At 65.4% G+C, this 113693-nt stretch carries 106 protein-coding genes (2 of these 106 only partly in view); 55 read left to right on the top strand and 51 right to left on the bottom strand.

Annotated features, from left to right (window positions below; translation table 11 throughout):
* The 6 genes from ABIC94_RS06840 to ABIC94_RS06815 form a co-directional block, all read right to left on the bottom strand.
* Positions 1-37, bottom strand: partial view of a tryptophan--tRNA ligase gene (locus tag ABIC94_RS06840; RefSeq protein ID WP_354372282.1) — the start only. It extends 1295 nt beyond the left edge of the window; only the first 37 of its 1332 coding nucleotides appear in the window; the start codon lies at positions 35-37; its stop codon lies beyond the left edge, outside the window.
* A gap of 11 nt (positions 38-48) precedes the next feature.
* Positions 49-720 (bottom strand): site-2 protease family protein, encoded by a 672-nt coding sequence (locus ABIC94_RS06835; RefSeq protein ID WP_354372281.1) that lies wholly within the window; start codon positions 718-720, stop codon positions 49-51.
* Positions 721-763: 43 nt separating this feature from the next.
* Complete coding sequence (locus ABIC94_RS06830; RefSeq protein ID WP_354372280.1) at positions 764-1399, bottom strand: L-threonylcarbamoyladenylate synthase; 636 nt, start codon at positions 1397-1399, stop codon at positions 764-766.
* Between the two features lie 13 nt (positions 1400-1412).
* Complete coding sequence (locus ABIC94_RS06825; protein ID WP_354372279.1) at positions 1413-2390, bottom strand: DMT family transporter; 978 nt, start codon at positions 2388-2390, stop codon at positions 1413-1415.
* A complete protein-coding gene (locus ABIC94_RS06820; RefSeq protein ID WP_354372278.1) occupies positions 2387-3244 on the bottom strand; it encodes a 3',5'-nucleoside bisphosphate phosphatase in 858 nt (285 codons plus the stop codon). The genes ABIC94_RS06825 and ABIC94_RS06820 overlap by 4 nt, the downstream gene beginning before the upstream one ends.
* 97 nt (positions 3245-3341) lie before the next feature.
* Entirely contained in the window at positions 3342-4376 is a 1035-nt protein-coding gene (locus tag ABIC94_RS06815) for a transporter (protein ID WP_354372277.1), read from the bottom strand.
* A 156-nt stretch (positions 4377-4532) separates the two neighbouring features.
* On the opposite strand from ABIC94_RS06815, the gene ppk2 reads away from it, so the two are divergent.
* Together ppk2 and ABIC94_RS06805 are read left to right on the top strand one after the other, a co-directional pair.
* Complete coding sequence (gene ppk2 / locus ABIC94_RS06810) at positions 4533-5450, top strand: polyphosphate kinase 2 (protein WP_436317953.1); 918 nt, start codon at positions 4533-4535, stop codon at positions 5448-5450.
* 72 nt (positions 5451-5522) lie between these two features.
* Positions 5523-6587, top strand: coding sequence for an extracellular catalytic domain type 1 short-chain-length polyhydroxyalkanoate depolymerase (locus ABIC94_RS06805; RefSeq protein WP_354372275.1), 1065 nt, complete (start codon positions 5523-5525; stop codon positions 6585-6587).
* On the opposite strand, the gene ABIC94_RS06800 is transcribed toward ABIC94_RS06805, so the two are convergent.
* Both ABIC94_RS06800 and ABIC94_RS06795 read right to left on the bottom strand, forming a co-directional pair.
* Complete coding sequence (locus tag ABIC94_RS06800; RefSeq protein WP_354372274.1) at positions 6584-7012, bottom strand: hypothetical protein; 429 nt, start codon at positions 7010-7012, stop codon at positions 6584-6586. The genes ABIC94_RS06805 and ABIC94_RS06800 overlap by 4 nt on opposite strands.
* Positions 6996-7622 carry a nucleotidyltransferase domain-containing protein gene (locus ABIC94_RS06795; protein WP_354372273.1) on the bottom strand — a complete coding sequence of 209 codons (627 nt, stop codon included), beginning with the start codon at positions 7620-7622 and terminating at the stop codon, positions 6996-6998. Before ABIC94_RS06795 ends, ABIC94_RS06800 begins: the two co-directional genes overlap by 17 nt.
* Before the next feature lie 232 nt (positions 7623-7854).
* Between ABIC94_RS06795 and urtA the strand changes: the two genes are divergently transcribed.
* From urtA to ABIC94_RS06765, 6 genes are all read left to right on the top strand, one after another.
* The gene (urtA, locus tag ABIC94_RS06790; protein ID WP_055803051.1) at positions 7855-9123 is read left to right on the top strand and encodes an urea ABC transporter substrate-binding protein; all 1269 of its coding nucleotides are present in this window, start codon (positions 7855-7857) and stop codon (positions 9121-9123) included.
* Between the two features lie 185 nt (positions 9124-9308).
* Positions 9309-10856 carry an urea ABC transporter permease subunit UrtB gene (gene urtB, locus ABIC94_RS06785; protein ID WP_354372272.1) on the top strand — a complete coding sequence of 516 codons (1548 nt, stop codon included), beginning with the start codon at positions 9309-9311 and terminating at the stop codon, positions 10854-10856.
* 55 nt (positions 10857-10911) lie between these two features.
* On the top strand, positions 10912-12138 hold the full coding sequence (urtC, locus tag ABIC94_RS06780) for an urea ABC transporter permease subunit UrtC (RefSeq protein ID WP_354372271.1): 1227 nt from the start codon (positions 10912-10914) through the stop codon (positions 12136-12138).
* Positions 12135-13013: an urea ABC transporter ATP-binding protein UrtD gene (gene urtD / locus ABIC94_RS06775; protein WP_354372270.1), complete on the top strand. Its 879-nt coding sequence runs from the start codon at positions 12135-12137 to the stop codon at positions 13011-13013. The genes urtC and urtD overlap by 4 nt, the downstream gene beginning before the upstream one ends.
* Positions 13014-13025: 12 nt before the next feature.
* Positions 13026-13718, top strand: coding sequence for an urea ABC transporter ATP-binding subunit UrtE (gene urtE, locus ABIC94_RS06770; RefSeq protein WP_337297101.1), 693 nt, complete (start codon positions 13026-13028; stop codon positions 13716-13718).
* A gap of 130 nt (positions 13719-13848) precedes the next feature.
* Complete coding sequence (locus tag ABIC94_RS06765; RefSeq protein ID WP_354372269.1) at positions 13849-15111, top strand: MFS transporter; 1263 nt, start codon at positions 13849-13851, stop codon at positions 15109-15111.
* Here the strand turns inward: ABIC94_RS06765 and ABIC94_RS06760 are convergent.
* Entirely contained in the window at positions 15087-16046 is a 960-nt protein-coding gene (locus ABIC94_RS06760) for a sugar-binding transcriptional regulator (protein WP_354372268.1), read from the bottom strand. The two genes, ABIC94_RS06765 and ABIC94_RS06760, sit on opposite strands and share 25 nt — an antisense overlap.
* Positions 16047-16184: 138 nt before the next feature.
* On the opposite strand from ABIC94_RS06760, the gene ABIC94_RS06755 reads away from it, so the two are divergent.
* The 8 genes from ABIC94_RS06755 (at position 16185) to ABIC94_RS06720 (ending at position 25209) form a co-directional block, all read left to right on the top strand.
* On the top strand, positions 16185-17555 hold the full coding sequence (locus ABIC94_RS06755; protein WP_354372267.1) for an iron-containing alcohol dehydrogenase: 1371 nt from the start codon (positions 16185-16187) through the stop codon (positions 17553-17555).
* 26 nt (positions 17556-17581) lie between these two features.
* Entirely contained in the window at positions 17582-18910 is a 1329-nt protein-coding gene (locus ABIC94_RS06750; RefSeq protein WP_354372266.1) for an extracellular solute-binding protein, read from the top strand.
* Between the two features lie 34 nt (positions 18911-18944).
* Complete coding sequence (locus tag ABIC94_RS06745; protein WP_354372265.1) at positions 18945-19856, top strand: ABC transporter permease subunit; 912 nt, start codon at positions 18945-18947, stop codon at positions 19854-19856.
* Positions 19857-19880: 24 nt separating this feature from the next.
* A complete protein-coding gene (locus ABIC94_RS06740; protein ID WP_354372264.1) occupies positions 19881-20801 on the top strand; it encodes an ABC transporter permease subunit in 921 nt (306 codons plus the stop codon).
* Positions 20802-20820: 19 nt separating this feature from the next.
* On the top strand, positions 20821-21585 hold the full coding sequence (locus ABIC94_RS06735) for a glycerophosphodiester phosphodiesterase family protein (protein ID WP_354372263.1): 765 nt from the start codon (positions 20821-20823) through the stop codon (positions 21583-21585).
* Positions 21586-21587: 2 nt separating this feature from the next.
* Positions 21588-23132: an alkaline phosphatase D family protein gene (locus ABIC94_RS06730; RefSeq protein ID WP_354372262.1), complete on the top strand. Its 1545-nt coding sequence runs from the start codon at positions 21588-21590 to the stop codon at positions 23130-23132.
* A 90-nt stretch (positions 23133-23222) separates the two neighbouring features.
* Positions 23223-24233: an aldo/keto reductase gene (locus ABIC94_RS06725; RefSeq protein WP_354372261.1), complete on the top strand. Its 1011-nt coding sequence runs from the start codon at positions 23223-23225 to the stop codon at positions 24231-24233.
* Positions 24234-24270: 37 nt separating this feature from the next.
* On the top strand, positions 24271-25209 hold the full coding sequence (locus ABIC94_RS06720) for a VTT domain-containing protein (protein WP_354372260.1): 939 nt from the start codon (positions 24271-24273) through the stop codon (positions 25207-25209).
* 4 nt (positions 25210-25213) lie between these two features.
* On the opposite strand, the gene ABIC94_RS06715 is transcribed toward ABIC94_RS06720, so the two are convergent.
* Positions 25214-25636, bottom strand: coding sequence for a hypothetical protein (locus tag ABIC94_RS06715; protein WP_354372259.1), 423 nt, complete (start codon positions 25634-25636; stop codon positions 25214-25216).
* An 80-nt stretch (positions 25637-25716) separates the two neighbouring features.
* On the opposite strand from ABIC94_RS06715, the gene ABIC94_RS06710 reads away from it, so the two are divergent.
* The 9 genes from ABIC94_RS06710 to ABIC94_RS06670 all read left to right on the top strand — a co-directional run bounded on the left by ABIC94_RS06710 (position 25717) and on the right by ABIC94_RS06670 (position 34367).
* The gene (locus ABIC94_RS06710; RefSeq protein ID WP_354372258.1) at positions 25717-27081 is read left to right on the top strand and encodes a cache domain-containing protein; all 1365 of its coding nucleotides are present in this window, start codon (positions 25717-25719) and stop codon (positions 27079-27081) included.
* A gap of 4 nt (positions 27082-27085) precedes the next feature.
* Complete coding sequence (locus ABIC94_RS06705) at positions 27086-27736, top strand: response regulator transcription factor (protein ID WP_354372257.1); 651 nt, start codon at positions 27086-27088, stop codon at positions 27734-27736.
* A 268-nt stretch (positions 27737-28004) separates the two neighbouring features.
* Entirely contained in the window at positions 28005-28289 is a 285-nt protein-coding gene (gene hxsA2 / locus ABIC94_RS06700) for a His-Xaa-Ser repeat protein HxsA2 (protein ID WP_354372256.1), read from the top strand.
* Positions 28290-28487: 198 nt separating this feature from the next.
* Positions 28488-28796: a His-Xaa-Ser system protein HxsD gene (gene hxsD / locus ABIC94_RS06695; protein WP_354372255.1), complete on the top strand. Its 309-nt coding sequence runs from the start codon at positions 28488-28490 to the stop codon at positions 28794-28796.
* Positions 28793-30271, top strand: a complete 1479-nt coding sequence (gene hxsB, locus ABIC94_RS06690; RefSeq protein ID WP_354372254.1) for a His-Xaa-Ser system radical SAM maturase HxsB — start codon at positions 28793-28795, stop codon at positions 30269-30271. The genes hxsD and hxsB overlap by 4 nt, the downstream gene beginning before the upstream one ends.
* Positions 30272-30343: 72 nt before the next feature.
* Positions 30344-31471, top strand: a complete 1128-nt coding sequence (gene hxsC / locus ABIC94_RS06685) for a His-Xaa-Ser system radical SAM maturase HxsC (protein WP_354372253.1) — start codon at positions 30344-30346, stop codon at positions 31469-31471.
* Positions 31472-31566: 95 nt separating this feature from the next.
* Complete coding sequence (locus tag ABIC94_RS06680; RefSeq protein ID WP_354372252.1) at positions 31567-32799, top strand: phospholipase D family protein; 1233 nt, start codon at positions 31567-31569, stop codon at positions 32797-32799.
* Positions 32800-32807: 8 nt separating this feature from the next.
* Positions 32808-33443, top strand: a complete 636-nt coding sequence (locus ABIC94_RS06675) for a DUF938 domain-containing protein (RefSeq protein WP_354372251.1) — start codon at positions 32808-32810, stop codon at positions 33441-33443.
* Positions 33444-33572: 129 nt separating this feature from the next.
* Complete coding sequence (locus ABIC94_RS06670; RefSeq protein ID WP_354372250.1) at positions 33573-34367, top strand: SDR family NAD(P)-dependent oxidoreductase; 795 nt, start codon at positions 33573-33575, stop codon at positions 34365-34367.
* A gap of 27 nt (positions 34368-34394) precedes the next feature.
* Here ABIC94_RS06670 and ABIC94_RS06665 read toward each other — a convergent pair whose 3' ends face one another.
* From ABIC94_RS06665 to ABIC94_RS06655, 3 genes are all read right to left on the bottom strand, one after another.
* On the bottom strand, positions 34395-35957 hold the full coding sequence (locus tag ABIC94_RS06665; RefSeq protein WP_354372249.1) for a serine hydrolase domain-containing protein: 1563 nt from the start codon (positions 35955-35957) through the stop codon (positions 34395-34397).
* A gap of 179 nt (positions 35958-36136) precedes the next feature.
* Positions 36137-36865, bottom strand: coding sequence for an extensin-like domain-containing protein (locus ABIC94_RS06660; protein ID WP_436317952.1), 729 nt, complete (start codon positions 36863-36865; stop codon positions 36137-36139).
* A gap of 183 nt (positions 36866-37048) precedes the next feature.
* Positions 37049-37819 carry an SDR family oxidoreductase gene (locus tag ABIC94_RS06655; RefSeq protein ID WP_354372247.1) on the bottom strand — a complete coding sequence of 257 codons (771 nt, stop codon included), beginning with the start codon at positions 37817-37819 and terminating at the stop codon, positions 37049-37051.
* Positions 37820-37918: 99 nt separating this feature from the next.
* Between ABIC94_RS06655 and ABIC94_RS06650 the strand changes: the two genes are divergently transcribed.
* Positions 37919-38815 (top strand): AraC family transcriptional regulator, encoded by an 897-nt coding sequence (locus ABIC94_RS06650; RefSeq protein WP_354372246.1) that lies wholly within the window; start codon positions 37919-37921, stop codon positions 38813-38815.
* An 8-nt stretch (positions 38816-38823) separates the two neighbouring features.
* Here ABIC94_RS06650 and ABIC94_RS06645 read toward each other — a convergent pair whose 3' ends face one another.
* The 3 genes from ABIC94_RS06645 to ABIC94_RS06635 all read right to left on the bottom strand — a co-directional run bounded on the left by ABIC94_RS06645 (position 38824) and on the right by ABIC94_RS06635 (position 42465).
* On the bottom strand, positions 38824-40014 hold the full coding sequence (locus ABIC94_RS06645) for a PrsW family intramembrane metalloprotease (RefSeq protein ID WP_354372245.1): 1191 nt from the start codon (positions 40012-40014) through the stop codon (positions 38824-38826).
* Positions 40011-40571 (bottom strand): hypothetical protein, encoded by a 561-nt coding sequence (locus ABIC94_RS06640; RefSeq protein WP_354372244.1) that lies wholly within the window; start codon positions 40569-40571, stop codon positions 40011-40013. Before ABIC94_RS06640 ends, ABIC94_RS06645 begins: the two co-directional genes overlap by 4 nt.
* A 61-nt stretch (positions 40572-40632) precedes the next feature.
* Entirely contained in the window at positions 40633-42465 is a 1833-nt protein-coding gene (locus ABIC94_RS06635; protein ID WP_354372243.1) for a sigma 54-interacting transcriptional regulator, read from the bottom strand.
* A gap of 245 nt (positions 42466-42710) precedes the next feature.
* Between ABIC94_RS06635 and ABIC94_RS06630 the strand changes: the two genes are divergently transcribed.
* The 8 genes from ABIC94_RS06630 (at position 42711) to ABIC94_RS06595 (ending at position 50525) form a co-directional block, all read left to right on the top strand.
* Positions 42711-44186: a benzaldehyde dehydrogenase gene (locus ABIC94_RS06630; RefSeq protein ID WP_354372242.1), complete on the top strand. Its 1476-nt coding sequence runs from the start codon at positions 42711-42713 to the stop codon at positions 44184-44186.
* A 37-nt stretch (positions 44187-44223) separates the two neighbouring features.
* Complete coding sequence (locus tag ABIC94_RS06625) at positions 44224-44991, top strand: coniferyl-alcohol dehydrogenase (RefSeq protein ID WP_354372241.1); 768 nt, start codon at positions 44224-44226, stop codon at positions 44989-44991.
* A gap of 6 nt (positions 44992-44997) precedes the next feature.
* Positions 44998-45990 carry an alpha/beta hydrolase gene (locus ABIC94_RS06620; RefSeq protein WP_354372240.1) on the top strand — a complete coding sequence of 331 codons (993 nt, stop codon included), beginning with the start codon at positions 44998-45000 and terminating at the stop codon, positions 45988-45990.
* 173 nt (positions 45991-46163) lie between these two features.
* Positions 46164-46757, top strand: coding sequence for a hypothetical protein (locus ABIC94_RS06615; RefSeq protein ID WP_354372239.1), 594 nt, complete (start codon positions 46164-46166; stop codon positions 46755-46757).
* A 62-nt stretch (positions 46758-46819) separates the two neighbouring features.
* Positions 46820-47266: a lysozyme inhibitor LprI family protein gene (locus ABIC94_RS06610; RefSeq protein ID WP_354372238.1), complete on the top strand. Its 447-nt coding sequence runs from the start codon at positions 46820-46822 to the stop codon at positions 47264-47266.
* A gap of 232 nt (positions 47267-47498) precedes the next feature.
* Complete coding sequence (locus ABIC94_RS06605) at positions 47499-49244, top strand: hypothetical protein (protein ID WP_354372237.1); 1746 nt, start codon at positions 47499-47501, stop codon at positions 49242-49244.
* 134 nt (positions 49245-49378) lie between these two features.
* Entirely contained in the window at positions 49379-49708 is a 330-nt protein-coding gene (locus ABIC94_RS06600; RefSeq protein ID WP_354372236.1) for a hypothetical protein, read from the top strand.
* A gap of 220 nt (positions 49709-49928) precedes the next feature.
* A complete protein-coding gene (locus tag ABIC94_RS06595) occupies positions 49929-50525 on the top strand; it encodes a GNAT family N-acetyltransferase (protein ID WP_354372235.1) in 597 nt (198 codons plus the stop codon).
* A gap of 76 nt (positions 50526-50601) precedes the next feature.
* Here ABIC94_RS06595 and ABIC94_RS06590 read toward each other — a convergent pair whose 3' ends face one another.
* From ABIC94_RS06590 to ABIC94_RS06575, 4 genes are all read right to left on the bottom strand, one after another.
* Positions 50602-51867, bottom strand: a complete 1266-nt coding sequence (locus ABIC94_RS06590) for an MFS transporter (protein WP_354372234.1) — start codon at positions 51865-51867, stop codon at positions 50602-50604.
* Entirely contained in the window at positions 51864-52784 is a 921-nt protein-coding gene (locus tag ABIC94_RS06585) for a Fe-Mn family superoxide dismutase (RefSeq protein WP_354372233.1), read from the bottom strand. Before ABIC94_RS06585 ends, ABIC94_RS06590 begins: the two co-directional genes overlap by 4 nt.
* Before the next feature lie 10 nt (positions 52785-52794).
* A complete protein-coding gene (chrA, locus tag ABIC94_RS06580) occupies positions 52795-54168 on the bottom strand; it encodes a chromate efflux transporter (RefSeq protein ID WP_354372232.1) in 1374 nt (457 codons plus the stop codon).
* A gap of 199 nt (positions 54169-54367) precedes the next feature.
* On the bottom strand, positions 54368-55378 hold the full coding sequence (locus ABIC94_RS06575) for an AraC family transcriptional regulator (RefSeq protein WP_354372231.1): 1011 nt from the start codon (positions 55376-55378) through the stop codon (positions 54368-54370).
* Positions 55379-55432: 54 nt separating this feature from the next.
* Between ABIC94_RS06575 and ABIC94_RS06570 the strand changes: the two genes are divergently transcribed.
* The 9 genes from ABIC94_RS06570 to ABIC94_RS06530 all read left to right on the top strand — a co-directional run bounded on the left by ABIC94_RS06570 (position 55433) and on the right by ABIC94_RS06530 (position 63007).
* The gene (locus ABIC94_RS06570; protein ID WP_354372230.1) at positions 55433-55801 is read left to right on the top strand and encodes a DsrE family protein; all 369 of its coding nucleotides are present in this window, start codon (positions 55433-55435) and stop codon (positions 55799-55801) included.
* A 96-nt stretch (positions 55802-55897) separates the two neighbouring features.
* A complete protein-coding gene (locus tag ABIC94_RS06565; RefSeq protein WP_436317945.1) occupies positions 55898-56431 on the top strand; it encodes a C40 family peptidase in 534 nt (177 codons plus the stop codon).
* Between the two features lie 111 nt (positions 56432-56542).
* The gene (locus tag ABIC94_RS06560; protein ID WP_354372229.1) at positions 56543-58609 is read left to right on the top strand and encodes a carbon starvation CstA family protein; all 2067 of its coding nucleotides are present in this window, start codon (positions 56543-56545) and stop codon (positions 58607-58609) included.
* 7 nt (positions 58610-58616) lie between these two features.
* A complete protein-coding gene (locus tag ABIC94_RS06555; RefSeq protein WP_124462312.1) occupies positions 58617-58823 on the top strand; it encodes a YbdD/YjiX family protein in 207 nt (68 codons plus the stop codon).
* A 97-nt stretch (positions 58824-58920) separates the two neighbouring features.
* Positions 58921-59724, top strand: coding sequence for a class I SAM-dependent methyltransferase (locus ABIC94_RS06550; RefSeq protein ID WP_354372228.1), 804 nt, complete (start codon positions 58921-58923; stop codon positions 59722-59724).
* A gap of 116 nt (positions 59725-59840) precedes the next feature.
* Entirely contained in the window at positions 59841-61103 is a 1263-nt protein-coding gene (locus tag ABIC94_RS06545) for a glutamate carboxypeptidase (RefSeq protein ID WP_354372227.1), read from the top strand.
* Between the two features lie 120 nt (positions 61104-61223).
* Positions 61224-61643 carry a sel1 repeat family protein gene (locus ABIC94_RS06540; protein ID WP_354372226.1) on the top strand — a complete coding sequence of 140 codons (420 nt, stop codon included), beginning with the start codon at positions 61224-61226 and terminating at the stop codon, positions 61641-61643.
* Between the two features lie 157 nt (positions 61644-61800).
* Positions 61801-62139: a DUF1161 domain-containing protein gene (locus ABIC94_RS06535; RefSeq protein ID WP_354372225.1), complete on the top strand. Its 339-nt coding sequence runs from the start codon at positions 61801-61803 to the stop codon at positions 62137-62139.
* A 34-nt stretch (positions 62140-62173) separates the two neighbouring features.
* Entirely contained in the window at positions 62174-63007 is an 834-nt protein-coding gene (locus tag ABIC94_RS06530; protein ID WP_354372224.1) for an alpha/beta hydrolase, read from the top strand.
* Between the two features lie 21 nt (positions 63008-63028).
* On the opposite strand, the gene metC is transcribed toward ABIC94_RS06530, so the two are convergent.
* The 4 genes from metC to ABIC94_RS06510 all read right to left on the bottom strand — a co-directional run bounded on the left by metC (position 63029) and on the right by ABIC94_RS06510 (position 67605).
* Positions 63029-64231: a cystathionine beta-lyase gene (gene metC / locus ABIC94_RS06525; RefSeq protein WP_354372223.1), complete on the bottom strand. Its 1203-nt coding sequence runs from the start codon at positions 64229-64231 to the stop codon at positions 63029-63031.
* A gap of 35 nt (positions 64232-64266) precedes the next feature.
* Complete coding sequence (locus tag ABIC94_RS06520) at positions 64267-65277, bottom strand: Bug family tripartite tricarboxylate transporter substrate binding protein (protein ID WP_354372222.1); 1011 nt, start codon at positions 65275-65277, stop codon at positions 64267-64269.
* A gap of 57 nt (positions 65278-65334) precedes the next feature.
* Positions 65335-66927, bottom strand: a complete 1593-nt coding sequence (locus ABIC94_RS06515) for a rhodanese-like domain-containing protein (protein WP_354372221.1) — start codon at positions 66925-66927, stop codon at positions 65335-65337.
* Between the two features lie 87 nt (positions 66928-67014).
* Positions 67015-67605, bottom strand: a complete 591-nt coding sequence (locus ABIC94_RS06510; protein WP_354372220.1) for a mercaptosuccinate dioxygenase — start codon at positions 67603-67605, stop codon at positions 67015-67017.
* A gap of 108 nt (positions 67606-67713) precedes the next feature.
* On the opposite strand from ABIC94_RS06510, the gene ABIC94_RS06505 reads away from it, so the two are divergent.
* The gene (locus ABIC94_RS06505) at positions 67714-68586 is read left to right on the top strand and encodes a LysR substrate-binding domain-containing protein (RefSeq protein ID WP_354372219.1); all 873 of its coding nucleotides are present in this window, start codon (positions 67714-67716) and stop codon (positions 68584-68586) included.
* Between the two features lie 4 nt (positions 68587-68590).
* On the opposite strand, the gene ABIC94_RS06500 is transcribed toward ABIC94_RS06505, so the two are convergent.
* The 3 genes from ABIC94_RS06500 to ABIC94_RS06490 are packed head-to-tail and all read right to left on the bottom strand — an operon-like array spanning position 68591 to position 71013.
* On the bottom strand, positions 68591-69421 hold the full coding sequence (locus ABIC94_RS06500; RefSeq protein ID WP_354372218.1) for an urease accessory protein UreD: 831 nt from the start codon (positions 69419-69421) through the stop codon (positions 68591-68593).
* Between the two features lie 33 nt (positions 69422-69454).
* On the bottom strand, positions 69455-69976 hold the full coding sequence (locus tag ABIC94_RS06495) for a nucleoside deaminase (RefSeq protein ID WP_354372217.1): 522 nt from the start codon (positions 69974-69976) through the stop codon (positions 69455-69457).
* Positions 69977-69984: 8 nt separating this feature from the next.
* Complete coding sequence (locus tag ABIC94_RS06490; RefSeq protein WP_354372216.1) at positions 69985-71013, bottom strand: ABC transporter substrate-binding protein; 1029 nt, start codon at positions 71011-71013, stop codon at positions 69985-69987.
* Between the two features lie 347 nt (positions 71014-71360).
* On the opposite strand from ABIC94_RS06490, the gene ABIC94_RS06485 reads away from it, so the two are divergent.
* Positions 71361-72443, top strand: coding sequence for an aromatic ring-hydroxylating dioxygenase subunit alpha (locus ABIC94_RS06485; RefSeq protein ID WP_354372215.1), 1083 nt, complete (start codon positions 71361-71363; stop codon positions 72441-72443).
* Between the two features lie 12 nt (positions 72444-72455).
* On the opposite strand, the gene ABIC94_RS06480 is transcribed toward ABIC94_RS06485, so the two are convergent.
* A complete protein-coding gene (locus tag ABIC94_RS06480; protein ID WP_354372214.1) occupies positions 72456-73763 on the bottom strand; it encodes a D-amino acid dehydrogenase in 1308 nt (435 codons plus the stop codon).
* On the opposite strand from ABIC94_RS06480, the gene ABIC94_RS06475 reads away from it, so the two are divergent.
* Together ABIC94_RS06475 and ABIC94_RS06470 are read left to right on the top strand one after the other, a co-directional pair.
* On the top strand, positions 73762-73890 hold the full coding sequence (locus ABIC94_RS06475; protein ID WP_354372213.1) for a hypothetical protein: 129 nt from the start codon (positions 73762-73764) through the stop codon (positions 73888-73890). The genes ABIC94_RS06480 and ABIC94_RS06475 overlap by 2 nt on opposite strands.
* A gap of 1 nt (position 73891) precedes the next feature.
* Positions 73892-74359: a winged helix-turn-helix transcriptional regulator gene (locus ABIC94_RS06470; RefSeq protein ID WP_055803119.1), complete on the top strand. Its 468-nt coding sequence runs from the start codon at positions 73892-73894 to the stop codon at positions 74357-74359.
* Positions 74360-74372: 13 nt separating this feature from the next.
* Here ABIC94_RS06470 and ABIC94_RS06465 read toward each other — a convergent pair whose 3' ends face one another.
* Positions 74373-74705 (bottom strand): winged helix-turn-helix transcriptional regulator, encoded by a 333-nt coding sequence (locus ABIC94_RS06465; RefSeq protein ID WP_354372212.1) that lies wholly within the window; start codon positions 74703-74705, stop codon positions 74373-74375.
* A 127-nt stretch (positions 74706-74832) separates the two neighbouring features.
* Between ABIC94_RS06465 and ABIC94_RS06460 the strand changes: the two genes are divergently transcribed.
* The 3 genes from ABIC94_RS06460 to ABIC94_RS06450 all read left to right on the top strand — a co-directional run bounded on the left by ABIC94_RS06460 (position 74833) and on the right by ABIC94_RS06450 (position 76972).
* A complete protein-coding gene (locus ABIC94_RS06460) occupies positions 74833-75705 on the top strand; it encodes an NAD(P)-dependent oxidoreductase (protein ID WP_354372211.1) in 873 nt (290 codons plus the stop codon).
* A gap of 95 nt (positions 75706-75800) precedes the next feature.
* Complete coding sequence (gene lpxO, locus ABIC94_RS06455) at positions 75801-76697, top strand: lipid A hydroxylase LpxO (RefSeq protein WP_354372210.1); 897 nt, start codon at positions 75801-75803, stop codon at positions 76695-76697.
* A 50-nt stretch (positions 76698-76747) separates the two neighbouring features.
* Positions 76748-76972, top strand: coding sequence for an oxidoreductase-like domain-containing protein (locus ABIC94_RS06450; protein ID WP_354372209.1), 225 nt, complete (start codon positions 76748-76750; stop codon positions 76970-76972).
* A gap of 14 nt (positions 76973-76986) precedes the next feature.
* On the opposite strand, the gene ABIC94_RS06445 is transcribed toward ABIC94_RS06450, so the two are convergent.
* The 8 genes from ABIC94_RS06445 to ABIC94_RS06410 all read right to left on the bottom strand — a co-directional run bounded on the left by ABIC94_RS06445 (position 76987) and on the right by ABIC94_RS06410 (position 85855).
* A complete protein-coding gene (locus tag ABIC94_RS06445; RefSeq protein ID WP_354372208.1) occupies positions 76987-77463 on the bottom strand; it encodes a nucleoside deaminase in 477 nt (158 codons plus the stop codon).
* A gap of 13 nt (positions 77464-77476) precedes the next feature.
* Positions 77477-78247 (bottom strand): ABC transporter permease, encoded by a 771-nt coding sequence (locus tag ABIC94_RS06440; RefSeq protein WP_354372207.1) that lies wholly within the window; start codon positions 78245-78247, stop codon positions 77477-77479.
* 9 nt (positions 78248-78256) lie between these two features.
* Positions 78257-79117, bottom strand: coding sequence for an ABC transporter ATP-binding protein (locus tag ABIC94_RS06435; RefSeq protein ID WP_354372206.1), 861 nt, complete (start codon positions 79115-79117; stop codon positions 78257-78259).
* The gene (locus ABIC94_RS06430) at positions 79117-80151 is read right to left on the bottom strand and encodes an ABC transporter substrate-binding protein (RefSeq protein WP_354372205.1); all 1035 of its coding nucleotides are present in this window, start codon (positions 80149-80151) and stop codon (positions 79117-79119) included. The genes ABIC94_RS06435 and ABIC94_RS06430 overlap by 1 nt, the downstream gene beginning before the upstream one ends.
* Before the next feature lie 235 nt (positions 80152-80386).
* Positions 80387-81385, bottom strand: coding sequence for a TRAP transporter substrate-binding protein (locus ABIC94_RS06425; protein ID WP_354372204.1), 999 nt, complete (start codon positions 81383-81385; stop codon positions 80387-80389).
* A 54-nt stretch (positions 81386-81439) separates the two neighbouring features.
* On the bottom strand, positions 81440-82705 hold the full coding sequence (locus tag ABIC94_RS06420; protein ID WP_354372203.1) for a TRAP transporter large permease: 1266 nt from the start codon (positions 82703-82705) through the stop codon (positions 81440-81442).
* Position 82706: 1 nt separating this feature from the next.
* Positions 82707-83327 carry a TRAP transporter small permease gene (locus ABIC94_RS06415; RefSeq protein WP_354372202.1) on the bottom strand — a complete coding sequence of 207 codons (621 nt, stop codon included), beginning with the start codon at positions 83325-83327 and terminating at the stop codon, positions 82707-82709.
* 224 nt (positions 83328-83551) lie between these two features.
* Positions 83552-85855 (bottom strand): NADP-dependent malic enzyme, encoded by a 2304-nt coding sequence (locus ABIC94_RS06410; protein WP_354372201.1) that lies wholly within the window; start codon positions 85853-85855, stop codon positions 83552-83554.
* 242 nt (positions 85856-86097) lie between these two features.
* Here ABIC94_RS06410 and ABIC94_RS06405 point away from each other — a divergent pair, with 242 nt between their 5' ends.
* Positions 86098-87438 (top strand): NAD(P)/FAD-dependent oxidoreductase, encoded by a 1341-nt coding sequence (locus ABIC94_RS06405; protein WP_354372199.1) that lies wholly within the window; start codon positions 86098-86100, stop codon positions 87436-87438.
* 9 nt (positions 87439-87447) lie between these two features.
* Here the strand turns inward: ABIC94_RS06405 and ABIC94_RS06400 are convergent, their stop codons facing one another.
* From ABIC94_RS06400 to gcl, 3 genes are read right to left on the bottom strand one after another with little or no spacing between them, the layout of a single operon-like run.
* Positions 87448-88356 (bottom strand): 2-hydroxy-3-oxopropionate reductase, encoded by a 909-nt coding sequence (locus ABIC94_RS06400; protein WP_354372197.1) that lies wholly within the window; start codon positions 88354-88356, stop codon positions 87448-87450.
* 32 nt (positions 88357-88388) lie between these two features.
* On the bottom strand, positions 88389-89174 hold the full coding sequence (gene hyi, locus ABIC94_RS06395) for a hydroxypyruvate isomerase (RefSeq protein ID WP_281146355.1): 786 nt from the start codon (positions 89172-89174) through the stop codon (positions 88389-88391).
* Between the two features lie 17 nt (positions 89175-89191).
* Complete coding sequence (gene gcl, locus ABIC94_RS06390; protein WP_354372196.1) at positions 89192-90985, bottom strand: glyoxylate carboligase; 1794 nt, start codon at positions 90983-90985, stop codon at positions 89192-89194.
* A 111-nt stretch (positions 90986-91096) separates the two neighbouring features.
* Between gcl and ABIC94_RS06385 the strand changes: the two genes are divergently transcribed.
* Positions 91097-91999, top strand: coding sequence for a LysR family transcriptional regulator (locus tag ABIC94_RS06385; RefSeq protein ID WP_337314766.1), 903 nt, complete (start codon positions 91097-91099; stop codon positions 91997-91999).
* A gap of 21 nt (positions 92000-92020) precedes the next feature.
* Here ABIC94_RS06385 and ABIC94_RS06380 read toward each other — a convergent pair whose 3' ends face one another.
* The 9 genes from ABIC94_RS06380 to ABIC94_RS06340 all read right to left on the bottom strand — a co-directional run bounded on the left by ABIC94_RS06380 (position 92021) and on the right by ABIC94_RS06340 (position 101771).
* Positions 92021-93517, bottom strand: a complete 1497-nt coding sequence (locus tag ABIC94_RS06380) for a carotenoid oxygenase family protein (RefSeq protein WP_354372194.1) — start codon at positions 93515-93517, stop codon at positions 92021-92023.
* Positions 93518-93527: 10 nt separating this feature from the next.
* Complete coding sequence (locus tag ABIC94_RS06375) at positions 93528-93965, bottom strand: DUF2141 domain-containing protein (protein ID WP_354372193.1); 438 nt, start codon at positions 93963-93965, stop codon at positions 93528-93530.
* 163 nt (positions 93966-94128) lie between these two features.
* Positions 94129-95232: an AI-2E family transporter gene (locus ABIC94_RS06370; protein ID WP_354372192.1), complete on the bottom strand. Its 1104-nt coding sequence runs from the start codon at positions 95230-95232 to the stop codon at positions 94129-94131.
* Between the two features lie 97 nt (positions 95233-95329).
* Positions 95330-96037: a GntR family transcriptional regulator gene (locus tag ABIC94_RS06365; protein WP_354372191.1), complete on the bottom strand. Its 708-nt coding sequence runs from the start codon at positions 96035-96037 to the stop codon at positions 95330-95332.
* A gap of 8 nt (positions 96038-96045) precedes the next feature.
* Entirely contained in the window at positions 96046-97380 is a 1335-nt protein-coding gene (locus ABIC94_RS06360; protein ID WP_354372189.1) for a C4-dicarboxylate transporter DctA, read from the bottom strand.
* A 133-nt stretch (positions 97381-97513) separates the two neighbouring features.
* Complete coding sequence (locus ABIC94_RS06355) at positions 97514-97906, bottom strand: DUF6985 domain-containing protein (protein WP_354372188.1); 393 nt, start codon at positions 97904-97906, stop codon at positions 97514-97516.
* Positions 97907-98130: 224 nt separating this feature from the next.
* The gene (locus ABIC94_RS06350; protein ID WP_354372186.1) at positions 98131-98571 is read right to left on the bottom strand and encodes a hypothetical protein; all 441 of its coding nucleotides are present in this window, start codon (positions 98569-98571) and stop codon (positions 98131-98133) included.
* A gap of 157 nt (positions 98572-98728) precedes the next feature.
* Entirely contained in the window at positions 98729-99502 is a 774-nt protein-coding gene (locus tag ABIC94_RS06345; protein WP_354372184.1) for an ankyrin repeat domain-containing protein, read from the bottom strand.
* Between the two features lie 31 nt (positions 99503-99533).
* Positions 99534-101771: an NADP-dependent isocitrate dehydrogenase gene (locus ABIC94_RS06340; protein ID WP_354372183.1), complete on the bottom strand. Its 2238-nt coding sequence runs from the start codon at positions 101769-101771 to the stop codon at positions 99534-99536.
* Between the two features lie 321 nt (positions 101772-102092).
* Between ABIC94_RS06340 and ABIC94_RS06335 the strand changes: the two genes are divergently transcribed.
* A complete protein-coding gene (locus tag ABIC94_RS06335) occupies positions 102093-104831 on the top strand; it encodes a hypothetical protein (protein ID WP_354372182.1) in 2739 nt (912 codons plus the stop codon).
* A 29-nt stretch (positions 104832-104860) separates the two neighbouring features.
* Here the strand turns inward: ABIC94_RS06335 and ABIC94_RS06330 are convergent, their stop codons facing one another.
* Both ABIC94_RS06330 and ABIC94_RS06325 read right to left on the bottom strand, forming a co-directional pair.
* Positions 104861-106624 (bottom strand): ATP-binding response regulator, encoded by a 1764-nt coding sequence (locus tag ABIC94_RS06330; protein ID WP_354372181.1) that lies wholly within the window; start codon positions 106622-106624, stop codon positions 104861-104863.
* An 84-nt stretch (positions 106625-106708) separates the two neighbouring features.
* Positions 106709-107302, bottom strand: coding sequence for a response regulator transcription factor (locus tag ABIC94_RS06325; RefSeq protein WP_354372180.1), 594 nt, complete (start codon positions 107300-107302; stop codon positions 106709-106711).
* A 133-nt stretch (positions 107303-107435) separates the two neighbouring features.
* Here ABIC94_RS06325 and ABIC94_RS06320 point away from each other — a divergent pair, with 133 nt between their 5' ends.
* Both ABIC94_RS06320 and ABIC94_RS06315 read left to right on the top strand, forming a co-directional pair.
* Positions 107436-112217 (top strand): GLUG motif-containing protein, encoded by a 4782-nt coding sequence (locus tag ABIC94_RS06320; RefSeq protein WP_354372179.1) that lies wholly within the window; start codon positions 107436-107438, stop codon positions 112215-112217.
* A protein-coding gene (locus ABIC94_RS06315; protein ID WP_354372178.1) for a ShlB/FhaC/HecB family hemolysin secretion/activation protein crosses the window boundary here: on the top strand, positions 112190-113693 show its 5' portion. The gene runs 176 nt beyond the window's last position; the window shows 1504 of its 1680 coding nt (coding positions 1-1504); it begins with the start codon at positions 112190-112192; its stop codon lies off the right edge, out of view. The genes ABIC94_RS06320 and ABIC94_RS06315 overlap by 28 nt, the downstream gene beginning before the upstream one ends.

Below are 113693 nucleotides of genomic sequence, written 5' to 3'. Positions count from 1 at the left end.
TCAGAACGCGCAGGGGAGCTGAAGAAGACGGAGCCATGGGAAAGGAACTTAACGCAGCAAAGCCGTGAGCGGGGAAATAAGCAGGTTGATGACCGTGTAGCCGACGTCCATCAGCGGGCGCAGCCAGAAGGTGCTGACGATGCCCGCGATCACCAGGCCCATCACGATGAAGAAGCCGAAGGGCTCGATGCGCGCCAGAAAATTCTGCGCCGGGCCATTGGGGAGCAGGCCTGCGAGCACGCGGCCGCCGTCGAGCGGAGGCAGCGGAAACAGGTTGAAGGCCCACATCACGAGGTTGACCAGCACGCCGCCTTGCGCCATTTTGATGAAAAAGGTTTCATTGATGCCTGCCGCGATCAGCCCGACCAGCACCAAAGCCCAAAGAATGGCTTGTACAAAATTCGATGCCGGGCCGGCCAGCGCCACCCAGATCATGTCGCGCTTCGGATGGCGCAGGCGCCCGAAATTCACCGGCACCGGCTTGGCGTAACCGAACAGGAACGCACCAGAGGTTGCGAAGTACAGCATCAGCGGCATCAGGATGGTGCCGATGGGGTCGATGTGCTTCATCGGATTGAGCGTGACGCGGCCCATGACGGTTGCCGTGTCGTCACCGAAATGGCGCGCCACATAGCCGTGCGCCGCCTCGTGCACCGTGATCGCGAAGACCACGGGCAGTGCGTAAATAAGTACGGTCTGTATCAGGTTGGAAATATCCACTGGGCGATTGTGTCAGACGGAGTAAAAGCTTCGGTGCCGCTCGTCAGAGGCCAAGCACCGCCAGCGCGCCGCGGCCTTGCCGCACCACGACCGGTTCGTCGCCCGTGCCCATGGGCGTGAGGTCGACCACGGTGGTGGGCTGCGAAGGGCAGGCGCCCGCGTCGATGACGGCGCCGATCTGCTTCTCGAAGCGCTCGCGGATGGTCTGCGCATCGTTCAGCGCTTCGGTTTCACCGGGTGCGATCAGCGTGGTGGCCAGCAGCGGCGCGCCATGCAGCGCCAGCAGCTCCAGCAGCACCTTGTGGTCGGGCACGCGCAGGCCGATGGTCTTGCGCTGCGGGTGGCTCACGCGCCGCGGCACTTCCTTGGTGGCTTCGAGCAGGAAGGTGTAGGGCCCCGGCGTGGCCGCCTTCAGCAGGCGGTATTGCTTGTTGTCGACGCGCGCGTAGTTGGCCAGCTCGCTCAGGTCGCGGCAGATCAGCGTGAGATGGTGCTTGTCGTCGACCTGGCGGATGCGGCGCAGCTGGTCGACCGCGTCCTTGTCGTCGAGGTGGCAGGCCAGCGCGTAGCTCGAGTCGGTGGGCACAGCCACGATCTCGCCGCGCTGCAGCAGCGTTGCGGCCTGTTTCAGCAGGCGTTGCTGGGGGTTGTCGGGGTGAACTTCGAAGTACTGGGCCATGAAAGACTCCTGATTACGATTCCGCCGGCTCTATCGGCACGCGGCGCTCGCGCACCGTAAGCCAGGCGCCGGCCGCGCCGCATACGGCGATCATCGAAATGCCGATGAGAGACACACGGTCGGGCACGTGGGAAAAAACAAGCCAGCCGCCCAGCATGGCAAAGGCGATCTGGGCATAAAGATACGGCGTCAGCGTGGAGGCCGGCGCGCGCTGGTAGGCGAGGATAAGAATGAAGTGTCCCACCGTGCCCATGAAACCCATGAGGCACAGCAACGCCCACCAGTGCCACGAGGGCAGGGCGGTCCACACGAACGGCAGCGCCAGCGAGGCGATCAACGCACCCACCCAGCCGGTATAGAAATGCATGGTGAGCGGGTTTTCCGTTTGCGCCAGCTTGCTCGTGAGCACCTGGAACCATGCGTTGGTCAGCACCAGCCCGATGGGCAGCAACACGGCCCAGCTGAGTGCATCGCCGCCCGGCCGCAGGATGACCAGCGTACCGGCGAAGCCGCCCGCCACCAGCGCCCAGCGCAGCATCGAGACATGTTCCTTGAGCGTGGTGGCCGCCAGCAGCGTGATGACCAGCGGCGCAATCAGCACGATGGAAGTGAACTCGGCCAGCGGCATGTAGCGCAGGCTCAGAAAGGCGAGTGTGCTCGACACCAGCAGCAATGCGCCGCGCAGCAGCTGGTAGCGCGGGTGCTGCGTGCGCAGCAGCGCCGTGCCGTGCCGCGGCAGCAGCACCGCCGTGGTGGCCACGGCCTGGAAGGCATAGCGGAACCACACGCCCATGAGAATCGGCACGGCGGCGGTCGATGTCTTGGTGGCCGTGTCGAGCGTGGCAAAGCAGGCCACCGCCATCAGCACCATGCCGATGCCCGCCAGGATGCGTTCGGACTCGACGTCGCGCGTCTGCCGCGCCGCGGCGCGGGCGTTCGCCAGTGCGGCCGATGCCGCGCTGTCGGTGCCGGGCCCGGGGCTCTGGCTCACTGCTGGATGCGGTGGCTGAGCAGTTCCCACACCGGCGTGAGCGCGCCGGGCAACGGTGGCAGCTTGCCGAGATCGCAATGGCTTTCGTCGGGGCTGTGGAAATCGCTGCCGCGCGAGGCGGCGAAATCGAACTCGAGTGCCTTGTCGGCGTATTCGACGTATTCGGCTGTCGTATGGCTGCCGGTGACGACCTCGATCGCCTGCCCGCCATGCGCCTTGAACTCAAGGAACAGCGCGTATTCCTCGTTCGCGGTGAACTTGTAGCGCCCCGGGTGCGCAATAACGGCCATGCCCTTGGCGGCCGTGATCCAGTGCACCGCGTCTTTCAGCGAGGCCCAGCGGTGCGGCACGTAGCCGGGCTTGCCTTCGGTCAGGTACTTGCGGAACACCTCGGACGTGTCGCGGCAGTGGCCCTGCTCGACCAGAAAGCGCGCAAAGTGGGTGCGCGAGATGAGCTCGGGGTTGCCGACGAACTTGAGCGCGCCTTCGTAGGCGCCGTGGATGCCGACCTTGGCCAGCCCCTCGGCCATTTCCTGCGCGCGCTTGCCGCGGCCGCCGCGCGTGTCGTAGAGGCCCTGCGTCATGGCGGCGTCGTCCGGGTCGAAGCCCAGGCCGACGATGTGCACGGTTTCGTTGGCGAAGGTCACCGAAATTTCGGTGCCGGTGAGATAGCGCATGCCGTTCGCGCGCGCCGCGGCGGCCGCGCGGTGCTGGCCGCCGACTTCGTCGTGATCGGTCAGGGCCCAGAGCTCGACCCCGTTGGCGGCGGCGCGCGCGGCCAGTTCTTCGGGCGTCAGCGTGCCGTCGGAAACCACGGAATGACAGTGCAGATCGGCGTTGAGAATAGAGGACACACAGTCATTCTATTGGGTCTGGAACACCGATGCGGGCGCATGGATGCTATTGTGATTGCTATTAAATAAATAGCATTACTGCGGCTGCCGACGCGCCTTAGCGCTTCTTGCGGAAAGCCGTCCATGCGGCCACCGCGGTAAAGCTCGCGACGATGGCCACGACGATCCAGAACCCGTGCTTGTGCTCGGCCAGCGGAATGCCGCCCACGTTCATTCCGAACAGGCCCGCGAGGATGTTGATCGGCAACGCGAGCACCGTGACCACCGTCAGCACGAACAGGCTGCGGTTGTTGTCCTCGTTCACGTTGGCGGCAATTTCTTCCTGCAGCAGCTTGATGCGCTCCTGCAGCGCCTGCATGTCGCGCAGCACAACGGAAAACTCTTCGGTCGAGCCGCGCAGTTCTTGCGCGTCGGGCTCTGCCATCCAGGTCGGCGGCCCTTGCAGCAGGCGGAAGAGGGCGGCGGGTTCGGGCGCCAGCAGCCGCTGCAGCCGCACCAGCAGCCGGCGCAGCACGCCAAGCCGCGCGCGCTTGTGGTCGAGCCTGCCGGCGAGCAGTTCGTCTTCGATGCGGTCGATGCGCGAGGTGACGCCGCGCACGATTTTTACCAGCACGTCGGCCTGCGCCCGCAGCAGGTGTTCGAGCAGTTCGGTGCTCGAGCGCGGCGCGTCTCCGGCCTTGACCGCCGTTCGCAGCGCGTCGACAGAGCGTAGCGGCTTGGTGCGCGCCGTGACCACCAGGCGCGGCCCCACGCTGATCCAGAGCGTGGAGATGTCCGAGGGCTCGAAGCTGAACTCGAAGTGCACGTCGTTGATGACCGCGATCAGCGAGTCGTCGGCCCGTTCGATGCGCGTGGAGGGCAAGCCTTCGTGCAGCGTTTCGTAGAAGGTGTCGGAGAGCTTCGCGTGGCGCAGCAGCCAGCGCTCGGCCTGGGCGTGGCTCAGGTTGAAGTGCAACCACAGGAATGCGGAGCCTGGCGAGGGAGGCGATCCGGTGTTCAGCCAGGCCGCAGCCTGCGCCGAATCGATGGCCCGCACGGGCTCTTGCGCATCGGTGTCGAACAGGTAGCCGCAGATCAGCCCGGCTTCGTCGCCGCCGTACGAACTGGCGGCCAGGTCATGGAGTGCCGGCAAGGTGCGTGTGGATCAGGAAAGCCAAAGGGTGTGCCCCGGATGGTGTTCGACCTATATGACAACCTCGTGTCCGCCGACGCCGAACGGTCACGCAACGGTCATACGCTGCGTGCAGCATGCCTTGTTCCACCTCACAGATATCTCTTTCTTGCCATGATGCTGACGAGCGCACTTCCAGACCACGAAGACCTGATGCAACGCATCGCCCGCGATTTGATCGACAGCTATGACGAGGAGCTCGAGCTGGAGATCGAAGACCGCAACATCGACGACCTTGACCCTGCCACGCGCGCCACCGACAAGGCCGCGCGCCAGGCCTACTTCAAGGAGCTGTTCCGCCTGCAGGGCGAGCTCGTGAAGCTGCAGGACTGGGTGCAGCACAGCAAGCAGAAGGTGGTCATTCTTTTCGAAGGCCGCGATGCGGCGGGCAAGGGCGGTGTCATCAAGCGCATTACCCAGCGCCTCAACCCGCGCGTGGCCCGCGTGGCCGCGCTGCCGGCGCCCAACGACCGCGAACGCACCCAGTGGTACTTCCAGCGCTACGCCGCGCACCTGCCGGCCGCCGGCGAAATGGTGCTGTTCGACCGCAGCTGGTACAACCGCGCCGGCGTCGAGCGCGTGATGGGCTTTTGCAGCGACGACGAATACGAAGAATTCTTTCGCACCGTGCCGGAGTTCGAGAAGATGCTGGTGCGTTCGGGCATCAAGCTCATCAAGTACTGGTTCTCCATTACCGACGACGAGCAGCACATGCGCTTTCTCGGCCGCATTCACGATCCGCTCAAGCAATGGAAGCTGAGCCCCATGGACCTCGAAAGCCGCCGCCGCTGGGAGGAATACACCAAGGCGAAAGAAATCATGCTGGAGCGCACGCACATCCCCGAGGCGCCCTGGTGGGTGGTGCAGGCGGTCGACAAGAAGAAGGCGCGGCTCAATTGCATCAGCCATCTGCTGGGCCAGTTGCCGTACCAGGAAGTGGCGCATCCGTCGGTCCAGTTGCCCGCGCGGGAGCGCCATGCGGACTATCTGCGCCAACCGGTGCCGGCCAACATGATCGTGCCGGAAATTTACTGAGGCACCGAGCGGGGCTTCACGGCCTTCACCGCCCCGTTTGGACGGCCGGCGCTTTGCCCTCACACTGCGCCCATGGCCCGTCGTTCCACTGCTTCTCTCTTCGCCCGCGCCTATGAGCGCAACCTGAAGGCGCTCACCAAGCTCACCCTCGGCAACAGCAAGCGCGTCACGGGGCAGGTGCAGCGCGCGACCGCCGAACGGCTCAAGCCGCCGCCGGGCAGGGGCGACTGGCTCAGCGGCATGGCGCTGGGCCCCGGCGGTGCCCGGGGCTATCACCTGTTTCGACCGGCCGACCTGAAGCTGAAGCCCGGTGAAAAGCTGCCGCTCATGGTCATGCTGCACGGCTGCGGCCAGACGGGGCGCGACTTCGCGGCCAGCACGCGCATGAACGTGCTGGCGGTGAGGCAGCGCTTCCTGGTGCTTTACCTGGAGCAGGACAGGCTGGCCCATCCGCAAGGCTGCTGGAACTGGTACGAGCGGCGTTCAGGCAAGGCCGACGCCGAGGCCGCCACGCTGATGGCGGCCATCGACCAGGCTTGCGTGCTGTACCCGGTGGACCGCGAGCGCATTGCGCTGGCCGGACTCTCGGCCGGGGCCAGCATGGCGGCCCTGCTGGCAACGCGCTACCCATTGCGCTTTCGCGCCGTGGTCATGCATTCGGGCGTGGCGCCGGGCGCCGCGAAATCCTCGGCCACCGCCCTGGGCGCGATGCGCGGACAGCACACGCCGCCCATGCCCTCCACCGCGGTGGGCAAGGCGATGGGCGCGGCCGCCGTTTTCGCGACGTTGCCGCCGATGCTGGTGCTCCATGGCGATGCCGACGCCGTGGTGGCACCGAGCAACGCCGTCAACAGTGCGGCTGTATGGGCCACGGCGGTGGGCGCAAAACCGGGGCTCTCGCGCACGCTCCAGCGCGGCAAGCGCCACCCGATGCGCGTGACCGAGTTCCGGCGCAAAGGCCGCTCGCTGGTCACGCTGTGCGAAATCGCGGGCCTGGGGCACGCGTGGAGCGGCGGCAAGGCCAGCCTGCTTTTCAGCGACCCGGCTGGGCCGGACGCCACGCGCATGGTCTGGGCCTTTGCGGTGGCGCAGTTCAAGCGCGAGGCCCCGAGTTTGATTTCAGCCGCGAGCACCTAGTCCGGCTTGGGCGGCGGCAGTTCAGCAAGCTTCGAGGCCACGTGCTGGCATGCAGCAATCAGATCGCGAACGATGCGCTCGTCCACATTCATGTCGCCTTCGTACTCTCCGAGGCTTCGTATCTCATGGGCTTTGGCCAATACCCGCCACACCTGCGGTCCCAATTCCAATGTATGGGGCAACACCTGAAAGACGATGAAGCGGTTGCTCGGCCGGTAGCCATGCCAACGCAGCGCTGCGAGGCGCATGGCATGCGCTGCGTTGTAGGCGAGGTCGAATCGGCCCTCGACGGAGAGCTGCATCACCTGGGCATCCGCCAGGCGTGCAAGGCCGGAACGCAGCAGGCCCGCGAATTCGCGGGCATCCGGGGGTTCTGCGGCGAGCGGCTTGGCCGGGCCGCACAGGTTTTCAAGCGGGGAGGGCATGCGCGTCGCCGATGACCCAGAGCTTGGGTTGTTCCATGACGCGCTTTACGAACGATTCCCCGTCTTTGTGCTTTCGCATCAGTTCTTTTCTTGTGTAGATGGTTGGGTTCACTGTACGGCCAAGACGTGCCGACACGGCGTCCAGCGCGAGAAACAGGTCCGAATACGCAAGTTCTTCACTGATCAGCAGCAGGTCGATGTCGCTCGCGGCCGTGTCGCTCTTCTTGGCCACCGAGCCGAACACGAACGCGGCTTCAATTTTTTCGGCCAGCGGTTCCAGTGCTTCGCGCAGCGGACCTGCGAGCCCGAAGGTCTTGCGAACGATGCTGCTCAATTCGTCGAAGATCGGCGCCGCGGCATTGGCCTGATAGTGCTTCTGGTTGCCGACACGCGATGTGACGAGCAGGCCACTGTCGGCCAACTGCTTGAGTTCGCGTTGCACGGCGCCGGAGCCCGCGCCGGTCAGCTTGATCAACTCGGTGGAAAAGAAGCTCCGGTCCGGCTGGCCGAAGAGATAGCCGAGCACGCGCTGCTGTGTGGTCGTGAACAGGGCGTCCGCCAGGCTGGCGGGCCTTGCGGTCTGTTTTACTTGTGACGATGGCATGCCCATTTTGGGCATTTTAAAGCCCAAAATGGGTTTTTTCGAAATTCGCCCGGCTGTGTAGAGCGATGCTCTCGCGAGAAAGAGCACACCGGCTGGCGACACGCTCGACTGGCCGCCCTGAGTACCTCCGTGTACGCCACCCGGCGTATTTCTCGCGGGTGGTCGAATCCGCAGACTCCCCTCCATCGTCCGGCGAGCCCGGCGACAAGGTTTCAACCACCCCGGAGCAGGAGTCCACATGCAACGTCGTTTCACCCTCAAGGCGCTCACCGCCGCCGTCGCCCTGGCCAGCATCTCCGCTGCGCCCGCATTCGCCGCCGACACCATCAAGGTCGGCGTGCTGCACTCGCTGTCGGGCACGATGGCCATTTCGGAAACCGTGTTGAAAGACACGGTGCTGATGGCCATTGAAGACATCAACAAGAAGGGCGGCGTGCTGGGCAAGCAGCTCGAGCCCGTGGTGGTCGACCCGGCCTCCAACTGGCCGCTGTTCGCCGAAAAGACCAAGCAGCTGCTCGGCCAGGACAAGGTTTCGGTGATCTTCGGCTGCTGGACCTCGGTGTCGCGCAAGTCGGTGCTGCCGGTGGTCGAGGAAATGAACGGCCTGCTGTTCTACCCCGTGCAGTACGAGGGTGAAGAGCTCTCCAAGAATGTGTTCTACACGGGCGCAGCGCCCAACCAGCAAGCCATTCCGGCCGTCGACTACCTGATGAGCAAGGAAGGCGGCGGCGCCAAGCGCTGGGTGCTGCTGGGCACCGACTACGTGTACCCCCGCACCACCAACAAGATCCTGCGCGCCTACCTGAAGAGCAAGGGCGTGAAGGACACCGACATCGACGAGAAGTACACGCCGTTCGGCCACAGCGACTACCAGACCATCGTCGCCGACATCAAGAAGTTCTCGGCCGGCGGCAAGACGGCCGTGGTGTCGACCATCAACGGCGACTCGAACGTGCCGTTCTACAAGGAACTCGGCAACGCCGGCCTGAAGGCCAAGGACGTGCCCGTGGTTGCCTTCTCGGTGGGCGAGGAAGAACTGCGCGGCGTGGACACCAAGCCGCTGGTCGGCCACCTCGCTGCATGGAACTACTTCATGAGCATCAAGAACCCGACCAACACGGCGTTCATCAAGCAGTGGGGCGACTACGCCAAGGCCAAGAACATCGCCGGCCACAAGGACAAGCCGCTCACCAACGACCCGATGGAAGCCACCTGGATCGGTATCCACATGTGGAAGCAGGCCGTCGAGAAGGCCAAGAGCACGGACACCGACAAGGTGATCGCTGCGATGGCCGGCCAGACTTTCACTGCTCCTTCGGGCATCGTCTCGAAGATGGACGAGAAGAACCATCACCTGCACAAGAGCGTGTTCATCGGCGAGATCAAGGCCGACGGCCAGTTCAGCGTGGTGTGGAAGACGCCGGGCCCGGTGAAGGCCAAGCCTTGGAGCCCGTACATCGAAGGCAACGACAAGAAGCCGGATCAGCCGGCTGGCAAGTCGCTGTAAAGCGCGTTTCTCCCTCCCCCGCTGGGGGAGGGCAGGGGTGGGGGCAAGCGGCGGTCGATTCGGTCACTGCGCCTGCGTTGGCGCTGCGTGCCCCCACCCCAACCCTCCCCCGGAAGGGGAGGGAGCCCATCCCAACTTCCACATTCACGATGCTTCGACGAACCCTTCACTGCGCACTCGCCGCCATGCTCCTCATGGCATCGGCCGTCCACGCGCTGACTGCCGACGAAGCCAAGGCCATTGCCTCGGGCGAATCCGAATCGCGCATCACCGCCCTCAACAAGGCCGTACTCACGGCCGACGAAAAAACCACCGCCTTCATCCAGGCCATGTCGGAAGACGCGGTCAAGTACACCGAAGACAAGGTCTTCGTGATGAAGGACGACAAAGGCTACGACCCCGTGACCGGCGCCGAACTGAAGGTGCCCGACACGGCAGAGGACGTGGTCAACAACAACCTGATGCGCGGCGCGCTCGATGCCGCGCAGGCCGCGCTCAAGCTCACCAGCAAGGACGACGCGGTGCGCGCCGAAGCCGCGCAGGCGCTCTTCAAGGAGCCCGACGAATCCCGCGTGCCCATGGTCGAGAAGGCGCTGGCCGCCGAGACCAACCCCGGCATCAAGGCACAGCTCCAGCTGGTGCGCGCCGCCAGCATGCTCACCAGCGCCGACAAGGCCAAGCGCCTGGCCGCGGCCAAGGAGCTTGGCGCCAACAGCAGCCCCGACACCAAGCTGCTGCTCAACCAGCGGCTCGCCGACGAGACCGAAGCGGACGTCAAGGCCGCCATCGTCGCTTCCATTGCCAGCATCGACGGCTCGCTGGTGTGGGGCGACCGCATCAACGCGGTGTTCAGCGGCATCAGCCTGGGCTCGGTGCTGCTGCTCGCCGCGCTGGGCCTGGCCATTACCTACGGCCTGATGGGCGTCATCAACATGGCGCACGGCGAGCTGATGATGATCGGCGCCTACGCCACCTACGTGATGCAGGGTATCTTCCAGCGCTACATGCCCGAGGCGGCTTTCGGCTGGTACCTGGTGGCGGCCATTCCGGTGGCGTTCCTTGCATCGGCGCTCGTGGGCGCGGTGCTCGAACGCGGCGTGATCCGCTTTCTTTACGGCCGCCCACTTGAAACGCTGCTCGCCACCTGGGGCATCAGCCTGATGCTGCAGCAGCTCGTGCGTTCGCTGTTCGGCGCGCAGAACGTCGGTGTGGAAAACCCGGGCTGGATGAGCGGCGGCTTCACCATGCTCAGCAACGTGACGCTGCCGTGGAACCGCATCTGCATCATCATTTTCGCGGTGTTGGTACTGCTCGCGATGGGCTGGCTCATCGGCCGCACGCGCCTGGGCCTCTTCGTGCGCGGCGTCACTCAGAACCGCCCGATCGCCTCGTGCATGGGCGTGAACACGGCACGCATCGACACGTACGCTTTCGCGCTCGGCTCCGGCATTGCCGGCCTCGCGGGCTGTGCACTGAGCCAGATCGGCAACGTCGGCCCCGACCTCGGTCAGAGCTACATCGTCGACAGCTTCATGGTGGTCGTGATGGGCGGCGTGGGCCAGCTCGCGGGCACGGTGTATGCCGCCATGGGGCTCGGCATTCTCAACAAGTTCATCGAAGGCTGGGCGGGCGCGGTGCTCGCGAAGATCGCGGTGCTTGTCTTCATCATCATCTTCATTCAAAAGAGACCTCAGGGCATCTTCGCCATGAAGGGCCGGAGCGCAGAAGCATGAGCCGCCGGGCCGCTCCCAAGGCGAATAACGTAGCGCGCAGCGCGGAGAATTTCGAATGAGCAAGGTCGTACTTCCAACCAAAGGGCCGCTGTTGAGCGGCAAGGGCTGGACAGCCTTCTTCGTCACGCTGATCGTGGTGTGCGCTGTGGCACCGGTGCTCAACATGGTGGTGCCGGCCGGCAGCCCGCTGCACATGAGCGACTACGCCGTGGCACTGGTCGGCAAGATCATGTGCTACGCCATCTGTGCGCTGGCCATGGACCTGATCTGGGGCTACACCGGCATTCTCTCGCTGGGCCACGGCCTCTTCTTTGCGCTGGGCGGCTACATGATGGGCATGTACCTCATGCGCCAGATCGGCCGCGACGGCAACTACAAGAGCGACCTGCCGGACTTCATGGTGTTTCTCGACTGGAAGACGCTGCCCTGGCACTGGACCTTCAGCGACAGCTTCATTGCCACGCTGATCCTCATCGTCGCGGTGCCGGGCCTTATCGCCTTCGTGTTCGGCTTCTTCGCCTTCCGCTCGCGCATCAAGGGCGTGTACTTCTCGATCATCACGCAGGCGATGACCTTCGCGGCGATGCTGCTGTTCTTTCGCAACGAGACGGGCTTCGGTGGCAACAACGGCTTTACCGACTTCAAGCGCATCCTCGGCATTCCGGTTGCCACGCAGGAAATGCGCATGACGCTCTTCGCGCTCACGGGCTTGACGCTGCTCGGCTTCTTCCTGTTTGCGAGATGGCTCATCGGCAGCAAGTTCGGCCGCGTGCTGCAGGCCATTCGCGACGCGGAAACGCGCGTGATGTTCTCGGGCTACAACCCGCTGCCTTACAAGCTCACCATCTGGGTCATTTCCGCCATCATGTGCGGCGTGGCCGGCGCGCTGTATGTGCCGCAGGTCGGCATCATCAACCCCGGCGAAATGAGCGCGGCCAACTCCATCGAGATCGCGATCTGGGCCGCGGTGGGTGGACGCGCGACGCTCATCGGGCCGATCATCGGTGCCTTCATTGTCAACGGTGCGAAGAGCTGGCTCACCGTGGCGTATCCGGAATATTGGCTTTACTTCCTGGGTGCGTTGTTCATTGCTGTCACGCTGTTCCTGCCGAACGGCATCGTGGGCCTGGTGAAGAAATGGCTGTCGCGCGAGAAGGCGGCACCCGCTGCACCGAGTGCCGGCCGCGAGGAAGCGCAGCGCGCCATGGCCGCCGCGCAGGGCATGGAGCCGGAAGCGCTGCACGCACCGCTGGCCGCCGAAGTGAAGGGAGCGCGCGCATGACGCCCGACCTGATGGAAGCCGGCGCCGAGCGCGCCGCCCGCGCCAAGGGCATGCACCACGTGAGCGGCAGCACCGAGTCGGGCGGCCGTTCCGCCGGTTTCGGCCGCATTGCCACGCCGGGCGAGGTCGACGTGACGCACGGCCGCATCCTGTACCTCGAAGACGTGAGCGTGAGCTTCGACGGATTCAAGGCCATCAACAAGCTCTCGCTCGACATTGCGCCGGGCGAGCTGCGCTGCATCATCGGCCCCAACGGCGCGGGCAAGACGACGATGATGGACATCATCACCGGCAAGACGCGGCCCGACTCGGGCACCGTGTTCTTCGGCAGCACCATCGACCTGCTGCGCCACCGCGAGGCCGACATTGCCCAGCTGGGCATCGGCCGCAAGTTCCAGAAGCCGACGGTGTTCGAGCATCTCACCGTGTTCGAGAACCTCGAGCTCGCGCTCAAGACCAACAAGGGCGTTCGCGCGTCGATGCTGTTCAGGCTCGACTCGGCGCAGAGCGACCGGCTGGCCGAAGTGCTGGAGACCATCCACCTGGCCGACAGTGTTTCGCGCCTGGCCGGCAACCTGAGCCACGGCCAGAAGCAGTGGCTCGAAATCGGCATGCTGCTGATGCAGGACCCGAAGCTGCTTTTGCTCGACGAGCCCGTGGCCGGCATGACGGACGAAGAAACGGCCCGCACCGCCGAGCTGTTCCTCACGCTCAAGGGCAAGCACTCGCTGATGGTGGTGGAACACGACATGAGCTTCATCCGCACGATTTCCGAGATCGTGACGGTGCTGTGCGATGGATCGGTGCTCGCTCAAGGCACGTTGGACGAAGTGCAGTCCGACGAACGCGTGATCGAGGTTTATCTCGGCCGCTGAGGAATCGATTTCATGCTGACAGTCAAGAACATCCACCAGTACTACGGCGGCTCCCACATCCTGCGCGACGTGAGCTTCGAGGCCACGCTCGGCAAGGTCACCGTGCTGCTGGGCCGCAACGGCGTGGGCAAGACAACGCTGCTGAAGTCGTTGATGGGCCTGGTCCCCATCAAGAGCGGCAGCATCGAACTCGAAGGCAAGCCCATCCACAAGGCCACGCCCTACGAAAGAGCAAGGGCCGGCATCGGCTTCGTCCCGCAAGGCCGGGAGATCTTCGCCAGGCTCACGGTGGAAGAGAACCTGCGCATGGGCCTCGCCTACAAGAGCGGCAGCACGCCCATTCCGTCGGAACTGTTCGAGCTGTTCCCCGTGCTCAAGCAGATGATCAACCGCCGCGGCGGTGACCTCTCCGGCGGCCAGCAACAGCAGCTCGCCATTGCGCGTGCGCTCGCACCCAAGCCCAAGCTGCTGATCCTCGACGAGCCCACCGAAGGCATCCAGCCCAGCATCATCAAGGACATTGGCCGCGTCATCCGCATGCTGGCCGACCGCGGCGACATGGCCATCGTGCTGTGCGAGCAGTACTACGACTTTGCCCAGGAGCTGGCGGACGACTACCTCGTGATGGAACGCGGCGAGGTCATTGCCCGCGGCCTCGGCAAGGACATGGAAGCGCAGGGCGTGCGCCAGCTCGTGGCGATCTGACAGCCGGCCGGCGACCCGCCGGCATGGCGGTATCGGCCCCACGGCATCGCCGTATCGGCAGAAATTCAGGGTTTACCCTAAAATCGGGTCTCAGCCCGTCGCCGCCGGGCGCCCTCCCAGGAGCCTGGCTTTGAACGCCTCCCCACCCGCGCTGGACAGCGCGGACACCGACATCTCCGTTGTTTCTTCCCCTTCCGCACAGCCCGTGAATTTTCTGCGGGCCGTGCTCGCGCTGGGCGTGGGCGGCTTCGCCATCGGCACGGGCGAGTTCGTGATCATGGGCCTGCTGCCCGAGGTGGCGCGCGACATCGACGTCACCATTCCCCAGGCCGGCCACGTCATCAGTGCCTATGCGCTCGGCGTGGTCATCGGCGCACCCGTGCTCGCGGTGCTCGCCGCCGGTTGGGGCCGCCGCGCTTTGCTGATCGCGCTCATGGCCGTGTTCGCCGCAGGCAACTTCGCCAGCGCCATGGCGCCGGGCTACACGTCGCTCAACCTGCTGCGCTTTGCCACCGGCCTCCCGCACGGCACCTACTTCGGCGTTGCCGCACTCGTGGCGGCCACGCTCGCGCCACCCGGCCGCCGCGCGCGGGCCGTGGGCCTGGTCATGCTGGGGCTCACCGGCGCCACGCTCGTCGGCGTGCCCATCGCCGCCTGGCTCGGCCAACTCTTCGGCTGGCGCGCGGCCTTCGTGTTCGTCGGCGTCATCGCGCTCATTGCCGTGGCGCTGCTGCGCCGCGACATCCCTGACCTTGCGGCGCCTGCCGGCGCCAGCCCCTGGCGCGAGCTCGGCGCGCTCAAGCGCAAGCAGGTGTGGTTCACGCTCGGCATCGGCGCCATCGGCTTCGGCGGCATGTTCTCGGTGTTCAGCTACATCAAGCCCACGCTCATCGAAGTGGCCGGCCTGCCGCTGGGCGGCGTGCCTTTCGTGCTCGCGCTGTTCGGCCTGGGCATGGTCACGGGCAACCTCGTCGGCTCGCGCCTGGCCGACAAGTCGCTCATGCGCACCATCGGCGGCCTGCTGGTCTATGCGGCGCTGGTGCTCGCGATGTTCACTTTCGCGGCGCACAACGTGTTCACCGCAGCGTTCAACGTGTTCCTCATCGGCACCACCGTCGCCATCGGCCCGGCCCTGCAGATCCGCCTGATGGACGTGGCCGGCGATGCGCAAACGCTCGCTGCCGCGCTCAACCACTCGGCCTTCAACATGGCCAACGCGCTCGGCGCGTGGCTCGGCGGCGTGGCCATTGCCGCGGGCCTGGGCTGGACGTCCACAGGCTGGGTCGGCGCCTTGCTCGCGCTGGCGGGCATGGGCATCTTCGGCTGGGCGGTGATGAGCGCGCGCGCCAGCGCCCGCCCCGGCGCCGTTCAGCGCGCGCCCAGCGCCTCGTAGAGCTTCAGCGCCGCGCGCGCCGTCTGCTCGTCGCAAATCAGCACCGACAGCAGCCTGGCCTGCAACACCGCCGCAATGATCGGCGCCTTGTTCTCGCCACCCGACGCGACGATCACCGTCGGAATGCGCGCGAGTTCTTCCAGCGAAGGCGCCACCACGCGCTGGTTCAGCGCATGCTTCACCGGCTTGCCGTGGCGGTCGAGGAACTGGCCGATGATGTCGCCCACCGCCTTGGCCTGCCGCAGCCCGGTCACCGGCACATCCTTGGGCAGCCCGTAGCGCACCAGCAGTGACCGCGTGCTCAGGTCGCCCACGCTCAGCAGCGCCACGTCGTTGGCTGCAATCTGGCCGAAGGCTTCCTTGAAAACGTCCTGCGAGACGATGGTGTCGCGCGACTTGGCGCTGCCCGCATACAGGGGTGCCGCCAGGTAGCTGCACTGCGCGCCCAGGCGGGCGGCCAATGCGCTGGCCGTTTCGAAGGTGTTGATCTCCAGGCCACGCGTCAGGCCCCCCATCATCGAGTTCACGTGCACCTCGGGCCACTGCCCGGGCGCCACGTGGCGTATGGCCTCGCGCAAGGTGGCGCCCCAGCCCACGCCCACGCCGCGCACGCGGTTCGTCTCGATGTGCTTCGAAAGATATTCACCGGCCGTGCGTCCCAGCAGCACGGGAATGAGCTCGGGGCTTTCCGGCGTGGGAATGATCACCGCCTCGCGCAGGCCGCAAACGCTGCGCAGTTCTTCTTCCAGCCGCAGGCAGCTCTCGTAGCGCGAGTTGATCTTGATGCTGACCAGGCCGCTCTCGCGCGCCTCGCCCAGCAGGCGGTTCACGCGCAGCCGTGTGAGGCCGAGCTTCGTCGCGATGCCGTCTTGCGTCAGGCCCTCCATGTAGTAGAGCCAGGCCACGCGTACCGCCACCTGATCTTCCTCAGCCATCCGAATGCTCCGTTGTTGTGCCTGGATTCTGCCCCGGGTGGCCGCCGGACTCCGGGTAGTCACGGGCTTGAAACAAATGAATTTCAAAATATACACTTGTTCATCGCCAGAAAAACGGCGCTCGAATACCCAGGAGACATGAGCGAACACACATCCCCGTTGCAGTCTGCATTGCGCGATGCCGCGGTCACGAAAGAGGTCGTCGTCTCGCGCGCCGCGGCGCGCGCGCTGCCCGACCTCCTGCCGCGTGTCGTGCCCGGCGCGCGCTGGATGCTTGTGGCCGACGAAACCACCTGGGACATCGCGGGCGCCGCTGCGCAGGCGCTGCTCGAAGCGCGCGGCATCGACGTTGCGCCTGCGCTGATACTGCCGGCGCGGCCCCGGCTCAAGCCGCGCGTGGCGGCTGCGGCCACCATTGCGCGCAAGCTCGACGCGCACGGCCTCACGCCGGTGGCCGTGGGCTCCGGCGTTGTCAACGACCTGGTGAAGTACGCGGCCTTGCTCGCGGACAAGCCGTACGTCTGCCTTGCCACCGCCGCGTCGATGGACGGCTACGCCGCCTCGGGGGCGGCCCTGCTGGACGCGCGCGGCTTCAAGCGCACGCTGGCCTGCCCGCCGCCCGTGGCCGTGCTGGCCGATCTCGAGGTGCTCGGCGCGGCGCCCCCGCGCATGACGGCCTGGGGCTACGGCGACCTGGCCGGCAAGACCGTGGCCGGTGCCGACTGGCTGCTGGCCGATGCGCTGGGCGTCGAGGCGCTCGCGCAGCGGCCCTACGACATGGTGCAGAACCATTTGCGCGACTGGCTCGGCGCCCCCGACCGCCTGGCCACGCACGAGCCCAAGGCGCTGGGCGATCTCCTGTCCGGCCTGCTGGTCAGCGGCTTCGCCATGCAAGCCCACAGCAACTCGCGCCCCGCCAGCGGCAGCGACCACCAGTTCTCCCACCTGTGGGAAATGGAGAACCTGCAGGTCGATGGCGAACCCGCGGCGCACGGCGCCTGCGTGGGCATCGGTTGCGTGGCGATGCTGGCCATGTACGAATGGCTCATGGCGCAGCCCGATGCGGCGATGGCAGCGGCCGCATCGCAGGCGCAGGACGGCCACGACGATGCCGCGCTGTCGCGCGAGATCGAGGCCGCCTTCGGCAACGAAGAATTCCGCGCAGCCGCCCGCGACGAGATGAACGCCAAGCGCGCACTCGGCAGCCGGCGCGCGCGCCTCGAGCAACTGCTGCGCGCATGGCCGGCCCTGCGCGTGCAACTGAAGCGCCAGCTCATCGGCGCGCGCGACATGCAACAGCGCCTGGGCATCGTCGGCGGTGCCAGCCACCCGGGCGAGCTTGGCATCGACGCCGCGAAATTCGCCGCCGACCACCGCCGGGCGCGCCTCATCCGGCGCCGCTACACGCTGCTCGACCTGCTCGACGACCTGGGCTGGCTCGACCGGGCAGTTGCGGACCTCTTCGCCCCCGGCGGCTTCTGGGCCGCCAGACACACACCGAAGCACTGACATCGACAACCCCACAGGAGAACGCGATGAACACCCAACGACGCAGCACCCTGGCCATGCTGGCCCTTTCTTCCGCGCTCTGGCTCGCCAGCGGCACCCCCGCCGCCGCGCAGCCGGTACAAATCCAGTGGTGGCACGCCATGGGCGGCGCACTTGGCGAACGCGTCGACGAGCTGGTGAAGAACTTCAACAGCTCGCAGAACAAGTACGTCGTCAACGCGGTCTACAAGGGCAACTACGACGAGGTCATCAACGGCACCATTGCCGCCTACCGCGCCAAGCGCGCACCGCAGCTCGTGCAGATCTACGAGCGCGGCTTCATGACCATGCTGCTGTCGGATGCCACCATGCCCGTGCAGGACCTGCTCGACCAACGCGGCTACAAAGTCGACTGGGCCGATTTCGTGAAGCCCGTGGCCGGCTTCTACAGCTACAAGGGCAAGCTGATGACCATGCCCTTCAATTCGTCTTCGCCCATCCTCTGGTACAACAAGGCGCACTTCGAAAAGGCCGGTTTCGCCAAGCCCGCCGAAACCTGGCAGGAGCTGGAGAAGCAGCTCTACGCCATCAAGCAGAAGGGCATCTCGGCCTGCGGCTCGGTGCTCGCGGGCGACTACCACTGGAGCCTGCTCGAGAACTACAGCGCCATCAACGACCTGCCCTATGCCACCAAGGCCAACGGCTACCAGGGGCTGGACACCGAGTTCGTCTACAACAAGACCTCGGTCGTCTCGCAGGTCGGGCGCATCAAGAAATGGATCGACGACGGCGTGATGCAGATTGCCGGCCAGGGCCTGAGCCCCGAGCAGCTCTTTACCTCGGGCAAGTGCTCCACCTACTTTGCCTCGACCGCCGCGCACAGCGGCATCGCGCGCGAATCCAAGATCGACTGGAGCGCCACCTACCTGCCGTGGGAAGAGGGCAAGCAGCCGAAGAACAGCACCATCGGCGGTGCCTCGCTGTGGGTGATGAAGGGCCAGAAGCCGGCCGAATACGACGCCGTGGCCGCCTTCCTCGACTACATTGCCAAGCCCGAGACGCAGTTCTGGTGGGTCAAGGCCACGGGCTACGTGCCGCTGACCAACAAGGCCTACGAGCTGGCCAAGTCCGAGGGCTACTACAAGGAGCACCCGACGCGCGAGATTGCGATCCTGCAGCTCACGCGCGGCACGCCCACGGTCAACTCCACCGGCTTTCATTTCGGCAACTTCACGCAAAGCATGATGGCGCAACGCGACGAGTTCGAGAACGTGGTCGCCGGCAAGAAGACGCCGCAAGTGGCCATGGACGATGCCGTCAAGCGCGGCAACGAGATCCTTCGGCAGTACGAGAAGCTCAACAAGGGCCGCTACTGAGCCGGCCCGAAACCGGAAGCGGGCAGCAGCATCCATGGCGGCAGCAGCAATCGAAGCGGGCCTGAAGCGCGCGCACTTCAAGGACGTGCGGCTGCCCGTGCTGCTGCTGTTGCCGCAGCTTGCGATCTTGCTGTTCTTCTTTTTCATTCCGTCGTTCCGTGCGCTCGGGCAGGCTTTTTTCCTGTCCGATCCGTTCGGCAACACGGTGCACTTTGTAGGCTTCGACAACTTTGCGCAGCTGCTGCAAAGCGCCACGTACCACGAGTCGGTCCAGGTCACGGTGGTGTTCACCATCCTGCAGAACCTGCTGACCATTGCGGTGGCGCTGGTGTTGGCCTTTGCGAGCGACCGGGTGATTCGCGGGCGCGGCATCTACAAGGCGATCATCCTGCTGCCCTATGCGATAGCGCCGGTCATCGCCGGCATTCTGTGGGCCTTCCTTTTCAACCCGGCGGTGGGGCCGCTCGCCCAGGTGCTGCATGCGCTCGGCTTCGCATGGGACCCGAACCGCGTGGGCTCGGACGCGATGATCCTGGTCATCCTGGCCGCCTCGTGGAAGCACGTGTGCTACGACTACATCTTTCTGCTCGCCGGCCTGCTGGCTGTGCCTTCATCGTTGCTCGAGGCGGCGGCGGTCGATGGCGCAGGGCCGCTGCGGCGCTTCTTCACCATCGGGCTGCCGCTGCTCATGCCCACGATGTTCTTCCTGGCCGTGATGAACTTCGTCTACGGTTTTTTCGAGATCTTTGCCATCGTCGATGCGGTCACGCAGGGCGGGCCTGCGGGCGCGACCAACGTGCTGGTCTTCAAGGTGTATGTCGATGGGTTCATCAACCTCGACCTCGGCTCGTCGGCAGCGCAGTCGGTCATCCTGATGATCTTCGCGCTGCTGATGACGTTGCTGCAGTTCCGCTACGTGGAGCGGCGCGTGAGCTACGACGTATGACGCACAAGCCAAAGGATTCACCGCATGGTTGAGCGCGCCCCCGTTCTCGATGGCGTCTGCCACGCCATTCTTCTGGTGGGTGTGGCCTTTGTCTGCGTGCCGCTCTACCTGGCCTTTGTGGCGGGCTCGCTCACCATTGCCGAGGTGCAGCAGGTGCCGCTGCCCTGGCTGCCCGGCGACCAGTTCGTGCAGAACCTGCGCACCGCGTGGACGCAGGCCAACTTCGGCCGGTTGTTCTTCAATTCCTTCATCGTGGCGCTGGGCATTACCGCGGGAAAGATCGCGGTGTCGCTGCTGTCGGCGTTTGCCATCACGTACTTCCGCTTCCGCTTTCGCATGACGGCGTTCTGGCTCATCTTCGTGTCGCTGATGCTGCCGATCGAGGTGCGCATTTCGCCCACCTACGAATCGGTGGCCAATGCGGCGCTGCCGCTGCAATGGGTGGTGGAGGCACTGAACCTTTCCTCGGTGTGGAACGCCGTTACCGGGCACACCGTCGACATCCAGCTTCAGTGGAACATGGTCGATACCTATCCGGGGCTGATCTTGCCGCTGATTGCCTCGGCCTCCGCCACCTTTCTGTTCCGCCAGTTCTTTCTCACGGTGCCGGACGAATTGTGCGAAGCGGCGCGAATCGACGGCGCCTCGCCGATGCACTTTTTCTGGACCGTGTTGCTGCCGCTGTCGCGTTCCAACATTGCGGCGCTGGCCATCATTCTTTTCCTGTACGGATGGAACCAGTATCTCTGGCCGCTGCTTTTCACCACCGACAAGGACATGGCCACCGCGGTGATCGGCCTCAAGCACTTGATACCGCGCGCCGATACGCAGCCGGCCTGGAACGTGGCCATGAGCGCCGCGCTCCTCACCATGCTGCCGCCCATCGTCGTGGTGGTGCTGCTGCAGCGCTCGTTCGTCAAGGGGCTGGTGGACAGCAGCAAATGAAGCAAAGGACATTGCAGCAATGATCATCGTGGGACACCGCGGCGCGCGGAATCTCTGGCCCGAGAACAGCATGAGCGGTTTTCGCCGCCTCATCGCGCTGGGTGCCGATGCGGTCGAATTCGATGTGCAGGAAACGCGCGACGGCAAGGCCGTGGTCATTCACGATCCGCTGCTCGACCGCACCACCGAAGGCACGGGCCCGGTGCGAGACCACGACGCCGCCGAGGTGCTGGCCACGCGCCTGCGCAAGGGCCAAGGTGCGCAGGGAGAACAGCCCGAGGAAGAAGTCGGCGAATGCGTGCCCTCGCTCGCCGAAGTACTGAAGCTCTTCGCCCCCACCCGCATGGAGCTGCACGTCGAAATCAAGACCGATGCCGCGGGCGAGCTGCCGCCCGGTGCCATCGCGCGCACGGTGCAGGCGCTGCACGATGCGGGCGTGGCCGAGCGCAGCATCCTGACCTGCTTCGTGCCCGAGGTACTGGCGCAGGTGCTCGCCCACTGGCCGCGCGGGCGGGTGCTGGCTTCGCTCGACCACCGCTCGGCCGAGATGCTCGGTGGCATCGGCCGCGCGCTCGCCCGCTATACCGCGTTGCCGGGCTGCATCGTCGCGGTCGAGAAGAAGTTGCTGGCCGCCACATGGCCGCAGTGCCTGGCTGCACTGGGCGGCGAGCGCCTGGGCGCCTGGGTCGTCAACGAGCCCGACGAAATTGCACAATGGCTCACCATGCCCGTGCGCCAGATCACCACCGACCGACCCGACCTGGCCCTGGCCGCGCGCGGATGAGCATGGCCCAACCTGTCTCGCGCCGGCGCCTGCTGCTCAGCGGCGTGGCGGCGGCATCGCTGGGCCACCCCTTCCTGGGGCTGAACGCGCAGCAGGCCTCGCGTGAACTCTTCACGCTGGGCGTGGCATCGGGAAGCCCCAGGCCCGACGGCGTGGTGCTGTGGACCCGGCTGGCACCCGAGCCGCTGCAGGGCGGCGGCATGGGCGAGGCACCGGTCGATGTGCGCTGGGAAGTAGCGCACGACGAGGGCTTTGCACGCATTGCCGCGGATGGCAAGGCCACCGCCGTGGCGGCGCTCGCGCATTCGGTGCACGCCGAGGTGCGGGGCCTCGCGCCCGGCCGGCCGTATTGGTACCGCTTTACGGCCGAGGGTGAACGAAGCCCCGCAGGCCGCACCCGCACCGCGCCGGCCGAAGCCGATGCCGCGCCGCAGCCGCTGCGCTTTGCCTTCGCTTCCTGCCAGCAATACGAGCAGGGCTACTACGCGGCGTTTCGCGACATGGCCGCGCAGCCTTTCGACTTCGTCGTGCACCTGGGCGACTACATCTACGAAAGCTCCTGGGGCTCGCGCCATGTGCGCCATCACCAGGGCGGCATTCCCACGCAGCTCGGCGAGTTTCGCGACCGCTACGCGCTCTACAAGACCGACCCGCACCTGCAGGCCGCGCATGCCGCGTGCCCCTGGCTAGTGACCTGGGACGACCACGAGGTGGCCAACGACTACACCGACGACGTCTCGCCGCGCACCATCGACCCCGCGCAGTTCCTGGCCATCCGCGCCGCGGCCTACCAGGCCTGGTACGAGCACATGCCCGTGCCCGCCAGCATGCGGCCGACCGGGGCCGCGGCCACCATCTACGGCCGCCATCGCTTCGGCCGCATGCTCGACGTGTTCCTGCTCGATGGGCGGCAGTACCGCTCGCACCACGCCTGCCTTGCGGGCCGCAGTGCCTCGCCACTGGCCGACTGTGCCGACCGCCTCGCACCCGAGCGCAGCTTTCTCGGCGCGGCGCAGGAAGCATGGCTGGCACGCGAGCTCGCCGCGCCGCCCGCGCGATGGACAGTCATTGCACAACCCACGCTGCTGGCCGAAGCCGACCGCAAGCGCGGCCCCGAGCACGGTTACTGGATGGACGGCTGGGACGGCTACGCCGCTTCCCGCGCCCGCCTGCTCGACGGCCTGGCCGCCCACAAGGCGCGCGGCGGCGATGCACTGGTCATCAGCGGCGACGTGCACGCCTTCTGGGCCGCCGACCTGCGCCGCGAGCCGCAAGGCCCCGCGGTGGCAACCGAATTCGTCGGCGGCGCCATCACATCCGAAGGGCCCAGCCCCGCCAACGTGGCCAACCTGCTCGCGAAGAACGACCACCTGCGCTACGGCAGGGGCGACAAGCGCGGCTATGCGCACATGGCGCTCGATGCGCACGGCTGCACGGTCGAGTTCCGCGCCGTGGACGACGAGAAGAATGCCGGCTCCGCCGTGGCGCCCATGGCCCGATTCTCGGTGGCCCGCGGCGCGCCCGGCGTGCATCTCGAAACCACCTGAAAATAGCCGGTGCCTGCAGGATTGCGCGGCCGTGTCTATGATGACCGCCGCCCTTCCTCACCTCTCTCATCTCTTCGGATCGAGATCACCATGAGCATTCCCACCACCCGTCTCGGCCGCACGGGCCTGACCGTGTCGCGCCTGGCGCTCGGCACCATGACCTTCGGCCTGCAGACCGACGAGGCCGTGTCGCACCGCATTCTCGACAAGGCCGCCGAGGGCGGCATCAACTTTCTGGACACGGCCGACGTGTACCCGCTCGGCGGCACTGTCGAGACCACCGGCCGCACCGAAGAAATCATCGGCCGCTGGCTGCAGAAGCAGGGCCCCACGGGCCGCCGCCGCTTCGTTGTGGCGACCAAGGCGGTCGGCAAGGTCGGCCCCAACAGCTGGGACCAGGGCGCCTCGCGCAAGCACCTGCTCGACGCCATCGACGCCTCGCTCAAGCGGCTGCAGACCGACCACGTCGACCTGTACCAGCTGCACAGCGACGACCGCGCAACGCCCCTCGAAGAAAGCCTGGAGGCGCTCGACGTCATCGTCAAATCGGGCCGCGCGCGCTACATCGGCGTGTCCAACTTCCTGGCCTACCGGCTGGCCCGCGCTCTCGGCAAGGCCGAACTGCACAAGCTCACGCGCTATGTTTCGGTGCAGCCGCGCTACAGCCTGCTGTTCCGCGAAATCGAACGCGAGCTGCTGCCGCTCGCGGACGAAGAGGGCCTGGGCGTGATTCCCTACAACCCGCTGGCCGGCGGCCTGCTCACCGGCAAATACAAGCCCGGCGCCACGCCCGAGGAAAACACGCGCTTCACGCTGGGCACCGCCGGCGGCATGTACCAAGACCGCTACTGGAACGAGCGCAGCTTCAACACCGTGACGCAGCTGCACAAGCTTGCCGACGAAGCCGGCGTGCCGCTGGCCACGCTGGCGGTGGCGTGGGTGATGGCCAATCCGCTCATCACCGCGCCGCTGCTCGGCGCCAGCCGGCCCGAACAGCTCGACGCCACGTTGGCCGCTGCCGAATACAAGCTGGACCCGGCCCTGAAGCAGAAGCTCGACGAGCTCACGGCCGAATACCGCAAGGGCGACGCGCCCCGCTAGGCCCCGAAGTAGTGAACCCCAAGCTCGCGCTGCCGCCATGGCACAGCTGATGTCGCTGCTGGTGCAGAACGCGATCGCGATCGTCTTCGCGGCGAGCTTTGCCGCGCGCCTGGGCTTGCCGGTGCCCGCGGCCGCGGTGCTGGTGGTGTCGGGCGCGCTGCTGGCAGCCGGCAACGTTTCGGTGGTGGGCGTGGTGCTGGCAGCGGTGGTGGCCAACCTGCTCGGCGACGGCGCCTGGTTCTATGCCGGGCGCCGCTTCGGCTACCGCTTCATGCGCCTGTTGTGCCGCATCTCGCTGTCGCCCGACTCATGCGTGCGCCGCGGCGAATCGCTCATCGGCCGGTGGGGCGGCCTCTCGCTGGTGGCCGCCAAGTTCGTGCCGGGGGTCTCGGTGGTGGCGCCGCCGATGGCCGGCGCGCTGGGCATGTCGGTATGGCGCTTCATCGGCTTCGACATTGGCGCCGCGCTCCTCTGGACCGGCGTTTTCCTCGGGCTCGGCTGGGCTTTTCGCGACCAGATCCAGGAGGTGCTGGCCATGCTCGCGCAGGCCGGCGGCATCGCGACCCTGGCGCTGGCGGTGGTGCTGGCCGTGATGCTGGCGGTGCGCTACTGGCGCCGCCGCGCGTTCATGCGGCTCACCGGCATGCCGCGCATCACGGTGGAGGAACTGCACGAACTGCTGGCGGGCGAAGTGCCGCCGCTGGTGATCGACGTGCGCGGCGAGGCGGGCGTGCAGGTCGACCCGCGCCGCATTCCCGGTGCGCTGTCGTACACGCTCAAGGCGCTGCAGCAGCGCCATGCGGAACTGCCGCTCGTCGGTGGGCGCGACGTGGTTCTTTACTGCAACTGCCCCAACGAGGTGTCGGCGGCCCAGGCCGCGCGCGTGCTGCTGGCCCGCGGTGCGCGGCGGGCCCTGCCGCTCACCGGCGGGCTCGACGCCTGGGTGGCCTCGGGCCGCCCCACCAGCCTGCACTGATCAGTCAGCCCAGCCGCGTCATCGGGCAGGACAGGACCAATCGCTCATCGAGCGGCGAATGGCGCCAGCCGGGCAGGGCGCGCTTCCGGTAGGCCTCCAGCGACTGGTAGCCCTGAACGCTCCAGCCATAGGTGCTGATCTGCTCCGCCTCGATCACCTCGTAGCGGCACTGGCGGTTGCGTGCCTCGAGGCGAAAGGCAATGCGGCCGTGATCCCTGGCAAGGTCTTTCTCCAGAACGCGGTAGCGGGCAGGTTTGCAAATGCTGAAGCTCGAATTCCATTCGATGGTCTTTGTTCGCACGTAGAGCCCGCCCGAACAGGCACGCCCCGTTCCGCTGAACACCCCCGTGAACGGTGCTTCGGCCATGGCTGTGCCCATACCTGCCCAGACGAGAAAGGCCAGTACGGCAGCGCTGCCCATCTGCATGAATGATCTCCGGTGTGCGTCCCTGTGCCTTCGCGATCTTAAGGTTCGGGGCCTCGCCCCGGTGGTAGTCTTCTTCCCCGATGAACCTCCGCACCAAGATCGTCGCGCTGGCTGTTGCACCGCTGCTCATTGCGCTGGTGCTGGTGGCCCTGGCGGTGCGCCACCAGGAGCATGACCTGGCGCGGCGCGAACGCGCCCTCATCGAAAAAAGCTACATGGAACAGCGGCGCAGCGAACTGCGCAGCTATGTCGACCTGGCCGTGAGCATCGTGCGGCCGCTGTACGACGCGGGCCGGGACGACGAGGAAACCCGCAACGAAGCCCTGCGCCGCCTTGCCGCGCTCGACTACGGCGACGACGGCTACTTCTTCGTCTATGACATGCAGGGCCGCTCCCTCATGCATTCGCGCCAGCCCGACCTCGTGGGCAAGAACCTCTGGGACATGCGCGACTCCCGCGGCCGCTTCACCATACAAGACCTGATTGCGGGCGCGCGCACAGGCGGCGGCTATGTCGAGTACGAATGGCGCAAGCCCTCCAGCGAGCAGATGGCGCCCAAGCTCGGCTACGTCACGGCGCTGCCGCGCTGGAACTGGATGGTCGGCACCGGCCTGTACCTCGACGACATCGAAACCACCATGCAGGCGCTGGACCGTCAGATGAGCGCCAACGTCACCACCACGCTGCTCTGGATTGCCGGCATTGCCGCGCTGTGCCTGGGCGTGGTGAGCGCCACCGGCCTGCTGCTCAACCTCAGCGAGCACCGCGTGGCCGAGGCCAAGCTGCGGCTGCTCGCGCGGCGCGTGGTGCAGTCGCAGGAAGAAGAGCGCGGCCACCTCGCGCGCGAACTGCACGACGGCACCAGCCAGACGCTGGTGTCCGCCAAGCTGCTCATCGAATCCGCGGTGGAGGCGCTCGACCGCGAACGCCAGACCGCACCCCCCGCACTCGGCAAGGCCCTGCAACGGCTCAACGATTCGCTGCTCGAGGTGCGCCGTATTTCGCACCGCCTGCGGCCGGCTTTGCTCGACACGCTAGGCCTGCCCGCCGCGCTCCAACGCCTGGGCGACGAGTTTGCCGAAGAGGGCGGCATCGATGCGTCGATCATGATCGAGGGCGAAGCCTTCGAACTCTCGCAAGAGGCCAAGACCGCGCTCTTCCGCGTCACGCAAGAGGCACTGACCAATGTGCGCAAGCATGCAACGGCGCACCGTGTGCACATTGCACTGGGCTTCTCCGACGAAGAAGGCGTGCGGCTCGAGATTGGCGACGACGGCACGGGCTTCGACGTAGACGCCATGCAGCTCGACCCGCGCCGCGGCATCGGCCTGCGCAACATGCGCGAACGCATGGAGTCGATCGGCGGACGCCTCAGCGTGCAGTCCGGCGATGGCGGAACCACCATCGTGGCCGAAGTGCCGACCCGCAGCGCCAAGCCTGAATAGCCAGATGACAAGAAAAGACGCCGCCGCCCCCGCCATCCGCCTCTTTCTGGTCGACGACCACCCGCTGGTGCGCGACGGCCTGCGCGCACGGCTCGGCTCCATGCCCAACCTCGAAATCGTCGGCGAGGCAGGCAGCGCGGCCGAGGCCCTTGCGCTCGTCGAACAGCTGCGCCCCGACTTGCTGTTGATGGATGTCGGGATGAAAGACATGAACGGCATCGACCTGGCCGCGCTGGTGCTGCAACGCGAGCCCGCGCCGCACGTGGTGATGCTCAGCATGTACGACAACCCCGAGTACGTGCAAAAGGCCCTGCAAGTGGGGGCGCGCGGCTACGTGCTGAAAGACGCGCCCGCCGCCGAGATCGTTGCCGCCATCGAAGCCGTGTCAGGTGGCGGCACCTTCCTGAGCCCAGCCGTGTCGAAAAAACTGTTTCGCAACCAGGCGCCAAGGCCGCTGCTTACGCCGCGCGAGAGCGAAATACTCACTGCGCTAGGCAGGGGTGAATCGAGCAAGCAGATTGCACGGGACTTGGGGCTTAGCGTTCGGACTGTGGAGGCGCATCGGCAGAGCATTAAGCGGCGGTTGGGGATTGAGGGGCAGGCGGAGTTGATCAAGTATGCGGTGGAGCATGCGCGGGAGTTTGGGGGCGGGTGAGCTGCACGGCTCTTTAGTTTGTGCTGACTGAGTGCATCGAATCTGCTTGGGAACAAGTTGGAGTAGTTGAACTCATTGCTGTGGTGCTGCTACGGCGGCGGCGAGGAATGGTGGCGATCCGCGGCCGATGCAGCCGGGGGGGGGGCTGATACATAGGGGTTTGTACTACTTTGTTACTTTATTTAACGTTATGCGTCATACTGTAAAAAGTGTCGAGGATTGGAGGCGGCCCACCGCCTGCTGCATACAAAAAGCCTAGGAGCGAAATATGAAGAAGGCAGCGTTTTTGATCCCTGTTGCTACGGCAGTCGCATCGCTTGGTACCACAGCGGTCGCGGCATTTGCACCGGCCTCTCCACAGTCGTCTGGGCCAAGAGGCGCAGCGCTCGCAGATCCAGTTAAGCCACTTGTTCTGCAGTACACGCGTGGTAATGAGCAGCACTTGATGTTGATGCAGCGAGACTCATCGGGAGTCGTCATGGCCTACCATCAATCGCACTCATCGCATTCCAGCCACGCCTCGCACGCGTCACATCGCTCTTCAGCGTACTGATCGAGAGCTAAGAGCGACCTCTTCTCGCTGCGGCTATTGAGCTAAGACGATAGGCACGCTTGCGGCGCGGGGGGCGAGCAGCCTGTTGCGCTGGCAGTCCCTTTCTTGGCCTTTGTTAATTCAAAAGGCTGTCCGGTTGTTTGGGCATAGCGACGTCTGTGACCATCGACCACGGCGAGACAGTTATTGAGGCTGCGAATGACAATAACCCTGACCTTCGACTCCGGCATCTACAGCGAGCTGGCCATCGAAAAGGCGTGCTATAGGTTAAACGATCGCCTTTCCTTCGACATCAAGGCTGACCAGGGAAGTCTGATCGTCGCAATAGAAAGTAGGCGACGCGACAGCAGCGATACGGCGATGGATCTTGCTGTGCAGGATTTTCGCGCCGAGGTACTCGATCAGAACCTGCGCGAGAAGATCAAAGTCGAAACTGCTCCAGTTCGAAACCTGATCTTGGCGCACGCGTTCTCTCGGACTGGTCTCATCGACGATGAGCGCGCATGACCAAGTTCCAGCCGATCACTTTTTACGGGGCCGATGCTAGACGAGCTAAGCATCGCACTCCCCCTATTGGCTACCGACTAATGCCGTTCAGGTTCTCAGAGTTGGATCGCGAGCGCTTCGTCTTAAGTAATCTGGCTGGAGAATATTTGGTTCTACCGAAGAGCGACGTTTACGCATTCTCAGAACACCGCCTAGAAGACTCGACCAACGCGTATGTGGATCTGCGAGCACACCACTTTCTGACAGACGCCAACACCGACATTGCTGGTGAACTGCTCGCAATCAAGGTCAGGACGCGATTTGCCCGCTTGGCGAACTTCACGGCCTTGCACATTTTTGTGGTGACCCTGCGTTGTGAGCATTCCTGTCCTTACTGCCAAGTCTCTCGGCAGTCAGAAGACAGTGACGCCTTTGACATGACGATTGAGCAGGCGGACGCAGCGATAGACCTAGCTCTTCGCTCTCCGTCGGAAACGATCAAGATCGAATTTCAAGGCGGCGAGCCGCTGCTGAATTTTCCACTAGTCAAACACATCGTCTTCGAGGCTAAACGCAAGGCGGCTGGCAGAAAAAAACTCGGCTTCGTGATCGCAACCAACCTAGCTGTTGTCACGGACGAGATCTTGGACTTTTGCCGGGAGGAGGATGTCCAAATTTCGACATCTCTTGACGGTCCCGAAGATCTTCACAACAAGAACCGGCCACGCGTAGGAAAAGACAGTCATCAAAGAACGATCAGCGGCATCCAGCGCGCGCGCGATGCTTTGGGCAAGCAGAATGTCTCCGCGTTAATGACAACAACAGAGGCTAGCCTCAGCCAAGTCAAACAGATAGTCGATGAGTACCTAGCGCATGATTTCAACGGCATCTTTCTCAGGCCGCTGTCGCCCTATGGCTTTGCGATCAAGACGAAGTCTTATCGGGCTTACGGAGTTGAGCGCTGGCTGGATTTTTACAAGGAGGGCTTGGGCTACATCATTGATCTCAACCGGCAGGGGATCGCATTCCGAGAGTTTTACGCAGCGACAGTCCTGAAGAAAATGCTGACTTTTGATGATCCAGGCTATGTAGATCTAATGAGTCCTGCAGGCGCAGGTTTGGGTGCCATTGTCTATAACTACGATGGCGTGGTATTTGCCTCGGACGAGGCGCGGATGCTGGCGGAAATGGGCGATGATAAGTTCCGCCTCGGTCACGTGCTCAAGAATTCCTTCGAGGAGATCTTCCTTAACGAGACGTTGTTGCAGGCACTTGAGGACAGTTTCAGCTACAGCGTACCTATGTGCACCGACTGCGCCTTCGAGCCGTATTGTGGCGCAGACCCTGTCCATCATTGGGGACTTCATAAAGACTTTGTGGGCCGCAAGACTGAGTCGGAGTTCTGCAAGCGAAATATGTCGATCTTCAAGCACCTCATCTCGCTCATGGAATCGGACGAATATGTGAAGCGACTTTTCACTTCCTGGGCTCAATGAGAAAGGCATGCTGTGCTGAAACTTCGTGGAAGGGTAAAAGCTCGAAGAAAAACCCTCGATGAACCTCTGCTCTTGACGGTCACCCTGCGAAGAGGCTTACCGGAACGCCTTCGTTCCAAGTATGCCTTGTTGTGTCGGAACGACCTCTCTGGAGTTGACGGTTTTGGAGTGGTCCTTGTTCGCGATCGAGTAAGTGACGAGGAACTGGAAGCTACTACAGCCAGCGATGTCTATGAGATAGACGAAGAGTACGCGTATCTGAACGAGGGCGACATCGTCCGTTTGAATCCCACTCAAGACGCATTAAGTGTGCTCTTCCGTGTCGATTCTCCCAACAACACCATTCTGTTGACCGAGCAGTGCAATCACTATTGCCTTATGTGCTCCCAGCCGCCTAAGAGCGCGGACGATTTTTGGATCATGGATGAGGTGCTTGAATTGATTCGGATGATTCCGATGAATACCCGATCCCTGGGATTTTCAGGGGGCGAACCCACGCTCTATGGCGATCGCTTCATTGGGCTTGTGCAACATGTCAAGAATCATCTACCTCACACTCATGTTGACATTCTTTCGAACGGCCGAGCTTTCGTTGATAGGGCATTCGCCGATGCACTAGGAAAAGTCAATCACCCGAGTTTGACTCTCGGAATACCACTGTATTCAGACGATCCGGTTCGGCACGACTATGTTGTTCAATCTTCAGGAGCCTTTGATGAAACAGTTCGGGGAATCCTTAACCTGCGTCAAGCGAATGTTGACATTGAAATACGTATCGTTGTTCATCGTGAGACTTTGCCCCGGCTCATACAGACGTGTCGCTACATTGCCCGCAACCTGATCTTTGTGAAACATGTAGCTCTGATGGGACTCGAGATCACCGGCTTCACACGAGCTAATCTCGACAAGCTTTGGGTCGACCCCCATGAATACCGCGACACGCTTTCGACTGCCGCGGCTATCCTGACAGCCTATGGGATCACCACATCTATCTATAACCACCAGCTTTGCTTGGTGAACCCTGACGTATACAGCATCTACCGGAAATCCATCTCTGACTGGAAGAACGAATTTCTTCCCGAATGCTCAGGGTGCGAGCGGAAATCTGAGTGCGGGGGATTTTTCTCTTCTTCGGTGCAGCATCGTCATAGTGATCACATCCAGCCGATGCTAAACAAGGAATCCGTTGTTCTCGGCTAAGCGAAAAAGCACAACTGAACCTTTTCTATAGTGAGATTGATGAAGAAGAGAGCGATGGGCAATACCGCGCTTCAAATGAAAGGGCGTAATCCACGATGAAAGTCAGCGTGCTGACTGCAGAGCAGGCGACTCACACTCTTCTGCAACTTCTCAGAGACTGCGTTCGGTTTGATGTCGCAGTGGCTTGGGCGGGCTCCAACCCGGTAGCCGACGCCATGCTGAAGATGCACCCGAAGCTTGGGAAAGTAGTCATCGGGACTCACATGTATCAAACTGATCCTGCGGTCCTGCGCGCCTTCATGCCACGGAAGGGCGCCCGTTGCCTGCCGCCGAGCGGTCGTCTATTCCATCCGAAGGTCTATCTGTTCGAGACAGCTATGAATCGGACAGCCGTAGTGGGAAGTCACAATCTGACAGCTGGGGCTTTTGGTGGAAAAAATATCGAGGTCAGCACGCTGCTGGAAGGTAAAGCGGAGGACGAGGCCCTTATCGATTTGAAGTCATTCATTGAGTCGACCTGGCATTCAGCCGAAGCAATCGATGAGGATACCTTTCTGTTTGCATACGAAACCCAGTACCGGATAAACAAGGCCAAGCGCAGCGCATTAGATAAGTTCTATCGACTAAAGAAACCTAGGATCGGTGCGAAGTCATCGCCAATGACTCTCACATGGAAGGAGTTTGTTGAGGGAGTGAAAAATGATGTACATCACAGTCTCGAGGGGCGACTAGCAATCCTTGAGCGAGCCACTACCCTCTTTCTGGAGCATAGATCGCTCGCAGTGATGTCGAGGTTTGAGCGCAAGGCCATCGCCGGTACGTATGGAGAGAGGGAACCACAACTTGACGACCTCGAGTGGCCTTGGTTCGGGACCATGTTTGGGCAGGGAGATTTCAAAAACCTGATCAACGAGTCCCCGAAATTGCTATCCGCAGCGCTAGACCACATTCCAGCGGAGGGCGAGATACTTGAAGAGCAGTTCGACGGTTTTGCGCATGATTTTTCCCTCGCCTTTCAAGGGAAATCACACAAGGGCGGCGTTCCAACGGCGTCGCGACTACTGGCGATGAAGCGACCGGATTTTTTCATTGGCGTGAACGACGCAAATCGCACTGGAATCTGCTCAGCTTTTGGGAATGCACCTACGACCTTGGCTCTTGAGAACTATTGGGAGCGAATCGTCATTCCTATGCAAAATAGCCCGTGGTGGTTGTGCGCGCGGCCAAGGGCGCAATTGGAAGGGCGAATCTGGGACAACCGTGCTGCACTACTTGATAGCATCTACTACGACCCGACCGCTAAGAGGAAATCAAAAAAGAAGCTCTAGAGGCCGAAATGCCAGACCTCCCTCACAGCCCCGCCGCCGACCGCAACAAACAGCCCATCCTCGATGCCTTAAACCGCATCCTCGGCGAGCGCGGCAACGCCCTGGAGATCGCATCCGGCACAGGCCAGCACGCCGCCTGGTTCGCAGCAGCAATGCCTCAATGGACCTGGCAGCCCACCGATGCAGACGCGCGAATGCTCCCCGCACTCGTAAGCCGAGTCGCAGAAGCCGCACTGCCCAATCTCCGCCCACCGCTCCTGCTCGACGTGATGGCGCCTCAATGGCCATCGCAGGGCCCCGTGTTCGCTCAAAAGGAAGAAGAAAAACAAAAGAAGTTCGACGCGATCTACTGCGCCAACATGCTGCACATCGCGCCGTGGGCTACATGCGCCGCGCTGATGCAAGGGGCCGCGCAGCATCTGCTTCCTGGTGGGTTGCTGATCACCTACGGGCCTTACTTCGAAGAAGAAGCCCCACCGGCGCCGAGCAACCTGGCGTTCGACGAAGACTTGCGTGCCCGGGATCCTTCCTGGGGCATTCGCCGCCTGGAAGACGTGGTGGCAGAGGCACGCCGGTCAGGCCTCGCGTTGCGAGAGCGGCATGCAATGCCCGCGAACAACTTGCTGTTGGTCTTTGGTTTCTAAAGTCGAGAGCCGGTCGACGGCCCCTTCGTGGCGAGGCGGCAATTCGTGCGTGTCATTTTCGAAGCCACTCTGGAAGAATGTCTCCCATCGCCCGGCAACTGACTTCGTCCACCGCGGAAACTTCCATCCATGACCGATCTCTCCACTCCCCCTCGCGTCGCTGTCGTCACCGGCGGCGCGCGCGGCATCGGCCTCGCCATCGGCCGCTGGTTCCTCGCGCACGGCTACAACGTCGCGCTGCTCGACATCGATGCACCCACGCTCGATCTGGCGGTGGCCGATCTGGCCGAGCCCGAGAGGGTGCTTGGCGTGCACTGCGACGTCTCGAATCCGTCGCAGGTCGCGAGCGCCGCAAAGGCCGTGGTCGAGCGCTTCGGGCATGTCGATGCGCTGGTCAACAACGCCGGCGTGGCGGTGTTCAAGCCGGTGCTTCAAACCTCGTTCGAAGAATGGCGCACGGTGCTGGGCACGAACCTCGACGGCGCATTCTTGTGCACGCAGGCGTTCGGCGCACTCATGGCCGAGCGCAGGCGCGGGGCGGTGGTCAATGTCGCGTCCATCTCCGGCCTGCGCGCGAGCACGCTGCGCGTGGCCTATGGCACCAGCAAGGCGGCGCTCATCCACCTGACCAAGCAATACGCGGTCGAGTTGGGCAATGCCGGCGTGCGCGTGAACGTGATCGCGCCGGGGCCGGTGGAAACCGAAATGGCCAAGCTGGTCCACACCGTGGCGATCCGCTCCGACTACTACGACACCATTCCGCAGGGCCGCTACGGCACGCCGGAAGAGATGGCCAACACGGTGGGCTTCCTGTGCAGCGACGAGGCCAGCTTCATCAACGGCCAGGTGCTGGCCGTCGACGGCGGCTTCGATGCGGCGGGCGTGGGCTTGCCCACCTTGCGCAAGGGGCCGCCCGCGTCCTGAATACTTGCTAGTGGCTTGCTGGTGGTGTCAGCGCACGCGTGGCACCGCAGCGGTCAGCAGTGCAAGCGCCTTGTTCAGCGTCGAGGTCGCGAACCCCTGGCCTTTGGAATGCCCGATCCGCACCACGATGAGATCGTGCGACGGAATCACCAGCACAAACTGGCCTCCCGCGCCGAGCATGTAGTAGGCCGACGTTGGCGCGGCCAGCGAGCTCATGCCGTTGATCCAGAAGAAGCCGCCATAGATCGGGCGCTTGTCCGCGGCCCAGGCCGATGCAACGCTGCTCACGAAGTTGACGAAGCCTTCGGGAAGAATGCGCTCGCCGTTCCACACGCCGTCTTGCAGATAGAGGTTGCCCAAGCGAGCCCAGTCGCGTGCCGACATGAAGTCGTAGCCCTGCGTGAGAAAGTTGCCGTAGGGGTCGGTCTCGATCACCATCGAGCGGATGCCGATCTTGTCGAAGAGCGTGCGCTGCGGAAACGAGAGGTACTCCTCGCCGCGCTTCTCCACCGCCAGGCGCACCAGGTAATTGGCAAGCACGGGATCGGTGTTGCGGTAGCGGCCCACCGCGCCGGCTGGCCATTGCTGCGGGCGGGTGGCGGCGTAGTTGAAGGCGTTGATGCGGCCCGTGTAGTAGTAGATGTGATCGGGGTAGGTGCCGTTGGGGTCGAAGTCCGGATCGTCCGGCGCCTTGATGCGCAGTCCGCTCGACATTTGCAGGATGTCGGAAATCTTGATCTGCTGACGGCCATCCCCGGCACCTTGCCACTCCGGAATCGGCGCCGGCTGATCGAGCTTGTACACACCCTGCTTGATGAGCACGCCCATCATCGTGGCCACGACGCTCTTGCCCATCGACCATGATTCGAGCGGCGTCGTCGGGCCGATGCCGTTCATGTAGCGCTCGGCAATGATGCGCCCTTTGTGCGTGACCACGAAGGCTGCCGTGTAGGCCTCCGTCACGCCGAACGCGGCCTCGACGGCCTGGTTCACCTTGGCCATGTCGACTTCGGCCGGCGGCGGGTCGCCCGGCAGCACATCGCCCATCGGCCAGGCTTGGGTCGCGGGGTCGGGCAGGGTGCTCTTGACCTCGACGGGCGTGAAGAAAACATCGTCCCTGCCGGCCGGCAGCGTGACGCAGCCTTGCGAGCCAAAGTGGCGCGCGACGAGCGTCGGCCCGTTGGGAATCGAGATGCGAACCTCCTTCTTCACGCGGTCGACCACGGGCTTGCCGACGTTCTTGCGCTGCTCGTACGGCCCCACGAAGTAGCCGAGGCTTTCAGCGGCAACGTCGGGGTCGATGCCCGTGATGAACACTGCCGAGCACATCGTCTTGGCATAGCCGGAGGTGTGGTGCTCCAGCACATTGCCGGGCGGCGGCACATAGGGCGTGTTCAGTTCGAGCGCCCGTGCCCGGGCAATGAGTGCCTCGCGTTCCGGCAGCTGGGCCGTCGTAGGCGGGGGTGTTGCCGGAACACCGATGATTCCTCCGCCTCCACCCCCACCGCCGCCGCCACCACCACCGCAGGAGGCCAACAGGGCTGCCAGGCTCAGTGCTGTGGCAGTCGTGGCGAGGAAACGGCGGATCATCGAACAATGCATTGGCGGTCCTTGAAGGAAGAGCTTCGTGATGGGAGCTGCTATGGGTGTTTGCGTTGCGCAAACTTCAACACCGGCGGGATTGTGTGTGAATCCCATGCGGCCGCCTAGCTCTTTTCAAGACAGGCGCACGCGATGTAGCTCCAAGGTTCTCACCGGCGAATCCGCCGCTAGCGGCACACGTTGTACCCGCCGGTCTCCAGGTGAAAGTGGTCGCGGTGCGCGGCGTTGTAGTCGGGGCCCAGCACGCCATTGAAGAACCGGCATGCGCCACGGTGCGCATCGCGCAGAAGCAGCACCGCCGGATCGTCCACCTCGGCGGTGCTGGCAGCATCCTTTCGAGGCCAGGCCTGCAGCACCGTGATGCGGCGGCCGTTGGCCAGCGTCAGGGCTGCAACGTCGAGTGCATCGGCTGTTGCGTGCCGGCTGCGCGAAGCGCCCGGCACGGCACCGTCGCCGCGGTTCACGTTGCGGCAGGCATAGCTGCCGAGGTGCTCGATGGCCGCCACCGGCTGGCCGAAGTGCTGCATGGCGGCTGGCTGCAGCGCGTGCCTCTCCCACATGAAGAAAGACAGCGCCATCGGGCAGCTCAGCGAAGGCGCCGTGCCCAGGCGCACGCCGGCGGAGCGCAGCCTGACGGCGTTTTCGAAACCGCAGCCCGGGGCGGTGACGCGATCAGGCAGCAGGTCGTATTGCATGCCGGTTTGCGCCAGCGCGGCAAGGCAGCGCGCTGGCTCGCTGCGGGCGCGCGAAAGCTTGTGGCCGGTCAGCCAGCCGGGCGGCGCAGTCACGTCGAACGGTGCCCACGGATTGAAGCGCTCCGGAATCTTCAGCCTGCCGGTAGCGACGGCCCACGCACCCAGCAAAAGTGCAGCGAGGGCGGCGCACACAAACGCCATGCCGAGCCAGCGCTTGCGGCTTGAGGGCGTCGGCTCTGCCGGATCATCAGAAGGGTTCAAGGCGAGCGCTCCGATGCAGCGCCAAGCAGGAATGGATCGCCATGCTGAAGCTCTGCAAAAAGCAGAACGCTAAAAGGCCTGGCCTTACCCGGCTGTAGTCTGACGTGGTTTTCTGGTGTGCGGTCAGGTGCCGGCGAGCCTCGGGCCTTCTTGCTTGCCGCCGGAGAGTGCAATCGCATCCGCACCGGCCGCATACCGCAACGTCGGCGCGGGGTCGTTGGCGGCGTGCCACACCGCCTCGGCTACGTCGGTCGCGGTGGTCACAGCCGCCGGGTTTCCCAGTTCTGCGAACACACGGTGCGCCAAGGGGGCATAAGCCTCGGGAATCAAGCCCTGCATGCGTTCGGCTCCGTTGGCCGTGAATCGCGTACCCGGCCCATACCCGGGCTCGACGAGCTTTGCGCGAATGTTGAAAGCGGCGAGCTCGAACACCAGCGACTCGGTGAAACCTTCGATGGCGGTCTTGCTCGCGGTGTATGCCGCCACCAGGGGCATGGGCGCGAGGGTGACAGTCGACGTGACGTTGATGACCACGCCCGACTTCCTGAGCCGGAACTGCGGCAGCACGGCCTGGGTCATCGCCATCATGCCGAAGGTATTGGTTTCGAATATCTCGCGCACGGTGGGCATGGGCGTCGCCTCGAACGCGCCGAAGAGCCCCAGGCCGGCGTTGTTGACCAGCACGTCGATGGGCCCGGCGGCTTCGAGCGCGGCGGCAATGCTCTCGGGCCTTGTCACGTCGAGCGGCAGCACGCGCAGGCGTTGCGACAGAGGCAGGAGCTCGGCCCGCGGCGTGCGCATGGTCGCAATGACATGCCAGCCTTGCGCGTGAAAGTGGCGCGCGGTTTCCAGGCCGTAGCCAGACGAGCAGCCGGTGATCAGGACGGTCTTCATTGGGGTTCCTTTGAGATTGGTTGAAGGTGCGTCACGATATCGGCGTGGAGCAGGACTTTGAATAACCTATAGTCCTTCTTTTATTTGCAGGAGTCCGGCATGTCCGATCCGCTTGCCGATGTCGTCAAGCTGCTGCGTCCCCGCGCGGTGTACTCGAAGGTCATCAGCGGTGCGGGCTCATGGGCGGTTCGCTATTCGGCGTTCGGCGAGCCCAGCTTCTGCACCATGCTCGAAGGCGAATGCGTTCTTGCGGTAGACGGGCAAGAGCCTCTTGCCCTTGCCGCGGGCGACTTCGTGCTCATGCCGGCCACGCCTGGGTTCACCATGTCGGGCCTCGAGCCGGCGGCGCCGGTGTTTGTAGACCCCAGGCAGGCGCCCGCGCCAACGGAAGAAATTCGCCACGGCAGGCGCGAAGGCCCTCCGGACATGCGGATGCTCGGCGGCTACTTTGCCTTCGAATCGCCGGACGCCTCGTTGCTGGCTTCGCTGCTTCCAACGCTGCTGCATGTGCGGGACATCGGGCGCCTTTCGGTGCTGGTGCAGCTCGTGAGGGAAGAATCGCTCCAACAGAAACCGGGGCGGGATCTCGTCCTTGAACGCCTTGTCGAACTGCTGCTGATCGAAGCCCTGCGCTCCGCGCCCGGGAAGCTCGCGCCGCCGGGGCTGCTTCGCGGGTTGGCCGATCCGCGGTTGTCCACCGCGCTGCGGCACCTGCACGGCGATCCCGCGCAGTCGTGGACGGTGGCCGATCTTGCAAGAAAGGCCGCACTGTCGCGGTCGGCTTTTTTCGAGCGCTTCTCGCGCGCTGTGGGCCTGCCGCCCATGGAGTATCTGCTTGCCTGGCGCATGGCGCTCGCCAAAGACCTGCTGGCCCGCAGCGACGTCGGCATTGCGGAAGTTGCCGAGCGCGTGGGCTACGGCTCTGCCAGCACATTCAGCACCGCTTTCAGCCGCCATGTGGGCCAGCCGCCGGGCCGCTTTGCACGCCAGGGCTAGCGGGTGCTTCAGGGTTGGGTGGTGATGAGCGGATCCAGCATGGCGCGCAGCCGCCTTATCGCCACCTCGTGCCGCAGCGTCTGCGCCCCGCGCCCATAGGTCATTGCCTTGCGGATGAGCCGCAGCTGCTCGCGCTGCAGCTGGGTTTTCAGGCGCCGTGCGCGCAGGCCGAAGGTCCAGCCCATTTCAATGCGAACCCTGTAGCGCGACAAAGGCGCGCCCAGCCGAATCCACTCGTCGTCGCGGATCAGATCGCGCTCGGGCACGAAGTAAGCTGCAAGGGCATGCAGGTAGGCGCCGTTCTCACGGGCGGCCACGCGCCAGAAGAGCCCGGCCGCGATCATCGCGGGGATGCCTTTGACGACCAGCAGCACCGCCATCTCGCCGTAGCCGCCGTCGAAAAGATCTTCGAGCCACGGCGAGTTCCAGATGAAATGCATGACCCAGGCGAGCGCAAAGCACAGAAGGGCGCAGCCGATTCTTGCCGCCATGGGGCGTTCGGGGTGCAGCAGGAACCACGCAACGCCGAAGGACGCAATCGTTGTGTAGGCCGCATGGCTCCACAGCCCGCTCAGCAGCCCGCGCGTCAGCAGGTTCAGGAGCACCGGGTACACCTGGTTCTCGAGCGGGAAGTGCATGGAGGCGTTGACGGTGTAGGTGAGGTTTTCGACCACCTGAAAACCGAGCCCCGTCATGGCACCGACGATGAGCACCGAAAGGTAGGTTTGAAACTGGTTGCGCGCCACAAGAATCAACAAAATGACGCCGGCAAGCTTCAGGAATTCTTCGGTAATAGGGCCCGCAATGGCCGGCCCCCAGACCGCGACAAAATCCGGCGACACCAGCTTGGCGCACAGGCTTTGAATGGCGATGTTCGCCGGCGCGGCAAAGTAAACCGCTCCCAGGCCACCCCATGCAAAGGCCAGCACAAAAGCTTCCGGCGAGTGCTGCTCGAGCAAGTCCAATGCGCGAAAGACGAGAAGAAAAAGCAGTGTGTAGATGCCCCACACCAGCACCCCCAGCAACGCGGTCACGGGAACCACGCGGAACCCGACCGAGAACATGTTGAAGGTATAGAACAGGCCGTTGACGATCAGCACCGCCAGCAGCCAGAAGGCCGCGCGATGAGGCTGAAAGAACGAATCGGTGCCAATCGGCCATTCGGCCCGATCCTGCGGCTCGCCGACGTCGAGGTTCACTGCGGGGCCTCCAGGTCCATGGACTCCAGCATGCTTCGGGCGTCGGCCATTGCATCGTTCAAGCCGTCGCTCGCGCCGTAGACGTCAATCTGCACGAGCGAGCGACGCTGCACGTCCACCACTTGCCAGAACCGGCCGGCCAGCTTCGATCCGTAGTAGGCAAAGGTCTTGCCCTGCAGGCCCCAGGGCGTGACGAAGCCGGACACGTCGCCGTCGATTTGCAGCCCCTGGCCGCGCTCCATGAGGCGCTGCTGCCGTACCAAAGGCCCGTCAGGCCCGCCCGCCCATTGGCCCGTGGTCACCAGAAACTTGTGGCCCCCTTTGAACAGCATCAGCGACTGGCCCGCCTTGGAGCGCGACACGTCCATTTCCCATCCTTCGGCAGGAACGAACCTCGCATGCCCGACGGCCACTGTTTCTCCCGCGGCGAGCGGCCGGTTGCCAGGCGTGCGGCGGTCCCAGAATGTCAGGCCACCGACGTAGGCGGCAATTGCGAGGAGCACGGCAAGCGCGCCTGGCCAGGTGCGGTACGGAATGCGGCGGGAGGGCTCGAGCATGCGTTCATCGTGCCACGAAGAAAGCGAAGGCCTGCAGAGTCGTCGATCGAATCGGGTGACGTCAGCTGGTGATGCCGCGCTTGCGCGCACGGTAGGCCAGCTGGGGGCGCGTAATGCCCAGCGCACGCGCGGCCGCGGAGAGGTTTCCGCCGCATTGCTCCAGCGCACGGCGTATCAGCGACTCTTCCATTTGCCCCAATGAGCCGGAGCCGACGCGGTCTGGCACCGTGTGGCTTGCAGGCGCGGGCTGCGAGGGCAGGGCGCCGGCAGAACCCGCGCCCGCCAGGTGGCCGTCCGGCCGCACCGACAGCACGTTCTTGTCCAGCGTTTCGCCGCTGGTGAACAGGTGGTGAACCTCGAGCAGGCTGCCCTCGGGGGCGACGATCACGGCGCGCTCGATGAGGTTCTGCAGTTCGCGGATGTTGCCGGGGTAGTCGTAGTTCAGCAGCGCCTTGACCGCGGCTTGCGTGAAGCCGGTGGCCTGCCGGCCGTGCTTGCGGCTGTAGTGCTGCAGAAAATGGCTCATCAAGAGCGGCACGTCGTCACGCCGCTCGCGCAGGGGCGGCAGGTGAATGGGAAAGACGTTGAGCCGGAAGAAGAGGTCGTCGCGAAACCTGCCTTCGCGCACCGCCTGGCGCAGATCGACGTTGGTGGCCGCAATGACGCGTGTGTCGACCTGAATGCTGCGCGTGCCGCCCACGCGCTCGACTTCGCCTTCTTGCAGCGTGCGCAGCAGCTTGCCCTGGGCCGCGTAGCTGAGCGTGCCGATCTCGTCCAGGAACAGCGTGCCGCCATGGGCGCGCTCGAAGCGGCCCGGCCGTGCCGCGCCGGCACCGGTGTAGGCGCCGCGTTCCACGCCGAACAGCTCCGACTCGATCAGCGTCTCCGGAATGGCCGCGCAATTCACCGCGACAAAGGGCTTGTCGTGCCGCGGGCTGATGCTGTGCAGCATGCTGGCGAACTTTTCCTTGCCGACGCCGGACTCGCCGGTGAAGAGCACCGTGGCCGTGGTCGGCGCCACGCGATGCAGCAGGTGGCAGGCTGCGTTGAAAGCCGAAGACGCGCCGACCATTGCGTCGCTCTTGCGCGGCGGCGTGGGCAACTCCGCGGCCTGCGGCGCCCCGACGGAAACGCCGACGAAATCGCGCGCGCGCAGGTAGCGCATGTCTTCTTCCACGTCGTCCCAGCGTTCGGCGGATTTTCCGATCACGCGGCAGTGGCTCTCGCCCATCGAACGGCAGACGACTTCGCGAAACACCACCAGCCGCCCGAACAGCGTGCTGACGTAGCCGGTGGCATAGCCCACCTGCATCCAGCAGGCCGGCGAGCCGCCGATGCCATAGGCCGCAATGTGCTCGTCGTCTTCGACCGAGTGGTGCCAGATGAATTCGCCTTCGTAGTCCGAAGTCTCGGGGTCGTAGCGCGCGTGCACCAGCTCGACCTTCACCAGGCCTTCCAGCGCATGCAGGCGGGTGCCGGCCATGGCGGCCGCGGCCGGCTCGGCCTCGGGCCAATGCTTGCGCACCAGCTGCGCGTCGCGCGCGCCGCTGACGTAGCCCGCGCGGGTGAAGAGGCCGCGGGCCTTCTCCTGGCCCAGGCTGTCGATCAGTTCGCGCCGCAGGGACCCCAGCGCTTCGGTGTGCAGAAGAACCATGCGCTGGTCCTGCAGCCAGATGCGGCCGTCACCCGGCGAAAAGAACAGGCACTCGCTGATGTCGGCAATCGTCGGGTGTTCTTCGTTGCCCACGTGCGAGGCCTCGAAGCGGCTCATTGCGCGCGCCACTTCGGCACCGTCGAAACGGCCCAGCGCGGCGCCGGTGGCGCGCGCCACTTCGGCCAGCGAGATCCGCTCCGGGACCGATGAGGTGGTGGCTTTGGTCAATTTCGAGTTCATCGTTTGGTGAAACGAGCGGCCGATTTTTAATCATTTGGTGAAACCGCGGATCAGGGTAAACCAGTTATCCAGAATAACTATTGCGACTTCGGGAATTCACCTAAATCTCCAATGAAAAGCAGCGTCGCCCAGCGAGGCCGAGCCACCCGCTGCGGCGCCGCTGGTATGCCCGTTGCGAAAAGAAGGCGTGCCGCGGGCATTTCCACCCGAGGCCGGCCGATCAACTTTTTCGCAAGGGGTGAGTCATGGGTATTTCCGAAAAGCTGGTGTTCCTGGACGCGGCGGCCTGGGCCGGCAAGGTGTTCAACGGCGAGTGGGTTGCGTCCGCGGGCGGTGTACGCGATGTGGTCGAGCCGGCCACGGGCCAGGTGATGGCCACCGTCGGCATTGCCGATGCGCAAGACGTGGGGCTGGCCACGGCCGCCGCGGCGCAAGCGCAGAAAAGCTGGGCGCAGGTTGCGCCGCGCGAGAAGGCCGCGGTGTTCCAACGGGCCGCGGCGTTGTTCCAGGCGCACTTCGACGAGCTGGCGCTGTATGTGGCCCGGGAGACCGGCGCCATCTTGCCCAAGGGACAGCATGAGGTGCGCGAGGCCATCACGCTGTGCCATCTGGCAGCGGCCATGCCCATGCAATCGCAGGGCCACGTCCTGCCGAGTGCGAACGGCACCACCAGCCTGGCGCGGCGCGTGCCGCGCGGTGTGGTGGGCGTGATCTCGCCTTTCAACTTTCCGCTCATCCTCACCATTCGCGCCGTGGCGCCGGCCCTGGCGGCGGGCAACGGCGTGGTCGTCAAGCCCGACTCGCGCACGCCGGTGAGCGGCGGCTTCATGATCGCCCGTGTGTTCGAAGCAGCAGGCCTGCCCGCCGGCCTGCTGCAGGTGCTGCCCGGCGACGCCGCCGCCGGTGAAGCGCTGGTGACCGATGCGCGCGTGCCGATGATCGCTTTCACCGGCTCGCCCGCGGTGGGCCGGCGCATCGGCGAACTGGCGGGGCGCCATCTGAAGAAGGTGACGCTGGAGCTGGGCGGCGCCAACTCGCTGATCGTTCTGGAAGACGCCGATCTCGACATCGCGGCCAGCAATGCCGCCTGGGGTGCCTACCTGCACCAGGGGCAGATCTGCATGGCGACCAATCGCATCATCGTGCACGAGAGCATTGCCGCCGCCTTCACGCAGCGGCTGGTCGCGAAGGCCCAGCACCTGCCGGTAGGCGACGGTGCCAGCGGCCAGGTGGCACTGGGGCCGCTGATCGACGCGAAGCAGCGCGACCGCGTGCACGCCATCGTGCAAGACAGCATCGCGGCCGGCGCGCAGTTGCTGGCCGGCGGCAGCAGCGAGGGCCTGTTCTACAAACCCACGGTGCTGGCGGGCGTGAAGGCCGGCATGCGCGTGTACGACGAAGAAGTGTTCGGCCCCGTTGCCAACATCATCACCTTCAAGACCGACGACGAAGCCGTGGCCCTGGCCAACAACCACCAGGGCAGCCTGGCGTCGGCGGTGATCTCGCCCTCCATCGGGCGAGCCATGGCCATGGCCGCGCAGTTGAACTCCGGCATGGTTCACATCAACGACCAGACCGTGAACGACGAGTGCGTCAACCCCTTCGGCGGCCCCGGCATCGCCGGCAACGGCAGCAGCGTGGGCGGCCCCGCCGACTGGGAGGAATACACCCAGTGGCAGTGGCTGACCATCAAGCAGGCGCCGCACGCCTATCCGTTCTGAGTGCTTGTTATCGACCGAACTCACAAGGAGACATTTCATGCAGCTTCAAGGAAAAACCATCGTCGTCACCGGCGTGTCGTCGGGCATCGGTGCCGAGGTGGTTCGCATCGCGCGCTTTGCCGGCGCCCGCGTCATCGGCGTGGACCGCAACGACCCCAGCCTTACGCTCGACGGCTTCGTCAAGGCCGACCTGAGTTCCGTCGCCGCCATCGATGCGGCCGTGGCGCAATTTCCCGAGCGCTTCGATGCGCTGTGCAACATCGCCGGCGTGCCGGGCACGGCGCCCGTCAAGCTGGTGGCCGACGTCAACTACCTGGGGCTGCGGCACTTGACCGAACAGGTGCTGCCGCGCATTCCGCGTGGCGGCTCCATCGTCAACGTAGCCTCCATCCTCGGCGCCGAATGGCCGCAGCGACTGGATCCGCACAAGGCCCTGGCCGCGGCGCGGGGCTTCGAGGCCGGCGCCCACTGGCTGCGCGACCACCCCGTGCCGCAGGAGACCTGCTATCAATACTTCAAGGAAGCGCTGATCGTCTGGAGCGCCACGCAGTCGCAGAAATGGTTTATGGAACACGGCGTGCGTATGAACTGTGTGGCGCCGGGGCCGGTGTTCACGCCGATCCTGGGCGACTTCGTGAGCATGCTCGGCCAGGAGCGGGTGCAGGCCGATGCGCACCGCATGCTGCGCCCCGGCTTCGCCGACGAGATCGCGCCGGTGATCGCGTGGCTGTGCAGCGACGAGGCGCGCTGGATCAGCGGCGCCAACATTCCCGTCGACGGCGGACTGGCATCGACCTACATCTAAGCCGCCATGACCCATACCGCCTTTTTCTCCGTGCTCGACACGGCGCCTCTCGATCCGGCTTTGGCCAGCTTTCTGGCGCAGGCCGCCGCCCAAGGCAACCCGCCGCTGGAGTCGCTGCCGCCGCCAGTGGCGCGCCAGATATACCGTGAGCTGGCCGCCGGCCTGGGCCTGCCGGCGCCGGCCATCGCATCGGCGATCGACCGTGTCATCGACGGGCCCGGCAGCCCGTTGACGCTGCGCATCTACCAGCCCAATGCCGAGGGGCCGCTTCCCTTGCTGCTCTACGTGCACGGCGGTGGCTTCGTGATCGGCGATCTCGAAACGCACGACAAGGTCTGCCGCACCCTGTGCCATGACGTGGCCGCCGTGGTGGTGGCGGTGGACTATCGGCTGGCGCCCGAACATCCTTTTCCGGCAGCGGTGGACGACGCGGCCTGTGCGCTGCGCTGGGTGGCCGCGCATGCGCGCGAGCTCGGCGCAGATCCGTCGCGCATCGCGCTGGCCGGCGACAGCGCAGGCGCGCAGCTCGCCGCCGTGGCAGCACTGCGCGCAGCCGGTGCTGCTGCGCTGCACGCACCGCGTGCGCTGGGCCTCATCTATCCCGTGGCCCAGCACTACAGCGAACCGAGCCCTTCGATGGCCGAGAACGGCGAGGGCAAGTTCCTCTCCACCGGCGTCATGCAATGGTTCATCGACAGCTACCTTGGCGGGCGGCAAGAGCTGGCACGGCACGCCGATTTCGCCCTGCTGCATTCGCAGGCACTGGGCGCGCTGCCGCCCACCTGGCTGGCCACCATGGGCCACGACCCGCTGCGTGACGAAGGCCATGCGCTGGCGCTGCGCATCGCACAGGCCGGAGTGCCGACCGAGCACCGCCATTACCCCGGTGCCATTCACGCCTGCATTCACTTCACCGCGGTATCGTCGCTGGGCACCCAGGTGATGGCCGACCTGGCCGCGTGGCTGCGCTTGCAACTGTCGAACCCGATGCCGGGCTGATCGCTGGGGGGCGCCATGCCACTCGATGAGCGGGATAGGGTGGCCAGCGCCGCTTCGCGCAGCAATTGGCGCATTTGGCTGACATCATCTTTGTCGGAAGTCGTGATGCTCGTCGGCGATGATTCAAGGCCTCGAGGCCTCGAGATACCGTGGGATTGTTTTAAAGCTACTTCATGCAGCAGCAAGTTCTCTCCGCACACGACATCTTTCCGCACATACGCATCGTCATGGGAATGGTGATCGGCCTCGGTCTCACCCGGCTGCTCTCGGGCGTTGCGCGCATCGTGCAGCACCCGGCCCAATATCGGCTCTATGCCGTGCACCTGGCCTGGGTCGCTTCCGTGATGCTGACGCTGGTGCATTTCTGGTGGTGGGAGTTCGGCCTTTACCAGATCCAGATCTGGACGTTTGGTACTTATGCGTTCATCGTCAGCTACGCCGTCGTGCTGTTCCTGCTGTGCGCGCTGCTCTTTCCAGACAGCATGCGGGACTACGAGAGCTACGAAGATTATTTTTATGCCCGCCGCGCGTGGTTCTTCGGCTTGCTCGCCGCGACCTTTCTGCTGGATGTCGTCGACACCCTCATCAAGGGCGAAGCGCACTTTGCACGCTTTGCGCCGGAGTACCTTGTTCGCACTCCCATTCTCGTGGTGCTCTGCGTCGTGGCGGCAGTAACGGCCAACCGGCACTTCCACAGGATCTTCGTGGCCGCCGTGCTGGCCTATCAGCTGTCGTGGATTTTCCGTCTCTTCGACACGCTGGATTGATCTTTTGGCCCCCGCATGCTGTCGTTGGTGTGGCAGGTGCAAAGATCGACGAAGGAACTTCCATGAACATTTCCGGCCAGCGCATTTCCTGGATGCTGGGCATTGCAATGTCGGTGGCACTGTCGCCAGCGCGAGCCGACGATGCCTGCACAGACAAGGCCCAGAACCAGGCACAGCTGAACGAATGCGCTGCGGCCGATCTGAAGGGGGCCGATGCCCGGCTCAACAAGCTGTACAAGGAAATGCAGCTGCGCCTGCGGGGAGACCAACGCACCGGCAAGCTGTTGGTGGACGCCCAGAAAAAATGGTTGAACTTTCGCGATGCCGAATGTGCCTTGCAGACTGTGCGGACCGCCGGTGGCAGCATTCAACCAATGAACGTTGCCAGCTGTCTTGCCCGGCTCACCCAAGGCCGTGCCAAGGAGTTCGAGAACCTTCTGGGCTGCAGCCTTGCAGCCGATGAACAGGAACGCGCCGGTTGCGCGATACCCCGCGAAGCCGGGCGCTGAGAGCCAGATCGTCAACTTGACGTCCGCTTCCGGGAGTCGCGGAGGGCCGCAGTAGGCTGGTTGCAGGCGCTCGGATTTGAAGCTCGAACGCCGGGTCGCTGAGGGGGCAGATCGAGCGTGATCTGATCCATGCTCAGCATCGTCGCTGGCGCTCACGCAGCGCGCCAGCCGTATTCACGAGAGGTATTGCAGGCCGACCCTACTGCGACTTCCGCACAGGTAACGCACCCGCGTGGACGATAAGATCGGCCACCTGCTCCCCTTTGCCGCGTCCTTGTTCCCGAATCTCCCACGCCCCGCCTTCCTGCCCCGCCGCATCCTTAGCGACAAAGAGCGCTACGACTTCGTCATGCGGCGCGATCGGTTGTTTGCGCTGTGTACGCCAAGCGAACAGCGCCGGATCATGACACTGGCGCATTGGTTCGACGCTCATGACCCGCTGTTGATGGCCAAGCCCAACCTCTTCACGCGAGCTGGCGGCGTGGTGGCGCTGGATCGCGTTTTGCCTTGGATGCGTATGCTGCCGGGCCACCAGCGCCGTGCCCCTAGTCTCGTTGAGCGCGGGCTCGCGACTGTGGCCAACGGCATCGACATGCTCGAGAAATGGCGCGGCCAGCGTGCGCTGCGCGGCTTCATCGCCGAGCTTGAAGCCCTGCAGGTTCAGGGCGAGGCGGACGTCTTGTTCGGCGTGGTGCATTTCCTGCGGATGGTGCCGGTGCAAGTGGGCTTAGATGCGCAGCGGGAGCCACTCAAGCAGGAGCTGGAACGGCTCGTCGCAGCCTGTATGGGGGACGCGAGCGTGCCGGCGGTGCAGCGGTTTGCGGCGATACAGCGCTGCGCGTTATGGTCGCGGGACGTGACGGGCTGGACGCACGACGTGCGCGACCTCGACCTGCACACCTGGCGGCAGTTGCTGGCGTTGCTGCAGGAGGATGCTGCCGCCGCCGTTCATGTCGTCGACGAGCATTGGGATCGACGGACGTCGCCCCAGTTGTTCAGTAAACTGAGTCTGCACGAAGACCCGCAGCTTGCCTACCGGCTTGCCGTTGCGCTGCGGCCGCACCGGCCAGACGTGGCTGCGGCGCTACTGGGCGATTCCATCTTCTACGCATCGTTCCAGCGCGAGAAGCTGCGCGGCGACGAGGCCGCGCTCATGGCGCTGGAGAAAGTGATGGACGGCTCCTGCGCTCTACTGGCCGAATGGGTCCTCACCGAGGGCGTCCTGGGCGTCGACTCCGCGATGGCGGCGCTGCAGAAGCTCTTTCAGTTCGGCGACCCCGCGCAATCCTACTGGCGCTGTTTGCCGCACAGGGCGATGGCGCTGCTGCGCAGCCTGCTGCCAGCCGGGCAATCGCATCCGGTGCCCACGCTCGCCTGCGTGGCCCTTTACTCGCCCGTAGGTGACCCGCTGGGCGCCATGGCGCTGGAGTTGCTGGAAGACACGGTTCGCCGACTGACGGAAGACGCGCCGAAAGCGCCGCTGGAGGCACTTTCCCGGTTGACAGACTTCTTCCAGTTCACGCTGTCCCGGCTGGAGGACAAGGTGCTCAGCGGTCGAAACCGGCGCGTGCCGACGCAGCCCGATCATGGGCTGCTACACATTGTGGACCGCGTGGTGGACGACCTGATGGCGCGCGTCGCGGTGGAGATGCCGGAGCAGGTGCTCACGAAACGTATGCTGCTGGCCCACGGTCTTGCCAATGAGACATTGATCCGCAAGCACCATAGGCTGCTGCGCGCGGAGTTCGAGGGCCTGGCCCGGGCCTACCCGCAGAACGCTGGCCGCATGATGAAGCGGCTCATCAAGTATTGCGCGTACAGCCAAGTTGATGACGAGATGTACAAGCGAGACTTGTGCTCCGAGTCCTTCTACCTGCTGCTCCCAATCTTGGACGCCATCTCACCGCCAGACGCGGCAGTCGCCCGCGAAGGCATAGGCTGGAACTTGCGCGAGCAAGGCTACGACAGGGACGAATAAGCGCGCGCAGGCCAACATCATTGCTGCACCGAGTAAGGTTTTGCAGACCTTTCCTAGACGTCCGGGCTGCGACAGATTTCGAGGCCGGCCATGAGCCGCCACTCGCCGCTGATACCGCCATTTACTACTCGCTGATGCTCCTGCTCGGATTTGCCTGGTACAAGTTCGGGCAAAACTTGCTTCGGAAGGGGCGTTGGGATGAGAACGGCGAACGCACCGAGGGACTTGTAGGGCCGGTGGGATTGGTCGTGACTGCTGTCGGGGTCTGCTACTTCTTGTTTGAGTTTTTGCGCGCACTGGTTCGGGGTGAGGTGCCCTGCGTCGGCAAGGCTTGCAGGATGCAGGTCTACACCCTGGCGGCAAGTGCTGGCGATTACTGGGCCAACATGTTTTTCCTTGCGTGGATGGTGCTTGGCCTGAGCTATGCGGTTTATGTGACGCTCAAGATTTGGTTCCGAGCGTAGAGCGGCCGGAGGAGCGGCGACACTGCGGCGCGTGATGGGCGGCGGTCCGTTCGCGACGGCGGGGCGTCCGGCTGCAGTCGACGGCGGATTCAACCGGTCGATGCAACACACCAACCACAGCCTATCCCTGCGGCAATCCAGCGCGAGGCCTACCATATGCGCGACAGCCCAAGTTTTTCGGCAAGAGCGAAGCCTTCCGTTTTCACATGAGGAGAACGAAATGATCCAGCCGTCGATTGAGATCCGCAGTGCCACGTCCGATGAGATTCCGCGCGCCGTCGCGGCGATCGTGGCTGCATTCCTCACAGACCCGCCCGCGCGATTTGCGTGGCCTTCGCCGCACGACTATCTCTTGGCCATGCCCGTGGCCACTGGCGAGTTCGCGGGCAGCAGTTTCCAGCACGGCACGGCCTATGTGTCCGTGGACTTCTGCGGCGCCGCACTCTGGCTGCCTCCCGGCGTGGAGCCGAACGGCAAGGCTCTCGAGAAAGTGTTCCGTGACACAGCAAAGCCTGAACACATGGACGATCTGCTGGCCACTTTCGAGAAGATGGAGGAGTCGCATCCTCGAGAACCTCATTGGTACTTGCCCCAGATTGGCGTCGAGCCGAACGCACAGGGAAAAGGCATCGGGGCGGCGTTGATGCGTCACACTCTCGCCCGTTGCGATGAGGAACAATCGCTGGCATATCTCGAGGCCTCGAAGCCGCAGAACATCCCGTTCTACCAGCGCCATGGTTTCGAGGTGATAGGCGAGATCCAGGTGGGTTCAGCACCGCTCCTCACGCCCATGCTCCGTAAGCCCCGCCGACCATGAACTGACCCGCGCGCTTGCCGGATCGCAGGAAACCATTCGGCACACGGGCATGCGCGCCCGTGGACGTCAGAGCGGGCTACTCCCCCTCCACCCGGTCCCGTCGCATGGCACGCCAGAGCGCGAGGTCGTAGCCGATCTTCAGCAGCCCGCAGGCGATGAGCGGCAGCGAGATCCATCCGGCTGCAAACAGCGCGCCGCTGATCGTCGGGCTGATGGCCGCGGCGAGGCTGCGCGGCACGGCCGTGAAGCTCGCCGCGGCGCTGCGCTCCGCCGGGGTTACCACCGCCATGACGTAGGCCGTCCGCGTGGGCACGTCCATCGACGACAGCGCACTGCGAACCATCAATAGGCCGAGTGCGATCGGCAAGCTGGGCGCCAGCGCCGCAAGCACCAGGCAGACGTTGGCCGGCAAGTGCGTGAAGACCATGGTGTTCAGCAGGCCGATGCGTTGGGCGACCACCGGTGCGGCAAGTTGCGATGCCGCGCCGAGCAATCCGGTCCAGAAGAAGAACACGCCCGCCTCGGTCAGCGAGAGGCCGAACCGCTCCAGCAGCCACAGCGACATCAGTGCGTTGATGGCCAATCCACCGGCAAACGAATCGACGCTGAAGAGTGCCGCCAGCCGCATCACCACGCGCCGCGACGGTCCGAGCGGTGCCGGTGCGACAGGCGCGCTGTCCGCGTTGTCGCTGCTGCCGGCGTGGGCGGGCAGATGCCGGTAGAGCCAGAACACAGCCAGCCCGATGGCCGCGTAGACCGCGAACATTCCGCGCAGTGCGTCGAGCCGCGTGAACTCGCTGTGCCGAACCAGCCAATCGGGCACGGCCGCGGCCAATGCACCCAATGCCGCACACAACGCACCCAGTAGGCTGTAGCGTGCGAACAGGGCAGTGCGGGCATGGCCCTGCGCCGCCGCAGCCAGCCGTGCGTGTTCGAGCGGAAGGAACACGCTGACGTCGCCCGAACTGGGATTGAGCGTGCCGACCAGCGCGACGATCAGCAATGGCCAGAACGACGTCAGGCCCGCGAAGCCCAGGCCCGTGGCCGCCATCAGCAAGGCGGCACCGCGAAGCAGCCGGCCGCCCGCGAAGCGATATCCCCAAGCGCCCACTGCGAGGGTGGCGAGCGCCGAGCCCAGCATCGTCGCCGTGGCGACGATGCCGACCTCCAGCGTACCCAGCCCGATCGACAGCAGGTAGGCCGGCAGCAGCACGGCCATGTAGCCGTCCCCGAAGGCGCGCAGTCCGCGCGCGGCGAGCAAAGGCAAGGCGCTCGGATCGACCCCGGCTGGCAGCAGGTTCGCAAGACCAGTGCGCGCGGCCGCCGAAGGTGCGGCGCTCATCGGCGTGGCCTCGGGTGTTTGGCCTCGACCGGCCGGCCTGCAGCCTGCCAGCCGTCGAAGCCGCCGCGCAAATACCGCGCATCGAGGCCCATGGCGCGCAGCCGCATTGCGGTGCTGCGCCCGACCTCATGCCCGTAGACGCAATAGACCATGACACTGCGGCCCGCCGGCAGCTCGGAGGCCCAGCGGTCCACAACCGACGGGTCGAACCACGCGGCGCCCGGGATCATTGCGGTCGCCCGCTCGAACACACCGGCACGGCGAACGTCGAGCAGCATCGATCCGGCGACCTCATCTTGCGTCGCGCCGAAGGGCTCACTGGCGGCGTGCACTGCCTGCTGGTAGCGTTCGTACACCCGAGCCCAGTAAATGTTTTCCATGAAGGTGTCGACATACACGCCCGCCGCGGCGCCGTGGTCCAGATGGTATGCGTGCTCGTACATGTCCAGAGCCAGGATGGGTGTGGCGCCGGCAAGCGCGTGTGCATGGTCGGCGGCCCACTGGTTGACGAGCGTGCCTTCGCGCGGCTGGAAGCTCAGCAGCACCCAGCCCGAACCCCCGCCAAGGGCTTTGCCCATGGCCGCGAACTCTTCACGCCAACGTTCGACACTGCCGAAGTTGGCCGTCAGGGCCAGCGCCATGGCCGGCGCCATCGGTTCGCTATTGCCGCCGAGCGAGGCGAAGTACAGCTCGTGCAGCAGCATCGAATTGGTGGCGATCAGTTCTTCCCGTTTGAGGCCGTTGAGCTGAAACCCCGGGGTGGATGCGCAAGGCATCGCGGCGAGTTGCATTCGAATGGCATTGAGGCGTTTCACCGCACCGCCATAGTTGTTCTGGTGATGGCTGGCAAGCAGCTTTTCCGACAGGCCGCGCAGCGTGGCGAGGTCGAAGGGCAAGGGTTGAATCCGGGCGTCCATGGTGGCTCCTTCAGCGCAATTGGGGAAGCAGCAAGGTCACGGCCAGCCCGATGGTCGCGCAGGCACCGAGCAGCGGCATCACGCCGACCTTGAAGCGGAACAAGGCCATGGCCGCAACTGCGGCGACGACCGCCGAGACCGCATCGAAGCGGCCACTGAATCCTTGCGGCCACAGCACGTGGTACGCGAAGAAGAGGGCCAGGTTGAGGATCACGCCGACCACTGCCGCCGTGATGGCCGACAGCGGCGCCGTGAAGCCCAGTTTGCCGTGTGTTGCCTCGATGGCGGGGCCGCCGGCCAGGATGAAGATGAACGATGGCAGGAAGGTGAAGAAGGTGACGACCGTTGCTGCCAGCGCGCCCGCAAGAAAGAGCGAGTCGGGCCCGAGCACCTGCTTCAGCCATCCACCCACGAAGCCGACGAAGGCCACCACCATGATCAGCGGTCCCGGCGTGGTCTCGCCGAGCGCGAGCCCATCGATCATCTGCGCGCCGGAGAGCCAGTGGTACTGCTCGACCGCGCCTTGGTACACGTAGGGCAGCACCGCGTAGGCGCCGCCGAAGGTCAGCAGCGCCGCCTTGGTGAAGAACCACCCCATCTGAGTGAGGGTGCCGTGCAGCCCCTGCGTGGCGATGAGAAAGCTCATCGCCAGCAGCCAGAGGCCCAAGCCGATAGCCAAGATCCTGACCAGGTGCGATCGAGAGAAGCGCGCATGCGGCGGCGTCGGTGTGTCATCGTCGATGAGTGCCGGGCCGTAGCTTTGCCTGGCGTTGCCGTGGTTGCCACCCAGCGCGAACACCTCGGGCCATCGGCGCGCCCCGAAGTAGCCGATCAGCCCGGCGGCCAGCACGATCGCCGGGAACGGCGTGTCGAACGCGAAGATGGCCACGAAGGCGGCAGCGGCGATGCCCCACATCCACCGGTTCTTCAACGCACGGCTGCCGATGCGATGGGCCGCATGCAATACCAGCGCAGTGACCGCCGGCTTGATACCGTAGAAGATGCCGGCCACCACCGGCACGTTGCCGAAGCGCAGGTAGACCCACGACAGCGCGATCAGGATGAACAGCGAGGGCAGCACGAACAGCGCACCGGCCACGATGCCGCCGCGGGTGCGGTGCATGAGCCAGCCAATGTAGGTGGCGAGTTGCTGCGCCTCGGGCCCGGGCAGCAGCATGCAGAAGTTGAGCGCGTGCAGGAAGCGCTTTTCGCTGATCCAGCGCCGCCGCTCGACCAGCTCTGTATGCATGATCGCGATCTGGCCGGCGGGTCCGCCGAAGCTGATGAAGCCGAGCTTGAGCCAGAAGCGCAAGGCGTCGACAAAGGAAACGGGCTGGAGGGGCGCAGAAAGCGCAGGAGGTGCGTCAGGCAAGGCGGTGTCCACGGAGTGCTCCGTTGTGAGTCACCAGCGCTTGGACGGGACACCGTCTAACTTTGCAGACCGGGAGGCTGTTTTCCCGATGCCGCCATCGTATCACCGGCCTGAATCCATTGTCTGCTTCCATCCGGATGCGAGTGCGCCCGCTTCCATTGCAGCGCATCGAATGCAAGCGCCAACCGGCAGGGCAATCTCGTTGCCGCAATCAGGGCTGCACCTGTCTCCGCCGCCAGTCCCCGGGTGGCAAGCCGAAGCGCCGTTTGAAGGCCCGGCTGAAAGCGGCCTCCGACTCGTACCTTGCATGATCGGCAATGATCTTGATCGGCAACTCGCTGCTCTTCAAATGCTTCGCGGCCAGCTGCAGGCGCCAATGCGCCAGGTACTGCATCGGCGGTTGATCGAGAAAGTGCTTGAACCGCTCGCTGAGCACGGTGCGCGACACGCCCACGCCGCGCGCCAGGCTCTCCAGACTCCAGTTCTGGAGCGGCGCCTCGTGCAGCAGCTTCAGCGCCGGGCCGACCACGGCGTCGTTGTACGCCGCGAACCAGCCCACCTCGTCGGCCGAGAGGCCCTGCATGTGCTTGCGCAAGATTTCCACGAACATCAGCTCGGTGAGGCGCGGCAGCATGCTTCGCCATCCGGGCTGCGGCTTGCTGGCTTCCGTCATGGTGTGGCGGATGGTGGTCGCCAGCCAGTGGTCGGCCGGCGTGGCGTCGGGGGTGATGTGCAGCACGTCGGGCAGGTGCCGCAGCACCGGGTGGAACAGCAACTCGTCGCAGCGAATGAATCCGCAGATGATGCTGGTGGCACCGCCGCCTCCGCCATGCTCCACCAGCGGCATGCCGGCCCACGGAAGCTGCGGCAGCAACTGGCCGATGTGCACCGGCGCCGTGGCGTCGCCGCCGCTCAGGCGGTGGACGCCGCCATACGGCAGCAGCACGGCATCGCCGTTGTTCAGCCACACGGGTTCGCGTTCAGGCAACTCGATCCGGCAGCGGCCGGAGCCGATGATGTGAAAAGGAATCACGCGGCTCGAACCGAGCGCAAGCATCGCGGCCATCTGGCCTGAATCGACGCTCGTCACGCACCAGGGCTCGCGGAACTCGGCGCGGAACAGCACCATGCCGGTGACGTGCATGCTTTCGAGCAAGTCCGACAGCATGTCCCCCGAACGACCCGGCGCTGTTTGGGTCAAGACTTCCGGCATTTCGGTCATGGTCTGCCTCCGGCATGAAGCGTACGCTGGCTCCACTCATTAATGGAGACCGCTATGAACACCGAGACACGCGATCTGGTCGTTGTAATCACGCATGGCATCGACCATGAATTGTCCTCCGTCGGGCTGGTCATCGCCTTGGGCGGCATGACATCGGGCCTGAAGGTCTCCATTTTTCTCACCAGCGCGGGCGTCGATCTTGTGCGGCGCGGCGCATCCGACATGACGCACGTCAAGCCGCTGGAGCCGTTGGCGGACATGCTGCGCGACTTTCTCGGGCGAGGCGGCACGCTCTGGGCTTGCACCCCCTGCGTGAAGAGCCGCGGCTACACGCAGGAGAACCTGCTGGAGGGCGTCGTCATCGCGGGGTCGAGCGTGATGCACGAGCTGATCAAGCGGGGCGCTGCGACCTTGAGTTTCTGAAAAAGGCGGCGGGATGGGGCCGAAGCCACCGATGGCTGCTGTTCCCAGGCCAATCGCGTTAGAGTCTGGCCACGTCCACAAGACCCGCCATTCCACATGCCAGACTTGCAAGACGCACCGGTATCCACGTCACGTTCCCGCATGCCGCTGCTGCTGCGGCTACTTCGAGTGCTTCCCATCGGCGCCTGCCTTCTGGCGCTGGGCTGCGCAAGCCCGCGAGCGCCCCCTTCGACAGGCGTCTACAGCACCTCGCCCCTGACGGCCGAGCAATCGAACGGCGTGGCCATCCATGCGTTGGGCCTGGTCGGCACGCCGTACCGCTATGGCGGCAACACGCCGGAGGGCGGGTTCGATTGCAGCGGGCTCATCGGCTACGTGTACAGAAACAGCGCGGGCCAGGCCATGCCGCGCACGGTGGCGCGATTGGCCGGGTTCGGTCACCCGGTGCCTTCGTCCGACATCCGCTCGGGCGACCTGGTGCTCTTCGGCGCGTCCACGCCGTCGCATGCGGGCATCTACGTGGGAGCGGGGCAGTTCGTGCATGCGCCATCCACCGGCGGCGAGGTGCGGCTCGATCGGCTCGACGGGGTCTACTGGTCGCGCCAGCCGATGCAAGTGCGCCGGCTCTGAGTCCGGGTTTTCCATTACGCAAAGCCACGCACGCGGGCCACGCGGTCCGACGGATGCGGGTTCGAGGCTGGCGGGGAACACTCCCGGGTTCAATACCCAGGAGACATTCCCATGCACAGCATCCGCCGCCACCTGGTGTGGCTCGTCGTGGCCGTGGTCGGCGCATTCGCGCTGGGCACGGTCGCCCTGACGCGAGGTGAAAGCGTCAACACCCTCTGGGTGGTGACCGCCGCGATCTGCACCTACCTGATCGCCTACCGCTACTACAGCCTGTTCATCGCCGAGAAGGTGCTGGGGCTCGACGGCAACCGCAAGACGCCGGCGCACCGCCACAACGACGGGCTCGACTACGTGCCCACCGACAAGAACGTGCTGTTCGGCCACCACTTCGCGGCCATTGCCGGTGCCGGCCCGTTGGTGGGCCCGGTGCTCGCCGCGCAGATGGGCTACCTGCCCGGCCTCTTGTGGGTGCTGGCGGGCGTGGTGTTCGCGGGCGCGGTGCAAGACTTCATCATCCTGTTCATCTCGACGCGGCGCGACGGCCGCTCGCTCGGCGACCTGGTCAAGCAGGAGATGGGCGTGGTGCCCGGAATGATCGCGCTCTTCGGCACCTTCATGATCATGATCATCATCCTCGCGGTGCTGGCGCTCATCGTGGTGAAGGCGCTGGCCGAATCGCCGTGGGGCACCTTCACGGTGGCGGCCACCATTCCGGTGGCGCTCTTCATGGGCGTGTACCTGCGCTTCATTCGCCCGGGGCGCATCGGCGAGGTGTCGCTGATCGGCTTCGTGCTGCTGATGCTCGCCATCTTCGGCGGCCAGGCCGTGAGCCAGAACCCCGAGTGGGCGCCGCTCTTCACCTTCGACGGCAAGGCGCTCACGTGGATGCTCGTGGGCTACGGCTTCGTGGCCGCCAGCCTGCCGGTGTGGCTGCTGCTGGCGCCGCGCGACTACCTCTCGACCTTCCTGAAGATCGGCACGATCATCGCGCTGGCCATCGGCATCGTGTTCGTGATGCCCACGCTGCAGATGCCGGCCATCACGCAGTTCGCGCAGGGCAACGGGCCGGTGTGGTCGGGCAGCCTGTTCCCGTTCCTGTTCATCACCATCGCCTGCGGCGCGGTGTCGGGCTTTCATGCGCTGATTTCGTCGGGCACCACGCCCAAGATGCTCGACAACGAACGCCACGCCCGCTTCATCGGTTACGGCGGCATGCTGGCCGAATCCTTCGTGGCGGTGATGGCGCTGGTGGCGGCTTCGTGCATCGAGCCGGGCATCTACTTCGCAATGAACAGCCCGGCCGCGCTGGTGGGCAGCACCGCGCAGCAGGCGGCGCAAACCATCTCGAGCTGGGGCTTCGTGGTCACGCCCGAGATGCTGGTGCAAACGGCCAAGGACGTGGGCGAGAGCACCATCCTCGGCCGCGCGGGCGGCGCGCCGACACTGGCCGTGGGCATGGCCCACATTCTTCACCAGGTGATCGGCGGGCAGGCCATGATGGCCTTCTGGTACCACTTCGCGATTCTGTTCGAGGCGCTCTTCATTCTCACGGCCGTGGACGCCGGCACCCGCGCGGGCCGCTTCATGCTGCAAGACCTGCTGGGCAGCTTCGTGCCCGCGCTCAAGCGCACCGATTCGCTGCCGGCCAACCTGTTTGCCACGGCGCTGTGCGTGGCGGCCTGGGGCTACTTCCTGTACCAGGGCGTGGTCGATCCGCTGGGCGGCATCAACACGCTGTGGCCGCTCTTCGGCATCTCCAACCAGATGCTGGCCGCGGTGGCGCTGCTGCTCGGCGTGGTGGTGTTGTTCCGCATGAAGCGCGAGCGCTATGCGTGGGTGGCGATTGCGCCGGCCGCATGGCTGCTGGCCTGCACGCTCACGGCCGGCTGGCAGAAGATTTTCTCGCCCGACCCGAAGATCGGTTTTCTCTCGCATGCGGCCAGGTACACCGAAGGCCTCGCCAACGGCGTGCTGGTGGCGCCGGCCAAGACGCCCGAGGCCATGTCGCGCATCGTCTTCAACGACCGGCTCGACGCGGCGCTGTGCGCGCTCTTCATGTTCGTGGTGCTGAGCGTGCTGGTGTACAGCATCAAGGCCTGCCTCGCGGCACGCGCGGCCAACCGGCCGACCGCGCAAGAGACGCCGTTCGAACCGCTCGCCGCATCGGCCGCGCGCTGAGCCAACCATGGGTCTCGCATTGCCGGAAGCCGGGCGCTACTTCGCCCGCTCGCTCAAGCAGTCGCTGCGGCTCATGGTCGGGCTGCCCGACTACGACGCCTACCTGACCCACATGGCGGCCACGCACCCGGACCAGCCGCCGATGAGCTACGAGGCCTTCTTCCGCGAACGGCTGGAGGCGCGCTATGGGGCGGGCAAGGGGCGCTGCTGTTAGGGCCATGCTGGCCGTGCGGGATTCGGCTTTCAGGACGAGAACTTCAGGATTACAGTTTGCCCACGCCCGCACGTCCGCGAGCAGCATGGGGGACACCATGAGCCAGGATCCGTTCGCAGAGTTCAAGAAGCGGCAGCGGGACATGTGGTCGAGCTTTGCGCCGACGGCCACGTTCACGCCTCCTGTCGCGGGGCATCTCGTGAAGTTCGCGCGCATCCAGCCGGGCGAAGCCGTGCTCGATGTCGGAACCGGCACGGGCGTCGTGGCCATCACCGCCGCGCGAAGCGGTGCGAAGGTCGCGGGCCTGGACCTCACGCCCGAACTGCTGGAGGTGGCCCGCGAGAATGCGCGCATCGCCAGGCATGAAGAGATCGTGTGGACCGAGGGCGATGCCGAGCAGTTGCCCTATGCCGATGCGTCGTTCGACGTGGTGCTCAGCCAGTTCGGCCACATGTTCGCGCCGCGCCCCGAGGTGGCGATTGCGCAGATGCGCCGTGTGCTGAAGCCCGGCGGGCGGGTGGCGTTTGCCACCTGGCCGCCCGAGCACTTCGTGGGACGCATGTTCGCCTTCGTCGGGCGCAATTCGCCACCGCCGCCCGCAGGCGCATCCCCGCCGCCGTTGTGGGGCAATCCCGCCACCGTGGCCGAGCGGCTCGGGGCAAGCTTCGATGCGCCATTCTTCGAGCGAGGCGTCATGGCTTACCCGGCCCTGAGCGTCGAGCACTTCCGGCTGTTCATCGAGCGCTCGATCGGCCCGTTGCAGAAGCTGGTGGAGAGCCTTGCGGGTGACCCGCAGAAGCTCGAGTCGCTGCGTGCCGAGTTCGAAGCGTTGGCAGCGCCCTACCACTTCGACAACGTCGTGCATCAGGACTACCTGTTGACGCGCGCTCACGCGCGCTGAGCTGCCGTCCCGTCGTCCGGGCTTGACCCGCGCGGAACGCGGGTGATAGCCTGCGGCGCCCGCGAGGAGCGGGCGTCTTTCCACCGGACACCCGGACGAACAACAGAACGGACCTTATGACTCTGCACACGCGCCTCTACTTCACGAAACCCGCGCCGCTGCGCACCGCCTGTCACGGCGTGGTGCTGGCATGCGCGCTGCTGGCGGGCAACGCCATGGCGCAGAAACCGCACCAGGGTGCGCTGGACGCGGCCACGCAGCAGAAGGAAGAGGCGCTGAAACTGCTGGAGCGCATGGTCAACATCGACTCCGGCTCGGCCAGCACCGAAGGGCTCGACAAGGTGCGTGAAATTGCCGTCGACGAGCTGCGCAAGCTCGGCGCGCGCATCGAGACCTTTCCGGCGGAGCCGCATCCCGGCACCAACGTGGTTGCCACGATCACGGGGCAGGGCAAGAAGAAGATCCTGATCCTCGCCCACATCGATACGGTGTTCAAGGAAGGAACGGCCGCGGCCAAGCCGTTCTACATCAAGGACGGGCGCGCCTACGGCCCCGGCGTGATGGACAACAAGGGCGGTGTCGTCGCAGGCCTGCAGGCGCTGAAGATCCTGCAGAAGATCGGCTTCAAGAACTATGGGCAGATCACCTTCCTCATCGACACGAACGAAGAGGTCGGCTCGGTCGGAACCAGCGCGCTCATCGAGCGCATTGCCAAGCAGCACGATGTGGCATTGAACCTGGAGCCGGGCCGTCCCGCCGACGGGCTCGTGGTGGAACGCAAGGGCTCGGCCACGGCGCTCATCGAGGTGAAGGGCCTTGCCTCGCATGCGGGCGTTGCGCCCGAAGCCGGTCGCAACGCCGCCATGGAAGTGGCGCACCAGGTGCTCCAGCTCTCGAAGACGGGCGACCCGGTGAAGAAGACCACGGTGAACTTCACGGTGCTCACGGCCAACGGGCCGACCAACGTAATTCCCGCCACCGCAAGCGCCAAGGGCGACGTGCGCGCCGCCACGCCCGAAGAGCTCGACCGTGTCGAGAAGGACCTGGCCCGCATCTCGCAGAACAAGCTGATTCCCGAAACCGAAGTGCGCGTGCGCCTCATCCGCGGCCTGCCGCCGATGCCGCGCTCGCCTGCATCGGACAAGCTCGTCGCCATGGCCGAAGGCATCTACGCCGAGATCGGAAAGAAGCTCACCATCGAAAGCAGCGGCGGCGCGGCCGATGCCAGCCTGGTGGCGGGCGTGGGCGTGCCGGTGCTCGACGGCTTCGGCATCGTGGGCGGCGGCATTCACACGCCGGACGAATACGCCGAAGTCGAAAGCGTGGTGCCGCGGCTTTATCTGCTGTCGCGCATGCTGATGGACCTGAGCGCCAACTGAAGCATCGGCAGGCACGGACTCAGGCACCGCCTGAGCCTGCCTGTGTGAATTCCAGTTTCTTTTTGCAAGCGCTTGCTGCCAGGATGCCCTCCACGCAAACAACCGGTGGAGAACATCGATATGGCATCCGAATTGAATCAAATCGCAAGCTGGTCGCTGCGCTGGCGCATCGTCCTGGCGAGCGGCCTGTGCCTGATGGCCGCGCTCTCCGCGGCGCAGCCGCCGGATTCGAACGTCGTCCTGCATGCCGAGCAGCGGTTCCAGCTGGCGCTGGAAGCCCAGACCGCTCGCGACTACCGCACCATGCTCGAACAGCTCCGGCGAGCGGCCGGGGAGGGCAGCGCCGAGGCGCAGGAGATGCTGGGCATGGTGCTGCTGACAGGCCCCACGCTTTACGGCCCCGCGATCCAGGCCGACCGCTGCGAGGCCCGAGGCTGGATGCTCCAGGCCGCATCGCAGGGCAGCGATACGGCGAAGACCCAGCTCATTTTCCTGAACAGGCTGCGCCAATCCCCGGGCGGCAGAAGCGCCTGCGAATAGCCTGCGAGAGAGCCTGCGGATGAGTCTTCTGCGTCGCGGCGGCCGTGACGTGGAGTTACCAGTGCGTGTGCGAGGATGCTTCTTCCGGGAATGCGGGGCTAGACTCTTGGCTCACGAAACCCTCGATACCCTCGCGGTATGAGACAGACTCATCATCATGAAATTCTGGTTGATTTCCATTGCGCTTGCTTCGGCGGGCGCCGCCAACGCCGCTGCTGAAAACTGCGAAGCCCTGCGGACCCAGATCGAATCGAAGATCGCCGCGGCCGGCGTCACGCGTTTCACCGTAACCACCATCGATGCCAATGCGCAGGCGAGCGGCCAGGTGGTCGGCAGCTGCGAGCTCGGCAGCAAGAAGATCGTTTATCAGCGCGAAGGCGCACCACCCGCCCCGGATGCAGCCTCGTCCGGCGCGGCCCCGCGCGCGGGTGACGAAAGCATCTTGACGGAGTGCAAGGACGGCACGGTTTCCGTCGGCGGCGACTGCAAGAAGTAGCCGCCCGGCGCACAGCCTTTTCCCGGAGCAAACCTTGTCATCCAAAGCATTCCGCATTGCACTCTCGGCTTCGGCCGCTACCGTTGGCGGCATCGCTGCGTACTGGACCCTCCTTGCGGCACGCCAGGGGCACATTCTTTTCAACGCCCGAAAGCTTCCCGTCGTTCATTTGTCCGACGAGTTTTCCACCTACTCCCACACCGTGCCGGGCGGCATGGTCCGCGGGTATGTCTATCACCCGCATGGTGAAGAAGCGCTGCAGGACCTGTTCATCTATTTCGCCGGCCGGGGCGAGGACGTGCGCGCCACCGCGCAGGCGTTGCACTGGCTTCCCGAAGGCTTCGGGTTTGCCGCCGTCAACTACCGGGGCGTGGCCGATTCGCAGGGCCATCCCTCCGAGATCGCGTCGGTAGCAGACGCCATCCAGTTTGCCGGCCACTTGCGCAAGGCCTTTCCGCAGGCGCGCCTGCACGTGGTCGGGCGCAGCCTGGGCACGGGTGTTGCCATCCAGCTGGTGGCGCAGCAGGAGTTCTCGAGCCTGCAACTGGTCACGCCGTACGACTCGATGCTGGAAGTGGCCAAGAGGCGCTTTCCGCTGGTGCCGCTTTCGCTGCTGCTGCGGCATCGCTTCGATTCGCTGACGCACTGCAAGGAAGTGGCCGCCAAGACCCAGGTGCTGCTGGCCGAGCGTGACGATGTGGTGCTGCCGGAGCGCTCGCAGAAGCTCATCGCCGCATGGCCGACCCCTATCTCGGTGCAGACCGTTCCCGGCTCCGACCATCACAGCATCATGGGCCTTGAAGCGACCTGGCTCCATCTGGTCGACTTCGCGCTGACGGCCATCCTTCCCGAGCCGGTCGCAGCCTGAGCTGCTGGAGAAGCCTTAACTTCAGCCGGCACCCAGGGCCGCAAAGCCGCATTCAAGATCGCGCAGCAGATCCGAGGGCGCTTCGAGCCCCACGTGCAGCCGGATGACAGCACCGCGCCGGCTCCAGTCGGTCACGCTGCGCGCTGCGCGCATGTTGGCCCAGGCCACCAGGCTCTCGTAGCCGCCCCACGACGAGCCCCGGCCGAACAGCGAGAGGGCATCGACCATCCGTTCGACCGCGGCATTTTCGACGCCGGGTTGCAGCTCGAACGAGACCAGCCCATTGGTGCCGCGGCAGTCGCGCTTCCAGAGGCCGTGGCCCGGATGCTGCGGCAGCGCGGGGCAGAACACGGCCGCCACTTCGGTCCGTGCCTCGAGCCAGCGTGCCACTTCGAGCGCATGCCGCTCGTGCATCTGGAGCCGGGCCGACAGGGTGCGCATGCCGCGCAGCACCAGCCATGCATCGTCCGGGCTCACCGTCATGCCGAAGGCGTCGCAGCGTTCGTTGAGCGGCTGCCAGGCCTCGCGCGTGGTGGCGACGGTGCCCATCATCACGTCCGAATGGCCCGAGAGGTATTTGGTGGCGGCCATCAGCGAGATGTCGGCGCCCAGCGCGAGCGGCCGGTATTGAACGCCCGAGCCCCAGGTGTTGTCCGCCGCGAGGAGCGCGTCGCGCGCATGCGCCAGTTCGGCCAGCTTCGGCAGGTCGCACATCTCGTAGACCAGCGAGCCGGGGCACTCGGCATACACGAGCCTGGTGTCCGGCTCGAACAGCTCTTCGATGCCGCTGCCGTCCGCGGCAAAGAAGCTGCAGCGGATGCCGTAGGGATCGAGGAACGAATGCACGAGGTTGCGCGCGGGTTCGTACACGCTGTCCGACATCAGCACATGGTCGCCGGGCTTCAGGTACGACAGCAGCACCATGCCGATGGCGGCAAGGCCGGTGGGGAAGAGGCGCGTGCGGTGGGCGCCTTCGAGTTCGCTCACCGCGTCTTCGAGCGCGAAGGTGGTGGGCGTGCCGCGTGCGCCGTAGCTGAAGGCGCGCTCGCCATCGCGCCGCGCGCGCGTGTCGCGCATGGCTGCCACGCTGTCGAACAGCACGGTGCTCGCACGCACCAGCGGCGTGTTGACCGGTGAGCCGCCGAAGTAGGCCGGGGCCTTGCCGGTGTGGACGAGCCGGGTGTCGAGGGACTGGCCTGCGGGGTCTTTGGACGAATCGGACATGGTGTGTTTCAGCGAGCGGGGGCCCCTATGGTGCGTCAATCCGCCTTCGCGCCGGAAAGCTTGACGACGCGCGACCAGCGGTCGATGTCCTGGCGCAGCTGCGCGGCAAAGGCTTCGGGCGTGTTGGCCACCACCTCGCTGCCGCCGTCGTTCACGAGCTTGGTCACCTCAGGCAGCCGCAGCGTGCGCACGATGGCTTCGTTCAGGTAGGCCACGCGCTCGGGCGGCGTGCCGGCCGGCGCGAAGAAGCCGTACCAGTCTTCGAAGCGGGCATTGGCGTAGCCCAGCTCCTCGAGCGTGGGTACCTTGGCGAACACGCCGATGCGGCGCGGGCTGGTGACGGCCAGCACGCGCAGCTTGCCGTTCTGCACCATGCCTGCGACCGACGAGGTCGAGGTCACGAGCAGGTCGACCTGCCCGCCGAGCAGGTCGGTGAGCGCGGGGCCGGCGCCCTTGTAGGGCACATGGGTCATGTCCACGCCGCTGTCCTTTTGCAGCACCACGCCGACCAGGTGCGAGAGCGTGCCGTTGCCCGGCGTGGCATAGGTGACCTTGCCGGGGCTGGCCTTGGCGCGCGTGGCGAGGTCGGCAAAGGTCTTGTAGGGCGAATTGGCTTCCACCACCAGCGCGAGCGGCGCCGCGTTGATCTGCGTGATCGGCATGAAGTTCTTCAGCGGATCGAAGCCGGGCGCCGAGTAGAGCGAAGGGTTCACCGCCATGATCGACACCTGCGAGGTCAGCACCGTGTAGCCGTCGGGCTTGGCCTCGGCCACCGACTTGGCGCCGATGTTGCCGCCCGCGCCGCCGCGGTTGTCCACCACCGCGGCCTGGCCCATGATTTCCGGCAGCCGCGTGGTGACCAGCCGGGCCGTGGCGTCGTTGCCGCCGCCCGGTGGAAAGGGCGAGACGAACTTCACCGTTTGCGACGGAAAGCCGTCGCGTGCCGGCAGCGGCTGGGCCGAGGCAGGCTGCAGGGCCATGGCCGCGAGCCATGCGGCAGCGACGGAAAGGCGGGCAAGGCTCGGAATGCGATGGGCAGACGACATGACGGGACTCCTGGAAAGGAACTGACAACGGCGAACGAATGAAGAAGAGCAGCGGGACTAGGCGTGCGGGCTGCCGGATGCGGCGGGCAGCCTGAAAGCCGAGCGCTCCTGCGCATCGAGCTGCGCCACCAGCCCGGTCTCCCAGGCCAGGTAGCGGCGCGCGGCTTCCTTGTTGCCGTCGTGGCGGTCGTGCACGAAGAACAGGTAGTCGATACAGTCCGCATCGGCGGGCAGGGCGGGCGTGGCTTCCACCGGAAGTCCGGCGCCGCGCCATGCGGCCATGCCGCCTGCGAGCTGCAGCGGCGCGCGCGAGAGGCCGGCCAGCTCCGACGCCGCGGCCCAGGCCGCGAGCGCATCGTCGTCGGCCACGAGCACGAGCTGGCGCGTTTCGTTCTTCATGTCGTTGGCCAGGCGCGGGCGTATCGACCAGCGCGCCTCTGGAATATGGCCGACACGGAACTGCATGCTCGGGCGCAGGTCGATCAGCGCCACGTCGCCCTGCGCGAGGCGGGCGGACAGCGCCTGCGCATCGATCGTCGACAGCGCAGGCGCGGGCTCGGGTGGCGCAGCGGCGGGCGCGAGCGACAGCCCACTCGCGAGCCCACCTTCGAGCACGCTCGCCTCGTGGCCCATCTGCCGCAGCCAGTGCGCAATGGTGGGTGCACGCACGCCGTCGTTGTCGAAGAGCACGAGCCGCGCGCCGCGCACGCCGACGTACTGGTCGCCGGCCTGCATCAATTGCCCGCCGGGCGTGTGCTGCGCGCCGGTCAGCGTGCCGGCCGCGAATTCCTCGGGCGTGCGCACGTCGCAGAGAAACAGGCTGCGGCTTGCATCGCCGGCCCATTGGCGCACGGTCTGCGCGCTGACCGTGGGTACGCCGAAGCGTTCGGCCAGCGCCTTCGCGGCCGGCCGAAGATCGGTGTTGCCGCTGTCCGCCGCATAGCGCCGCGTGCCGCCGTGCTCCAGCGCGTGGTCATTCAGGTACCAGCCCTGCGTGCCGTTCTCCAGCGCATAGACGGGGTTGGGCAGGCCCAGGTTGATGAGCGTCTGCGCGCCGATGATGCTGCGCGTGCGGCCCGCGCAATTGATGACGATGGGCGTGGTGGTGTCGGGCACCAGCCGGCGCACGCGGTAGGCGAGTTCGCCGTTGGGGCAGCAGGTGGCCGTGGGGATGTTCATCTTGTGGAACTCGCTCACCGGCCGGCCGTCGAGCACCGCCACCTTCTCCTTGCGCGCCAGCATCTCGGCCAGCTGGTCGGCGCTCACGCGGGGCGTGTGATAGACCTCTTCGGCCAGCTCGCCGAAGGTCTTCGAAGGCAGGTTGACGCCCGCGAAGAGCGCATGACCCGCGGCCTTCCAGGCGCGGGTGCCGCCCTGCAGCACATGCGCGCCGGTGTAGCCCAGCGCAGCAAGCCGGCGGGCGGCGCGCTCGGCTACGTCGTAGTCGCCGTCGTCATACACGACCACGCGCACGCTGCGGCGTGGCACGAGGCGGGGCGCATCGAGTTCGAGCCGGCTGAAGGGCAGGGGGATGCCGTAGAACAGATGCGCCTCGCCGTACTGGCCGTGCTCGCGAACGTCGAGCAGCGCGATCTCGCCGCCGTCGTGCAGCCAGGATTTGAGGGTCTTCGGGTCGATGAAAGAGGTCATGGGAAGCAAGCCGTTGAGACGTACACGGTCCTGCGAGGCCGCGCTCTGCACGGCTCGCATGAAAGAAGACGAGGTTGAAAGAGGGGCCTAGCGGCGCGTCTGCACGCCGATGCCCATCGTCTGGTACGTGCCGGCCGCCAGGTCGTACGCAGTGCGCTGGTTCAGCGTTTCGAGCGCGCGGCCGTACATGTGCAGATGCCGAATGACCTGCACGCCCTGGATCTCGACCGAGTGGATGTCCTCGGGCATCAGCGCGATGCCCTTGCCGGGCTCGACCACGACCAGCGCGGTTTCCTCGAGCTTGCCGACACCCGGCACCGAGCCGTCGTCGCGACGCTCGTACACGCGGTTGTGCTCGGTGCCTTCCACCGCGGCAATGCAGGCCCAGGTGGTGTGGTTGTGCGGCACGATCTTCTTGCCCGGCCGCATCACGTTGAGGTAGAGCGCGTAGCTCTGGTCCGGGTCCTCGGCAATCAGGTAGCGGGCCTGGTGCTCGCCGGCCTCGGGCGCAGGAAAGTCGGCGGCGCCCCAGTAGTCGGTGCGCGCGGCCAGCCCTTGCAGCGCGTCGAGCACCGCATCGAGCTTTTCGCGGGTCGGTTCAGCGCCGCCAATGGCTTTCTTCATCCGGGCGATGGACGCGGCGACCGCCTCGCGGCGTGGGTTGGACAGGGTGCTCATGCAGGGTTCTCCAGTGGGGATGCTTGTCTTGGCGTGCATTCACTGTAGTGACCGGGGCGTGACCCGACAATGCAGCCGGCGCACGAAATACATCAATAAAATTAATGTATGCCCACGCTCGATCTTGAACTGCTGCGCTCCTTCGCGGCCGTCGTCAGCCACCACAGCTTTGCCGCGGCGGCCGTGCACCTGGGGCGCACGCAGTCGGCCATCACGCAGCAGATGCAGCGGCTCGAAGAGCAGGTGGGCCACCCGCTGTTCGCCAAGCAGGGCCGGCAGAAGCGCCTCACCGAGCATGGCGAACGGCTCCTGACCTATGCGCACCACCTGCTCGCGCTCAACGACGAGGCGCTGCGCAGCCTCCGGCAGGGCGAGCTCGAAGGCAACCTGCGCATCGGCGCGCCGCACGACGTGGCCGAGACCATGCTGCCGCTGCTGCTGACCGAGGTGGCGCGCACTTCTCCGCTGCTGCAACTCGATATCCATATCGGCCGCAGCCCCTACCTCATGACTTCGCTCAAGAGCGGCGAGGTCGACATGATCATCTCCAACCGCGCCGATCCGCAGTTCGATGGCGTGGTGCTGCGCAATTCGCCGACCGTGTGGCTCTGTGCCGCGAGCTACGTGCACGATCCGGCCAAGCCGGTGCCGCTGATCATGGCGGATGGCCCGAGCATCTTTCGCCGCATCGGCCACGAGGCGCTCGATGCCGCGGGCGTGGCCTGGACACCGCGCTACACCTCGTCGAGCCTGATCGGCATCAAGGCCGCATTGCGCGCCGGCCTCGGCGTGACGGCGCGCGGCGTGGAGCAGCTCGACGCGGGCCTGCGCGTGCTGGGCGCGGGCGACGGCATGCCGCGCCTGCCCGACCTGGCCTACTACCTGTACGTGCGCAGCCACGTGGTGAACCCGGTCACGCGGCAGGTGTTCGAGACATTGAAGAAGCACCTGCGGCTGCCGCGCACCGACATGCCGGCCTGAAGCGCTAGGTGGCCCAGATGCGCGGCGAGCTCGCGGGCAATTGCCAGAGTTCGGCGCGCCATGCCTGCCACACCTGCCGCAGCAGTTGCATCGCGGGCTCGACCACCGGCGCGAGCACGCGCAACACGACAATCTCCGCATGCGGGCTCGTCGCGCCGGCGCTTTCCTGCAGGCCGTGCGCATCGATGGCCTCGCGCGCGAGCGCAAGCAGCGTCTCGCGCCGCGCCCGCGCGGCCGGCGTGCCCGACACGAAGAACAGCGACGCGATGCAGCGATGCCCGCCGAAGCCCAGCGGGCTTTGCAGCAGCCGCTCGTCGGCCGCGTCGATACGCCCGCGCTCCAGCCAGACGCCGGGCACTTCGATGTGCTGCAGATAGGTGCCGCGCTCGAAAGGCTGATTGGCGTTGGGCAACCCGAGCGCGGTCACGTCCCACCCGATCATCTCGGCGCCGGGTTCGGCTTCGATGGTGAGCCGGTTCTCGGCCCGGCAGCCGCTGTAGCAGATGGCCTCCAGCGGCAGCCACTCGAGCCGTGCACCCTTGGCAAGCCGGATGCGCGTGCGCTGCAGCGCCAGCTCGCCTTCGGAGCGATAGAAGCGCGAAGCGCCCGGCGTGGTGATCAGCCCGTGGCTTCCGTCTGCCGCCTCGATGTCGATGTCCAGCGTGTCGCCGCCCACCAGCCCGCCCGGCGGATGCACCAGCACGTTGTGGCAGATCGCATCTCCCTCGGGGTAAAGACTCTGCAGAATCCGCAGCGGCCCGTCATGGCGAAAACGCGCAACGCTGCGAGCGGATTCCTGTCGATAGTCGAGATGAAGATGGGCGTGCCAAGACATCCCCGGAGTCTAGTCGGGCCTCTGTCCCTCCTTTTATTTCCAGGCGCCGTCGTGCGCGGCGCTGGCTTCGTCGAGCAGCGCGGGGCCAATGCACTCGATAGGGTGCGGAGACGCGCGGAACACGTCGCGGCACGACAGCTCCGCGTCGCGCTGGTCTTGCCGCTCGCCGCGAAAGACACGCAGCCGCTCGGCATCGATGCCGAACACCACGCGGCCGATGTTCGACCAGAAGATGGCGCCCGCGCACATCACGCAGGGTTCGCCCGATGCATAGATGGTGGCGCCTGCGAGTTCCTCGCGCGTGAGGTCGCGCCCCGCGAGCGCGCGCAGCGCGTTCACTTCCGCGTGCGCGGTGCAGTCGCCGGTTTCGGCGTTGCTGTTGCCGGCTTCGGCCAGCACTTCGCCCGCGGCCGAGACGATGACCGAGCCGAAAGGCCGGTTGCCGCGGCGCCGTGCCGCATGCGACCAGACGATGGCCTTGCGAAGGTAGCGCCCATCGCGCTCGTCGAGCGTGATTTCTTCGGGGAACGAGGTGTCGGTGTTGCTGAAGTTCATGCCTTGAATCATGTCTTGGGGAGGATGCGTTCGCTCCGCGATGGCAGCATCGAAGTGTTGAAGATGGCGTCGGACGCGGGCTTGACCTTGAGGCCGAATACGTCGACCACTTCGTCGACCTGCTGCTCGAGCGTGAGCTTCTTGATGTCGCCCAGGCCATGGCTTCGTGTGTCTGCGGCGCCCACATATTGCGCCGTGACACCCCAGCGTTCAAGCTCAATCCTTTCGTCGAGAATGGGTTCGCGCTGGCGCATGGCCGCAATGCTGGGCGCCGGGTTGGCAAAGGTCTCGACAATGGCGCGGTTCGTGGCGCGCAGAAAGGCCGCAACCACCTTGGGGTTCTGCGCAATGAGGTTGCTGCTCGCGAGAATGGCGTTGCCATACAGGTCGACGCCCGCGTCCGCATACTTGAGCACCGACAGCTCTTCGGGCTTCATGCGCGCGAAGAGCGACACGGCGGAGTCATGAAAGTAAGTGGCTGCATCGACATCGCCGCGCACCATCACGTTGTCGCGCGCACTGAAATCGGTGGTCTGCCACTGGAATGCATCGCTGCGCATGCCCTGCTTGCGCGCCACCATCGGCCATGCGCGGCGGGTCGATTCAACGGCTGCCGCCGCCACCTTCTTGCCCGCAAGGCTCTTGAAATCATTCGTCACGCCGCGGTCCTTGCGGCCGATGATCACGAAGGGTGCGCGGTTGTAGTACTGGTACACGGCCTGCACCATCGGGGTGCCGGGGTTCTGCGCATTGAATTCGACCAGCGAGCTGATATCGCCCAGGCCCATTTGATAAACACCGCTCGCAATGCGCGTGATCGAGGCGACCGAACCGGCGCCGGTGTCGATGGTCACGTCCAGGCCCTCGTCCCTGTAGTAGCCCTTGCTGTGCGCGAGGAAGAACGGCGCGGTCTGCCCGTTGATGCGGAAGTCGAGCGTGAACTTGAGCGGGGTCGGCTTGCCGCCGCCTTGGGCGAAGACAGCGGGAGCGGCAAGAGTGGCGGCGGCACTGGCCGCAAGAAAGAATCGACGTTGCATGTGGGGCCTCGGAATCCTCGGGTCTTGAATCCTCCCGCGCAGGGCGGAAGGCACTTCAAGAGCAATTTCCGGGCGAGCGCACAACGGTGGTGCGTGCGCTGCTGAACGCTTCTACTCTTGAGGGCATTCATGCAGGACCCATGCCAAGCTGCATGCCGGGCACATCAAGACCGAGGGCTTGGAAAGGACTTGGAAAAGAGGTTGGAAGATGGGCCGGCCCGCGGCACAATGCGGGCGCGCAATTTGCATGGCAAGTGGCGCAGAGTAGAAGCGTTCAGCCCCCGCGGCAGGAAATTGCTCTTTCAGGTTCGTTCGTACCCACGCGCAACAACAGAAGGAGTCCACGCATGCTCGTTACCCAACAACCCGTCTTCCGCAAGTTCTGGCACGCCGTCATGCCGCTTGCCGAACTGGCCCATGGCCCCAAGCCCTTCACGCTGCTGGGTGAAGACATCGTGCTGTTCATCGATGCCGACGGCCAACCCGCCGCACTACGCGACCGCTGCTGCCATCGCACCGCCAAACTTTCGAAGGGCTGGTGCGTCGATGGCGAAGGAAAAGCCTGCGGGCAGGGTGCCATTCAATGCGGCTACCACGGCTGGACCTACGACCGCAGCGGGCAGGTGATCCGCATTCCCCAGTACGAGGCCGACCGCAAGATATCGCCGGAATACAAGACCACCGCCTACCGCTGCACCGCGCGATACGGCTACGCATGGGTGGCGCTCGAAGAACCCCTTGCCGACATTCCGGCGATTCCGGAATTCGGCGATGCGGGCTACCGCACCATCCTCCAGTTCTACGAAGAGTGGCAGACCAGCCCGATGCGCGCGCTCGAAAACTCGTTCGACAACTCGCATTTCAGCTTTGTGCATCGCGCGACTTTCGGCGTGGCGGCGAGCCCGAAGCCGAGCAAGTACGAACTGGTGGAAAACGAGGGCGGCTTCCACGCAGAGACGGTGATCGAGGCGGCCAACCCGGTCAAGTTTCACGCCATCAGCGGCGTGACCGACCCGATCACCACGCGCCACATGCGCAACGCCTACTTTTTGCCGTTCTCGCGCCGGCTCGACATCGAATACCCGGGCGGCGTGCGGCACATCATCATCAACTGCTTCACGCCCATCGACGACGGCCGCATGCAGTTGTGCCAATGGCTGTTCCGCAACGACACCGAAGCCGATTGCACGGCGCAGATGCTCATCGACTTCGACGAGGCGGTGACGCGCGAGGACAAGGACATTCTCGAATCGACCGACCCCGATGCGCTGGTCGATACGCGCCGGCGCGGCGTCGAGTATTCGATGGAATCGGACCGGCCCGGCATGCTGATTCGCAAGCACCTGATGCAGCTGCTTGCGAAGCACGGCGAAGCCGAGGTCTATCGCGGCATGAACAACGCGGCGATTCCTATCGCAAAGGCCGCCTGAGCGGCCCCTGCATCAAGCGGGGGCTGCCGCCGCCGTCGGGGCCGGCCGCAGTGTGCGCGACGAGCCGCGCTCGTAGCGGTCCATCGCCAATCCGTCGGTGCGGATCTCCGGACGCTGGCCGGTCACGATGTCGGAGATGAGCTTGCCCGAGCCGCAGGCCATGGTCCAGCCGAGGGTGCCGTGGCCGGTGTTGAGGAACAGGTTCGCATAGCGCGTGGCGCCGACGATGGGCGTGCTGTCGGGCGTCATGGGACGCAGGCCGGTCCAGAAGCTTGCGCGCGGCAGGTCGCCGCCGGGGAACAGGTCGCTCACCACTTTTTCGAGCGTGGCGCGGCGGTGCGGGTTCAGGCGCAGGTCGAAGCCGCCGAGCTCGGCCATGCCGCCCACGCGAATGCGATTCTCGAAGCGCGTGACAGCCACCTTGTAGGTCTCGTCGAGCACCGTCGATTGCGGCGCGAGCGCCTCGTCGACCAGGGGCACGGTCAGCGAGTAGCCCTTGACGGGATACACCGGAATGTCGAGCCCCAGCGAAGCGATGGCGGCGCGCGAATAGCTGCCGAAGGCCATCACGTAGCGGTCGGCGGTGATGATCTTGCCGGCGCCGGTGCGCACGCCCGTGATGCGGTCGCCCGCCATCTCGAGGCCCTCGACCGTCTGGCCGAAGCGGAAGTCGACACCCAGGCCGCGCGCGATGTCGGCCAGGCCGCGGGTGAACAGGTGGCAGTCGCCGGTTTCGTCGTTCGGCAGGCGCAGGCCGCCCGTGAGCCGGTCGCGCGCGCCGGCCAGCGCGGGCTCGACGCGTGCGAGCGCATCGCGGTCGAGCAGTTCGTAGGGCACGCCGCATTCCTCGAGCACCGCGATGTCGCGCTGCACCGCGTCGAGCTGCGCCTGCGTGCGGAACAGCTGCAGCGTGCCGCCGGTGCGGTGTTCGTATTGCAGGCCGGTTTCCGCGCGCAATTGCTGCAGGCAGCCGCGGCTGTATTCGGCCACGCGCATCATGCGTTCCTTGTTGACCGCGTAGCGCTCGGGCGAGCAGTTGCGCAGCATCGCGGCCATCCAGCGCAGCTGGAACAGCGTGCCGTCGGGGCGAATCGACAGCGGCGCATGCTTCTGGAACATCCACTTGATGGCCTTCAGCGGGATGCCCGGCGCGGCCCACGGCGTCGAGTAGCCGGGCGACACCTGCCCGGCGTTGCCGAAGCTGGTTTCCTCGGCGGGGCCGGCCTGCCGGTCGAGCAGCGTGACATCGGCACCCGAGCGCGCGAGGTAGTAGGCCGTCGTGGTGCCGATCACGCCGCCGCCGAGAACGATGACTTTCATGGGTATTTACGCGAATGAAGGTGAATACATGAAATCTAAAGCGCACAATGCAGTGGATTCCATCGTTTTGAAGGAATTTGCAGTGAAATTCCCTGAAAACTTCCGTTCCGCGCCCCGCGAGAAGTGAAATGCCCGAACTCGATCGCATCGACCGCAAGATCCTCGACCTGCTGCAGCGCCAGGGCCGCATTTCCATGACCGAATTGGCCGAGCGCATCGGCCTTTCGGCATCGCCTTGCGCCGAGCGTGTGAAGCGCATGGAGCGCGAGGGCGTCATCAGCGGCTACCACGCGCACGTGTCTCCCGAGGCGCTGGGCAAGACGCTGCTGGTGTTCGTCGAAATCAAGCTTTCGGCCAAGTCGGGCGACGTGTTCGACAAGGTGCGCAAGGAGTTGCTGCACATGCCCGAGGTGCTCGAATGCCACCTGGTCTCAGGCAGCTTCGATTACCTGGTGAAGGCGCGCCTGAGCGGCATGAGCGAGTACCGGCACCTGCTGGGCGACATTCTCAAGAAGCTGCCCGTGGCGGCCGAGTCGCACAGCTACGTGGTGATGGAAGAAATCAAGGAAACGCTGATGCTCGCGGTCGACCGCTGAGTACCGGCGCCGCTCAGCGCGCGGCGCCCGCGCGCTTGGCGTAGCGGTCGCCCCAATCGGCCAGCGGCCCGAGCGCCGCATTGAGCGACGCGCCGAGTTTGGTCTCGGAGTACTCCACCCGCGGCGGCACCTCGTGGAACACCTCGCGGTGCACGATGCCGTCCGCCTCCAGCTCGCGCAGCTGCTGGATCAGCATCTTCTCGCTGATGTCGGGCAACAGCCGCCGCAGTTCGCCGAAGCGGCGCGCCTGCACGTGAAGCTCCCACAGGATGACCGCCTTCCATTTGCCGCCGATGACTTCGAACGCGGGGCCGATGCCGCAGGAGTAGGGTTTCTGGGCTTTCATCTGTCGATCCTTCTGCCGGTTCAATACATACATTTTGGTAAGTACCTCACTTTATTGTAGGTACTTGACCATCGGAGAGTGAGATTCCTACGATGCAGGCCTCTTCACAACTCGCGAACGATCTGCCATGAGCAACAAGGAAATCACCGTACTGGGCCTGGGATCGATGGGCGTGACCATCGCACGGCTGTTCCTCGACAAGGGGTACAAGGTCACTGTCTGGAACCGCACGGCGGACAAGGCCGCTCCGCTGACGAGTCGGGGTGCCGTGCTCGCACGCAGCGCCGCCGAGGCCCTGCGCGCGAGCCCGGTGGCCGTGATGTGCGTGTACGACTACCGCGCGGCCGACGCCATTCTTGGCACGCCGGGCGTGGCCGCCGCGCTGGATGGCCGCCTGCTGGTGCAGCTCACGACCGGCAGCCCGCAGGACGCGCGCGACGCCGAGGCATGGGCGCACCGCCAAGGCGCAACCTACCTCGAAGGCGCCATACAGGCGGCGCCCGACCAGATGGGGCAGCCCGATACGCCCATCCTCATGTCGGGCGCCGAGCCCGTCTTTCGCGCGGCCGAGCCACTACTGGGCGTGCTGGGCGGCGGCATCGTGTACCTGGGCGAAAAGGCCAGCGCCGCCGCGGCCATGGACCTGGCCACGCTGTCGACCATCTACGGAACGCTGCTCGGTTTTCTGCATGGCGCGCGCGTGGCCGAGCACGAAGGCTTCGACGTGGCGGAATACGGCCGCATCGTGGCCGGCATCATGCCGACCTTCGCGGGTTTTCTGCAGCACGAAGGCAGTGTCATCCAGTCGGGCGACTTCGCGATCTCGCAAAGTCCGATGCGCATATCGGTGGAAGCGACCCAGCGCATCCTGCAAACCGCGCAGCAGGCCGGCATCAACACCGAATTTCCGGCGTTCGCGGCAGGGTTGTTCAGGCGTGCCGACGCGGCGGGGCTGGGCGGAGAGGAGCTGGCGGCGCTGATCAAGCTCCTGCGCGGCTGAAGGGCTTGCAAAGGGCCTGAAAAGGGCCAAAAGGCCGCGTCAAGCTGGAAAAAGTGTGAACAATTACACTACGACCCGCTTTACAGGACACTTTAATGAAGTGGGTCATTCTCGCCATCTTCGCGCTCAGCGCGCTCTACGTTCACTTCCGCGGCCAGGTCCGGCATCGTTTTTTCAGACAGCTTTCTGATCATTCGACCTTCCTGGCGCCGTTGAACGCCTTCATGTACATCTTCTCGAAGGTGCCGAGCACGCCGTACCTGTCGCCTGCCCGGTTCCCCGAAATGCGGGTGCTCGAAGAGAACTGGGAAGTCATTCGCGAAGAGGCGCTGGCCATGCGCAGTGGCGGCAGCATCAAGGCCTCGAGCCAGTTCAACGACGTGGGCTTCAACTCTTTCTTCAAGAGCGGCTGGAAGCGCTTCTATCTCAAGTGGTACGACGAGGCGCATCCCTCGGCCGCCGTGCTGTGCCCGCGCACCACCGAACTGCTCAAGGGCATCGGCACCATCAAGGCCGCCATGTTCGCCGAGCTGCCGCCGGGCAGCCGCCTGGTGCGCCACCGCGACCCCTTTGCCGGTTCGCTGCGCTACCACCTGGGCCTGTGGACGCCGGGCGTGGAGGGCTGCTACATCGACGTGGACGGCCAGCGCTACCACTGGCGCGACGGCGAGGCCGTGGTGTTCGATGAAACCTACATCCACTACGCCGAGAACACGACCGATCACGACCGCGTGATCCTGTTCTGCGACATCGAGCGCCCGCTGAAGTACCGCTGGGCCAGCGCGGTGAACCGCTGGTTCGCCAAGAACCTGCTCGCCGCCGCCAGCTCGCCCAACGAGGCAGGCGACAAGACCGGCGGCATCAACCGCGCGTTCAAGTACATCTACCAGATCCGCGTCATCGGCAAGCGGCTCAAGGCCTGGGACAAGCGGGCCTACTACCTCGTGAAGTGGTCGATCTTCGGCGGCCTTGCGCTCTGGATCTTCTGGTAAGGCGCTATCCTGTCCTTTGCCGCGCGGTGCCTGGCCACCGCTGCCTGCCCATGTCCCTTGCAGACAAAGACCTGCCCGCTCCGGTCGACCTTGCCAGCGCCCAGGCGCTGATCGCGGCCGTTCAGTCCGAAGCTGCTGCGCAGCGGCTCGCCCTGCGCATGCCGCCGCCCGAGCCCACCACCTGCTGCGGACGCGGCTGCAACGGCTGCGTGTGGGAAGGCTGGCTGGCGGCAGTGGCCTACTGGCGCGACGAGGCCACGCTGCTGCTGGCCTAGCGCTACCTAACGCCCTAACGCGCTTCCCAGAAGCCGCGGTGCGTGGCGATCATTTCTTCCGCCACCTCGGGCACCGGGCCGATCACTTCGATCTTCTTCTGCCCGCGAGCGAACACTTCTCGGCAGGGCAGGCTCAGCGTCGGGTTCTCGGGGTGGTCGCCCGTAAGCGCGAGCAGGGCGCTTTCCTCCGCGCCGTAGACGATGCGGCCGATGTGGGCCCAGTAGCTGGTGCCCGCGCACATGGCGCAGGGCTCGAAGGTCGTCACCAGCGTGCATTGCCACAGGTAATCGGCCGGCCAGTTCTGGGCGGCGTGCCGTGCCAGCGTGGCTTCGGCGTGGTTCACCGTGTCGATGTTGCCCTGCTCGGCGAGGATGGTTTCTCCGCCGGGTGCGACGAGCACGGCGCCGAAAGGGTGGCGGCCCATCGCCATGGCGCGGCGGGCCACTTCGTCGGCACGCCGCAGCGCACGGATGATCTGGTCGCGTGTCATGCGCCGCGCATCATCATTGGTTTTGTGAGCCGCGGTGCGCCCAACCGGTGGTGTGCTTCTCGATCACGCTGAAGAGCTCGTACATCAGCATGGCCATGGCGCCCACCACCATCAGGCCCGCGAAGGCCAGGCCCATCTGCATGGCCGAGCCGGCGGAAATCAGCAGGTAGCCGATACCTTCGTTGGCGGCCGTCATCTCGCTTACCGTGGTGCCGACAAAGGCCAGCGTGATCGCGACCTTGAGCGAGCCGAAGAAGTAGGGCATGGAGCGCGGCAGGCCGATTTTCATGAGCACGTCCCAGCGCTTGGCGCCGAGCACGCGCAGCACGTCTTCCAGCTCGGGCTCGAGCGTGGCAAGGCCGGTCGCGATGTTGACCATGATCGGAAAGAAGCTGATCAGGAAGGCCGTGAGAATCGCCGGCCCGGCACCAATGCCGAACCACACCACGAGGATGGGCACGAACGCCGCCTTGGGCAGCGCGTTGAAGGCCGTCATGAGCGGGTAGATCGCCGCATACGCAATGCGCGAGCTGCCGATCACGAAGCCCAGCAGCACGCCCACCACAATCGCCAGGCCGAAGCCCGCCATCGTGACCCAGAAGGTGCGCCACGCATGGCCCGCGATGATTTCCTTGAACTCCCAGAACTGGTTCCAGATGCGCAGCGGGCTCGGAAAGATGAAGTCCGACACGCCGAAGCCGGCGCAGATCACCTGCCACAGCAGGATCACCGCCACGAGCAGCAGCCAGGGCGACCAGCGTTCGAGTTGCTTGGTGTTCTTCATGGCGCGCCTTCAGTGAGACACCGCGGCAGCGGCGGTTTGCGCCGCGCTGATGCCGGTGTTGCGAATGGCGCCGATGTGCCCGCGAAGCTCCAGCACGATGTCGGTGAACTCCTTGGTGTAGGTGAGCTCCAGTTCGCGCGGACGCGGCAGCTCGATCTCGCGCTTCACCACGAAGCGGCCCGGGCTCTTGCTCATCACGTACACCGTGTCGGCCAGGAATACGCTTTCGCGCAGGTCGTGCGTCACCAGAATGACGTTGAACTGCTGTTCGGTCCAGAGGTCGCGCAGGATGCACCACAGCTCCTCGCGCGTGAACGCATCGAGCGCGCCGAAGGGCTCGTCGAGCAACAGCATCTTGGGCTCGTGAATGAGCGCGCGGCAAATGCTCGCGCGCTGCTGCATGCCGCCCGAGAGCTGCCACGGAAATTTGTCTTCATAGCCCGCAAGGCCCACCTTCTGCAGCAGCTTGCGCGCGCGCTCGACGTATTCCTTGCGCTTGGCCTTGAAGCTGGAGCGGTAGGGCTCGACGATTTCCAGCGGCAGCAGCACGTTGTCGACCGTGGTGCGCCACGGCAGCAACGAAGGCGCCTGGAAGGCCATGCCCGAGATCTTGAGCGGCCCGGTCACGGGCTGGCCGTCGATGCGGATCTTGCCCATCGACGGCATCTTGAGGCCCGTGGTGAGCTTCATGAAGGTCGACTTGCCGCAGCCCGAAGGACCGACGATGGCAATGAACTCGCCGCGCTTCACCTTCAGGTCGATGGCCTCGACCGCGAAGTGGTTCTCGCGCAGCAGCTCTTCGTTGTAGGCGAGCCAGACGTCCTGGAAGTCGACGAAGGGAGCGGCGGCCTCGCTCGATGCCTCCGGCATCACTTGCGCAGAACGCCGTTGAGTTCAGCCGCGGGCGGCAGCAGCGCGGCTGTCCACACGGCGTCGGGGCTCACGCGCGTCTTGGTGTTGAACGCGTCCGACACTTGCGAGGCCATCAGCGACATGCGGCCTGCATTGACCACGCCGAAGCCTTCGCTGCGCGCGTCGGCGCTGTTGATCACGGTGTCGATGGCCAGCTGCAGGCGGCGGGTTTCGAGCTTGCTGTCGATGATGCCGTCGCGCGCCTTCACCGACTCGATGGCCACGGCCGGGTTGGCAATGACTTCCTTCGCGCCCTTGGCAAAGGCCGAGAGGAATTTCTTTACCGCCTCGGGGTTCTCCTTGATGAGCTTGGGCGACGCGATGATCACGTTGCCGTAGAGCTTCACGCCATAGTCGGGGTAGGGCAGCACGACGATGTCGGCGGCCTTGGCGCCACGCGCCTCGAGGTTGAGCAGCGAGGTAAAGGTGAAGCCGGTGATCGCATCGATGTCGCCGCGGATCAGCATGGTTTCGCGCAGCGTCGGGTCCATGGCGGTCCAGTTCACGGCGCCGATGTTGTTGGCCTTGGCGAAGATCGGGAACGCGCGGCGGCCCGCGTCGAACACCGGCGCGCCGAGCTTCTTGCCGGCCAGGTCGGCCGGCTTGGCGATGCCGCTCTTCTTGAGCGCCATGACCGAGGCCGGCGTGTTGTTGTAGACCATCATCACCGCGACCGGCTTGTTCGGGCTGTCGGGGTTGTTGGCATGGAACTCCATCAGCGCGGCGAGGTCGGCAAAGCCCATTTCGTAGGCGCCCGAAGCGACGCGCGTGACCGTGCCGCCCGAACCGTTGCCCGCGTCGATGGTCACGTCCAGGCCCGCGGCCTTGAAGTAGCCCTTGGCGGCGGGGTGCAGGAACAGCGCCGCCGGTCCTTCGAAGCGCCAGTCGAGCTGGAACTTGATCGGCGTCGTCGTCTGGGCAAGGGCCGAAGAAAGGCCGAAGCTGAGGGCCGAGGCGGCGAGGAAGGACTGGAGCAGTTGGCGCTTGTTCATGCGAGATCCGTTAGAGGTGAATGCTTCCGCATTCAAGCAAAAACGGTGCCCGCACGCGATTGGTGCGAACCCTCCCGGTGAACTGCCGCGGTGCAAAGTTGGAGCGGCCGCGCGGCTGCGGCGCACCCGTTTTGTGAGTTCTCGCGAATTTCAGCCGAAAGAAGCTTGAAGCCTGAACCAACTTGGGGCGCCGGCTTGCCCGCCAGCGCCGCGGGTGTTGGCCCCGCGCGCAGGCTCAGAGCGTTGCGCCGATCTTGCGCAGCTCGGCGATCTGCGGGGCCTTGGGCAGCCAGATCTTGTCGAACTCCGCAATGATCGGCGCGGGGTTGTAGCCGGCGTCGCTCTTGATGGTGATGCCGCTCGTCTTGAACTTGTCGATCAGGCCGAGTTCGGTGGTCACGATGTCCCTGATCTGCGCATCGAGCGACTGCTTCACCAGGTCGGTGATGAGCGACTTGTCCTTGGCGTCGAGCGTCTGCCAGATGCGGCCCGACACCAGCGGGGCGAAGGGCATGAACAGCGCGTTCATCGGCAGCATCGTCTTGGCGACGCGGTCGAAGCGCTGGTTCCACGAGAACTCGATGTCCGCTTCGAGTCCGTCGACCTGGCCGTTGGACATGGCGTCGAAAACGCCGGGCGTCGGAATGGGCGTGGGCGCCGCGCCCAGCAATTGGTAGAAGTCGCGGTACACCGGCGTCGGGTTGATGCGCAGCTTCATGCCCTTGAGGTCGGTGGGCGTGGAGATGGGCTTGGTGGAAAACACCACGCGCATGCCGGTGATGCCCCAGCCCAGGCCGATGGTGCCGGTTTCGCGCGGCAGCACATCGAGCAGTTTCAGCGCGGCGGGCGTGCGGACCAGCGAGGCCACGTTGGTGGTCGAGCGCACGAGATACGGCGCGTTGATGGCCGCCACGCTGGACACGCGCGAGCCGAGCTCGGCCGCCTGGATCCAGCCCATGTCCAGGGCGCCGGACTGCAGCTGCTGCATCATGGCCGACTCGTTGCCGAGCTGGCCCGAATGGAACACCGTGGCGCTCAGGCGGCCGTCCGTGGCCTTCTTCAGCGCTTCGCCGAAGCTCACCGCCGCTCGGTTCCACGAGTGGCCGGCCGGTGTGATGAGGCCGAGGCGAAATTCCTTGGCGGCCGCTGCGCGCGACACGGTGCCGAAGAGGGCGGACGACGCGGCGGCGGTGCCGGCTGCGGCCTGGACGAATTTGCGGCGGGAGAGGGACATGCGGGGCTCCGGGTTGAGTGAAGGAAAAGGGGAGTTCGGCGGCGCTCGCCCGATCTACTTGATCAGCGCGAGCGACAGGCTTGGAAAGAGCGACAGCAGCACCAGCGCCGCGCAGCAGATCAGGAAGAAAGGCAACGTCACGATGAACATCTTTCCGGGCTTGGCGCCCGTCACGGCGGAAGCCACGAAGAAGCTCAGGCCCACGGGCGGCGTCATCAGCCCCAGCACGAGGTTGATCACCACCACCACGCCGAAGTGGCGCGGGTCGATGCCGTAGATTTCCGTTGCAATGGGCAGCAGGATGGGCACGGTCATGATCAGCCCCGGAATGCCGTCGATCACGGTGCCGATCACCAGCAGGATCAGGTTCACCAGCAGCAGGAAGGCGATGGGGTCCTTCGCCACGGTCTGGATCCACGCGGCCGTGGCCTGCGGCACCTTGCCGTAGATCAGCAGCCACGAGAACACCGCGGCGGCCGACACCAGGAACAGCACCACCGCCGAGTAGATTGCCGACTTCAGCAAGATCTGCGGAATCATCGCGAAGCGGAATTCCTTCGTGACGTAGCGGCCGATCAGCACCGCGGCCACCGCGCCCACCGCCGCCGATTCGGTCGGGTTGGCCACACCGCCGAGGATGGAGCCGACGATCACGATGGGAATCAGCAGCGTGGGGCAGGCCGTGAGAATGGTGTGCAGCCGCTGCCTGATGGTGCGTTTTTCGGTGCGCGGGTAGTTGTAGATCACGCCCATGCCCGCAATCACGATGAAGAAAAGCACCGTGAGAATCACGCCGGGAATGATGCCGGCAATGAGCATGTCGCCCACCGCCACCTGCGCCAGCACGCTGTACACCACGAACATCACCGAGGGCGGAATGATCGGCCCGAGCATGCCGCCATACACCGTGATGCCGGCCGCAAAGGTCTTGTCGTAGCCCTGCTTCTCCATCTCGGGCACCATGATCTGGCTCATGATGGCCACCTGCGCCGTGGCCGAGCCGATGATCGACGACACCAGCATGTTGGCCAGGATGTTCACGTAGGCGAGGCCGCCCTTCACCGAGCCGATGAAGGCCAGCGCCAGGTCGACCAGCCGCTTGGTGATGCCGCCGCCGTTCATGATTTCGCCGATCAGGATGAACAGCGGAATTGCAATGAGGCTGTAGCTGTCGACGCCGCCGAACATCTGCACCGGGAACGACTGGAACAGCACCGTGTCGCCGGAGTTGAGGATGTAGACGATGCCCGCAAGGCACAGGCAGGCGCCGATCGGCACGCCGACCAGCATGATCAATAGAAAGAATGCGGAGGTCAGCATGTCAGTTCACCGCGTCTGCGTTGGTCACGTGGAACTCGGTGTGCGAGCGCCTGGGTTGCAGGCCGAGGTCTTCGACGAGGTTGGACAGCGCATGCAGGCTGAGCGTGGCCGAGAAGATCGGCAGGATCAGCTGGATGGCCCAGGCCGGCCAGTTCAGCGTTTGCGTGCGCTCGGTATAAAGAAAGTTGAAGGATTCGGCGGCGTATTCCTTGGCATCGAAGCCGTAGCGCACGATGCCCACCGGGTCCATGTAGAGCCAGCACATCGCCAGCAGCGCAAGGCCGAGCAGCAGCACGCCGCTGGAGGCGGCGGCCTTGGCGATACGCGCGGCCTTTGCGCCGAGCTTGTCGGTGAGCAGCGTTACTGCGAAGTCGAGCCGCAGCCGCGTCATTGCGGAGGCGCCGATGAAGGTGAGCCACACCACGCAGTACACCGAGGCCTCGTCGACCCAGTAGAGCGGCACGCCGCTGTAGCGGGTGACCACGTTCAGCAGCACCAGCACGATGAGCAGGCCCATCAGGCCGGAGAGGAGGCGGCGCTCGCAGCGCAGGACGAAGTCCGACGCGTCGAGCACCCGACGGGACATGCCGGGAAAGAGGCCTTGCCGGCGCGGATTGCTCATGAGGTGCTTCTGCAGTTCAAGGGGTGGACGAAGGGCCCGGAGCGGCCGTTTGTCTAAATATATTAATAAGATATTTAAAATATCCGATCAGGGTATTAGCAGATTGCATGCCAGCGAAAAAAATGATGGGCGGGCGAAAACGGTGCATGCACCGACCGGCCCGCAATGAAAAGCGCCCCGCTGTGTGCTGCAGCGAGGCGTCGGTTCAGGGAAAGCGAAGCGGCCTACTTCAGCGCCGTGGTCGCATTCGCCACCGCCAGCGCCGTCATGTTGACCACGCGCCGCACGGTCGAAGAGGGCGTGAGCACATGCGCCGAGCCCGAGGCGCCCAGCAAGATCGGGCCGACCGTGATGCCGTTGGCGCCCGTCATCTTCAACACGTTGTAGAGGATGTGGGCGGAGTCGAGGTTGGGGCACACCAGCAGGTTGGCTTCGCCGGTCAGCGTGGTCTCGGGCAGTGCGATGCGGCGCACTTCTTCCGACAGCGCCGAGTCGCCGTGCATTTCGCCGTCGCATTCGATGTCGGGGGCCATGTGGGCGAACAGGTCGCGCGCCAGCCGCATCTTGCGCGCCGAGCCGCGGCTCGAGGTGCCGTAGTTCGAGTGCGAAAGAAAGGCCACCTTCGGCGGCAGCCCGAAGCGGCGCACCTCTTCGGCCGCCATGAGCGCAATGCTTGCCAGCAGCTCGGCGCTCGGGTCTTCGTTCACGTTGGTGTCGGTAATGAACACCGTGCGCTTCTCGAGCGTGAGCGCGTTCAGCGTTGCGAAGCCCGGCGCGCCGCGCTTCAGGCCGATGAGGTTGCGGATGTGCTCCAGGTGCACGTCGAAGCGCCCGACCAGCCCGCAGATCATGGCGTCGGCATCGCCCAGGTGCAGCATCAGCGCGGCAATGATGGTGTTGGAGCGGCGCACCATGGTCTTGGCGGCCTCGGGCGTCACGCCGCGGCGGCCCATGAGCTTGTGGAAGCTCTCCCAGTAGATGCGAAAGCGCGGGTCGTCCTCGGGGTCGACAATTTCCACGTCGGTGCCGACGCGGATGTGCAGGCCGGCCTTCTTGATGCGCGCCTCGATCACCGCGGGGCGGCCGACCAGGATCGGTTGGGCCAGGCCTTCGTCCACGGCCAGTTGCGCCGCGCGCAGCACGCGTTCGTCCTCGCCCTCGGCGTAGGCCACGCGCTTGGATGCGGCGATCTTGGCGGCGCTGAACACCGGGCGCATGAACATGCCGGTCTGGTAGACGAAGCGCGTCAGGTGCTGGCGGTAGGCGTCCATGTCTTCGATGGGGCGTGCGGCCACGCCGGATGCATGCGCGGCCTTGGCCACGGCTGGCGCAATGCGCAGGATGAGCCGCGAATCGAAGGGTTTGGGAATGATGTAGTCGGGCCCGAACGACAGCTCCTGGCCCGCGTAGGCCGTGGCCACCTCTTCGCTGATGTCGGCCTTGGTGAGCTCGGCGATCTCGCGCACGCAGGCCAGCTTCATTTCTTCCGTGATCTTGCTGGCGCCGCAGTCGAGCGCGCCGCGGAAGATGTACGGGAAGCACAGCACGTTGTTGACCTGGTTCGGGTAGTCCGAACGGCCGGTGGCAATGATGCAGTCGGGCCGCACCGCCTTGGCAAGCTCGGGCCGGATCTCGGGCTCGGGGTTGGCGAGCGCCAGGATGATCGGCTGCGTGCCCATGGTCTTCACCATCTCGGCGCTCATCACGCCCGGGGCCGAACAGCCGAGGAACACATCGGCGTCCTTCACCACGTCGGCCAGGGTGCGGGCGCCGGTGTCTTTCTGGGCATAGCGTGCCTTGGAGTCGTCGAACCCACCCGCGCGGCCCATGTAGATCAGGCCCTTGGAATCGCAGGCGTAGATATTGGCGGGCTTGGCGCCCAGGCCCACCATCACGTCGAGGCAGGCAATGGCGGCCGCGCCCGCGCCGGAGACGGCGATCTTCACGTCCTCGATCTTCTTGCCCACGAGTTCGAGCCCATTGATGAGCGCCGCGGCCGAGATGATGGCCGTGCCGTGCTGGTCGTCATGGAACACCGGAATGTTCATGCGCTCGCGCAGCTTCTTCTCGATGTAGAAGCACTCCGGCGCCTTGATGTCCTCGAGGTTGATGCCGCCCAGCGTGGGCTCCAGCGCCGCGATGATGTCGACCAGCTTGTCGGGGTCGTTTTCGGCCAGTTCGATGTCGAACACGTCGATGCCGGCGAATTTCTTGAACAGGCAGCCCTTGCCCTCCATCACCGGCTTGGCGGCCAGCGGGCCGATGTTGCCCAGGCCCAGCACCGCCGTGCCGTTGGTGACAACACCCACCAGGTTGCCGCGCGCCGTGTATTCGGTCGCCAGCGACGGGTCGGCTGCGATGTCGAGGCAGGGGTAGGCCACGCCCGGGGAATAGGCCAGCGACAGGTCGCGCTGGTTCAGCAGGGGCTTGGTCGGCGTGATCGAAATCTTGCCTCTGACGGGCGAGCGGTGGTATTCGCGCGCTGCATCGCGAAGAGCTTCTTCTGCGGGGGAGAGGGGTGCAGCCATGAAATGTCTCCTTGTTTCTGACGGGCAATGAGGCTACCGCAAAAGCATGGCTTGTTCCCAAAGGGGAAATGCCGAAAACGCCTGAACCCATAGCCTGCGCCGAACCAAAGCACCGGTTCGCTAAACTCCGAAAGTGTTGGCCAAGGGCAACCAAGGTTAAACAAGGCAATGCAAAGCCGCGCAGCCAAGGCCGCCGGCCATCGTCAATCAAGACACACAAAGATAACGAAGAGGGGCAGCGCATGACACCCGGAGCTTTCACCACCACCGACCCCGACGTCGTGGTCATCGGCGGCGGGCCTTCGGGCTCCACCGTGGCCGCGCTGCTCGCGGACAAGGGGCACGATGTGGTGCTGATCGAGAAGGCGCAGCATCCGCGCTTCCATATCGGCGAATCGCTGTTGCCCATGAACATGCCGCTGTTCGACCGGCTGGGCGTGCGCACCGAGGTCGAAGCCATCGGCCTGCGCAAGCACGGCGCGGAGTTTGTCTCGCCGTGGCATGACCACACCAGCCACTTCGATTTCGGCGAGGCGATGGACAAGAGCTTTCCCTACGCCGTGCATGTGCGCCGCTCCGAATTCGACGAACTGCTGTTCCGCCACGCCGGCAAGCGCGGCGCCCGTACTTTCGAGGGCCAGCGCGTCACCGGCGTCGACATGGACGCGGGCAAGGGCAGTCCCGACAACCGTTCGCTGGTCAAGGTGAAAGCCGACGACGGCACCGAAACCAGCTGGCGCCCGCGCTTCGTGATCGATGCCAGCGGGCGCGACACGCTGCTGTCGAACCAGTTCGATGCCAAGCAGCGCAACCGCAAGCACGCGAGCGCGGCGCTCTACGGCCACTTCGCCAATGCCGAGCGCCGGCCCGGCCGCTTCGAGGGCAACATTTCGCTCTTCTGGTTCGACCACGGCTGGTTCTGGTACATCCCGCTGAAGGACGGCACCGTGAGCGTCGGCGCCGTGGCCTCGCCCGCGTACTTCAAGCGCCGCCAGGGCAAGTCGCTCGAAGAATTCCTGATGGAAACCATTGCGCTCGCGCCCAAGCTGGCCGCACGCCTGAAGAACGCCACGCTGATGGAAGGCGCGACCACCACCGGCAACTACGCCTACGACTCCAAGTTCTGCCGCGGCGACCGCTTCATGATGGTGGGCGACGCCTATGCTTTTGTCGACCCGATGTTCTCTTCGGGCGTGTACCTGGCGATGAACAGCGGTTTCGAGGCTGCCAAGGCGGCCGACCTGTGGCTCAAGGGCGAGGCGAAAGAGGCCGAAAAGGCCTTCCGCCACTACGAGAAGGTGATGAAGCACGGACCGAAGATGTTCTCGTGGTTCATCTACCGCATCACTTCGCCGGCCATTCGCCGCCTGTTCATGGCACCGCGCAACATCTGGCGCATGCAGGAGGCGCTGCTGTCCATCCTGGCGGGCGACCTGTTCCGCAACACGCCCATCGGCCCGCGCTTCTGGGGCTTCAAGGTGACGTACTACGCCTCGTGCGTCGGCATCCTGCCGCAGGCCATCAAGACCTGGGCATGGCGCCGGCGCAACCTCAAGGAATCCCTCGAGACTGCAAAGACCTGAGCCGCAGGCTCAGTCCGGCGTAACCGTGTGCTGGGCGAGCGCTTCGAGCGCGCGCACCAGCGCCGAGTGGTCCTGCTGGCCATGGCCCAATGCGGCGCACGCGTTCATCAGCTGCGCTGCGCCCGCCGTCTGCGGCAGGGCCACGCCCAGGGCCCGTGCACTCTGCAGCGCCAGGTTCAGGTCCTTCTGGTGCAGCGAGATGCGAAAACCCGGCGCAAAGGTGCGCTTGATCATGCGCTCGCCATGCACTTCCAGAATGCGCGAGCTTGCGAAGCCACCCATCAGCGCCTGGCGCACCTTGGCCGGATCGGCGCCCGCCTTGGAGGCGAACAGCAGCGCCTCGCCCACGGCCGCGATATTCAGCGCCACGATGATCTGGTTGGCCACCTTGCAGACCTGGCCGTCGCCCACGTTGCCGACCAGCGTGACGTTCTTGCCCATCTTCTCGAGCAGCGGCCGCACCTGGCCGAAGGTGCCTTCGTCGCCGCCGCACATGATGGTGAGGCTCGCCGCCTTGGCACCCACTTCGCCACCCGAGACCGGCGCGTCGATGTAGCCGCAGCCGAGCGCGAGGATGCGCTTGGCGAAGCCCTTGGTGGCAATCGGATCGATGGAGCTGCAGTCGACCACGATCTTGCCGCGCGAGTCTTTCAGGCCTTCGGCCACGCCGTGTGTGCCCGGCTCGCCGAACAGCACTTTTTCCACATCGGGCGTGTCGGGCACCATGATGAAGATCACGTCGGCCTGGCGCGCCACCTCGGCCGCCGAGGCGCAGATGGTCGCCTTCGAGATGAAAGGCTCGGGCGTGTTGCCCTGGGTGTTCACGAACAGCTGGTAGCCCGCGTCGAGCAGGTGGCCTGCCATGGGCGCGCCCATGATGCCGAGGCCGATGAATCCGATTTTTTGCGATTGCGACATATCTCTGTTTCCTTGGATGCTGTTGTGCGGGTTCACTTCTGCTGCGTCAGGGCCTGCCGCCAGCCCAGACCGTCGACGGTGTCGCTGCGCGGCTTGTATTCGCAGCCGATCCAGCCGTCGTAGCCGATCGAATCGATGTGCCTGAAAAGCCACGGGTAGTTGATTTCGCCCGTGCCCGGTTCGCCGCGCCCGGGGTTGTCGGCCAGCTGGATATGGCCGATGCGCGCGAGGTTTTTCGACAGCGTGTTGCCGAGCTCGCCTTCCATGCGCTGCGCGTGATAGATGTCGTATTGCACCCGCAGGTTGGAAGAGCCCACTTCGTCGATCAGCGCCAGCGCCTGGTCGGTTCGCGTGAGAAAGAAGCCCGGGATGTCGAAGGTGTTGATCGGCTCGATCAAGAGCCGAAGGCCGGCCGCCTCGAGCTCTCCGGCAGCAAGGCGCAGGTTCTCGACCACGGTCTTGTGCGCGGCCTCGGTGCTCACGCCCGCCGGCACCTTGCCGACCAGGCAGTTGAGCTGCGGGCAGCCCAGGGCCGTGGCGTAGTCGATGGCCATCGCAATGCCTTCGCGGAACTCGCCGGTGCGGTCCGGGTGGCAGGCGATACCGCGTTCGCCCTTGTCCCAGTCGCCGGCCGGCAAGTTGTGCAGCACCTGCTGCAGGCCGTTGGCGCGAAGAGCCGCAGTGAGTTCCTTCTTTTCGAAGGGGTAGGGGAAGAGGTATTCCACCGCCTCGAAACCCGCCTTGGCGGCGGCCTCGAAGCGTTGCATGAACGGCAGCTCGGTAAAGAGCATCGTGAGGTTGGCTGCGAACTTGGGCATGGCCTGTGTCTCCTCGTTCAGTCCAGCATCTCGGCCGCAACGGCGGTGGGCGCATCGGCCGGGTGCTCGGCCAGGGGCTCGAACTCGGTGATGTTGTCGATCTCGGTGCCCATCGCGATGTTGGTCACGCGCTCCAGCATCACTTCGATGACGACCGGCACGCTGAACTCGGCCATCAGCGCTTCGGCGCGCTGGATGGCCGGTGCGATCTCTTCCTGCTTGTTCACGCGGATCGCCTTGCAGCCCAGGCCCTCGACCACTTTCAGGTGGTCCACGCCGTAGCTGCTCTCGATGCCGGCATCGGGCCCGGCGTTGATGTTGTCGAACGCGAGCTGCACGCAGTAGTCCATCTCGAAGCCGCGCTGCGCCTGGCGGATGAGGCCGAGGTAGGAGTTGTTGACCACGATGTGGATGTACGGCAGCTTGAACTGCGCACCCACGGCAAGCTCTTCGATCATGAACTGGAAGTCGTAGTCGCCCGAGAGCGCGACGATCTTGCGCGACGGGTCGGCGGCGCGCACGCCCAGCGCGGCGGGAATGGTCCAGCCCAGCGGGCCGGCCTGGCCGCAGTTGATCCAGTGGCGCGGGTTGTACACGTGCAAAAACTGCGCGGCCGCGATCTGCGAGAGGCCGATGGTGCTCACGTAGCAGGTGTCGTTGCTGAAGTTGTTGTTCATGCACTGGTACACGCGCTGCGGCTTCATCGGCACTTCATCGAAGTTGGTCTTGCGCAGCATGGTCTTCTTGCGCTCGATGCACGACTTGGCCCAGGTACGGCGGTCGGTGAGCTTGCCGGCGGCCTTCATCTCCTCGGCAACCTCGACGAAGAGCGTTAGCGCGGCCTTGGCGTCAGAGACGATGCCGAAATCGGGCGTGAACACGCGGCCGATCTGCGTGGGCTCGATGTCCACGTGCACGAAGGTGCGGCCCTTGGTGTAGACGTCGACCGAGCCCGTGTGGCGGTTGGCCCAGCGGTTGCCGATGCCGAGCACGAAGTCGCTCGCCAGCATCGTCGCGTTGCCGTAGCGGTGGCTGGTCTGCAGGCCGCACATGCCGGCCATCAGCGGATGGTCGTCGGGAATGGAGCCCCAGCCCATCAGCGTGGGAATCACCGGCACGCCGGTGGCTTCGGCAAAGCGCACGAGCAGGTCGGACGCATCGGCATTGATGACGCCGCCGCCGGCCACGATCAGCGGGCGCTCGGCCGCCTGGAGCATGCCGATGGCCTTCTCGATCTGGGCGCGAGTGGCCGCGGGCTTGTAGGGGGTGAGCGGCTCGTAGCTGTCGATGTCGAACTCGATCTCGGCCATCTGCACGTCGAAGGGCAGATCGATCAGCACCGGGCCCGGGCGGCCCGAGCGCATCAGGTGGAAAGCCTGCTGAAAAACTTGCGGCACCTGCCCCGGCTCGCGCACGGTAACGGACCACTTGGTGACGGGCTTGGAGATCGACTCGATGTCCACCGCCTGGAAGTCTTCCTTGTAGAGCCGCGCGCGCGGTGCCTGGCCGGTGATGCAGAGGATGGGAATCGAATCGGCCCAGGCCGAATACAGGCCCGTGATCATGTCGGTGCCCGCCGGGCCCGAGGTGCCGATGCACACGCCGATGTTGCCGGCCACCGCACGCGTGTAGCCCTCGGCCATGTGCGAGGCGCCCTCGACGTGGCGCGCGAGGATGTGGCCGATGCTGCCGCGCTGGCGCAGCGCTGAATACATCGGGTTGATGGCGGCACCGGGCACGCCGAAGGCCTGCGTCACGCCTTCTTTTTCCATCACCAGCACGGCGGCCTGGACCGCTTTCATTTTTGCCATGGGACTGTCTCCTTGAGTGGCGTCCACTGTAGGAAGCGCAGACCATTCGAAGAAGACGGCTGCGGACCATAAAAGCTATTCCGCTTTGGAATAAGTGATTACGATCCGGCGATGGACAGATTGTTGGCAATGGAAATGTTCGTTCGCGTGGTCGAGACCGGCAGCTTCTCGAAAGCGGCCCTCGAGTTCCACACCACGCAGCCCACCGTGACCAAGCAGGTCGCGGCCACCGAGGCACGGCTGAAGGTGCGGCTGCTCAACCGCAACACGCGCGGCGTGAGCCTCACCGAACCCGGCGCGCTTTACTACGAGAAGTGCAAGAACATCGTGCGCGAGGCAGAGGAGGCCGAGAGCATCGTGCAACTGCGGCAGAACCAGGCGCAGGGCCTGCTGCGCGTGGGCACCTCGGTGGCCTTCGGCCGCAGGGTGGTGGTGCCGCTGGCGCTCGAATACATGCGAAGGCATCCGCAGGTGCAGCTCGACCTGAGCTTCGAGGACCGCTATGTCGACCTCATCGCGCAGGGCATCGACGTGGCCATCCGAATGGGCAAGCTGGCCGATTCGTCGCTGGGCGCGCGCTATCTCGGCACCAACCCGTGGGCCATGGTCGCGGCGCCGGGCTACCTGAAGAAGCACGGCACCCCCAAGCGCGCGCAAGACCTGAGCGCGCATGTGGCGCTGATCTACAGCAGCGTGGTGGGCGACGAGTTCTGGCGCATGCACACGCCCAAGGGCGACCCGGTGACGGTGCCGGTCTCGGGCCGCTTTCGCTCCAACAACCTTTCCGCCGTGCTGGCCGCCGCGCGCGACGGCCTGGGCATTGCGCTCATGCCGCGCTACGTGGCGAGCGAATCGCTGGCATCGGGCAAGGTGCTCGAAGTGCTCGGCGACCACAAGCTGCCCGAGCAGGAGATCCACGCCGTCTTTCCCTCGCCCAAGCTGGTGCCGGGAAAGGTGTCGGGCTTCGTGGCCTTCCTGCAGGGGCGGTTTGCCGAAGGGTGGTGGGGCGGCTGACCGCGCCCACCATCTTCTTCTTCAGGCCGGCACGAAGGCGCCGTGCAGGCCCAGCGGCAGTGCGTAAGGCAGCGTGGCCTGCGCCACCGGGCCGGCCGACAGGTGGTTGGCCGCGAAGCACGACAGCACGGTCTTCTGCCGGCCGAAATCGAGCACGGTGCCCAGCACCCAGCCTGGCCTGGTGCCGTCCGGCACGAAGACATGCTCTTCCACGATGGCCTGCGCGCCGTAGCTGAAGCGCTGGCTGCGACCGGTTTCGACATCCGTGCGCGCGACAGCGCCGAAGCCCGGCAGGTCGGGCCGGATCTGCGTTGCGTGCACCACCTGGCGATGGCGCAGGCCGACGCGCCGCGGGTCGATGCGCGGAAATTCGGCTTCCTGCGCCAGCGCCTGCTGCAGGGCCTTGCCCGTGCCGAGGTTCAGCGTGGCGACGGTCAGGTGCGGGTCCGTGCTCTTCACGCGGCGCGCGCGCATCACTTCGCGGTTGGTCGTGAACACCGAATCGGCGTTGTCTGAACGCACGTAGTCGACGTGAATGAGCGTGCCGCGCGGCGTGTGTTCCTCCCAGGCATTGCCCACATGGAACAAGAAGCCGGCCGGCAGCGTGAGCATCTGGCGTCGCTCCCAGTTCTGCTTGTCGATCACCAGCGCGCGCATGCCAAGTTCCGGCCGCCAGACGTGGGCATCGAGAAAGCTCGCACCGGCCTCCTTGCGCTTGCCGTCGTAGACCAGTGGCGGCATCAGGAACACCAGGTGCCGCTCGGTCACGGCGAAGTCATGGACCATCGGCATGTCGGCCAGCGGCACCACGGCTGCGCGCCGCAGCGTGCCTTCGGGCGCAATCTCGTACAGCGCCAGCAGGCCCTGGCCGGAACTCACGCCGAAGTTCCACACCGTGCCGTCCGGATCGACCTTGGGATGGGCCGAGAACGGCATCCCCGCGAGGTCGGCCCGCCAGGTCTTCACGCCCAGCGTGTCCAGCGTGTGCGCGTCGACGCGCGTGGCCGAGCCGCCTTCCCACAGCGCCAGCACCTCGCCGCGCATCGGCAGCACGCTGGTGTTGGCGACGTTGATGCTGTCGGCCGAGGTCGGCGGCTCGACGCCCGGCGGCATGGTGCCGAAGGCCTCGAACAGGCGGCGGCCGGCCCGCACCTCGGCCACGCGCTTGGGCGTGGCGACATAGCGGCCCTGGTGCCGCACGTCGGTTCCGTCGATCACGAAGCGATGCACCATGCCGTCGCCGTCGAACCAGTGGTGGTAGCGCTCGCCGCCCAGGTCGTGGCCGGCCGGGCCGATGCGAAACAGCGTGCCGACCACGGCATCCGGGAAGCGTCCGCGCACCGTGGCGCGGGTCAGCGGGAGGTCGTCCGGGGGCGTGGCGAAGCCGGTCTTCCAGGGCGTGCCGGCGGCTTCGAACTGGGCTTGCCAGTCGTCCGTACCGGCCGCGCGGGCCAGCGGTGCCAGCAGGGGCAGGGCGCCGGCCGAAGCCAGCAGGCGCAGGAGTTCGCGTCGTTCCATGGCGGTCTCCTCAGCGCAGGTGAATGACGGTCTGCAGATCGGCGTCGACGCTGATCGCTGCGGCTTCGAAGGCGGGTGCCGCGCGGTTGCCCTTCGCGTCGTTCGAGAAGCCGTAGCGCTCGGTCGGCATGCCCACGAGGTTGGTGTCGAGCTTGCCGTTGCCGTTTTCGTCGGCGAACGCCCTCAGAGCGTAGCGCCCCGGCGCGAGTCCTGCGAACACGAGCCGGGCCTTGCCGCCCTGCATCGGCGCGGTCTGCGACGCCACGGCCTTGCTGTCGGCGTAGCCGGCGGCGTCGTTGTACAGCGCAACATAAAGTGTGGCCTCGGCAGCCGGCCCGTCGGCCACGCTCAGGCTCAGGTCGGCCGCAAACGCGGCCAGCGGTGCGAGGAGTGCGGCGGCGCACAGGGCGCGCACATCAGGCCGGGGCAGAGGGGCGGGAAAGTTCATGAGAGACCTCATCTCGGAAGTTGAAGGTCTCGACGATCTCGCAGGCGCCGTGCGCTGCCCAGCACCATGCGACGAAGTGCGCAAACGCCCGCGCGAAATGCACGCAGCAGGCGCAAGGCGCGCCCGCTTCAGCCGCCCCAGGCTGGCGGCCGTGAAGCGTCGTTCAGTTGCTCTTCTTGTCTTCGCCCGCGTCGGCGCCGCCAGCGCCGGGCGGGTTTTCCCATTGCCCCGATTCCACGAACAGGCTCCATGCCGCCATGAAGAGCGCGGCAATCACCGGGCCGACCACGAAGCCGTTGATGCCGAAGATCGCCATGCCCCCGATGGTCGACATCAGCACGATGTAGTCGGGCATCTGGGTGTCCTTGCCCACCAGCACGGGCCGCAGGATGTTGTCGACCAGCCCGATCACGAACACGCCCACGAAGATCAGGATGCCGCCCTGCCAGAAGTGGCCCGTGGCAAGGAAGTAGATGGCCACCGGCCCCCAGATGAGCGCCGCGCCCACCGCCGGCAGCAGCGAGAGAAACGCCATCAGCACCGCCCAAAGCAGCGCGCCCTGCACGTCCAGCAGCCAGAAGGCGATCCCGCCGATGGCGCCCTGCGCAATGGCCACCGCCACGTTGCCCTTCACGGTGGCGCGGATCACGGTGGTGAACTTGTTGAGCAGGTAGTGCGTGTGCGGCTTGGCAAGCGGCACGGCTTCGCGCATGGACTTGGAGAGCGCCGAGCCGTCGCGCACCAGGAAGTACAGCAGGTACAGCATCACGAAGAAGCTGATGAGGAAGTCGAAGGTGTTCTGGCCGATGGTGAGCGCCTGGCCCGCGATGAGCTGGCTGCCCTGCGCCGCGCCGGCGGAAATGCGGGCCTGCCAGGCTTCCATGTCGCCGAGGTTGAAGCGGTCGAAGATGTTCATCAGCCATTGCGGCATGGCGTTGAGGATCTGCTGGAAGTAGGCCGCAAAATTGATCTGCCCCGAACGGATGCTCTGCGTGACCTGCACGATTTCCTGCACCAGCGACACCCCGACCATGGCCAGCGGAAGAATCACGATGAAGAGGCAGATGGCCAGCGTCGAGAGCGCCGCGGCGTTGTGCCAGCCGGGCATTTTCTTCAGCAGCCGCTTGTAGAGCGGTGTGAACAGGATGGCCAGCGCAACCCCCCACAGCACCGCGCCGAAGAACGGCACCAGCACCCAGAGAAATGCAACAGTAACGATGGCGAGCAGGGCGAGGAATACGCCGCGCTGGAGTTGGGGTGAGTTCATATGTGATTCGGACTGTAGCCGAGCCTGAACGCACGTTTGTGTCGGTGGGAGCGCCCTTGTGCAGTAATGCCTGCCGGCACGACTCCAGCCCAGGATGTCAGCGCCTGACGCGCGGCAGCGCCACCGGCGCCAGGGTGGCGCGCAGCCGGGCCGGCGCGTCGGGCTCCGCCGCGGTTTCCACCTCCAGCGAGCGTTCGACATTGCCGATGTGCGCGATCATGAGTTCGCGCGCCTTGGCCGTGTCGCCGGCCTCGAGCGCGGCGACGATGGCGCCATGCTCGGCGCACGATTGCCCGGCTTCGTGCTTCGACTGGTAGAGCGTGGCGGCCAGCGTGGTGCGGGCCGTGAGGTCGCGCAGCACGTCGACCAGCAACTGGTGCCCCATCTGCTCGGCCAGGCACACATGAAAGTCTGCCAGCAGGAAGGCGCGCGTGGCGGCGTCGGCCCCCTCGATGGCGCGCCGCTCGTCGGCAATATGGTCGCGCAGCTTGCGTATGGCTTTTTGCAGCGGCCGGCCTTCGCTTTCGGCCAGGATGCCTGCTTCGACGATGCGCCGTGCCGAAAAGGCATCGCGCGCCTCTTCGGCCGAAGGCTCCACCACGTACCAGCCGCGGCGCGACTGCACCTCGACGAAGCCGCGCGCCTGCAGCTGCATGAGCGCCTCGCGCACCATGGTTCGGCTCACCGCGAAGTTCTCGGCCAGTGCCTGCTCGCCCAGCCGCTCGCCCGGCGCGAGTTTTTGCGCCAGGATGGCCTCGACCACCCGCTCGGCAATGGACGTGGGGTTGACGGCGTCGGCGGTCATCGTTGCTTTCAACGGCTGCCGGCACCTGCGCCCAACGGCGCCGTGGGCAGTTCGGGCTCGGCCAGCGGTTCGTCGTCGGGTGAGTAGGAGCCGTCGAGCACGGCATGGGCGCGCTCGCGGTCGATGTCGCCTTCCCAGGCCGCAATGGCCACCGTGGCCACGCAGTTGCCGATCAGGTTGCCCAGTGCGCGGGCAATGCCCATGAACCAGTCGACCGAGAGCACCAGCACCAGGCCGATGGCCGGTATGGCGGGTATCGCGTGCAGCGTGGCGGCCAGTACCACGATGGCCGAGCCCGGCACGCCGTGCGCGCCCTTGGAGGTGACCAGCGCAATGGCCAGGATGGTCAGCAGGTCCGACATCGAGATCGGCGTGTTGGTGGCCTGCGCGATGAACACTGCCGCAAGCGTGATGTAGATCGAGAAGGCATCCAGGTTGAACGAGTAGCCCGTGGGAATCACCAGGCCCACCGTCGAATCGCGAATGCCCATGCGGCGCAGCTTGGCCATGATCTGCGGCAGCACGCTGTCCGAGGAGGTGGTGGCGAACACGATGGCGAGTTCTTCGCGCAGGTAGCGCAGCAGCTTCCACAGGCTGAAGCCCGACATGCGCATGACCAGCCCGAGCACCACGACCACGAAGACCAGCACCGCGCCGTAGAAGAGAGCGACCAGCATGCCCAGCTGCTTGAGCGAGCCGATGCCGTACTTGCCCACCGTGAAGGCAATGGCGCCCAGCACGCCGAGCGGCGCCAGCTTGATGATGATGCCCATGATCTTGAACAGCACCAGCGAAAGCGAGTCCACCACCATGCCCACCGGCTTGCCGCGCTCGCCCAGCAGCGACAGCGCGCAGCCGAACAGCACCGCGAACAGCAGCACCTGCAGCACGTCGCCGGTGGCAAAGGCGTTGACCACCGTGGTGGGAATCAGCTTCATCAGGAACTCGACCGTGCCACCGCTCGTGAGCTTGTCGGCGTTCGAGGCATAGGCGCTCATGGCGGCGGCGTCGAGCTTGCCCGGGTCCACGTTCATGCCCACGCCCGGCTCGAACACGAAAGCCAGCACCAGGCCCATGGCGAGCGCAATGGTGGTCAGCACCTCGAAGTAGATCAGCGCTTTCACGCCGACCCGGCCCACGCGCTTCAGGTCGCCCGCGCCAGCGATGCCGTGCACCACCACGCAGAACACCAGCACCGGGATGATCATCTTGATCAGCTTGATGAAGCCGTCGCCGAGCGGCTTGAGCTTGACGGCGAACTCCGGCACGAAGAGACCGGCCAGCACGCCGAGCACCAAGGCTATGACGACCTGGCCGAAGAGGGATTTGACGAAACGGGGCATGGAGGAACCTTCCACTGGTTGAATGCAAGATTGGGGAAATCTTGTATGCAAGCAATGTAGGCAACAGCCGGCCCGACCGGGGAGAGGGTATTCCCGGGCCTCGACCCTTGCCTACGGTTGGGGCATCGCACGCCTATTCGACCCGAATGAGTTGCTCGTTTTCGAACTCGCAAGAAAATCCGTGTTCGCTTTCCCATGGGCATTGGCATGCGATACGGAGTTGTCTCGGTCCTGCGTCTCTCCAAGGCAGCGTCAGCTCCCAGTGATTGCATTGAAGGAGAAGTGGGGCGGCCAATGCAACAGGCTTGAAGTCGTCGTGGCCGTAGTCGATGCACTCGATGCACTCATGGTAGTGCTCGAGAACCGCTTGGGCGACATGCGATTCAATTGTCGCAATCTCGCGCAGATAGGCGTGGTATGCGCCGATCTGCAATTTCGTGAACTCGCCTTCCTTGCATTTGCCGGCCAACACTTCGGCCCAATCGGCCGAGTTGATGCAAACAGTGAGGGCGTTGGCAGAGCCCATGAATGGTTGCCTTTCCGATAGCTCCCATATCTCCCCTATAGGCTCGGGTCTGACGGTGAGTCCAAATCTCGGAAGCCACATTGGATCCACGTCGTAGGCGTAGATGCAGTTGAAGTGTCCCAGGACGGGATGCCGTAGCTCTTTCTTGCTGGATGGATTCATGGATGCGCTGTTGCGTGTGTTCGCTCGTTGGAAGGGTTGTTGGGGAGGCGATTCGCCATGGTTCAAGAAACCCACCAGTCCTGCACCAGGAATGGCCTGCTTTGCCCCGGCACATACACCATGATGTGCCCCCGCCCGCACAGCGGGCCGCGGCGGGTGCCCAGGTAGCGGATGGCCACTGCGGTAACAGGAGCCTTCGAGCCGTCCAGGAGGACTGTGGCGGAGCCACTTTCCAGAGCGGCCAACACCATGGCCTTCGCCTCGCCATCCAAGGCCCCGTGGATTTGCGTACAGCCGTTCTCGCCCTTGCCGGTGGCGGCAGCCGACAGCAGTGCGGATGCCCGCTGGCTTTCGATGAGTGCCAGCCGTTCTGCCTCCGTCGTCCATGGGGAAGGCTGGACTGCGGCTTTCCTGGCCAGTTCCTGCCGGTCAAGAAGCACGGTGACGCCGCGCCATGCGATCGAAAGACAATCCAGCGGTGGCTCGGTACGCTGGGCGACCATGCGGGTCTCGTCCACGTCCGTGCCCGATGCGGGGCGATCGGCTGGCGCTGCAAGGAGGTCTGTTGAAGCAGGCATTGGCACCTTGGAAACTGTGTTCTGCGGCACAACGATTCGGAAGAAGAAATCTTGTACGCGCGACGTCGGACTTGCCCGATGATCAGGACGGCGCCTGACGTGGCCTGTCAACGGGCTTCGCGCGTTCGAACATGTCGAGCCAACCGGCATCGCCGCGCTTGCGCGCGATCTCGAAAGGCGAATTGCCGCGATCATTTCGGGCACCAGGGTCGGCACCACGCTGGAGCAAGTAAGCCGTCAACTCGCGGTTGCGCAAACCGGTGGCAAGCAGCAAAGGCGTGTTGCCTCGGCTGTCACGCACATCGACCGCCAATCCGGCGTTCAGCAGTCGCTCCACCCAAGCGATCTGCTGAGCGCGGGCATGTTCTCCATCTTTCACCGGGAGCGGGGCCTGCGCCAGTTGATGCAACGCGGTGAAACCGCCGTCGGCCGCGTGACGCGTGTCGGCCCCCCGCGCCAGCAACAACTCAGCGGACTCGTAGCGCCCCATCCCCAGGGCGGTCAGCAGCGGCGTGCTGCCGCCAGTGTCCATGGGCCTGTCCACCCCGGCGCCACCATCCAGCAGCATGCGCACTTCCTCCAGCTCACCCGAGACCGCGCTTACGGCCAGCACACTGACTCCGCCCACGCAAGCGTTCGGGTCCTCGCCGCGTGCCAGCAAGGTGGCGAGTTGGCGGCGTCGGTCCTTGCCGAGGCCGTAAGCGATGGGGGGTACCTCCTTGAAGGCCCGCTGGAACGCTTCCGCGGAAAAGTCACCATAGTCCGGCGCTTCTGCGGGCTCCGGACATCGCTCGATTGGCGCAGCGCTACACACCGCCGCGGCCAGCGAGAACACACCCGTCAACAACCACTTCAAGAGGAAGACCGCTCCTGGCCGCGCCTTGCCCTCAGCCCGCGACGGTGGCCAGCGCCGCGTTGAACGTCGCGCTCGGCCGCATCACCGCATCCGTCTTGTGCACGTCCGGCAGGTAGTAGCCGCCGATGTCGGCCGGCTTGCCTTGCACGGCGGCGAGCTCGTCCACGACCTTCTGTTCGTTGGCGGCCAGGGCATCGGCGAGCGGCTTGAAATAGGCGGCCAGTTCCTTGTCTTCGGTCTGCTCGGTCATGGCCTGGGCCCAGTAGAGCGCCAGGTAGAAGTGGCTGCCGCGATTGTCGAGCTGGCCGGTCTTGGGCGAAGGGCCCTTGTTGTTGTCCAGCAGCTTGCCGGTGGCGGTGTCGAGTGCCTTGGCCAGCACCTTGGCCTTGGCGTTGCCGGTCTTGATGCCCAGTTCCTCCAGGCTCACGGCCAGCGCGAGGAACTCGCCCAGCGAATCCCAGCGCAGGTGGTTCTCCTCCACCAGCTGCTGCACGTGCTTGGGTGCCGAGCCGCCGGCGCCTGTTTCGTACATGCCGCCGCCAGCCATCAGGGGGACAACGGACAGCATCTTGGCCGAGGTGCCCAGCTCCATGATGGGGAACAGGTCGGTCAGGTAGTCGCGCAGGATGTTGCCGGTGGCGCTGATGGTGTCCAGCCCGCGGATCACGCGCTCCAGCGTGTAGCGCATGGCGCGCACCTGGCTCATGATCTGAATGTCCAGGCCCGAGGTGTTGTGCTCGTGCAGGTACATCTTGACCTTGGTGATCAGCTGCGCCTCGTGCGGGCGGTAGGCGTCGAGCCAGAACACCACCGGCATGCCGGAGTTGCGCGCGCGCGTGACGGCGAGCTTGACCCAATCGCGGATGGCGGCGTCCTTGACCTGGCACATGCGCCAGATGTCGCCCGCTTCCACGTTCTGGCTGAGCAGCACCTCACCCGTATCGAGATCGGTGATGTTGGCCACGCCGTCCTCGGGGATCTCGAAGGTCTTGTCGTGCGAGCCGTATTCCTCGGCCTGCTGCGCCATCAGGCCGACGTTGGGCACGGTGCCCATGGTCTTGGGGTCGAAGGCGCCGTGCCACTTGCAGAAATTGATGATCTCCTGGTAGATGCGGGCAAAGGTGCTCTCCGGCATCACGGCCTTCACGTCCTTCAGCCGACCGTCGGCACCGTACATCTTGCCGCCGTTGCGGATCATCGCGGGCATGGAGGCGTCCACGATCACGTCGTTGGGCGAATGGAAGTTCGTGATGCCCTTGGCGGAATCCACCATCGCCAGCTCGGGGCGATGCTCGTGGCAGGCGTGCAGGTCGCGCCTGATCTCGTCTTGCGTGCTTTGGGGCAGGGTGGCGATCTTGTTGTACAGGTCGACCATGCCGTTGTTGACGTTCACGCCCAGCTCCTCGAACAGCTTGGCGTGCTTTTCGAAGGCTTCGCGGTAGAAGATCTTGACGCAGTGGCCGAACACGATGGGGTGCGACACCTTCATCATGGTGGCCTTCACGTGCAGCGAGAACATCACGCCCGTCTTGTGCGCGTCCTGGATCTGCTGTTCGTAGAAATCGAGCAGGGCCTTCTTGCTCATGAACATGGAGTCGATCACCTCGCGATCGAGCAGCGAAACCTTCGACTTGAGCACGATGGCCTTGCCGCTCTTGGTGATCAACTCCATCTTCACGTCGCGCGCCTTCTGCAGCGTGATCGACTTCTCGCCGTGGTAGAAGTCGCCGTGGTGCATGTGCGAGACGTGCGAGCGAGACGCCTGGCTCCACTCCGCCATGCTGTGCGGGTTCTTGCGCGCGAACTCCTTCACTGCCTTGGGCGCACGGCGATCGGAGTTGCCCTCCCGCAGCACCGGGTTTACCGCGCTGCCGATGCACTTGTTGTAGCGCGTGCGGATGTCCTTTTCCTCGTCCGTCTTCAGGCTCTCGGGGTAGTCGGGAACCTTGTAGCCCTTGTCCTGCAGCTCCTTGATGGCGGCCTTCAGCTGGGATACCGAGGCACTGATGTTGGGCAGCTTGATGATGTTGGCTGAGGGCTGCAGCGTCAGCTTGCCCAGCTCTGCCAGGTTGTCCGGCATCCGCTGCGCTTCGGTCAGCGCCTCAGGAAACTGACCCAGGATGCGCGCGGCCACCGAGATGTCGCTGGTGGCGACCTCGATGCCCGCCGGCGCGGCAAAAGCCTGGATGATGGGCAGCAGCGAGGCCGTGGCCAGGCGCGGCGCCTCGTCGGTAAGGGTGTAGATGATTCGGGGGTTTCCGGCGGTCATGGCGGCTTTCGGGCGGGCTGAACAACAACAAAACGCAATGTCACAGGATGGACAGCGTTGCGAACGGGCGCAAACTTTAACAAAAGCCCGAATACAGGCCAGGCTCACCGGGTGAAGAACTCCTGCGCATGACTCGCCTGCGGAGCCTCAGGGTTCGGCAATGTCTGCTCCACATCCGGATGTAGATGTCTGTCGATTTACCCATTTCCAGGGATTGTGTCCGTACCACGCGTACTCAAAACTCCCGCTGCGGATTGCGATCAATTTTTTGGGGATATCTCATGTGATGCGGCCTCCCCAAGATGCCGAAGGAGTCGACGCATGGATGACATTGTGGTTATGGATCCCCCAAAGATGCGACACGCTGAAGAGGCGCGCACGGACCTTGTCTTGCTCAAGATCGGAGAGCACTGGCTGGAGGAATCGGCTGACGACGGGACATTGCGCGTCGTAGCGAGCCCCACGCAGGGAAGCCTCTTCGTCGTCGAAGCGGCCGATGGAGGCTATCGGCTCCGGGCGTGCGGCAGTGCAAGGCCCCTCATGACGGACGGGGGAGTGCCCGCGCTCGGCGAGCCCACCGCCGAACGGGGGCCCGTGTTCTCTCTGCCGATGACCGAATGGAAACCTTCGGAAGGGCCTCACACTCCGGAGTGCGCGGTTTCCGCATCGGTAAGCCTGGCGACGGCCGGCGACCTCGCCGGCTACAGGATCGCTCCAGAAATGTTCTGGGACGATAAAGAGCATAAACAATTGATCGAGGATGCCTTCGCCACCGTGATGCGGTTCCCCGACGACAAGGCGGGGGTGAAGCGCGTGAAGGCGCTCTGGAGCAACCCGGACTTCAAGGCGGGCGTACTTCAAGGTCTGCATGATGCCGATTACGAGTGGCAGTACATCAACCTCAAGACATACGCATCGCACTTCTTCGATCCCGACACCAAGCAGAACTGGCTGCCGCTGCTGTTCCCGAGCCAGACGGCGTACTCCGAGACTCTCCGCTTCGCTCTGGACGCGGCCAATCTCGCAGGCAACATCGCCAATGGCGGGCGCAATGCCGCTCCGGACACTTCATCGAACCTCGGCGCTGAAAGCCTCGACGCACAAATGCGCGACACCGTATCGGCGCCGTCGTCGGTTCCGAGCACCGCCCATGGCCAGTGCGGATTCAAGCTCGGTCTGGCGTTGCACTACTTCTCGGATCTCACCCAACCAATGCACGCCGCCAACATCGTCAACGCCGTGTGGGCGGATGACTGGCGCCATCGTGGCTTCGAGAAAAGGGCAGACGAGCGTGGTCCGGCCTTCAGGATCGATCCCAGCCGGGTGTCGTGGGCGGACGTCGATCCGGGCGCGATGCAATACCTCGCGCAGCTGGTGATGCAGGTGGCTGCCAACTCGAAGAGGATCTACAAGCAAAAGGTCGAGCCGGTCATGGCGAGCAAGGTCCGTGAAGTCTTGACAGCCAAGGGGACCGCCATCGTTTATGACAACGCCACATGGGGACTGGAAGCCGATCCGATCTTGCGGGAGGCGATTCCCGCCGGGCAGCTCGCGATCACCAAGTTCCTGGTGATGTGGAGTCGGATGAGCGCGTTCCACGGGTCCGACGCGGTGTATTGGCCGCGAAAAAAACCATGGAGCGATCACGCCCCGTTCTTCTTCAGCTTCCGGGGAAGAACCTATATCGTCTATGTCGATACGTACCAGGGAAAGAACGACGTTTATGTTCAACCCTACGACAACCCGGAGGTCAGCGCCAAGCAAATCGTTTCGGGCGTGAAGGGCGTGCCGTCCGTGGTCGAATTCGAGGGGCGTCTCGTGATGGCGTTCGCCAAAGGGGACGCCGTTCAGTGTCTCGCATCGATCGACGCGCAGAACTGGACCGCCGCGCCTGCTCCCGCATATGCGCAGATCTCGCAGCACAGCCGGCCGGCGTTGTGCGTCCACGAGGGTCGGATGTTCATGGTGTGGGTGAACTCCGGACACAGCCTGTTCTGGTCCACACTGTCAGCCGGAAAAACCTCCTGGGCGAATCCCCAGCAGATGTCGGGCAAAGCGGCGAGCTATTCGCCGACGCTGGCGGTCTTCAACGGCCGGCTCCATGCCGCCTGGACAGGGAAGGGCAAGACTGACTGGGTCTTCTACGCGCGTTATGAAAATGAGGCTTGGTCCAGCCAGGAAAGCCTCGAGGCCGCGGTCGTCAAGAGCAATTCGGGCCCCGCGCTGATCGCGGTGGACGGCCTGCTCTTTGCCTTCTACCGCAGGCCGGGCGACGATCGAATCTGCTTCTCCAGCACGACGGACGGACGCGTGTGGGACGGCGGGCGCCTCTATCCGATGCCCGGCGAATACACGACGGAAAGCGACATGGTCCCTTCGCCGCTCCCCGGAGAGACCTTCGTGGGATGGAGTCGAGGCTATACCTTCATTGACGGTTACCGGGTATCGCATCGCCTGATGTGCGCCCGCGTGGGTTCGCAGCGGTCGTACGTCGAGATTCCCGACGGATCCCTGGTGCAGGCGTTCGGGCGCCCCGAGATCTACGTGGTTTGCGGCTACGCCAAGTTTCACATTCCGAGCAGCGCCGCCTTCACCAAAATGAAGCTCAACGCTTGGGACGTTCGGCGCGAACCGATCGAGGTCGTCAACGCCCTGACGTCGAACCCGACCGACGGGTCGCTGCTCCGGGAGTACACCGACCCGAGGGTCTGGTTCATGGCGGCCGGTGCCAGGCTGCACGTCGAGAATTCCCGGGAATTGGATCAGCTTGCGACCGGAAGGGCGACCCGGTACACCTCCATCCCCGACGGCACGGTTGGTACGGTCCCCGAGAAGTTCCAGAGAGAGAGCGTGGCGATCAAGGTCTCCGTGAATCCCGGACAGCCCCTGAAGGACGTTCCGCTTCGCGGATGGAAAATCTTCAACCTGGTCCGGATCCACGGCGAGGTCAAACGCAGCCCCGTCGATATCTCCAGGATGAATGACGAAGACCTTCGCCAGCTGGTCGCGGTTGCGCTCATCGCGCCTCAGTCAGCCCTGCGCACGTCCGAGGTTCAGTGAGATGTTTCAAGAACAAAGGGCCACCCGGTCTAACGTGATTGTTCATCGGCCTGCAAGTCCACCAGCGCCCGGTACAACTGCTCGGGTGAGATCGGCTTGTGCAGCAGTGGAATACCGCTGGCCAGGGCTTCGCGCAGGCGCTCCGGGGCCGTGTCTCCGGTGATGATGAGGGCGGGTGTATGACGGCCCTCCTGCCGATGCAAATGATGACGCAATTCCGTGATGGCGTGAGCCCCGGTGCGCGGCCCTCGCAGCCGATAGTCGCTGATGATGCAGGCAGGGGAATTTTGCAGCGCCAGCGGCAGGGCTTCCTCCAGGGATTCGGCGTTGTCGCTGGGGCAGCCCCAGCTTTGCAGCAGGTGCACCATGGCGCTGCGCACGGCGGCATCGTCGTCGATCACCAGTACCCGCATGGGTTGCAACTGCGGACCCTTTTGCAATGGGGGTGGCACGGGTGCTACCGACAGGGGTAGCTCCAGCCGGAACACGCTGCCCCGCTCGGGCTTGGATGACAGCGTGAGCCCATGGCCCATCGACTTCGCCAGCCCGTCGGCAATCGCCAGGCCAAGCCCCAGGCCCTTGTGCCGGTCGCGTTCAGGGTTGCCCAGTTGGTGAAACTCCCGAAAGATGGCTTGCTGGTCGGCCGGTGCAATGCCGATGCCGGTGTCCCACACCTCGATGCTCACGGTGTGCCGGCGTTTTCGGCAGGCAACCAGCAGGCCGCCGCGCTGGGTATAGCGGATGGCATTGGAGACCAGGTTGCGCACCACCATGCCGACCAGGATGGCATCGGATTGCACGACAAGCCGGGTTTCCCGCGAGCGGTAGACCAGCCCCTTGGCATCGGCCAGCGGAGCGAAGTCGTTCTCGATCTGGTACAGCAGGTCTTGCAGGAGAAAGGGTTGTATCTGGGGCTGCACCACGCCGGCCTCGATGCGCGAAAAGTCCAGCAGGGTGTTGAGCATGTCGCTGGAGGCGCGCCAAGCCGACCGGGTGCTGACCAGCACCTCACTTTGATACGTCGACAGCGGGGTGCGTGACAGCACGTCCAGAAACAGGCCCTGGGCATGGATGGGTTGGCGCAAGTCGTGGCTGGCGGCGGCCAGGAAACGCGACTTGGCCAGGTTGGCCTGCTCGGCCGCTTCTTTCTGGACATGCAGGCGTTCGGCCAGGTCGGCAATCTGGAAGCGAGCCCGCAGCGATTCGGTCAGCTTGTCGTTGAGCGTCCGGGCAAAGCGCACCGCCAGCAGCGAATAGGCAAAGATCGTCAGGCCGACGGCCTGGTACAAGCGCCCGCCAAGCAAAAAGTTGCCCGCGACGGCACTCACCGCGCAGGGCAGGAAAAAGCCATGGAAGGTCGGCAGATGGATCGTCTGCGAGATCAGCGAACTCGAGACCATGCCGGCCAGCATGAGGGTGACGAGCAAGCGGTGCTCGATGTCGCCGTATTGGAGCAAGCACAGGGCACCGCCACCCCACAGCAGCCCCGAGGCGAGCGACAGAACCGTATGCAGATGAATGCGGCGGCTCACCTGCGCTTGTGCAACGGTCTGGTGCCGCAGCCACCACCAGCATGCCAGGCGCACCAACGCATGCCCGAGCAGCAACCCGCTCCACACCAGCAGCACGGCCAAGGGAAGAACCTCGTGCATCACCCACAGCAATGCAGTGGCCACCAACAGGCTGCCAAGGACGATGAACGGCACGTTGCTCTGCAACGTGATGAACTGGTGCAGCTGGATCTGGGATTCGGCCTTGGAAGACAGGGGCGCAGGAGCGGGAGGCGGGTTCATTGAGGCAGTCTTCGGAAACTACCGGAGCCTGAGTTGTTTCACGTTGAGGATTTGCCTGCGCAGCGCCCCGCTGCGCAAGTCCTGTTAACCAATCAGCCCGTTTTGGCGTGCCGCAAACGTGGCCTGTGAGCGGCTGTTGACTCCCAGCAGGCCCAACACCGCTTGCACATGCCCGCGCACGGTGAACTCCGACACCTGCAGGCGCCGGGCAATGAGCTTGTTGGGCAGACCCTCGCACAGCAGATCCAGCACCTCGCACTGACGAGGGGTCAGTCGGGGCACGCTGGGCTTTGTCGGGGCGCTGTTGGCGAGGGGTGGTTGCTGCAGATGCGCCAGGGTGTGGCGAATCACCGCAATGATCTTGTCCGGGGTGTCGCCCTTGGAAACGAAAGCCGCCGCGCCGCGTGCCAGAGCCTGGGCGATGGTGTCCGGCGTCGCGATGGAGGACAGCATCACCACCGGCACCTGTGGCCAGCGCTGCCGAAGCAGCCACAGCCCCTCCAGTCCGTTGACACCCTGCAGCTGGATGTCGAGCAGTACCAGCGCGGGGGGCTCGTCCGTCGTGCGCACGGCTTGTTCCAGGGAGGCTGCCTCCAATACCTCGACGTCGGCCATGCCCTGCAGCAAAACCAGACGCAGACCGGAGCGGAAAAGCGCGTGATCGTCTATGAGCAGCAAACGCGAGAGTGACATTCTCAAATTAAAACATCGGTTGCAAAAAGTTTCAATCAGTCAATATTGACTATATGCGAGCCGTTTCGCCCTGTGCACCATGCGTTTTTTTTAAGCAAGCAACAGGGGCTATTTCTCCATGAACCACGCCTACCGCCTCGTCTGGAGCGAAGCCGCCCACCGCGACGTTCCTGCCCCCGAGACCGCGAAGGGACGCGGCAAGTCGTCGGGCCGCAGCGCCGCCGTGGTGGCGCTCTGTGCGGTGCTGCTGGCCGGCGGCGCGTGGGCTGGCCCCAGCGGCGGCAGCGTGAGCGCCGGCAGCGGCAGCATCAGCCAGAGTGGCGCCACCACCACCATCACCCAGGCCAGCCAGAACCTGGCCATCAACTGGGCCAGCTTCGGCATCGCCGCTGGAGAGCGCGTCAACTTCGTGCAGCCCGGTGCCAGCGCCATCGCGCTGAACCGCGTCATCGGCTCGGAGCGCTCGGTCATCAACGGCACCCTGAGCGCCAACGGCCAGGTGTGGATCCTCAACCCCAACGGCGTGCTGTTCGGCAACACTGCCAGCGTCAACGTGGGCGGCCTGGTGGCCTCCACCCTCTCCCTGAGCGATGCCGACTTCCTGGCCGGCAAGCGCAGCTTCAGCGCCAATGGAAGCCAGGGCAGCGTCGTCAACCAGGGCAGCCTGAGCGGCGGCTATGTCGCGTTGCTCGGCAAGCAGGCCAGCAACAGCGGCACCATCACCACGGCCAACGGGACGGCGGCACTGGCCGCGGGCGACAAGGTCACGCTGGACTTCAGCGGCAATCGGCTGCTGAGCGTGCAGGTGGATGAGGGCACCCTGAACGCCCTGGCCGAGAACAAGGGCCTGATCCGCGCCGACAACGGCATGGTGATCCTCACGGCCAGCGCCAAGGACGCGCTGCTGGCCACGGTGGTCAACAACGAGGGCGTGATCGAGGCCAAGGGCATCGACAGCAGCGGCGGCACTATCCTGTTGCTGGGCGGCTTCAACGGCGGCACCGTCAAGGTGGCGGGCACGCTGGACGCATCGGCCAGTGGCGCGCACGACGGCGGCTTCATCGAGACCAGCGGCGCGCATGTGCAGGTGGCGGGCGGGGCCAGGATCAGCACGCTGTCCGACGCGGGCAAGACCGGTACCTGGCTGGTCGACCCGACGGACTTCACCATCAGCGCCGGCAGCGGCAGCCAGGCCACGAGCGGCATCGGCGCCGACACGCTGTCGGCCAACCTGGCGACCACCAGCGTCACGCTCGCCACCGACGCCAGCACGGGCACGGACAGCGGCGACATCAACGTGAACGCGGCGGTGAGCTGGAGCGCCAACACCACGCTGACGCTGAACGCCTACAACGACATCAACATCAATGCGCCGATCACGGCCACGGGCACGTCCGCCGGCCTGGTGCTGAACCACGGCAACTACGCCAGCACGGGAACGGTCACCAGCGGCACCGACTACAACGTGAAGGCGCCCATCACCCTGAGCGGCGCCAGCGCCACGCTGGGCATCAACGGCACGGCCTACACGCTGCTGCACAGTATGGCCGCGATCGATGCTATCGACAGCACCGGCCTGAGCGGCAACTACGCGCTGGCGCAGGACCTGGATGCCGGCGGCACCACCTACACCAGCGCGCTGGTGGGCTCGACCAGCTTCGTCTTCGGCGGCCGCTTTGCCGGCCTGGGCCACACGATCTCGAACCTGACCATCAGCGCCGGCAGCGCCAACAATGTGGGCCTGATCGCGCAAAACTTCGGCACCCTCCGTGATCTGGGCCTGGTCGGCGGCAGTGTGTCGGGCGGCGACCGCGTCGGTTCACTGGTGGGCTTCAACGGCAGCAGCGGCAGCATCAGCAACGCCTATGCCACCGGCAGCGTTTCAGGAGACGACTACGTCGGCGGCCTGGCAGGCTACAACGGCGTCGGCGGCAGCATCAGCAACGCCTATGCCGCCGGCAGCGTTTCGGGGACTGGCGACTTCATCGGCGGGCTGGTGAGCGTGAATTACGGCACGATCAGCGACGCCCATGCCACAGGCAGCGTTGCGGGAACCAGCAGCTGGGTCGGCGGGCTGGTGGGCGTGAACGCGGGCAGCGGCATCATCAGCAACGCCTATGCCACCGGCAGTGTTTCGGCGGCGGCCGGCAATTACGTCGGCGGGCTGGTGGGCCTGAACGACGGCGGCACGATCAGCGGCGCCTATGCCACCGGCAACGTCCTGGCAACCGGCGGCTTCGTCGGCGGGCTGGTCGGCTACAACAACGGCAGCATCAACAACGCCTACTGGGACAGCACCACCACGGGCCAAGGCGCCGCGGTGGGCACGAACAGCGGCACGGTCACCAACGTCAGCGCCGTCACCAGCAGCACCGCCTACAGCCACGGCAGCTACGCCAACCTGGGCACCTGGACCGAAACGGTTTCGGGCTCCGGCGTCTGGGTGGCCAAGGACGGCAGCGGCAACCCGCAGTGGGTGATGGTCGAAGGCGCGACCCGCCCCTTCCTGTACAGCGAGTACTCCACCAGCATCCGCAACGCCCACCAGCTGCAGCTGATGGCCTACAACCTCTCCGCCAGCTACAGCCTGGCCGCCGATATCGATGCCAGCGAAGCCGCCGGCTCCAACCCCAGCGGCATGTGGACCACGGCGGGCTTCTCGCCGGTGGGCAATGGCACGGTGGCGTTCAGCGGCAGCCTGGACGGCCAAAGCCACACCATCGCCGACCTGGTGATCGACCGCGGCACGACGTCGAAGGTCGGGCTGTTCGGCCAGGCCGGCAGCAGCAGCGTGATCCAAGGCGTCGGCTTGCTGGGCGGCAGCGTCACCGGCGGCGACGAGGTGGGCAGCCTGGTGGGCCACAACGAAGGCAGCATCAGCAATGCCTACGCCACGGGAACCGTCAGCGGGGCCAACAGTGTGGGCGGCCTGGTGGGCTTCAACTTCGGCGGCAGCATCAGCAATGCCTTTGCCACGGGCGCAGTCAATGGTGCCGGCGACAGGGTGGGTGGCTTGCTGGGATTCGGCTACGCCAGCAGCATCAGCGATGCCTACGCCACGGGTGCCGTCAATGGCGCCGGCAACGATGTCGGCGGCCTGGTGGGCCACAGCGCCGGCAGCAGCGGCAGCATCGGCAATGCCTACGCCACTGGCACCGTCAATGGCACCGGCAACGATGTCGGTGGCCTGGTGGGCTACAACCGCGGCAGCATCAGCAATGCCTACGCCACCGGTGCCGTCACCAGCGCGGGCAACCATGTCGGTGGACTGACGGGTCTTCTCGACCTTGGCAGCATCAGCAATGCATACGCCACGGGCGCTGTCAGCAGTTCCAACGCGGCCGGCGTCGTGGGCGGCCTGGTGGGCTACAACTCCCTCGGCAGCATCAGCGATGCCTACGCCACGGGTAACGTCAGTGGCTCCGGCAACAATGTCGGCGGCCTCGTGGGTCTCAACGACGGCAGCATCGGCGCTTCCCACGCCACGGGGGCTGTCAGCGGGACCACCGCGGTGGGCGGCCTGGTGGGCCACAACAGCGGCAGCATCGGCAGTTCCTACGCCATCGGCACCGCCACGGGCACGAACGATGTGGGTGGCCTGGTGGGCTTCAACTTCGGCAGCAGCATCGACAATGTCTACGCCACGGGCTCCGTCAGCGCATCCAACGACTATGCCGGCGGCCTGGTGGGCCGAAGCGGCGCCGGCAGCATCAGCAATGCGTACGCCACAGGGGCCGTCAGCGCGGCCAATGGTTATGCGGGCGGCCTGATGGGCTGGAATGCCGGGAGCATCCTCAACACCTACGCCACCGGCGCCGTCAGCGGCGCCAGCGATGTGGGGCGCCTGGTGGGCCACAACGCCGGCAACATCACGGCATCGTTCTGGCTCGGTGCGGGCAACACGGGCGTGGGCACCGATGCGGGGTCGGTCGATGCGCTGACACGGGGCCTGAGCATCGGCGAAGCCACCAGCGCCAGCACCTACAGCAACGCCGGCTGGAACATTGCCACCACCGGCGGCACCAGCGCGGTGTGGCGCATCTACGAGGGCGACACCATGCCCTTGCTGCGCAGCTTCCTGACCTCGCTGACCGTCACGGCCGGCAACGTCAGCAAGACCTACGACGGCACGACCAGCTTCAGCAACAGCTACACCCTCGGCGATCCGGGTGCGGACACCAGCCTGATCATGGGCACCGCACGCTACGACACCAGCAGCAAGAACGTGGGCAGCCATGCCATCAACGTCGGCGGCCTGTATTCCAGCCAACAGGGCTACGACCTGATTTCGGCGGGTACGGCAAACATCTCCGCCGCCGCGCTGACGGTCACCGCCAACAACGACAGCCGCGTGGCCGACGGCACCGCCTACAGCGGCGGCAACGGCGTCAGCTACAGCGGCTTCGTCAATGGCGAGACTGGAAGCGTGCTCGGTGGCAGCCTGGTCTATGGCGGCAGCGCTCAGGGAGCCACCGCGGCCGGCAACTACAGCATCGTGGCCAGCGGCCTGAGCTCGGGCAACTACACGCTGAGCTATGTCGACGGCGCGCTGGTGATCAGTGCGGCGGGGGCCGGCCCCGTGCCGTCGAACCCCATTCCGCCAGTCCCCGTACCGCCGGTCCCCGTGCCCTCGGACCCCGCGCCGTCCAACCCCGCTTCCAACCCCGCTCCGCCGACCCCCGTGCCGTTGGTTCTCGTAGCGTCGAACACCAACCCGTCGCTTGGCGATGCGCAGCAGCGCGCACAGGCCAGCCAGGCCGATTTGCCGAAGTTGGCGGCCAGCCCGCCGGAGCCGTTGCGCATCGAACATTGCGGGCTGCGCCTGGACCAACCCGCGACCGACTTCTTCACCCGCAACGAGAACGAGCTTTCATGCATGTCCCGCCTCGAATCCCGCTGAGCCTGCTTTCTGCCGCCCTGGCCCTGGCTTCCACCGTTGCCGTCGGCCAGGTCCGCGCGCCCACGCCGGACGCCGGCCAGGTCCTTCAGGAACCCCGCGCACCCCAGCCCCTGCCCGGCACCGGCACGCCGGCCCTGACCATCGACAAACCCGGCGCCGGCAGCGTGCCCGAGGGCGGCGCCCAGGTCCGCGTGGCGGCCATCCGCTTCAGCGGCAACACCGCCTTCAGCAGCGCCGCCCTGGAAAGCCTGCTGGCCGACGCCATTGGCAAGGAACAGAGCTTCGCCGACCTCACCCGCCTGGCCGCGCGCGTGACGCGCCACTACCGCGAAGCCGGCTACCTGGTCGCCCGGGCCTACCTGCCGGCGCAGGAACTCCAGAGCGGCGTGCTCGACATCGCCGTGCTGGAAGGCATCCTGGGCCAGGTCAGCCTCGCCAACAACGCCGGCCTGAAGGACTCGGCCCTGGCGCCCCTGGGCGCCCTGGCGCTGAACGCGCCGGTGCAGGCCCAGAGCCTGGACCGCGCCCTGCTCACCCTGTCGGACCTGCCGGGCACCCGCGTGCAGTCCACCCTGCGCCCGGGCACCACCGTGGGGGCCTCCGACCTGCTGGTGGAGGTGGACAAGACCCACGCCTTCCAGGGCATGGCCGACATCGACAACTTCGGCAGCACCTACACCGGGCAGTACCGCGTGGGCACCAGCCTGTACTGGAACAACCCGCTGGACCGTGGCGACCAGATGAGCCTGCGGCTGCAGGCCAGCAACACCCGCATGCACTACGCGCGCTTGGGCTACCAGCTGCCGCTGGGCGCGTACGGCACCCGCGTGGGCGTGGCCGTGTCGCACCTGGACTATCGCTTGGGCAAGGACTTCGCAGCATTGAATGCCGACGGCAAGGCCGACACCGTGAGCCTGTATGTGCGCCACCCGCTGCTGCGCAGCCTGGACCACAACTGGTATGCCCAGCTCCAGTTGGACGCCAAGAATCTGCGCGACACCGTGGGCAGCACCGCCACCACCTTGGTGCACCAGCTGCGCAACGTGGTGCTGGGGCTGAACGGCGACTGGCAGGATGCACTGGGCGGCGGTGGCGGTGCCAGCAACAGCCTGGCCGTGCAGCTGACCACCGGCCAGCTGCGGCTGGACGACGACAGCCTGGCGCAGGACGCGGCCAGCACCCGAAGCGCCGGGCACTTCAGCAAGCTGAACTACCAGCTGCAGCGCGTGCAGGCCCTGCGCCCCCAGTGGTCGCTGGCCCTGAACCTGAGCGGCCAGTTGGCCGACCGGAATCTGGCCTCGGCGGAGAAGTTCAGCCTGGGCGGCAGCAACGGGGTGCGCGCCTATGCGCAGGGCGAGGCCCTGGGGGATGCGGGCTGGCTGGCCAGTGCGGCGCTGCGCTGGCAGCCGGCGCCGGGCTGGCAGTTGCAGGCGTTCTACGACGCGGGCGGCGTGCAGCTGAACCACCGCGCATGGA

The sequence above is a fragment of the Variovorax paradoxus genome (assembly GCF_040544635.1).
Lineage (GTDB): Bacteria > Pseudomonadota > Gammaproteobacteria > Burkholderiales > Burkholderiaceae_C > Variovorax > Variovorax paradoxus_R.
The sequence above is the reverse complement of the archived record's forward strand: the minus strand, read 5'-3'. Positions and strand labels throughout refer to the sequence as shown.

Coding starts and splice junctions, on each gene's coding strand:
- ABIC94_RS06470 (WP_055803119.1), top strand. CDS start 73,892: ATGCCCGAACTCGATCGCATCGACCGCAAGATCCTCGACCTGCTGCAG.
- ABIC94_RS06405 (WP_354372199.1), top strand. CDS start 86,098: ATGACACCCGGAGCTTTCACCACCACCGACCCCGACGTCGTGGTCATC.
- ABIC94_RS06430 (WP_354372205.1), bottom strand. CDS start 80,151: ATGAACAAGCGCCAACTGCTCCAGTCCTTCCTCGCCGCCTCGGCCCTC.
- ABIC94_RS06420 (WP_354372203.1), bottom strand. CDS start 82,705: ATGCTGACCTCCGCATTCTTTCTATTGATCATGCTGGTCGGCGTGCCG.
- gcl (WP_354372196.1), bottom strand. CDS start 90,985: ATGGCAAAAATGAAAGCGGTCCAGGCCGCCGTGCTGGTGATGGAAAAA.
- ABIC94_RS06670 (WP_354372250.1), top strand. CDS start 33,573: ATGACCGATCTCTCCACTCCCCCTCGCGTCGCTGTCGTCACCGGCGGC.
- ABIC94_RS06600 (WP_354372236.1), top strand. CDS start 49,379: ATGCTCCTGCTCGGATTTGCCTGGTACAAGTTCGGGCAAAACTTGCTT.
- ABIC94_RS06440 (WP_354372207.1), bottom strand. CDS start 78,247: ATGAAGAACACCAAGCAACTCGAACGCTGGTCGCCCTGGCTGCTGCTC.
- ABIC94_RS06355 (WP_354372188.1), bottom strand. CDS start 97,906: ATGGGCTCTGCCAACGCCCTCACTGTTTGCATCAACTCGGCCGATTGG.
- ABIC94_RS06510 (WP_354372220.1), bottom strand. CDS start 67,605: ATGAGCACCCTGTCCAACCCACGCCGCGAGGCGGTCGCCGCGTCCATC.
- ABIC94_RS06755 (WP_354372267.1), top strand. CDS start 16,185: ATGAGCGAACACACATCCCCGTTGCAGTCTGCATTGCGCGATGCCGCG.
- ABIC94_RS06480 (WP_354372214.1), bottom strand. CDS start 73,763: ATGAAAGTCATCGTTCTCGGCGGCGGCGTGATCGGCACCACGACGGCC.
- ABIC94_RS06485 (WP_354372215.1), top strand. CDS start 71,361: ATGCTCGTTACCCAACAACCCGTCTTCCGCAAGTTCTGGCACGCCGTC.
- ABIC94_RS06380 (WP_354372194.1), bottom strand. CDS start 93,517: ATGGAACGACGCGAACTCCTGCGCCTGCTGGCTTCGGCCGGCGCCCTG.
- ABIC94_RS06565 (WP_436317945.1), top strand. CDS start 55,898: ATGCCAGACTTGCAAGACGCACCGGTATCCACGTCACGTTCCCGCATG.
- ABIC94_RS06625 (WP_354372241.1), top strand. CDS start 44,224: ATGCAGCTTCAAGGAAAAACCATCGTCGTCACCGGCGTGTCGTCGGGC.
- hyi (WP_281146355.1), bottom strand. CDS start 89,174: ATGCCCAAGTTCGCAGCCAACCTCACGATGCTCTTTACCGAGCTGCCG.
- ABIC94_RS06415 (WP_354372202.1), bottom strand. CDS start 83,327: ATGAGCAATCCGCGCCGGCAAGGCCTCTTTCCCGGCATGTCCCGTCGG.
- urtC (WP_354372271.1), top strand. CDS start 10,912: ATGAGCAAGGTCGTACTTCCAACCAAAGGGCCGCTGTTGAGCGGCAAG.
- ABIC94_RS06570 (WP_354372230.1), top strand. CDS start 55,433: ATGAACACCGAGACACGCGATCTGGTCGTTGTAATCACGCATGGCATC.
- ABIC94_RS06320 (WP_354372179.1), top strand. CDS start 107,436: ATGAACCACGCCTACCGCCTCGTCTGGAGCGAAGCCGCCCACCGCGAC.
- ABIC94_RS06445 (WP_354372208.1), bottom strand. CDS start 77,463: ATGACACGCGACCAGATCATCCGTGCGCTGCGGCGTGCCGACGAAGTG.
- ABIC94_RS06745 (WP_354372265.1), top strand. CDS start 18,945: ATGGCGGCAGCAGCAATCGAAGCGGGCCTGAAGCGCGCGCACTTCAAG.
- ABIC94_RS06505 (WP_354372219.1), top strand. CDS start 67,714: ATGCCCACGCTCGATCTTGAACTGCTGCGCTCCTTCGCGGCCGTCGTC.
- ABIC94_RS06515 (WP_354372221.1), bottom strand. CDS start 66,927: ATGACCTCTTTCATCGACCCGAAGACCCTCAAATCCTGGCTGCACGAC.
- ABIC94_RS06590 (WP_354372234.1), bottom strand. CDS start 51,867: ATGAGCGCCGCACCTTCGGCGGCCGCGCGCACTGGTCTTGCGAACCTG.
- ABIC94_RS06660 (WP_436317952.1), bottom strand. CDS start 36,865: ATGGCGTTTGTGTGCGCCGCCCTCGCTGCACTTTTGCTGGGTGCGTGG.
- ABIC94_RS06400 (WP_354372197.1), bottom strand. CDS start 88,356: ATGTCGCAATCGCAAAAAATCGGATTCATCGGCCTCGGCATCATGGGC.
- hxsD (WP_354372255.1), top strand. CDS start 28,488: ATGACAATAACCCTGACCTTCGACTCCGGCATCTACAGCGAGCTGGCC.
- ABIC94_RS06370 (WP_354372192.1), bottom strand. CDS start 95,232: ATGAACTCACCCCAACTCCAGCGCGGCGTATTCCTCGCCCTGCTCGCC.
- ABIC94_RS06710 (WP_354372258.1), top strand. CDS start 25,717: ATGAACCTCCGCACCAAGATCGTCGCGCTGGCTGTTGCACCGCTGCTC.
- ABIC94_RS06460 (WP_354372211.1), top strand. CDS start 74,833: ATGAGCAACAAGGAAATCACCGTACTGGGCCTGGGATCGATGGGCGTG.
- ABIC94_RS06410 (WP_354372201.1), bottom strand. CDS start 85,855: ATGGCTGCACCCCTCTCCCCCGCAGAAGAAGCTCTTCGCGATGCAGCG.
- ABIC94_RS06665 (WP_354372249.1), bottom strand. CDS start 35,957: ATGATCCGCCGTTTCCTCGCCACGACTGCCACAGCACTGAGCCTGGCA.
- ABIC94_RS06365 (WP_354372191.1), bottom strand. CDS start 96,037: ATGACCGCCGACGCCGTCAACCCCACGTCCATTGCCGAGCGGGTGGTC.
- ABIC94_RS06350 (WP_354372186.1), bottom strand. CDS start 98,571: ATGGTCGCCCAGCGTACCGAGCCACCGCTGGATTGTCTTTCGATCGCA.
- ABIC94_RS06575 (WP_354372231.1), bottom strand. CDS start 55,378: ATGACCGAAATGCCGGAAGTCTTGACCCAAACAGCGCCGGGTCGTTCG.
- ABIC94_RS06375 (WP_354372193.1), bottom strand. CDS start 93,965: ATGAACTTTCCCGCCCCTCTGCCCCGGCCTGATGTGCGCGCCCTGTGC.
- ABIC94_RS06475 (WP_354372213.1), top strand. CDS start 73,762: ATGGGTATTTACGCGAATGAAGGTGAATACATGAAATCTAAAGCGCAC.
- ABIC94_RS06545 (WP_354372227.1), top strand. CDS start 59,841: ATGACTCTGCACACGCGCCTCTACTTCACGAAACCCGCGCCGCTGCGC.
- ABIC94_RS06725 (WP_354372261.1), top strand. CDS start 23,223: ATGAGCATTCCCACCACCCGTCTCGGCCGCACGGGCCTGACCGTGTCG.
- ABIC94_RS06465 (WP_354372212.1), bottom strand. CDS start 74,705: ATGAAAGCCCAGAAACCCTACTCCTGCGGCATCGGCCCCGCGTTCGAA.
- ABIC94_RS06495 (WP_354372217.1), bottom strand. CDS start 69,976: ATGAACTTCAGCAACACCGACACCTCGTTCCCCGAAGAAATCACGCTC.
- ABIC94_RS06675 (WP_354372251.1), top strand. CDS start 32,808: ATGCCAGACCTCCCTCACAGCCCCGCCGCCGACCGCAACAAACAGCCC.
- ABIC94_RS06330 (WP_354372181.1), bottom strand. CDS start 106,624: ATGAACCCGCCTCCCGCTCCTGCGCCCCTGTCTTCCAAGGCCGAATCC.
- ABIC94_RS06585 (WP_354372233.1), bottom strand. CDS start 52,784: ATGGACGCCCGGATTCAACCCTTGCCCTTCGACCTCGCCACGCTGCGC.
- ABIC94_RS06435 (WP_354372206.1), bottom strand. CDS start 79,117: ATGCCGGAGGCATCGAGCGAGGCCGCCGCTCCCTTCGTCGACTTCCAG.
- ABIC94_RS06620 (WP_354372240.1), top strand. CDS start 44,998: ATGACCCATACCGCCTTTTTCTCCGTGCTCGACACGGCGCCTCTCGAT.
- ABIC94_RS06540 (WP_354372226.1), top strand. CDS start 61,224: ATGGCATCCGAATTGAATCAAATCGCAAGCTGGTCGCTGCGCTGGCGC.
- ABIC94_RS06795 (WP_354372273.1), bottom strand. CDS start 7,622: ATGGGCATGCCATCGTCACAAGTAAAACAGACCGCAAGGCCCGCCAGC.
- ABIC94_RS06335 (WP_354372182.1), top strand. CDS start 102,093: ATGGATGACATTGTGGTTATGGATCCCCCAAAGATGCGACACGCTGAA.
- ABIC94_RS06340 (WP_354372183.1), bottom strand. CDS start 101,771: ATGACCGCCGGAAACCCCCGAATCATCTACACCCTTACCGACGAGGCG.
- ABIC94_RS06800 (WP_354372274.1), bottom strand. CDS start 7,012: ATGCCCTCCCCGCTTGAAAACCTGTGCGGCCCGGCCAAGCCGCTCGCC.
- ABIC94_RS06615 (WP_354372239.1), top strand. CDS start 46,164: ATGCAGCAGCAAGTTCTCTCCGCACACGACATCTTTCCGCACATACGC.
- ABIC94_RS06640 (WP_354372244.1), bottom strand. CDS start 40,571: ATGCTCGAGCCCTCCCGCCGCATTCCGTACCGCACCTGGCCAGGCGCG.
- urtE (WP_337297101.1), top strand. CDS start 13,026: ATGCTGACAGTCAAGAACATCCACCAGTACTACGGCGGCTCCCACATC.
- hxsB (WP_354372254.1), top strand. CDS start 28,793: ATGACCAAGTTCCAGCCGATCACTTTTTACGGGGCCGATGCTAGACGA.
- ABIC94_RS06385 (WP_337314766.1), top strand. CDS start 91,097: ATGGACAGATTGTTGGCAATGGAAATGTTCGTTCGCGTGGTCGAGACC.
- metC (WP_354372223.1), bottom strand. CDS start 64,231: ATGTCCGATTCGTCCAAAGACCCCGCAGGCCAGTCCCTCGACACCCGG.
- ABIC94_RS06760 (WP_354372268.1), bottom strand. CDS start 16,046: ATGGCTGAGGAAGATCAGGTGGCGGTACGCGTGGCCTGGCTCTACTAC.
- ABIC94_RS06635 (WP_354372243.1), bottom strand. CDS start 42,465: ATGAACTCGAAATTGACCAAAGCCACCACCTCATCGGTCCCGGAGCGG.
- ABIC94_RS06610 (WP_354372238.1), top strand. CDS start 46,820: ATGAACATTTCCGGCCAGCGCATTTCCTGGATGCTGGGCATTGCAATG.
- urtB (WP_354372272.1), top strand. CDS start 9,309: ATGCTCCTCATGGCATCGGCCGTCCACGCGCTGACTGCCGACGAAGCC.
- ABIC94_RS06650 (WP_354372246.1), top strand. CDS start 37,919: ATGTCCGATCCGCTTGCCGATGTCGTCAAGCTGCTGCGTCCCCGCGCG.
- ABIC94_RS06830 (WP_354372280.1), bottom strand. CDS start 1,399: ATGGCCCAGTACTTCGAAGTTCACCCCGACAACCCCCAGCAACGCCTG.
- ABIC94_RS06655 (WP_354372247.1), bottom strand. CDS start 37,819: ATGAAGACCGTCCTGATCACCGGCTGCTCGTCTGGCTACGGCCTGGAA.
- hxsA2 (WP_354372256.1), top strand. CDS start 28,005: ATGAAGAAGGCAGCGTTTTTGATCCCTGTTGCTACGGCAGTCGCATCG.
- ABIC94_RS06720 (WP_354372260.1), top strand. CDS start 24,271: ATGGCACAGCTGATGTCGCTGCTGGTGCAGAACGCGATCGCGATCGTC.
- ABIC94_RS06715 (WP_354372259.1), bottom strand. CDS start 25,636: ATGCAGATGGGCAGCGCTGCCGTACTGGCCTTTCTCGTCTGGGCAGGT.
- ABIC94_RS06630 (WP_354372242.1), top strand. CDS start 42,711: ATGGGTATTTCCGAAAAGCTGGTGTTCCTGGACGCGGCGGCCTGGGCC.
- ABIC94_RS06450 (WP_354372209.1), top strand. CDS start 76,748: ATGTCCCTTGCAGACAAAGACCTGCCCGCTCCGGTCGACCTTGCCAGC.
- ABIC94_RS06595 (WP_354372235.1), top strand. CDS start 49,929: ATGATCCAGCCGTCGATTGAGATCCGCAGTGCCACGTCCGATGAGATT.
- ABIC94_RS06550 (WP_354372228.1), top strand. CDS start 58,921: ATGAGCCAGGATCCGTTCGCAGAGTTCAAGAAGCGGCAGCGGGACATG.
- lpxO (WP_354372210.1), top strand. CDS start 75,801: ATGAAGTGGGTCATTCTCGCCATCTTCGCGCTCAGCGCGCTCTACGTT.
- ABIC94_RS06740 (WP_354372264.1), top strand. CDS start 19,881: ATGGTTGAGCGCGCCCCCGTTCTCGATGGCGTCTGCCACGCCATTCTT.
- ABIC94_RS06750 (WP_354372266.1), top strand. CDS start 17,582: ATGAACACCCAACGACGCAGCACCCTGGCCATGCTGGCCCTTTCTTCC.
- ABIC94_RS06490 (WP_354372216.1), bottom strand. CDS start 71,013: ATGCAACGTCGATTCTTTCTTGCGGCCAGTGCCGCCGCCACTCTTGCC.
- ABIC94_RS06805 (WP_354372275.1), top strand. CDS start 5,523: ATGGCCCGTCGTTCCACTGCTTCTCTCTTCGCCCGCGCCTATGAGCGC.
- ABIC94_RS06730 (WP_354372262.1), top strand. CDS start 21,588: ATGGCCCAACCTGTCTCGCGCCGGCGCCTGCTGCTCAGCGGCGTGGCG.
- ABIC94_RS06360 (WP_354372189.1), bottom strand. CDS start 97,380: ATGCCCCGTTTCGTCAAATCCCTCTTCGGCCAGGTCGTCATAGCCTTG.
- ABIC94_RS06535 (WP_354372225.1), top strand. CDS start 61,801: ATGAAATTCTGGTTGATTTCCATTGCGCTTGCTTCGGCGGGCGCCGCC.
- ABIC94_RS06520 (WP_354372222.1), bottom strand. CDS start 65,277: ATGTCGTCTGCCCATCGCATTCCGAGCCTTGCCCGCCTTTCCGTCGCT.
- ppk2 (WP_436317953.1), top strand. CDS start 4,533: ATGCTGACGAGCGCACTTCCAGACCACGAAGACCTGATGCAACGCATC.
- ABIC94_RS06735 (WP_354372263.1), top strand. CDS start 20,821: ATGATCATCGTGGGACACCGCGGCGCGCGGAATCTCTGGCCCGAGAAC.
- ABIC94_RS06500 (WP_354372218.1), bottom strand. CDS start 69,421: ATGTCTTGGCACGCCCATCTTCATCTCGACTATCGACAGGAATCCGCT.
- ABIC94_RS06560 (WP_354372229.1), top strand. CDS start 56,543: ATGCACAGCATCCGCCGCCACCTGGTGTGGCTCGTCGTGGCCGTGGTC.
- ABIC94_RS06425 (WP_354372204.1), bottom strand. CDS start 81,385: ATGTCCCTCTCCCGCCGCAAATTCGTCCAGGCCGCAGCCGGCACCGCC.
- ABIC94_RS06705 (WP_354372257.1), top strand. CDS start 27,086: ATGACAAGAAAAGACGCCGCCGCCCCCGCCATCCGCCTCTTTCTGGTC.
- urtA (WP_055803051.1), top strand. CDS start 7,855: ATGCAACGTCGTTTCACCCTCAAGGCGCTCACCGCCGCCGTCGCCCTG.
- ABIC94_RS06680 (WP_354372252.1), top strand. CDS start 31,567: ATGAAAGTCAGCGTGCTGACTGCAGAGCAGGCGACTCACACTCTTCTG.
- urtD (WP_354372270.1), top strand. CDS start 12,135: ATGACGCCCGACCTGATGGAAGCCGGCGCCGAGCGCGCCGCCCGCGCC.
- ABIC94_RS06555 (WP_124462312.1), top strand. CDS start 58,617: ATGGGTCTCGCATTGCCGGAAGCCGGGCGCTACTTCGCCCGCTCGCTC.